General features: G+C 44.6%; 94 protein-coding genes (1 of these 94 only partly in view). 38 read left to right on the top strand and 56 right to left on the bottom strand.

The features are described from left to right. The first annotated feature begins 259 nt into the window (after positions 1-259). Positions 260-808 carry an MSHA operon transcriptional regulator gene (locus tag OH463_RS03050; RefSeq protein ID WP_005442115.1) on the top strand — a complete coding sequence of 183 codons (549 nt, stop codon included), beginning with the start codon at positions 260-262 and terminating at the stop codon, positions 806-808. A gap of 44 nt (positions 809-852) precedes the next feature. On the opposite strand, the gene OH463_RS03045 is transcribed toward OH463_RS03050, so the two are convergent. The 9 genes from OH463_RS03045 to OH463_RS03005 all read right to left on the bottom strand — a co-directional run bounded on the left by OH463_RS03045 (position 853) and on the right by OH463_RS03005 (position 12,388). After that, positions 853-3,075 (bottom strand): TonB-dependent siderophore receptor, encoded by a 2,223-nt coding sequence (locus OH463_RS03045; RefSeq protein ID WP_009698085.1) that lies wholly within the window; start codon positions 3,073-3,075, stop codon positions 853-855. A 216-nt stretch (positions 3,076-3,291) separates the two neighbouring features. After that, positions 3,292-5,268 carry a Fe(3+)-hydroxamate ABC transporter permease FhuB gene (fhuB, locus tag OH463_RS03040; RefSeq protein ID WP_269990475.1) on the bottom strand — a complete coding sequence of 659 codons (1,977 nt, stop codon included), beginning with the start codon at positions 5,266-5,268 and terminating at the stop codon, positions 3,292-3,294. Further along, positions 5,268-6,152 carry an ABC transporter substrate-binding protein gene (locus tag OH463_RS03035; RefSeq protein ID WP_269990473.1) on the bottom strand — a complete coding sequence of 295 codons (885 nt, stop codon included), beginning with the start codon at positions 6,150-6,152 and terminating at the stop codon, positions 5,268-5,270. The genes fhuB and OH463_RS03035 overlap by 1 nt, the downstream gene beginning before the upstream one ends. A gap of 12 nt (positions 6,153-6,164) precedes the next feature. Then, positions 6,165-6,929 (bottom strand): ABC transporter ATP-binding protein, encoded by a 765-nt coding sequence (locus OH463_RS03030; RefSeq protein WP_005444434.1) that lies wholly within the window; start codon positions 6,927-6,929, stop codon positions 6,165-6,167. Positions 6,930-7,303: 374 nt separating this feature from the next. Next, complete coding sequence (locus tag OH463_RS03025; RefSeq protein ID WP_005433984.1) at positions 7,304-7,519, bottom strand: hypothetical protein; 216 nt, start codon at positions 7,517-7,519, stop codon at positions 7,304-7,306. A 99-nt stretch (positions 7,520-7,618) separates the two neighbouring features. Continuing rightward, complete coding sequence (locus tag OH463_RS03020) at positions 7,619-8,743, bottom strand: HD-GYP domain-containing protein (protein ID WP_049536164.1); 1,125 nt, start codon at positions 8,741-8,743, stop codon at positions 7,619-7,621. A gap of 259 nt (positions 8,744-9,002) precedes the next feature. Continuing rightward, positions 9,003-10,208, bottom strand: a complete 1,206-nt coding sequence (locus OH463_RS03015) for an aromatic amino acid transport family protein (RefSeq protein ID WP_009698092.1) — start codon at positions 10,206-10,208, stop codon at positions 9,003-9,005. 174 nt (positions 10,209-10,382) lie between these two features. Then, entirely contained in the window at positions 10,383-11,576 is a 1,194-nt protein-coding gene (locus OH463_RS03010; protein ID WP_269990470.1) for an iron-containing alcohol dehydrogenase, read from the bottom strand. 179 nt (positions 11,577-11,755) lie between these two features. Further along, positions 11,756-12,388 carry an SDR family NAD(P)-dependent oxidoreductase gene (locus tag OH463_RS03005; RefSeq protein WP_038898684.1) on the bottom strand — a complete coding sequence of 211 codons (633 nt, stop codon included), beginning with the start codon at positions 12,386-12,388 and terminating at the stop codon, positions 11,756-11,758. Positions 12,389-12,680: 292 nt separating this feature from the next. Between OH463_RS03005 and OH463_RS03000 the strand changes: the two genes are divergently transcribed. Beyond that, entirely contained in the window at positions 12,681-13,940 is a 1,260-nt protein-coding gene (locus tag OH463_RS03000; RefSeq protein ID WP_269990468.1) for an HD-GYP domain-containing protein, read from the top strand. A 93-nt stretch (positions 13,941-14,033) separates the two neighbouring features. Here OH463_RS03000 and OH463_RS02995 read toward each other — a convergent pair whose 3' ends face one another. Further along, positions 14,034-14,636, bottom strand: a complete 603-nt coding sequence (locus tag OH463_RS02995) for a 2OG-Fe(II) oxygenase (protein WP_009698095.1) — start codon at positions 14,634-14,636, stop codon at positions 14,034-14,036. A gap of 168 nt (positions 14,637-14,804) precedes the next feature. Next, positions 14,805-15,572 (bottom strand): TerC family protein, encoded by a 768-nt coding sequence (locus OH463_RS02990; protein ID WP_009702297.1) that lies wholly within the window; start codon positions 15,570-15,572, stop codon positions 14,805-14,807. Between the two features lie 339 nt (positions 15,573-15,911). Here OH463_RS02990 and OH463_RS02985 point away from each other — a divergent pair, with 339 nt between their 5' ends. Beyond that, positions 15,912-16,868, top strand: a complete 957-nt coding sequence (locus OH463_RS02985) for a LysR family transcriptional regulator (RefSeq protein WP_049536168.1) — start codon at positions 15,912-15,914, stop codon at positions 16,866-16,868. Positions 16,869-16,884: 16 nt separating this feature from the next. On the opposite strand, the gene OH463_RS02980 is transcribed toward OH463_RS02985, so the two are convergent. The 4 genes from OH463_RS02980 to OH463_RS02965 form a co-directional block, all read right to left on the bottom strand. After that, the gene (locus OH463_RS02980) at positions 16,885-17,766 is read right to left on the bottom strand and encodes a YjjW family glycine radical enzyme activase (protein WP_269990464.1); all 882 of its coding nucleotides are present in this window, start codon (positions 17,764-17,766) and stop codon (positions 16,885-16,887) included. Positions 17,767-17,787: 21 nt separating this feature from the next. After that, complete coding sequence (locus OH463_RS02975; protein WP_269990461.1) at positions 17,788-19,332, bottom strand: YjjI family glycine radical enzyme; 1,545 nt, start codon at positions 19,330-19,332, stop codon at positions 17,788-17,790. 207 nt (positions 19,333-19,539) lie between these two features. Further along, positions 19,540-20,166 carry a LysE family translocator gene (locus tag OH463_RS02970; RefSeq protein ID WP_005444463.1) on the bottom strand — a complete coding sequence of 209 codons (627 nt, stop codon included), beginning with the start codon at positions 20,164-20,166 and terminating at the stop codon, positions 19,540-19,542. A 323-nt stretch (positions 20,167-20,489) separates the two neighbouring features. Beyond that, positions 20,490-21,701 (bottom strand): HD-GYP domain-containing protein, encoded by a 1,212-nt coding sequence (locus OH463_RS02965; RefSeq protein WP_005444470.1) that lies wholly within the window; start codon positions 21,699-21,701, stop codon positions 20,490-20,492. 460 nt (positions 21,702-22,161) lie between these two features. On the opposite strand from OH463_RS02965, the gene OH463_RS02960 reads away from it, so the two are divergent. After that, positions 22,162-23,868, top strand: a complete 1,707-nt coding sequence (locus tag OH463_RS02960) for a putative bifunctional diguanylate cyclase/phosphodiesterase (RefSeq protein WP_005444471.1) — start codon at positions 22,162-22,164, stop codon at positions 23,866-23,868. Positions 23,869-23,953: 85 nt separating this feature from the next. Here the strand turns inward: OH463_RS02960 and OH463_RS02955 are convergent, their stop codons facing one another. The 5 genes from OH463_RS02955 to OH463_RS02935 form a co-directional block, all read right to left on the bottom strand. Next, positions 23,954-24,427 (bottom strand): response regulator, encoded by a 474-nt coding sequence (locus OH463_RS02955; protein ID WP_053052743.1) that lies wholly within the window; start codon positions 24,425-24,427, stop codon positions 23,954-23,956. Beyond that, on the bottom strand, positions 24,414-25,751 hold the full coding sequence (locus OH463_RS02950) for an ATP-binding protein (protein WP_009698101.1): 1,338 nt from the start codon (positions 25,749-25,751) through the stop codon (positions 24,414-24,416). The genes OH463_RS02955 and OH463_RS02950 overlap by 14 nt, the downstream gene beginning before the upstream one ends. Before the next feature lie 3 nt (positions 25,752-25,754). Next, the gene (locus OH463_RS02945; protein ID WP_269990460.1) at positions 25,755-27,173 is read right to left on the bottom strand and encodes an SLC13 family permease; all 1,419 of its coding nucleotides are present in this window, start codon (positions 27,171-27,173) and stop codon (positions 25,755-25,757) included. Between the two features lie 209 nt (positions 27,174-27,382). Further along, positions 27,383-27,862, bottom strand: coding sequence for a GNAT family N-acetyltransferase (locus OH463_RS02940; RefSeq protein WP_005444481.1), 480 nt, complete (start codon positions 27,860-27,862; stop codon positions 27,383-27,385). Then, on the bottom strand, positions 27,859-28,335 hold the full coding sequence (locus OH463_RS02935; RefSeq protein ID WP_009698103.1) for a GNAT family N-acetyltransferase: 477 nt from the start codon (positions 28,333-28,335) through the stop codon (positions 27,859-27,861). Before OH463_RS02935 ends, OH463_RS02940 begins: the two co-directional genes overlap by 4 nt. Positions 28,336-28,463: 128 nt before the next feature. Between OH463_RS02935 and OH463_RS02930 the strand changes: the two genes are divergently transcribed. Beyond that, the gene (locus OH463_RS02930; RefSeq protein ID WP_005444484.1) at positions 28,464-28,928 is read left to right on the top strand and encodes a DUF417 family protein; all 465 of its coding nucleotides are present in this window, start codon (positions 28,464-28,466) and stop codon (positions 28,926-28,928) included. A 376-nt stretch (positions 28,929-29,304) separates the two neighbouring features. Beyond that, the gene (locus OH463_RS02925) at positions 29,305-29,535 is read left to right on the top strand and encodes a PAS factor family protein (protein ID WP_009698104.1); all 231 of its coding nucleotides are present in this window, start codon (positions 29,305-29,307) and stop codon (positions 29,533-29,535) included. 58 nt (positions 29,536-29,593) lie between these two features. Here OH463_RS02925 and OH463_RS02920 read toward each other — a convergent pair whose 3' ends face one another. The 4 genes from OH463_RS02920 to OH463_RS02905 all read right to left on the bottom strand — a co-directional run bounded on the left by OH463_RS02920 (position 29,594) and on the right by OH463_RS02905 (position 35,270). Further along, positions 29,594-29,953, bottom strand: coding sequence for a T6SS amidase immunity protein Tai4 family protein (locus tag OH463_RS02920; protein WP_009701546.1), 360 nt, complete (start codon positions 29,951-29,953; stop codon positions 29,594-29,596). Positions 29,954-30,168: 215 nt separating this feature from the next. After that, positions 30,169-31,845, bottom strand: a complete 1,677-nt coding sequence (locus OH463_RS02915) for an alkaline phosphatase D family protein (protein WP_269990459.1) — start codon at positions 31,843-31,845, stop codon at positions 30,169-30,171. A gap of 290 nt (positions 31,846-32,135) precedes the next feature. After that, the gene (locus tag OH463_RS02910) at positions 32,136-32,513 is read right to left on the bottom strand and encodes a hypothetical protein (RefSeq protein ID WP_005444488.1); all 378 of its coding nucleotides are present in this window, start codon (positions 32,511-32,513) and stop codon (positions 32,136-32,138) included. Between the two features lie 402 nt (positions 32,514-32,915). Then, on the bottom strand, positions 32,916-35,270 hold the full coding sequence (locus OH463_RS02905; RefSeq protein ID WP_269990458.1) for a helicase-related protein: 2,355 nt from the start codon (positions 35,268-35,270) through the stop codon (positions 32,916-32,918). 228 nt (positions 35,271-35,498) lie between these two features. On the opposite strand from OH463_RS02905, the gene OH463_RS02900 reads away from it, so the two are divergent. From OH463_RS02900 to OH463_RS02890, 3 genes are all read left to right on the top strand, one after another. Beyond that, positions 35,499-37,187: an NAD-dependent malic enzyme gene (locus OH463_RS02900; protein ID WP_005444490.1), complete on the top strand. Its 1,689-nt coding sequence runs from the start codon at positions 35,499-35,501 to the stop codon at positions 37,185-37,187. A gap of 166 nt (positions 37,188-37,353) precedes the next feature. Then, the gene (locus OH463_RS02895) at positions 37,354-38,088 is read left to right on the top strand and encodes a SanA/YdcF family protein (protein ID WP_269990457.1); all 735 of its coding nucleotides are present in this window, start codon (positions 37,354-37,356) and stop codon (positions 38,086-38,088) included. 245 nt (positions 38,089-38,333) lie between these two features. Then, entirely contained in the window at positions 38,334-39,704 is a 1,371-nt protein-coding gene (locus OH463_RS02890; RefSeq protein ID WP_009698107.1) for an SLC13 family permease, read from the top strand. A gap of 196 nt (positions 39,705-39,900) precedes the next feature. Here the strand turns inward: OH463_RS02890 and OH463_RS02885 are convergent, their stop codons facing one another. Further along, positions 39,901-41,238 (bottom strand): GGDEF domain-containing protein, encoded by a 1,338-nt coding sequence (locus tag OH463_RS02885; RefSeq protein WP_017188153.1) that lies wholly within the window; start codon positions 41,236-41,238, stop codon positions 39,901-39,903. A 340-nt stretch (positions 41,239-41,578) separates the two neighbouring features. On the opposite strand from OH463_RS02885, the gene OH463_RS02880 reads away from it, so the two are divergent. Then, the gene (locus OH463_RS02880) at positions 41,579-42,403 is read left to right on the top strand and encodes a DUF2797 domain-containing protein (RefSeq protein WP_269990454.1); all 825 of its coding nucleotides are present in this window, start codon (positions 41,579-41,581) and stop codon (positions 42,401-42,403) included. 79 nt (positions 42,404-42,482) lie between these two features. On the opposite strand, the gene OH463_RS02875 is transcribed toward OH463_RS02880, so the two are convergent. Next, on the bottom strand, positions 42,483-43,718 hold the full coding sequence (locus OH463_RS02875) for a cysteine desulfurase-like protein (protein ID WP_269990453.1): 1,236 nt from the start codon (positions 43,716-43,718) through the stop codon (positions 42,483-42,485). Then, positions 43,702-44,361: a 2OG-Fe dioxygenase family protein gene (locus OH463_RS02870; RefSeq protein WP_005444497.1), complete on the bottom strand. Its 660-nt coding sequence runs from the start codon at positions 44,359-44,361 to the stop codon at positions 43,702-43,704. Before OH463_RS02870 ends, OH463_RS02875 begins: the two co-directional genes overlap by 17 nt. 368 nt (positions 44,362-44,729) lie before the next feature. Here OH463_RS02870 and trxB point away from each other — a divergent pair, with 368 nt between their 5' ends. The 3 genes from trxB (at position 44,730) to cydC (ending at position 49,294) form a co-directional block, all read left to right on the top strand. Beyond that, the gene (gene trxB / locus OH463_RS02865; protein ID WP_005444498.1) at positions 44,730-45,689 is read left to right on the top strand and encodes a thioredoxin-disulfide reductase; all 960 of its coding nucleotides are present in this window, start codon (positions 44,730-44,732) and stop codon (positions 45,687-45,689) included. Between the two features lie 103 nt (positions 45,690-45,792). Further along, positions 45,793-47,580, top strand: coding sequence for a heme ABC transporter permease/ATP-binding protein CydD (gene cydD / locus OH463_RS02860; protein ID WP_252044996.1), 1,788 nt, complete (start codon positions 45,793-45,795; stop codon positions 47,578-47,580). Beyond that, positions 47,573-49,294 (top strand): heme ABC transporter ATP-binding protein/permease CydC, encoded by a 1,722-nt coding sequence (gene cydC, locus OH463_RS02855; protein WP_269990452.1) that lies wholly within the window; start codon positions 47,573-47,575, stop codon positions 49,292-49,294. Before cydD ends, cydC begins: the two co-directional genes overlap by 8 nt. 260 nt (positions 49,295-49,554) lie before the next feature. On the opposite strand, the gene OH463_RS02850 is transcribed toward cydC, so the two are convergent. Continuing rightward, positions 49,555-50,886, bottom strand: coding sequence for a D-serine ammonia-lyase (locus OH463_RS02850; RefSeq protein WP_269990451.1), 1,332 nt, complete (start codon positions 50,884-50,886; stop codon positions 49,555-49,557). A gap of 15 nt (positions 50,887-50,901) precedes the next feature. After that, a complete protein-coding gene (gene dsdX, locus OH463_RS02845; RefSeq protein WP_269990450.1) occupies positions 50,902-52,239 on the bottom strand; it encodes a D-serine transporter DsdX in 1,338 nt (445 codons plus the stop codon). 208 nt (positions 52,240-52,447) lie between these two features. On the opposite strand from dsdX, the gene dsdC reads away from it, so the two are divergent. From dsdC to OH463_RS02825, 4 genes are all read left to right on the top strand, one after another. Beyond that, positions 52,448-53,395 carry a DNA-binding transcriptional regulator DsdC gene (gene dsdC / locus OH463_RS02840; RefSeq protein WP_038898864.1) on the top strand — a complete coding sequence of 316 codons (948 nt, stop codon included), beginning with the start codon at positions 52,448-52,450 and terminating at the stop codon, positions 53,393-53,395. A 182-nt stretch (positions 53,396-53,577) separates the two neighbouring features. Next, entirely contained in the window at positions 53,578-54,528 is a 951-nt protein-coding gene (locus OH463_RS02835; RefSeq protein WP_269990448.1) for a helix-turn-helix domain-containing protein, read from the top strand. Positions 54,529-55,077: 549 nt separating this feature from the next. Next, positions 55,078-56,091, top strand: a complete 1,014-nt coding sequence (locus tag OH463_RS02830; RefSeq protein WP_017188162.1) for a helix-turn-helix domain-containing protein — start codon at positions 55,078-55,080, stop codon at positions 56,089-56,091. A gap of 234 nt (positions 56,092-56,325) precedes the next feature. Continuing rightward, complete coding sequence (locus OH463_RS02825; protein ID WP_005444511.1) at positions 56,326-56,712, top strand: hypothetical protein; 387 nt, start codon at positions 56,326-56,328, stop codon at positions 56,710-56,712. A 78-nt stretch (positions 56,713-56,790) separates the two neighbouring features. Here the strand turns inward: OH463_RS02825 and OH463_RS02820 are convergent, their stop codons facing one another. The 4 genes from OH463_RS02820 to OH463_RS02805 form a co-directional block, all read right to left on the bottom strand. Continuing rightward, positions 56,791-58,725, bottom strand: a complete 1,935-nt coding sequence (locus OH463_RS02820) for a diguanylate cyclase domain-containing protein (RefSeq protein ID WP_005444512.1) — start codon at positions 58,723-58,725, stop codon at positions 56,791-56,793. Continuing rightward, entirely contained in the window at positions 58,722-59,891 is a 1,170-nt protein-coding gene (locus OH463_RS02815) for a sugar ABC transporter substrate-binding protein (protein ID WP_005444513.1), read from the bottom strand. The genes OH463_RS02820 and OH463_RS02815 overlap by 4 nt, the downstream gene beginning before the upstream one ends. Before the next feature lie 167 nt (positions 59,892-60,058). Next, entirely contained in the window at positions 60,059-61,153 is a 1,095-nt protein-coding gene (serC, locus tag OH463_RS02810) for a 3-phosphoserine/phosphohydroxythreonine transaminase (protein WP_009698119.1), read from the bottom strand. Positions 61,154-61,284: 131 nt separating this feature from the next. Continuing rightward, positions 61,285-62,547, bottom strand: coding sequence for a DUF945 family protein (locus OH463_RS02805; protein WP_017188166.1), 1,263 nt, complete (start codon positions 62,545-62,547; stop codon positions 61,285-61,287). A gap of 185 nt (positions 62,548-62,732) precedes the next feature. Here OH463_RS02805 and OH463_RS02800 point away from each other — a divergent pair, with 185 nt between their 5' ends. The 3 genes from OH463_RS02800 (at position 62,733) to OH463_RS02790 (ending at position 65,923) form a co-directional block, all read left to right on the top strand. Continuing rightward, a complete protein-coding gene (locus tag OH463_RS02800) occupies positions 62,733-64,673 on the top strand; it encodes an ATP-binding protein (RefSeq protein WP_269990446.1) in 1,941 nt (646 codons plus the stop codon). Next, on the top strand, positions 64,670-65,167 hold the full coding sequence (locus tag OH463_RS02795) for a response regulator (RefSeq protein WP_009698122.1): 498 nt from the start codon (positions 64,670-64,672) through the stop codon (positions 65,165-65,167). Before OH463_RS02800 ends, OH463_RS02795 begins: the two co-directional genes overlap by 4 nt. A 207-nt stretch (positions 65,168-65,374) precedes the next feature. Beyond that, positions 65,375-65,923: a hypothetical protein gene (locus OH463_RS02790; protein ID WP_005442235.1), complete on the top strand. Its 549-nt coding sequence runs from the start codon at positions 65,375-65,377 to the stop codon at positions 65,921-65,923. A gap of 210 nt (positions 65,924-66,133) precedes the next feature. On the opposite strand, the gene OH463_RS02785 is transcribed toward OH463_RS02790, so the two are convergent. Then, positions 66,134-66,721, bottom strand: a complete 588-nt coding sequence (locus OH463_RS02785) for a TfoX/Sxy family DNA transformation protein (protein WP_005444533.1) — start codon at positions 66,719-66,721, stop codon at positions 66,134-66,136. A gap of 370 nt (positions 66,722-67,091) precedes the next feature. Here OH463_RS02785 and OH463_RS02780 point away from each other — a divergent pair, with 370 nt between their 5' ends. The 5 genes from OH463_RS02780 (at position 67,092) to OH463_RS02760 (ending at position 72,682) form a co-directional block, all read left to right on the top strand. Further along, on the top strand, positions 67,092-68,012 hold the full coding sequence (locus OH463_RS02780) for an HDOD domain-containing protein (RefSeq protein ID WP_005444535.1): 921 nt from the start codon (positions 67,092-67,094) through the stop codon (positions 68,010-68,012). Between the two features lie 106 nt (positions 68,013-68,118). Beyond that, on the top strand, positions 68,119-69,024 hold the full coding sequence (locus tag OH463_RS02775) for a lysine exporter LysO family protein (RefSeq protein WP_017819491.1): 906 nt from the start codon (positions 68,119-68,121) through the stop codon (positions 69,022-69,024). A gap of 211 nt (positions 69,025-69,235) precedes the next feature. After that, positions 69,236-69,748 carry a hypothetical protein gene (locus OH463_RS02770; RefSeq protein WP_005444538.1) on the top strand — a complete coding sequence of 171 codons (513 nt, stop codon included), beginning with the start codon at positions 69,236-69,238 and terminating at the stop codon, positions 69,746-69,748. 121 nt (positions 69,749-69,869) lie between these two features. Further along, a complete protein-coding gene (panP, locus tag OH463_RS02765; RefSeq protein ID WP_009698124.1) occupies positions 69,870-71,516 on the top strand; it encodes a pyridoxal-dependent aspartate 1-decarboxylase PanP in 1,647 nt (548 codons plus the stop codon). Between the two features lie 311 nt (positions 71,517-71,827). Further along, positions 71,828-72,682: a MurR/RpiR family transcriptional regulator gene (locus OH463_RS02760; protein WP_005444542.1), complete on the top strand. Its 855-nt coding sequence runs from the start codon at positions 71,828-71,830 to the stop codon at positions 72,680-72,682. A gap of 58 nt (positions 72,683-72,740) precedes the next feature. Here the strand turns inward: OH463_RS02760 and OH463_RS02755 are convergent, their stop codons facing one another. After that, positions 72,741-73,979: an iron-containing alcohol dehydrogenase gene (locus OH463_RS02755; protein ID WP_009702965.1), complete on the bottom strand. Its 1,239-nt coding sequence runs from the start codon at positions 73,977-73,979 to the stop codon at positions 72,741-72,743. A gap of 360 nt (positions 73,980-74,339) precedes the next feature. On the opposite strand from OH463_RS02755, the gene OH463_RS02750 reads away from it, so the two are divergent. Both OH463_RS02750 and OH463_RS02745 read left to right on the top strand, forming a co-directional pair. Next, entirely contained in the window at positions 74,340-74,606 is a 267-nt protein-coding gene (locus OH463_RS02750; protein WP_005428550.1) for a GrxA family glutaredoxin, read from the top strand. Positions 74,607-74,787: 181 nt separating this feature from the next. Beyond that, a complete protein-coding gene (locus OH463_RS02745) occupies positions 74,788-76,470 on the top strand; it encodes an aspartate:alanine antiporter (protein ID WP_005444545.1) in 1,683 nt (560 codons plus the stop codon). Positions 76,471-76,583: 113 nt separating this feature from the next. Here OH463_RS02745 and fabV read toward each other — a convergent pair whose 3' ends face one another. From fabV to OH463_RS02705, 8 genes are all read right to left on the bottom strand, one after another. After that, a complete protein-coding gene (gene fabV / locus OH463_RS02740; RefSeq protein WP_005444550.1) occupies positions 76,584-77,786 on the bottom strand; it encodes an enoyl-ACP reductase FabV in 1,203 nt (400 codons plus the stop codon). Between the two features lie 178 nt (positions 77,787-77,964). After that, positions 77,965-80,250 (bottom strand): acyl-CoA dehydrogenase, encoded by a 2,286-nt coding sequence (locus OH463_RS02735; RefSeq protein ID WP_269990445.1) that lies wholly within the window; start codon positions 80,248-80,250, stop codon positions 77,965-77,967. A 68-nt stretch (positions 80,251-80,318) separates the two neighbouring features. Next, on the bottom strand, positions 80,319-80,945 hold the full coding sequence (locus OH463_RS02730; RefSeq protein WP_005444555.1) for a TetR/AcrR family transcriptional regulator: 627 nt from the start codon (positions 80,943-80,945) through the stop codon (positions 80,319-80,321). 458 nt (positions 80,946-81,403) lie between these two features. Then, positions 81,404-82,579, bottom strand: coding sequence for a Na+/H+ antiporter NhaA (nhaA, locus tag OH463_RS02725; RefSeq protein ID WP_005444559.1), 1,176 nt, complete (start codon positions 82,577-82,579; stop codon positions 81,404-81,406). Positions 82,580-82,910: 331 nt separating this feature from the next. Next, positions 82,911-84,035 carry a lipocalin-like domain-containing protein gene (locus OH463_RS02720; RefSeq protein WP_182878416.1) on the bottom strand — a complete coding sequence of 375 codons (1,125 nt, stop codon included), beginning with the start codon at positions 84,033-84,035 and terminating at the stop codon, positions 82,911-82,913. Then, on the bottom strand, positions 84,035-86,488 hold the full coding sequence (locus OH463_RS02715) for an ABC transporter permease (protein WP_009698130.1): 2,454 nt from the start codon (positions 86,486-86,488) through the stop codon (positions 84,035-84,037). Before OH463_RS02715 ends, OH463_RS02720 begins: the two co-directional genes overlap by 1 nt. Further along, positions 86,469-87,140 (bottom strand): ABC transporter ATP-binding protein, encoded by a 672-nt coding sequence (locus OH463_RS02710; protein ID WP_005428554.1) that lies wholly within the window; start codon positions 87,138-87,140, stop codon positions 86,469-86,471. Before OH463_RS02710 ends, OH463_RS02715 begins: the two co-directional genes overlap by 20 nt. A 129-nt stretch (positions 87,141-87,269) precedes the next feature. After that, positions 87,270-88,646 (bottom strand): MATE family efflux transporter, encoded by a 1,377-nt coding sequence (locus OH463_RS02705; RefSeq protein WP_069687022.1) that lies wholly within the window; start codon positions 88,644-88,646, stop codon positions 87,270-87,272. Positions 88,647-88,740: 94 nt separating this feature from the next. Here OH463_RS02705 and OH463_RS02700 point away from each other — a divergent pair, with 94 nt between their 5' ends. After that, on the top strand, positions 88,741-90,189 hold the full coding sequence (locus OH463_RS02700; protein ID WP_269990442.1) for a DUF2867 domain-containing protein: 1,449 nt from the start codon (positions 88,741-88,743) through the stop codon (positions 90,187-90,189). A gap of 8 nt (positions 90,190-90,197) precedes the next feature. On the opposite strand, the gene OH463_RS02695 is transcribed toward OH463_RS02700, so the two are convergent. After that, positions 90,198-91,259: a LacI family DNA-binding transcriptional regulator gene (locus OH463_RS02695; RefSeq protein WP_269990440.1), complete on the bottom strand. Its 1,062-nt coding sequence runs from the start codon at positions 91,257-91,259 to the stop codon at positions 90,198-90,200. 232 nt (positions 91,260-91,491) lie between these two features. On the opposite strand from OH463_RS02695, the gene OH463_RS02690 reads away from it, so the two are divergent. Both OH463_RS02690 and OH463_RS02685 read left to right on the top strand, forming a co-directional pair. Continuing rightward, the gene (locus OH463_RS02690; RefSeq protein WP_269990438.1) at positions 91,492-93,594 is read left to right on the top strand and encodes an alpha-galactosidase; all 2,103 of its coding nucleotides are present in this window, start codon (positions 91,492-91,494) and stop codon (positions 93,592-93,594) included. A 133-nt stretch (positions 93,595-93,727) separates the two neighbouring features. After that, the gene (locus OH463_RS02685) at positions 93,728-95,449 is read left to right on the top strand and encodes a solute:sodium symporter family transporter (protein ID WP_050933888.1); all 1,722 of its coding nucleotides are present in this window, start codon (positions 93,728-93,730) and stop codon (positions 95,447-95,449) included. Positions 95,450-95,520: 71 nt separating this feature from the next. Here the strand turns inward: OH463_RS02685 and OH463_RS02680 are convergent, their stop codons facing one another. From OH463_RS02680 to rsuA, 3 genes are all read right to left on the bottom strand, one after another. Next, positions 95,521-96,183, bottom strand: a complete 663-nt coding sequence (locus OH463_RS02680; RefSeq protein WP_009702485.1) for a DUF2913 family protein — start codon at positions 96,181-96,183, stop codon at positions 95,521-95,523. Beyond that, on the bottom strand, positions 96,183-97,385 hold the full coding sequence (locus OH463_RS02675) for a Bcr/CflA family multidrug efflux MFS transporter (RefSeq protein ID WP_005450614.1): 1,203 nt from the start codon (positions 97,383-97,385) through the stop codon (positions 96,183-96,185). Before OH463_RS02675 ends, OH463_RS02680 begins: the two co-directional genes overlap by 1 nt. A 467-nt stretch (positions 97,386-97,852) precedes the next feature. Continuing rightward, on the bottom strand, positions 97,853-98,554 hold the full coding sequence (rsuA, locus tag OH463_RS02670; protein WP_005450615.1) for a 16S rRNA pseudouridine(516) synthase RsuA: 702 nt from the start codon (positions 98,552-98,554) through the stop codon (positions 97,853-97,855). Between the two features lie 74 nt (positions 98,555-98,628). On the opposite strand from rsuA, the gene OH463_RS02665 reads away from it, so the two are divergent. From OH463_RS02665 to OH463_RS02650, 4 genes are all read left to right on the top strand, one after another. Next, positions 98,629-100,380, top strand: coding sequence for a DEAD/DEAH box helicase (locus tag OH463_RS02665; RefSeq protein ID WP_009698138.1), 1,752 nt, complete (start codon positions 98,629-98,631; stop codon positions 100,378-100,380). Between the two features lie 77 nt (positions 100,381-100,457). Further along, positions 100,458-100,877 (top strand): PepSY domain-containing protein, encoded by a 420-nt coding sequence (locus tag OH463_RS02660; RefSeq protein ID WP_005450617.1) that lies wholly within the window; start codon positions 100,458-100,460, stop codon positions 100,875-100,877. A 31-nt stretch (positions 100,878-100,908) separates the two neighbouring features. After that, the gene (locus OH463_RS02655) at positions 100,909-101,568 is read left to right on the top strand and encodes a response regulator transcription factor (RefSeq protein WP_005442273.1); all 660 of its coding nucleotides are present in this window, start codon (positions 100,909-100,911) and stop codon (positions 101,566-101,568) included. Next, positions 101,558-102,907, top strand: a complete 1,350-nt coding sequence (locus OH463_RS02650; RefSeq protein WP_045488294.1) for an ATP-binding protein — start codon at positions 101,558-101,560, stop codon at positions 102,905-102,907. Before OH463_RS02655 ends, OH463_RS02650 begins: the two co-directional genes overlap by 11 nt. A 109-nt stretch (positions 102,908-103,016) precedes the next feature. On the opposite strand, the gene OH463_RS02645 is transcribed toward OH463_RS02650, so the two are convergent. Next, positions 103,017-104,312: an LssY C-terminal domain-containing protein gene (locus tag OH463_RS02645; RefSeq protein WP_009698140.1), complete on the bottom strand. Its 1,296-nt coding sequence runs from the start codon at positions 104,310-104,312 to the stop codon at positions 103,017-103,019. A gap of 14 nt (positions 104,313-104,326) precedes the next feature. Then, positions 104,327-105,061: a glycosyltransferase family 2 protein gene (locus tag OH463_RS02640; protein ID WP_005450620.1), complete on the bottom strand. Its 735-nt coding sequence runs from the start codon at positions 105,059-105,061 to the stop codon at positions 104,327-104,329. A 422-nt stretch (positions 105,062-105,483) separates the two neighbouring features. Here OH463_RS02640 and rplY point away from each other — a divergent pair, with 422 nt between their 5' ends. Beyond that, entirely contained in the window at positions 105,484-105,762 is a 279-nt protein-coding gene (rplY, locus tag OH463_RS02635; RefSeq protein WP_005450622.1) for a 50S ribosomal protein L25, read from the top strand. A 224-nt stretch (positions 105,763-105,986) separates the two neighbouring features. Here the strand turns inward: rplY and OH463_RS02630 are convergent, their stop codons facing one another. Beyond that, entirely contained in the window at positions 105,987-106,502 is a 516-nt protein-coding gene (locus OH463_RS02630; protein ID WP_005450623.1) for a GNAT family N-acetyltransferase, read from the bottom strand. A gap of 15 nt (positions 106,503-106,517) precedes the next feature. After that, a complete protein-coding gene (locus OH463_RS02625; protein WP_269990433.1) occupies positions 106,518-107,222 on the bottom strand; it encodes a GNAT family N-acetyltransferase in 705 nt (234 codons plus the stop codon). Between the two features lie 349 nt (positions 107,223-107,571). Between OH463_RS02625 and ushA the strand changes: the two genes are divergently transcribed. Further along, positions 107,572-109,287 (top strand): bifunctional UDP-sugar hydrolase/5'-nucleotidase UshA, encoded by a 1,716-nt coding sequence (gene ushA, locus OH463_RS02620; RefSeq protein ID WP_222325598.1) that lies wholly within the window; start codon positions 107,572-107,574, stop codon positions 109,285-109,287. A gap of 445 nt (positions 109,288-109,732) precedes the next feature. Further along, a complete protein-coding gene (locus tag OH463_RS02615; protein WP_047513633.1) occupies positions 109,733-109,954 on the top strand; it encodes a hypothetical protein in 222 nt (73 codons plus the stop codon). Between the two features lie 117 nt (positions 109,955-110,071). Here OH463_RS02615 and OH463_RS02610 read toward each other — a convergent pair whose 3' ends face one another. Continuing rightward, positions 110,072-110,320: a DUF1289 domain-containing protein gene (locus tag OH463_RS02610; protein ID WP_269990430.1), complete on the bottom strand. Its 249-nt coding sequence runs from the start codon at positions 110,318-110,320 to the stop codon at positions 110,072-110,074. A 220-nt stretch (positions 110,321-110,540) separates the two neighbouring features. Here OH463_RS02610 and OH463_RS02605 point away from each other — a divergent pair, with 220 nt between their 5' ends. Then, complete coding sequence (locus tag OH463_RS02605; RefSeq protein WP_005450631.1) at positions 110,541-110,984, top strand: META domain-containing protein; 444 nt, start codon at positions 110,541-110,543, stop codon at positions 110,982-110,984. A 76-nt stretch (positions 110,985-111,060) separates the two neighbouring features. On the opposite strand, the gene OH463_RS02600 is transcribed toward OH463_RS02605, so the two are convergent. From OH463_RS02600 to OH463_RS02585, 4 genes are all read right to left on the bottom strand, one after another. Then, complete coding sequence (locus OH463_RS02600; RefSeq protein ID WP_269990429.1) at positions 111,061-112,551, bottom strand: SulP family inorganic anion transporter; 1,491 nt, start codon at positions 112,549-112,551, stop codon at positions 111,061-111,063. 322 nt (positions 112,552-112,873) lie between these two features. Next, entirely contained in the window at positions 112,874-113,542 is a 669-nt protein-coding gene (locus OH463_RS02595; RefSeq protein WP_005450635.1) for a hypothetical protein, read from the bottom strand. Between the two features lie 156 nt (positions 113,543-113,698). Then, complete coding sequence (locus OH463_RS02590) at positions 113,699-114,295, bottom strand: response regulator transcription factor (RefSeq protein ID WP_050902894.1); 597 nt, start codon at positions 114,293-114,295, stop codon at positions 113,699-113,701. Continuing rightward, positions 114,285-115,343, bottom strand: the 3' portion of a protein-coding gene (locus tag OH463_RS02585; protein ID WP_269990428.1) for a sensor histidine kinase. The gene runs 747 nt beyond the window's last position; the window shows 1,059 of its 1,806 coding nt (coding positions 748-1,806); its start codon lies beyond the right edge, outside the window — the gene reads right to left on this strand; it ends in the stop codon at positions 114,285-114,287. Before OH463_RS02585 ends, OH463_RS02590 begins: the two co-directional genes overlap by 11 nt.

Below are 115,343 nucleotides of genomic sequence, written 5' to 3'. Positions count from 1 at the left end.
AAGTCGGAAGTACACTAAGGTTACTTTGGAGGTGTTCAAGTTAAAATCACCATAAAACCACCTGATTCTATTCATAATCTAAACAATTTTTTTATTTCTTACCTATTATTGACATAACCCCTCGCTATTTTGAGCGATGTCGTTGTAAAATCGCGCTAATTACCGACACGTTTTCCCTCAGCAAAGTGGATTCATTCTGCTTGCCGGGACTCGCGTCTATCAATTTTCCTATTGCATGTTAATTTCATGACTGAAGTCCATGGACCAAGATAAGTTTACTAACATCTATCGCTTGCCAGGTTCGCTACAAATTCGAATCGCTAAGTGGCAAAAGACCTTCCGCGGCACATCTGATTTGGTTCTTCATCAGGTGCTAATGGAACGTAATAAGCAATTTAAGAAACCAAGCTTTTTACCAAAGAGTTGGTGCATCACGCCTATCGATGAGAATGACATCACCATTACTCATCACGGTAAATACATTCAAACCGTCATGCGTACCATGCTGGACAGAAAGGTTTCTTACAAACGCCTATTCTTATCTCGAATGGATGCGGACAAAGGTGAGAAGGTATTACGCGAGTACAAGCTTGAGTGGGTAAGAAAGCACAATCAGATTGCTAAAAAGTACAACCAAATCAAGAAAAAACAGTACATGAACTTTGCAAGAGAAGAGGAAGAAACGCTCTACCCTTCAATCCCAAAAGGCGAGTTCGATAAAGCGTTATGGAATAAATTGGTGGTTTCTACCTTTGGTCCCGAGAAAAAGTACAAAAACCCTCATTACGTGCGCAAAGCTGATTTCTAAAAAATCCCCCGATAATTCGGGGGATTTTTGTTTCACACTAATATTTACCAATCGTAGGTTAAGCTCGCGATGACATTACGACGGTCGCCGTACCAACAAAAGCCATCACATGTCGCGACATACTCTTTATCTGCTAGGTTCTTAGCTGCAACTTGCAACTTGTAATCACCAATACGGTAGCTCACCGTCGCATCCATCAAGAAGTAGCCCGGCACTTTAATTGTTTCAGTGTTATCGCCGTATGATTCACCGGTGTAACGCGCCCCAAGCCCAACAGCTAAGCCATCAAGTGTCCCTTCTAGGAAACGGTAATGCGCCCAAGCGGATGATACCGTGTTCGCCACTTGAGATGGAGAATTGCCCACCCATGCTGCGTTCACATCTTCTTTGATTTCAGAATCCACATAAGCAATGTTACCAAGTAATGTCAGTGACGGGGTCACATTTGCTACTGCTTCAAATTCAATACCCTTATTTTCTACTTTACCAATTTGAGTTAACTGATTGAGGTGGATTCGAGCAAGGTTCTCTTTCGTTGCTTGGTAAGCTGCAATATTAAAGTAGCCATCGAACGTACGAGGTTGGTATTTCACACCGATTTCAAACTGGTCTCCACTTTCAGGCTTCGCAGGCTTGCCTGCACTGTCTTGCTGAATAATAGGATCAAAATACTGCGAATAACTAAAGTATGGCGTAAAACCAGCCTCTGAAATGTATGCAGTACCTACGCTAAACGTCCACTCTTCATTATCAACTTTAGTTCGAGAGCCTGTCGTTACATTGTGAACCTCATTGCTCGTATCATCATAACGTGCGCCAAGAAGAACCGCCCACTTGTCATTGACCAGAATGTGGTCTTGTAGATAGATACCAAGCTGCTCGTTATCAACCTTTGTTCGCTGCTTGTCGGCGTCAGTCAAAGGCTGAAGCGTTATTGGGTCTAGCAACCAAACATTGTTCGAATAACTTGGGTTGAAAACATCAAAACGCGGATCTGGCAAGATTCCAATAGGCGTGGTTAAGAGTGAATTTCCATCAGCCACCAATGGGTCGCTTGCAAAGTCTTTACCATCAATACTGACCATCTGATAGTCAATACCAACCATGAGGTTATGTTCAACACTTCCCCATTGCATGTTGTGCATCAAGCGGTTATCAATATTGAAAGCATCAGAAGAGCCCTCTTCTGTACTGGCCGCACGCAGGATGCTTTTGCGCTCATTCAAAGGATCAAGCAGCGGACCTAATCCTGGGACGTCAGCAGCATAGACGTACGAATACATTTGTCGAAGGTTGACGTCCATTTGGCTATAACGAGTCGACTGAACAAAAGAAGTCGTGTCATTGAACATATGTGCAAACTCATAACCAACAGAAAGCTGTTCGCGTTCAAACGTTTCCCAATCCGTGTTCCCGACCGCAAGACTATCGCTTATCTTACCGTTTTTGTTTGGCTTCAATGTTCCCTCTACAGGTAAGAACTGCAGGTATGGGTCAGAATCATCTTTTTGGTAACTGGTCAGCAAAGTAATTTCTGACGTATCAGTGAACTTGTAAGTCAGTGAGGGAGCAATAAGGAAACGCTCGGCCTCGACGCCATCAACACGTGTGCCGTTCTTTCGCGCCAAACCTTGCACACGAACAGCAAGCTTCTCATTCACTTCTGAGTTCACATCCAGAGAAATCTGTTTGCGATCTTCAGAACCATACTCCACCGACACCTGACCAGAGCCACCATCAAACTGAGGGCGTTTGCTCACCAAATTGATAACACCACCTGGAGGGTTTTGACCATAAAGCACAGAGGCCGCGCCACGAAGCACTTCCACTCGCTCTAATGCAAACGGGTCAATCTGCCAACTGTAAAATCCAGATGAATACAGACGAGTTCCATCTTGATATAAGCCACTATTCGCCTGCTTAAAACCACGGATAATAAACCAATCTTGCTTGTTATCTTCACCAAAGTAATTGGTTTGAATGCTTGGCGTATATTGCAGTGCATCTGAGACACTGATTGATGCGCGGTCATCCATTTGCTCACGAGTCACAACGGAAACAGCGCGTGGCGTTTCGTTGATCGCTAAATCCATCTTCGTTGCAGTACGACTCTTCGCACCAAGGTAGCTAAAGTCAGGACCAACGGCACTGTCTTCTTGTAGACCAATTACAACAATGTTTTCATCTTCTTGAGCAAGCACTTGAGGGGTTACTAGCACCATCGCAATAGCCACTGCTGCGGGTGTTAGCATAAACTGCCGATTCATCATTTTTCTCCTTTTTTGTCGGCAACCTTTCCAACCTTTTATGCATTGAGCGAATAGACAAGCCCACACGGGTTGGTTCCGGCATAACCACTGATTTTCCTTAAATGCAAAAACACAGGACGTGCTTTGCTAGCATCACAAACTGGGTGATGAGAGCGATCACCCAGTTCTAGATTTTTATTGTTTTGATATGTGAGGAATGAAGCCAAATCGTCGTTACAGTCGACGTAGTCCCCACATCAGATACAAACCACCAATAAGAGATGCCACCAATCCTGCAGGGATCTCTTGCGGATAAAGCACCTGTCTGCCCATCCAGTCAGCCAATAGCATCACACCTGCACCAAGCAAGGCGGCACATAGCATGTGTTGCGATGCTTTATTAAAGCCAAACAAACGTGCCAAATGTGGCGCAAGCAAACCGACGAAACTAATAGGACCAACAACCAAAGTCGCGCTGACAGTAAGACAAGCCACAAGCAATAGTAAAATGGCACGAGAACGGTCAACTTTGAGACCGAGAGCTTTAGAAGAAGAAGCCCCGATCGGCAAAATATCTAACCAGCGAACACAAACAAAACTCAAACCAATAAACACAATGGCAGAAAGAGCGAGCGGGAGCAGCGTGTCCATTGACACGTAATACGTCGAGCCTGAAAGCCAAGCCAATGCTTGATAACTGCGTGGGTCACCCGTTGCCAAAATAAAACTCTGGATGGCATTCATGAGTGCAGTAATGGCAATACCTGTCAGCAAGATTCGTTCTGGTTGGAAGCCAGATTTTCTATTCAACAAGACAATGATTAGTACCGTCAACAAGGCACCAATCAAGCCACCAATAGACAAAGTCACAACCGATGCACCAACGCCAGTAAACATAGCAATGATCAAGCCCATTGCAGTTCCTGAGCTGATACCAATCACTTCCGGGCTAGCCATCGGGTTGCCACTCAATCGCTGAATCATGGTTCCTGCAATCGCCAACATAGCCCCGGCCATCGCCGCGGCTAAAAGCCTAGGTGTGCGCCATTCCAAAAATAGCCATTCATGGGTAGAGAAAAGCGATGTCCAGCCGTCGTTCTGAACTGAAACGGTGCTGAAGAGCACGATGCCCGCCAAGATGATCAACAAAGTAAATGCGATAGCGTGTTTGTTAAGTTTGTTGACACGCTCCGAGTGACGAGTGAGCACGGTTTGCGTATGCCCTTGCGTCTTTTGTGATAATCGAGGTAGTAACCAAAGTAACAGTGGTGCGCCTAACGCGGCAGTGGCAGCTCCTGTTGGAATAAAGCTCGCCATCAAACCCGGTAATTGTTGAATGACTAAATCGGTGAGGGTCAAAAGCATTGCACCAATCAACATTGAGATCCAAAGTTTGTGCTGAATCTTATGCACGCCAATCAAGCGTGTAATAGCTGGCGCAGCAAGACCGATAAAACCGATGATACCCACCGTCGCCACAACCCAAGAAGTAATAAGCACCGCTAAGCCAAGGCAAACAAAGCGCAGCTTCGCTAGCGACACACCTAAGCTCTTTGCTCCTTGCTCTGATAGCTCCAAAAGGCTCAAAGGTTTAGCAAACAAAAATGCCACTAGTGCAGCAATGGCGACTCTTGGTGCAAGATAGCTGAAATCATCCCAACCACTTTGAACTAAGGAGCCTGCTCCCCAGATCATGAGTCCATTGAGCTTCTCCGTATTCATCATCAAAATGACCGTACTCAGAGAAGCAAAATACAAGTTGATCACCAAGCCAGAAACAACAACAACGGTCGGAGAAAGAGCCCGTCGCCAAGACAACAACATCACTAGCCCCATTGAAGTGACACCACCAACCAAAGCAACTAAATTGGCAGAAAAGTCCAGCATCCAAGGTGTGAATAACGTGGCAAGCATGAGCGTAAAGTTCGCCCCACTCGCAACGCCTAAAGTCGTAGGAGATGCCAACGGATTACGTAGAACCTGTTGCATCAACACACCAGCAACTGCCAAGCCCGCTCCGGAGATCACCGTCGTAAATACGCGTGGCCACCAGCTAAAATGAAGAAGAACGGAATTTATCGACTGGAAATCAGGCTGCCAAAGGCTTGCTAAACCATTGGAAAAGGCGGTGGTTTGACTCAGATGTAACGCTCCAACCGACACCGTAAACATAGAAAGTAAGATCACTAAGGATAAAGGAAAAGCTCTCATTAGAAGTGCTCCTTCTCTTTTGCCGCAGCGACTAAATGAGCAAAGCGAACCGCAGAGGGCATGGCACCAAAGCTCCAAACAGGATCAACGCGCATAACAGGGTGACCTGATTGTTCTACGATATATTGCCAAAATTGGTCTTGTGCCAACTGTTGCTCTCCACCATGAGGAAGCGGATCCACAATAACGATCTGCGCTTTTATTCCCGCGAGTTTGTCGATACCGACCATACTAAAACCCCAGCTATTGGTTTTTTCCGTCCACGCATTAGAGAGACCAAGCTGGTTTATTGCTTGTGAATACAAACTGTTCTCGCCAAAGACACGCACGTGTTTAGTGTCCATAAACTGGACCATTAATAATGGCGCTGAATCTTGGTCGACTTTTTCTTTGAGTGAGGCAAGCTGTGCCTCTGACTGTTCAATAAACGTTTCTGCTTCTACCTCTCGTCCCAATTCTTTGCCGAAAGTACGAGTGAATTGAGTCAATACCGACCAATCCGAGATTCCCTGCCCGTAAAGATCTATCGTTGTAACAGGCGCAATTTCCGCTAATCGGCTTTCCATCGCAGAAAAATAAGGGGCAATAAAAATACGGTCGGGTTTGAGTTCGTAGATACGCTCAATGTTGGGTTGCGTTCTTAAACCCACATCTTTTGTTTGTTTTGGTAATATTGGGGCTTTCACCCATGCGTCATAATCTTGCCCTTGTGCGACGCCAACCGGAACAACACCGAGTGCAAGCATGGTTTCGGTCTGTGTCCAATCCACCGACATCACTCGTGGTGGTGGCGTCTTATCAACTGCATGAGCAAACAGAGGAAAAGCAAGACTTGTCGCCCAAACAAGTCGCTTCAGCAATGAAATAAGCGGCTTACAATCCATTGTTGACACCACTTAGCTTGGCATCGCTACTGGATACCCAGCAGGATGGTCAGAAATACGCATTTCAATGCCATAGATTTGCTGCAACTTAGGCTCGGTAAATACTTGTTGAACGTCACCTTGCGCTATCAAGTCACCTTGGTGCAATGCGACAATCTCATCACAAAAGCGTGCAGCTAAGTTAATGTCATGCAGTACGATGATGACCCCTAAACCTAGGTCTTTACTAAGTTTAGAGATCAAAGAAAGCATATCGACCTGATGACTAATATCGAGCGCAGACAAGGGCTCATCAAGCAACAGGTATTCGGTTTTCTGTGCGAGTAACATCGCAAGCCACACTCGTTGGCGCTCACCACCAGAAAGCGTGTCGACAAGGCGATCGGCATATTTGGATGTTCCTGTCATTTCCATCGCCTCTTCCACGATGGTTTTATCTTTTGTACTCAACCGTCCTAATAAACCATGCCAAGGGTAACGACCGAAGCTCACTAAATCTCGACCGAGAATGCTGTCGGTCATGGGTAAGTGCTGAGGAAGGTAAGCGATGTGCTGGGCAAATTTCTTTGCCGATAAACGGTTGATGTTGTCACCATGCAGCAAAATATCGCCATCACTGTATGGTTGTTGCTGAGCGAGCAGCTTGAGAAGTGTGGATTTGCCAGAACCATTGTGTCCGACAAGCGCGTACGTTTTTCCAGTTTCAAACGTCAAATCAAATGCTTTCAACAAAGACTTACCGTCAATATCGAATTGGAGTGCTTTGGCTTCTAACATCCCTACTTCACCTAATCCTATTTACGTCTCGGGGCTGGTGAAACTTCGCTTTGCCGTCTACCTTCCCGTTACGTTTTATAATTTTATTCAACAAAACGATTAATAAGCTTGGCTTTATATAACAGCAAAGATACAAATGCAAACCATTGTCATTATCATTAATAAATAATTTTATAAATCTTATTGGGAGCACATTCTCGCTACAAAAAGCACGTCAGAAGCAAGGGGAAAAGCCATTTAAAACGAAATGAAATAGGGATTGGAAATGAGGACTATCGGCGGCGAGCATCGCCATTCGCAATGCTCGCTCAAGGAATAAGTTAAGCTGCGACGATAAGAAAAGTTGGATGAGAGCCGCAGCATTGTTGAACCAGTTAATGACGAGCGTCAGCGCCAAACTCTACTTCTTTATAGATATCGGCCAGCGACTTCTTACCTTGTTTGTCTTTGGCTGAACGCTTTCTTGGTTGGTAGTGATACTCTTGGTCATGCAAAGCTTCTTCATGTTCCTTTGCCGACTCTACGAATTCAGCATTCGCAAGTGCTTGTTGGCGTAAGCGGTTTACTCTTTCTAGGGTTTCCCACAACATACTTCACCTCCAAACGAGTTACTGTATACATATACAGTATTATTTATTCCGACCTCCTAGTCAATATTTTGATTCCCTTCATGGTTTGCTCCTCTACTTTCACATTAACCCCATACCAGCATAATGCTCTGGGTACTTATGAATAATTTGTTTTAAGTAGCCTTGATGTTCGCGCAAAGCATTCACGCATTCTCGGGATAACAAGCCTTGGTAAACGCGTTTTTCAAGCTCTAACAAGGCATACGGGATTGACCACGCTTGACGATATGGATGATGGGTGGTCATGACATCAAACACATTAGCAACTGCCGCGATTTGAGCGGCGATAGGAATCCCTGGACGATCTAACCCATGCGGATAGCCAGACCCATCGAGGTTTTCATATTGGTAAGACGTAATTTGCTGAAATAAAGTGACACTCGGATGAACTGGATTACCAATTCTCGCCACAATGTTATCTGCTGATTCAACACATTGTTCAATATGCTCAGATAGCAGCGCTTCTTGCTCTGCATTCACACATCGTCGATTACATACCACATCAGCAGGGAGTTTTATTTCACTCAAAGCATGATAACGAGTGAACATTCCAATTTGCTCGACAACTTCATCACTAAATTGATAAGCATCGGCAAGCTCTGTCGCAATTAATTGGGCGTACATACCAATACGCTTAGTGTGCGAGTAAACTTCCGGCGAATACCCTGGCATCAAGCACTGCATTCTTTCTGCCAAGATTTCAATCGCATTGACGACGTGGTCTTCAGATTCAACGGCAAATTGCACCATCTCAAAATAGGGTCTTAGCCCATTTAAAGCCTCGACGCTAAACGCATTGGGTTGAATCGAATTGAGAAACACAAACCCAGTAAAGGTTTGACGGTCATAACAAGGAATAGCGACAGACGAGTGGTAGCCTTGTTTCAACAAGGTTTGAATACGTGGACAGTGGTTGATGTCGTAAAGATCGTTAACAAGACGAGGGATGGCATTGTCTGCAGCAATGCTCAGATTGTGCAGTTTTCGAAGTGGCGCTTCGTGATGAGCCAAACACCAAGTGTCGAACTCACTTTCGGCAAAAGATTTAAGCATGCCTTGTTTAGGGTGATACTTAGCAAAAGACACCCTATCGACACACGGTAAATGTGCCTGCATCCTATTCTTCAAAGTTTGCATTTGCTCATTGAGCGGTTTTGCAAACGGGTAAAAACTCCGGTGCGCCATACTTCACCTCCACACCAAGTAGAGAAACCAGAAGAAAAGGCTCATGAAAGTCAGCGTATTTGATGTGATTAGAGCGGCTTTTCTCCACCTAAATTATCGACATACCACAACTTAAGTGTACGAAATAAAAACAGTTTTTCGCCAACCTTTTCACCGAATATTCTACGGTAATTTAATCCAGATCAAAAAAAGCCAGTGCTATTTTGAGCACTGGCTGTTTTATGCAAATTGAGTTTTCCGATATCAATCCGTTTGGTGATTAACCCAACGCAGGAAGAACACCCAAAGTAATGAGTAGCTGCGCCATCACAATACCAGTACCAGCGATACCTGTTACTAATAGTGCTCCTTGTCCACCTGCCACACGGTATTCACCCGTAAACTCATCAGAACGACGCACCTTTACCACCATAACTAGCGGTAGGAAGATAGCAAGAATAGCTAAAGCGATTGCAGCATAACCTAGCGCCATGATGAAACCTTGCGGGTAAAACAATGCAAAGCCTAGTGGTGGTGTAAATGTGATCACTGCTGCAACCAAACGGTTTGGCTTTTCACTGTCGCCTTTGATCGTGTCACCCAAGAATTCAAACAGACCCAAACTCACTCCTAGGAAAGACGTCAGAAGTGCAAGGTCAGCAAATACGCCTACCACACTACCAAGATTTGACTGGTGAACAGTTTGAGACAGTTGACCAATCAATGCGCTCAAACCACCGTTTTCAATCAAGGTATCTTGGCTTACTACACCAAGCGTTACAATTTGCCAGAAAATGTAGATCACGAGCGGAATTGTAGAGCCAACGATGATCGCTTTACGCAGAGACGACGTGTCACCGTCGAGGTAGTTAACAATAGCCGGGATACTGCCGTGGAAACCAAAAGAGGTAAAGATTACTGGAATAGCGGCAACGACAAGACCTTGCTCTATTGGCATGCTTAGCAAGTAAGATTCGGTCACGTTTGGCGCAAGAAATGACAAGACTGCAATCATGGTCACCATTTTAAGACCAAACAGCACGCGGTTTACTTTGTCTACAGTGCCAGTGCCCACTGTCACAACCATGGTCACGATAAGGGTAAAGATGATGGTTGAAGTCGAGCCAGAAATATCCAGACCAAACCACTCTGTCAAACGGTCACCAAACTGAGCACCACCACCCGCAATGTAAGCAGCACACAACGAGTAGAACAAGAAGAGCATGGCAAAGCTTGCAACCCATTTGCCCTTCTGGCCAAGAATTTGTTTCGCTAGAGTATGAAGAGTTGCACTGCTGTCCGCATATTGGTGAAGCTCCAGCATCAACAACGCAGTAAACGCCATTAACGCCCATAACCCCAGCATAATAATTAAAGAGGTAGAAAAACCAATGCCAGCAGAGGCAAGAGGAAGCGCCAGCATGCCAGCACCAATCGTAGTCCCAGCAATAATCAGGGTGCTACCAAACACTTTAGATCGACTCATTGTATATTTATCTTTACAGCTTTATAAGATTTATCAGCATCAGATCGGGCAACGGCATACCAAACCTAACACCATATTTGGAATGATGACGATTCTGTAGGATCTTTCTAATAAGATCAAGCAAAGTGTAAGGATAAAAATCCACACGCGTAAACTTAAGTGTACATAACTTTTTTAAACTCTAATTTCTGCAAGCAATTGGGCGCACTCCTCTTCATTCATAAATTTAGGAACAGGATAATTCCAGTGCGCTTCTTTAAGGATCAAACTCACTAACTCTCCAGTATCAGAGGATTGCAACAGTGGCGATGTTTGTTCGATGCCAATTGCGTTATACAAATCTTCTAGCCTATGAATGAAATCTTGTGCACTCGCTCTATCCTCACCTTGCGTTCCGATCAAGGCTTCACTTAGGGCTGTCAGTTGTGGCTCAATCTCAGAGAAAGAAAATCGAAGGACAGGGAGCAAAGCAAGACCATTCGCCATTCCGTGAGGTATGCCATACTTGGCACCCAAGTTATGCGCGAATGCGTGAACGTAACCAAGACTCGCTTTGGTGAAGGCTAACCCAGCATAGTAAGACGCCATTGCCATTTTGTTTCGAGCCTCAATATTACTTCCGTCTTCTACGGCTTGAGGTAAGTACTTGAAGATAAGCTTAATAGCCGCAATCGAATAGGCTTTGGTATCAACAGTCGCATTACGGGAAATGAAAGCTTCTACCGCGTGTGTCAACGCATCAATACCCGTATCAGCCGTTATCTTTGCTGGTAAACCAACCAGTAAATTCGCATCCAATGCGGCCATTAAAGGCACCAATTTCGGATCCATTAATGGGGTTTTGTGGTGGGTGTCTGGTTCAGAAACAACAGCGGCAATCGTCACCTCAGATCCAGTACCAGACGTTGTCGGAATCACAAATAAAGGCGCAGGAGTTCTCCACACGCGAAACAAACCAGCAAGCTTCTTAATGGATTTCCTGTTTGTCACACGGGCTGCGATAACTTTGGCACAATCCATGGCAGAACCACCGCCAAGCGCTAAAATCGCATCACATCCTGAGTCGAAATACATCGTTAATCCAGTCTCTACTTGATCGTATGTGGGATCTGGTTTTACTTCAGAAAACAGCACAACGTCTAAACCTCTGGCTTTCGCGCTTTCTGTTACCTGCTCCGCCATACCAATTTTTACTAAGCCGCCATCAGTCACAAGAAGCAACTTTTTAAAACCAAGATCAGCAATCGCCTCCGTCAATTCATGGAGGCTGCCAGCACCAGAGAATAATGTCGGTTTAGGGAGTGGGAGTACATAGGCGGCGGCTTTCAAACCATTGGTATAACCGCGATAAAGCAGATGTTTTAACATAACAAGTCCTTTTGTTTTGAGCTTTTATTCTAGTTGCTTTTTTAATCCGCTCGAACTGGTAAGGTCACAGATTCATCTTTCCGTTAGCATTATTGATAATACAAATATCGAGACTCTAAGCGCAAACAGGGACAGCGCCTAAACACTCTCCCTGTTTTTGATTCATTCGATTAGCACATTTAGTACGTTAATTCTGGATCGACACAATGGAAGATCTCTCCGCTTCCTCTGCCGTCTTCAAGCATGTCAAAAATCAAACGAGCAACTTCTTGACGATATACCAATCCGTGCACTTCTTTCGGCTCGACCAAAACACCGTTGCCTGTCACATCACCATCTTTAAGACCACCTGGGCGAATAATGGTGTAATCCAAATCACTAGTCTGTAACCATGCTTCTGCTAATGACTTCTCCCGGACGACACCGCCGAAGCCCGCTTTAGAGCGTTCAGAGAGATACTGCCAGCTGTCACCACAACCGAGAGACGTCACCAATACAAAACGTTTCAGTGAAGCGTGGCAAGCAGCGTCGATAAGATGGCGATGGCCAAGATAATCCACCGGAATATCCGCACGAAAGCTGCCCATAGTACTGATGATGATGTCATCTTGATTAAGCTGCTCGACAACCGCATTCACCTCAGTCGCTACCGTTGCATCACACGTAAAGGTCGAGTGGCATATCGCCTTCAATTCCGGATTCTTATCTGGATTTCTTGCTACGCCAATCACTTGAGTACCCTTATCAGCAAAATACTGCGCAATTGCCAAACCAAGACCACTGCTCGCGCCCCATATAACGACTCTTTTCATAACTTACCTTTCACAATACACATGATAATGAGAATACTTTACATCACTATTTGTGTGGTTTTCAAAGGAAGTCAATCGAACAAGGAGAAATCTTTCGAAATCAATACGTAGTTCAAAGAAATGACCAAGAGTTCTAGGCTTCGGATGAATTTTACGTGCGACAAGCAGTATTATTCTCGGCATAACTATAACTAAGCCATGTGCACCCTTTTTAGGTATCAGTTCGCTGTCGCATTCCCCTAAAAAATCAAAATAAAATAAGCACAGGCGAGTAAAAACGTCGGTAATTACAATGAAGCAATCTTCCCACTCCATCTCGGGGTTTGAAGTCGATCTAAAACAAGCCCTGATCTGGGTAGCGCGTGCGTTAGATTACGTAGGCGTAGACGATACACACCATAGCCATCGAGTCGCCTATATTGCCTATCAATGTGCGATCACCTTAGGTTGGGACATCAAAAAAGCAGAGTTCTGTTACTTTGCTGGCATGATCCACGACTGCGGAGTTTCTGAGACCCGCGAGCACATGATGCTGCTTGAACAGCTTGTTCCTCAAGACGCCAAAGCGCACTGCATCCGTGGCTACCACACGCTTAAGCAATGTCGGTTGCTCACTCAATTCGCAACGCCAATTCTTTATCATCATACGCACTGGAAAGAACTCGAACAGATCGATCTTCCGACATTTGAAAAAGACGTCGCTGCACTGCTTTACCTTTCTGATCGTCTCGATTTTATGCGTGCGTATTACGTATCTAACTGCCATAGCGACCTTGTCACCTTGCATGAGGAACTGATTGCCGAGTGTGTAATGGCAAATGCGGGCACGCTGTTTAACCCAGACATGTGCGACGCGATGGTTCAATTGATCATGACAGATGCGTTTTGGTTTGCGATGGAGTCAGAGCATATCGAAACGATTGGACTTCAATTTGAGAATATAGACTGGCTGCAAAAACAACTAACCATAGAAGACATGAACAGCTTAGGTTTGTTCTTAGCTCGTATTGTTGATGCCAAGAGCCCTTTTACTTATCAACATTCACAAAAGGTCGCTGAACTGTCTCGTTACTTGGCGAAGAAAATGGGGTTGGATGAGCACGAACAAGAGATGATTTTTATTGCTGGACTCGTTCACGATATTGGTAAACTCAAAACTCCGGATGAGATCCTTCATAAGGAAGGACCGCTGGACAAACACGAATACACTCGAATTAAACGTCACACCGTGGACACAGAGTTAGCACTGCATAAAGTATTTCCTAACGCCAAAATTGCTGAATGGGCTTCCAATCATCACGAGCGCTTAGACGGCTCAGGTTATCCCTACCATAAAACAGGTAAAGCCTTGGACGTACCATCGCGCATTATTGCGGTCGCAGATGTCTTTCAAGCACTTTCTCAAGATCGTCCCTACCGTGGACGCATGACGCAACAAGAAATCGCCATCATCATGGATGAGCAGATCAAATCAGGTAAGCTCTGTTCTGATGTATATCGAGTTTTGTCATCACACATGCAAACGTGTTATGAGCTCTCCACTCAAGCTTAACGCCGAGCCGTAAACAGAATAAAACAAAGGGACACCAGATTGGCGTCCCTTTGTTATTTCAAACGTATTTCAACGCGACCACAATAATAAGGTCTAGTGAGCGATGTCGAGCTGGTTATCTTTGACACCGTTGATACGGAACCAACCTGCAATACTGAATCGCTCAGCGTTTGTCGGCAACACTTCGTGTGGGAATTGCTCAGATAGGAACACGAACAGACGACCAGAACGCGGTGGAATAGTCGCAATTTTGTTGTCATTCAAATCGTACACCACCAACTCACCTGCATCTTCTTCGCTCCACGACTCATTCATGTAGAACACCGTGGTTAGGCGGCGGTTTTCATTGCCCTTAAAGCAGTCGAGGTGTTTTTGGTAGAAGTCACCTTTCTCGTATTTCGCGAAGTGCGCTTCGTACTCAAACAAGCCTAGAAAGAAATGACGGTTTGCTTCCAAACGGATCTCTTCCATCTTGTCTAAGAAAGACGCCACTGGTGCACCCATGTCGCGTTTCAACCATTGGATCTTGTCACTGCGAATGGTTTCAATACGAGTCACGTCGTCGTTACGACCAATACGTGCTTTCTTCCAATCATCAGGAATACAGTCACGCAGCTCAGCCACTTCCTCTTGAGAAATAAAATCATCCCAGATGTAGTATCCGTGCGTCGATAACGCGTCGATCAGTTTGTTCATTCTATTTTGTTCACTCGTATAGGTTTGGGCGGTCTATATAAGAAATCCGTGCTACAACAACAAATTCCATTTTCTATCGACACGACAAATCCACACCGTTCGCAGAATACAGACGTAAAAAAGCCGCTCTCAAGAGCGGCTCAATTTGGTTTAGTTGCTACGTTTCAATTATCGAGTTTGAAGCGCAACAGAACGAGGTCGGATTGGACGAATTCGCTGAATCACTGGGCGTTGTTTTTTCTTTAGCTGGATATGACACATTTCCAACACTAGACCAAACGCCATCGCGAAATACACGTAACCTTTGTTGATGTGAATAGCAAAACCTTCTGCCATCAACAGACCACCTAGCAATACTAGAAACAGTAGAGCAAGTGTCTTAAAGCCCGGGTAACGCGTCACTAGATTGTTGATTTTCTCCGCCGTTAATACCATTACAATTGCTGACGAGATGATTGCCGCCACCATAATAGGTACCTCGCTCGTTAAACCAACTGCGGTGATCACCGAGTCCATTGAGAACACAGCGTCAACTGCAACGATCTGCAGTAAAACCACGGCAAGACCAGTACGAACATGAGTCGAGTGACCGTGTTCTGTATGCGTTAACCAACTCCACAACTCTTTCAAGCTTTTCGCCAACAGGAACGCACCACCTGCAATCATAATCAAATCACGACCAGTAAATGCGTAGTCGCTAAAGCTGATTAACGGCTGAGTAAGCTGCATGATCCAAGAGATCGAGAACACCAAAACAATGCGAGCCATAACGGCAAGACCGATACCTAGGTTTCGGGCAAGTTTACGCTGGTGTTGTGGTAATCGTTCACACAGAACGGAGATGAATACGACGTTATCAACGCCTAAGACAACTTCAAGAGCAAACAAGGTAGCGAAGATAGCCCACGCTTCTGGTTGCATAAAAAGTTCTAACATGAGTACGCCTCCGATGATTGGAAGCCATACAGTGAATTGTTCAGTCGACTAAAGGGGTCGTCCATTAAGTTTATTTAAACCTCTGTTACTTAGGAAAGTTGAGTAAATCACCTCTCCTATTTGTTCGCAATCCCCAATTTTGTCAGGCTTATGTCAACCATCTTTCGTCCTCTAAGGGTTATTGCCACTACTCACCCCCATAAAGTGCCCAGTTGAGCCAAATCTTTATATAGAACACGAAAAGAAACACCTCTTTTTGCGTGCTTCAACAATCGTAAAAAAATGTTTCACAATAATATTTTGATATACTGAGAAAAATCACACTAGTTAGTCTTACGAATGGATTACATAACACTCTCACGCATTAGCCTTAAACACCTCACCATATTGCACATGTTGCTCACAACACACAGTGTGACTCAAGCAGCAGAACAGCTTTGCGTGACCCCTTCTAGCGTGAGTAAAACGCTAAGCCAATTGCGCGACATTCTTAAAGATGACCTTTTTTACCGCGATGGTACTCGCTTAGTTCCAACGCCGTTTGCTTTAAACATCGGTCCTTCGGTACACGGCATTCTTTCCAGTATGAACGGTTTGCTTTATCAAGGCTCATTCAATCCTGCGTATTACGAAGGTCGCTTCTCTTTGGCGATGCGTGAAAGTACCTTTGAAATTTTCGCACCAATGCTACAAAACCTATCTCAACAAATGGGCAGTCGAGCACAATTGAACGTCTACGCGAAAGAGCAGATGAGTTTTGATTCTTTAATCCGTGGACAAGTGGACTTTATGATTCTGCCGCACGATATCAGCCAACCACCTACGCATAATAAAGACTTGGTTTGGCAGACGATTTTGGAAGATGAGATGATCTGTTTGATGGGCAGTAACAACCCATTGTCAAAAGAAGATCTCTCGGTAGAAAACTACTTGTGTGCTAGGCACATTGGCATTCACGATAAAGACTTATCTCAACCTTACTTTGAGCAGAACTTAACTCAGCGCTACGCCAAACGCAGTATCGCGATGCACGTGGCGGACTTTGGGTCCGCAGCTGTGATGTGTCACCACTCAGATTATCTGTTCACTTGTTCAAAGCTTTGGGCACAAATGGCACTACAAGCGAAAGGATTAGTAGAAAGACCATTGCCGTTCGAATATGGACAAGTGGCGTATAGCTTGGTGTGGAACAAAGCGAGCCTCAACGATCCCGCTTTAAGATGGCTACAACAACAAGTGCTTAAGGCTTGTGAAACCTTAGGAGGATGCAGCAAACCAAGAGTGAATAAACTCTAAAGTTATCCCCGCTACGTTACACATAGACCGATGGCATGGTCATTGGTCTGCTAACGAATTGGCTCAATTGAGCGTGGAAGCGCTCCATTTCATCCTGAGAGCATTTCTCCCAGCCAAGGGCTTCGCCGGTTACACCATGATGCTGAAACGCGTTCAAACGAATGTTGACTGATTCAGGTAACGCTTGCAGATAGTGCCCAACTGTTGCGACTTCCGTATCGAGATCGCTCTTACCTGGAATATGCAGTAAACGCACTTCATACAACTTGCTTGCTTCGGCTAAATACTGAATTGCTTGAAATACACGGTGATTATCCCGCCCTACTAACCAGTGATGCGTTTCACTTTGCCACGATTTTAGGTCGATCATCGCCCCATCCATATACGGTAGGACTTTTTCCCAACCTGCGGTAGATAAAGAGCCATTGCTATCAATGAAGCAAGTAAGATGTTGCAATTCAGGGTCCTGTTTAATCCTTCTAAACAGCGCAATAATGAAAGGAAGCTGTAAGGTAGATTCCCCACCGGATACCGTCACACCGCTAATAAAAAAGCGCTGTTTTCGTATCAAATCGAGCATTGCTTCCACAGAGTAGTCAGTAATTTTTGGATTAGATTGGTGCTGACATATCTCTATACAACGATCGCAGTGGGTGCACTCCTCTTTAAGCCAAACAACGTTGTTGCTTTTGTCGAACTTCAGTGCGCCAACAGGACACTCGCTCACACAATCCCCACAATGGTTGCAGTGATTGATTGTGTGCGGATTGTGGCAGTTGATGCACTGATAGTTGCAACCCTGTAGAAAGATGACTAGACGGTTTCCAGGTCCATCAACACAAGAGAACGGAAGGATACGAGTTACCTTAGCCAAGAGGTGTTCCGATCGTCTAGCCATCTTATTCTTATCCGTCACCGATTACTTAGCGTAAGTCGGTGACATTTCATGACTCTCCACACGTGGTGAACGCTCCAAAATACCGGTGTTCTTCGCCGCTTCTGCGCCTAGGAATGTAGTATTAGTACGTGAACCTTCTGCATCGTATTTCGCGATATCAGACAGCTTCACCATGTAACCCGTCACGCGAACCAAGTCGTTCGATGCTACGTTTGCCGTAAACTCACGGTAACCAGCATTCAATGCGCCTTTACATAGGTTGAACATCGCTTCTGGGTTCGATTTCACGGTTTCGTCGATAGTCAGAATGTCACTGATGCCAGAACGGTAGTATTGGTGATGACCTGCCGTCGCTTGCACGTAAGACACTGGATCTGGTTCGTTGCCGTAAGGAATGCGTACGCCCGGCGTCACATCCAAATCTAAGCTGATGCCACCTTGCGCGTGTAGTAGCGCTTTGCCTTCCAAACCAAATTTCACTGATGTGTTTTCTACCAATTCAGCCAACTTCGCAGAGATCTTATGACCTAGCTCATTTGCCGCTGTGTCTTGACCATAACGACTCGCATTGCCCTCTTTCTCTAGCAATACGTTTACCGCTTCTGCCATGCCATAAATGCCATACATTGGCGCAAAACGAGACTCTTCGATCAGACCTTCTTGCGTTAGAAAGCCTTTAAAGAATTCAGATTTCTCATGCAAATGTGAAGCTCGAGCATCCATCAACTCAACCATCAAACCGTGGTATTCTGGCAGAACGTTGTTGAAGAAATCTTCACGGTTATCTGCACGATTCGCCGCTTCTTTTAGATTCATACGCACTAACGTGTTTGAACCACCAGCCAATGGCAGAGAGTTGTAGCAACTCACGATACCAAAGCGACCACCTTCGTACGCGCTCACATGCATTGGGTAGTTTGCGATGTGCGGCTTGCTGCACTCACAAATGTTTTGTGTTGCTTGTTTTAACAGGTCGTCTGGTGTAACTGCTTTGTCGTACATGAACGTTAAGTTTGGCGCGATCTGTTTTAGCTCTGCGTCAACTTTCAAAATCGTACGACAAATGATGTTGTCCGTAGGACCAATATTCACGTGCATGAACGCGTCTGGCAATGTGCGATCAAGCATGACCCAGAAGTGTTTCAGTTTTTTGTATATTTGCTCGTCAGTTAGGTCACCCACGTAAGGCATTAGCACGTCATCAAGTTGACCAAGGTAAACGGGAATGTTGGTTACCGAAGGCACGTGATGATAAATGATGGTCAACATGTTGATCGCATCATCAAAATCTTCTGCTGGAGCTAACTCCAAGTATTCAGAACCTTGAGAAAGAAATTTTGCGTAATCTGGCAAAACATAGCGCGGCTTAAATGGCGCGTGACCTTCAAACATGTCACATATGACGCCTTGCTGCATCGCTTGGCTTACCTCGTCAGAGACGGTCATATATGGAATTGTGGCTTCGGCTTCCAAAGCAAGAAAGTTTGATTTCTGTTTTGGAGATAAGTTGCTATCGGTCGCGATAGCAAGGAAACGCTGCTGAAGATCAGAAAGGCTTTGAGTCATCTAAGATGTTCCTGGAGAAAATACAACGAATACGTCCTTTCAAATCGTTTGCTCACTTTTGAGCATTGGTTGAAAGGACGCGTTGAATTCTACGCCTTGAGAGTCTTTGCCACTAATGAAAAAAACCAAAAAGTTGATTTCCATTTTGGAAATAAGACTTTGCTAATTTAGCCTAAGTTTTAATAACTTAGCGAAATAATTATCAATTCAGCTACGATGCGCAGTCGACAACATAACGCCCGCGCTAATGAATACACCGCCCGTTAAACGATTGAATAACTTCGCTCGTCCTTTCGCAAATAACCAATCCGATGTTTTCACTCCCAGCAAACCATAGAAGGTCAGCCAGCTCAGTTCAAACACCACAAAGGTACTAGCAAAGACAATATATTGAGTGAATAACGATGCAGATGGGTCAATAAATTGAGGAAACAGCGCGGTAAAGAACACAATGGCTTTCGGGTTACTCGAGCCCACAATAAAACCACTGGTAAATGCGCTTAAATAATTCGAAGAAGATTGCTCCGGTTGCGCTTGTGAGAAATCCGTTTGTTTAGAGCGTAATGCTTGAATACCAAGCCAAATAAGATACGCAGCACCACACCATTTAATGATGTTAAACACCAGTTCTGAAGAGGCGATAACGACGCCAAGCCCAGTAAAAGATAAGGTAAGAATTATGGTAATTGCCGTCAGACTGCCAAGGGCGGTCGCAAAGGCATGGCGAAATCCATTACTGACGCCTTTACTCAAACAAAGCAGCGAGCTAGGACCAGGAGAGGCAGTCAGAACAAGTATCGCAAGGGTGTAGTAGATCCAAGTATCGAGTTGCATTGGCGCTCCTTTCCAATGTGTTGATGGGGGTACAGATCGTGTAGCCTACTTGCCTTTCTCGACGTTTCTATCCATGAAACGTAACGCGGAAAGACACCACATAGCTTTTATGAAAGCTGAACGACGATAACTGAACAGGCTCAAAACCAACCTAGCTTTTAGTAAAGCCTATGAGTAAGCAAGCTAAGTAGAAAAACTCAGTTTGCCTCGCTTCTAGTCCACTTTGAGCTGTTTAGTTATGCAATCAACATACTGGTAATATGCAACCGTGTAAAGCGATTCGTTGCTCGACAGATATTGTGAATAACCCACCTTAATTGCGCTTAATCGTAGAAAGGTTTTGGATCCACTTCTAACGATGATGGCGCTACTGCTTTCTCAACCGAATGTGAGCTGTTTTTTAAATCTACCATAGCAACATCGATGTAACGCTTATACTTACGTGAGTAGAAACACTTCACTATGGGTTTAAGTGGCTGAGAATCGTTGGATGTCCACACAATGCCAACTCGACCATCACTCAATTGTACTATCGAGCCCACAGGGTACACACCTATGCAGTTGATGAACTTGTACACCAAGTCGGGATCAAGGTGGAATGGCGTCAAACTCAATAAGATTTTAAACGCTTCTGCCGAGCTCATGCCCTTTTTGTAGACGCGATCCGCCGTCAATGCATCATAGATATCAACGATACAGCTCATGCGCCCATGCATCGGGATTTGCTCACCTGATAAGCCCAGTGGGTAACCAGTACCATCAAGTTTCTCGTGGTGCATCAAGCACACATCACGACTCACGCTACTCAATCCTTTAACGCCAACAATGATCTCACCTGCGAACACTTGGTGGAGTTTCATGTGTTCAAATTCTTCCGGTGTTAAGCGAGCAGGTTTATGCAAGATCTCATCATCAACTTTGATTTTACCAACATCATGAATGATGCCGCCGATCGCAAGTTGTTTCAGCGTCTCTTTGTCTAGCCCTAAATGCTTACCGAAAGAAACCAACAAACAAGCGACATTCACTGAGTGCTCCAAAAGGTAACTGTCTTTTTGGCGCAGCGCTGATACACATTGGAGTGCATCAGAATCGATGAATACGCTGTCAATCATGTCATCGGCCCACGATTCAATCTCGTTGACCTCAATGATTTTTCCTTCAAAGGTTTGGTTCAGCAGCTTTTGCGCTAAACACTTCGCTTCCGCAATCAGTTTTTTGGCACGCTTGTGCTGCGCCTCGCGGGAACGGAACGCTCGCTGGATTTGAGGAGTGGTCGTGATTTCAGAAGCTGACAACGTAATGTCATGCTCTTCCTCAACAGGCTTAAAGACGCACTGCTGCGCTGAGAGTTTCTGATCGACCCAAACGTACTTTACGCCGCTCGCATGCAGTTTTTTGATGCCCTGCTCCGTAGAGACACGACCAGCATTCGCGAGGTTGACACGTTTGTTCTGTTCAATCGCAGTAACGAACATACCGATACTGACGTCTGCGATCGCTATTTTTATTGAGTCTTCTGGTTTGTACTGCATACGCGCAACTTGTTAACACTTATTATTTAGCAAACGCATTATAAGAGATCTGACCATTCACTGTTATAAGAATTCACTATCATTTAGAATTAATGAGCTTTTGGTCAATATATGAGACAACATCGCCACAATAAACCACTTTTATTTTATGGACTTAGGTCAAGATTTCATCACAGATGCTGACAATTTCGATAATTTGGGTGCTGAATCAATAACTTCTCAATACAAATGGTATTTACTGTTGACTAAGTTTTATAAATACCGATTATTAGTCGCATTACTCTAATAATTATTCTACTTACACATAAACACCGTAAGCTCATTAACATAACAGACTGTCAATCTGGACCGACTTCTTTCGTTTGCAGTGTAAAAGGACAAACTTCAAAAATATGTCATTTGCGTGTAGCTCGACTTATATACTTATCTCCAAGACGGCTTGGGTTATGGGGGAAGTATCTTGACCAACAAGGTTGATCAAACTATTTCAGAACACGATCGTGATTTTTTACAGATCGTTGAACAACGCTTCATTCATATCTTCGATGTGTTTAATGAAGGACTCTTCTACATGGATGAGTTCGGCAGCATGGTTTTTTACAACCAGCGTTTTTATGAGCAGTTCGGCATCAACGCTGGGCGTATCAACCTCGATAGATGGTTAGAGTTGGTGCACCCGTTAGATCGAGAACGCTTATCTAAACGTGTCGATGAACACATCACGACCGACAACACTCGCGTCACGACCACCTACCGCCTTCGTAAACCCAACGGACAATATGTTTGGATCGAAGGCGTTGCAATGACCAAAGAAACCGAACTGGGTCATTATATGGTTGGCAGCCATCGCGATATTTCTGAACGTAAGTTGATGGAGAGTTACATTCATCAAGTCGCTTTCCATGACAACGCATCCGGTATGGCCAACCGCGCTCACTTACTGCTTAACATCAGTGAATGCGTAAAATCCAACGGTGCTCATGCGTCGATTTTTTACATCCAGATCGAAGAGATCAAGTCGTACCTAAACCAATACGGTAGCGAACTTGTTGATGGTTTAGTAGAAAAGCTATTGCAAACGCTTAGTCACTTACCTTCACCAAACTGCACGGTTTATCGTGTTCACGATGACGACTTCGCGATTTTGGTACTTGACGACGTGCCGCTCGAACAGTTGCAAGAATACGCACAGACCATCAAGCAAAATTATCACGATGCCGTTGTCGAACAAGGGCAATATCTTGGCAGTAACATCAGTATCGGTTTATACCCTTCCATCGATCCGGAACACTCTGCTGAAGAAATTTTGCGTAAAGCCGCACGCACTTGCCAATACGCCAATGAGAAGAACAAAGATCGTATTGCCGTATACAGCCAGAAAACGCAGTATGCGGTTGATCGCTATTTCTTTATTGAGCAAGGCTTAAAAAACGCACTTGAAGAGCGAACACTGAGTGTAAAATTCCAACCAATCGTCAGTGCATCCGATCTGCAAGTCGTGAGTTTCGAGTCTTTGGTACGTTGGCGCAGTAAAGAGTTCGGTGAGATCTATCCAGACGAGTTCATTCCCGTCGCAGAAAACAAAGGCTTGATCGTTGAGCTTGGCTATCAAGTATTCGAGAAAGCGTGTCAGTTCATAAAGAGCTATCGTGAGCGCTATCAAAACCAAGTAAGGGTGAACGTAAACGTATCAGTATTACAGCTTCTCAATAGCGAATTTCCAAACAAAATTAAAGCAATGGCTGACGAAGTAGGAGTCGAGCCACAAGCAATTGTTTTGGAGCTTACTGAAACCTTTATATTGGACAATAACCAGGCAGCTATTGCTCCTTTGAACACCTTGAGTGAGTTGGGCTTCGCTCTCTCTTTGGATGACTTCGGTGCTGGTTACAGCTCATTAAACTGCTTCTTCGATCTGCCAATGACACAGATTAAGATTGATAAGTCGATGGCTTGGAAGACATTAACCAACCGCTCCTCTCATGAGTACCTGAAGTTCTTGATCACTATGTGTCGCGAACAAAATATAGAAGTGGTTATCGAAGGGATTGAAGACGCAAAAATGCGCGACTTCTTTACCAGTATGGGCGTGGACTACCTACAAGGCTATTGGTTCTCGAAACCGCTTTCAGTGGCGAGCGCAAGCCGATATACCTTAAGTCAATAAAGGCGCTCACTAAGAATCGGTCCTCATCATTGAACTTCCCTGAGCTGGAGACACTCCAGCTCAGGCTTTTCATTTTGTTTGCGATTTATCTCAAGCGATCAAACACAACATTTTGATCTAAGTGCTCATGATATTCGGTGTAGTCTAATCCCATATCAAAGATATATTTAGTCACCAAATTTCTGACACATTCGACCAATTGTTCCGCTTGCCATGGCTTTTCAAAGTAACGGTCAATACCTGCCGAGTTAATCGCATTAATCGTATCCGTATGGGTTGCTTGTCCTGTCAGCAGTACTTTTCGCGTATGGAGAAAACGACTGTCTTTGGAAATTTCCGTTAACAGCTCTACACCTGTTTTCCCTGGCATGACGTGATCTGAAATAATGAGAGCAATCATCTCACCTTCCGCATCCAATTCGTCCATCAGCTCAAGAACTTCATCGGCAGACTCGCAATCTTCAATGTTGAGCCATTGGCTTAACGACTGTAAGTCTTGCAGAACCGCGCTTAACACCTCTCGCTGGTCATCAACGCAAATTAAATTAAGCTTGTCCATGTTCATCCTCTACCGGTAATTTAATTCTAAATATGGTTTTCTCACTGTCGCTTTTCACCGCAATTGAGCCGTTGTAACCAGCCACAATACGTTTCACTATCGACAGCCCCAACCCTAAGCCAAACGACAACCCACCTTTTTTCGTGGTGAAGTTTGGTCGAAAAATCTTTCTGCGTGTCGCTTCATCAATCTCTGGACCATTATTCGCGATGGTCACAAGTATCTTGCTTTTACTCACACGAGTTTGGATCTCAATCGCGGGTGATTCTGTCTCTCTCATCGCATCACATGCGTTCTTTAGGATGTTGACCCAGATCTGCACCAATTCCGTTTGTGAACCAACAAACAAAGGCAAGTCAGCAGGACTAAAGCGCACGCTTACGCGTCGTAAATCGCTTTGTAACAAAGCAAGCGCTTGGTTTATCGAGTCATTGACTCTAAGCCCTTCTTCTTTATCGATGTCAGTGCGACCAAGCTGTTTCACCGATTTCACGATGCCAACAGTGTGCTTGGAGGCAATGCGTAAGTCGTGTAAATCACGCCCCATTTGCCAGTAACGAATGGCTTCTTCTGGTCGCTTTAACCAATGTTCATTTAGGTAATCGGTCGGCACTGCACGGGCGAGTTCACGAGCCAATTCTTTGGGTAAACCGTAATATTTTTCGAAATGGCGTCCCCGCTTTCTTGCCTCACTGGAAGAAACTTTTTGCCCTTGCATCAAACCAAAATCAAAGAACTGACTTGCTTCCGGATGAACTTCTTCAAGTAATTCCATGATCACGGATTCCAAACGCTCCGACTTACTACTCACCACCCCAATGGCATTATTAAGCTCATGCGCAATGCCTGCAGCAAGTTGACCTAACGTCGTCATTTGCTCTGCGGTGTGCAGCTTTTGCAGTGCTTTCTCTTTGGCTAAGGCTTCTTGCATCGCTCGACGTTGACGGCGCGACAGCTCATTGACCATGACAGGCATAAACTGCGCCGTTAATGGTCCGTATTTGCCCGCTTCCACAGCCGGAGTATTGCGCTCTATCCACGCTAGCTCAACATCCGTTTGCGCTATCACCGTTGACGACGCGGTCCACGTTCCTGAAAAGAAACTGTGCACACCGATAAATGCCCCTTTCGATGCAGAAAACACTTCGGTTTGCTTTTTACCGTCTTCGGAAAAGTAGCCAGCAAGCTCGCCTGATAACACGTAATAGAGTCGCTCGTTGTAACCGTCTTGTTCAATCAAAACCGAACCTGCCGCTACGGTAATGCGACGCTCGATATGATTGAAGTAACGCTCGACCAGCGTATCTAATTTACTTTCGTACATGGCTTAACCAATGTGTCCAACCGTGTGAAGAATCCACACCATCAAGAAGCTCAACAACACACCAACCACACCGAGCACAACGCCGACACGAGCCATTTGATTGCTTTGTACATGCCCAGTTGCATGAGCCAATGCGTTTGGTGGTGTACTGATTGGGAGAGACATTCCTAATGACGCTGCGAAAGTCACTACTAGAATCAATGTCACTTCACCGCCCAACGGAGTCAAGGACGCCATAGATGTACCAAGCGCAGCCATAATAGGCATCAGCAAGTTAGCCGTCGCCGTGTGGGACATAAAGTTAGCCATCACCAAACATAAGAACGCCGCACCAAACAACACAACATAAGGTGAGAGTTCATCAAACGGAATGCTATGCACCACCAGCTTAGCTAGACCCGTTTTATCCAGAGCAAGCCCAAGCGCAATACCACCAGACACGAGCCAAAGCACATCCCAAGAGATTTTTTTCAAGTCTTCTTTGTTGATGATGCCAGTTAGCGAGAATACCGCGACAGGAATTAAAGCGACGGTGTACGAGTTCATGCCATGAGCAGAACCCATCAACCAAAGTAAGATGGTGCCTGCAAAGGTGATATAAACGATCATCGCTTTCGGTGTTTTTAGGAATTTGCTCTTAATATTGAGGTCAATCGTGGTTTGTTCTGCTTTATACATAAAGCCGATTAAGAACCAAGCAAGAGCCATCATCACAACCACAAAAGGAACACCGAAGACCATCCACTCACCGAAGGTAATTAAGTTATCACCAACGAGATACTTCAAGGCAATCGCATTTGGAGGCGTACCAATTGGCGTGCCGATGCCACCAATGTTTGCAGCAACAGGAATACACAAAGCAAACGCGATACGCCCAGGGTCTTTGGGACCAAACACCGCAATCACTGGCGTTAGAATCGACAACATCATTGCGGTTGTCGCGGTGTTCGACATAAACATCGAAAAAATCGCCGTGATCAGCATTAAACCTAACATCACGTATTTAGGGTTTTGCCCAAAAGGCTTGAGTAGCACACGCGCCAAGTTCACATCCAAGCGATATTTAGTTGCGGCCATCGCAAGAAAGAAACCGCCCAAAAACAGCATAATGATTGGGCTAGCAAAGGTCGCCATGATGTCGTTGTATTGCAATAGCTCGCCAAAATGAGGCTGCCCTTCATCAAACCTAAAGAAAATGATGCTCTTGTTGGATACGAGCAACAGCTCAAGCACGATGATCACCACCGACGTGGCATAAATTGGAATCGGTTCAAATACCCAGCAAAGCGCTGCGAGCAAGAAGATTGCAATCACTCGTTGCTGAATAATCGTGATTCCTTCGAATGGAAAGGCTGACAATGGCATCAGCAAAACGAGCAAAGGGATCACCGTTGGGATGATGTATTTGAGATAAGGGCGCATAGTACTACTTCTCTTCCTGAGATGGTTTACCGTGAGATAACAAGCGTAAGAAGCTGTTTTTATTGGCTTCCTTTCGCCACTCCGAGAAGAAATTATGCGCGCCCTTTAGAGGAGGGTTTCTGGTGTTAGATCAATGAACTCTTATTCACGACGGAAAACATGCGGTATCTGTGTTCAAGCTCACTAATTGAGCGAAATATATTTATCGATCACACAGCGCTTCCATCATACGCTCGCTCCATAACATAGTTCGTCAGTATCGCTCCACGCACCTCAACTTGTTGTTCCTTAAGCACAGAGAATCCCATGTGTTCAAAGAAAGGACGAGCGGTAATACTCACCTCCGAATAGAGCCGTGTCAGCCCTTTTTCTTTAGCTTGCTTGAATACATGCGCCATTAGTGCGCGTCCAACGCCCTGCCCTTGATATGCGTGATGACAGAAAAAGTGGTCGACAAGCCCGCTTGATTGAACATCACTATAGCCCACAATGACCCCATCTAACTCTGCGACAAAGGGTTGAATGTCCATCATTTTCTGCAGCCAGATTTCTGAATCAAACTCGTCTGGCGCCCACGCTTTCAGTTGCTGTTCGTTGTAGTCTCGACGGTTAACATTACGTACCGTGTTATAGAAAAGTGCCCAGAGTATTGGTGCATCTTGCTCACGAAAATCACGAATAACAATCATAGTTTTTCTATTAAATCGAACTGCATTAATTGGCCTCGCACACCTGGCTCACCTACTGGGTACCAACCATGCTTGAGGTAGAAACGTTCTCCCGCATCATTACCCGGAATATAACGCAATCTTGCATATACGCAGCCCTCTTCAACAAAGCGTTTGAATAGGAAATCTTGCAATTGCTTACCCAGCCCTTGATGACGAAACTCCGGCAGCAAATAAAACAGGTTGATGTATCCGAATCTATGACCCTCTTCATCGGCTACCGGATACCGACACTCTAATTGCCCGATAATTTGGTCATCTTTGATCACATGAAAAAAACCCGCTTCGGGATCTTCCACTATCGACTTGAACCACAAGGTGATTTCTTGAGTATCGAACCCATTTTGATGACCAAAACTCACCTCATACGCGTCTTGTCGAAATGCAATGCACAAATCCAAATGACGAGATAAATCGACGGGAACAAATTCCATTTAAGCCTTTCCTTTTCTTGCTTAGCTTGCCTATATAGACATTAGTTATTTTATATAACCATAAATTCAAGAATTTTATAATTCAACCGTCGGTCATTTGAAATCATGCTTTTATAGGAGAAGTTATTATGCATGCATCATCTGTTACCCAAAAACCGACTCAATTTGGCTACTACCTAGGCGTATTTGGCGTTGCCTTGGTTCTTATCTGGCTAGGTATTTATAAGTTCACCCCTACAGAAGCCAAGCTAATTGAACCTTTGGTGCTTAATCACCCAGCAATGTCTTGGCTGTACAGCATCATCTCAGTTCAAGCAGTTTCTAATATCATTGGTCTGACAGAAATCATTGTCGCACTTGGATTGATCATCGGTTTGAAAAAACCAACCGTTGCCTACTGGTCTGGTATTGCGGCTAGCGTCATCTTTCTTGCTACACTGAGCTTCTTAGTTACGACACCAAACACATGGAAAGTTTCCGACGGTGTTCTAATCGCGAACTTTTTCCTAGTGAAAGATATTTTGTTCCTAGCAATTTCAATCAGTGTGATTGAGAAGAATAAACCGAGCTCGTTTACAAAGGCAGCCGCTTAAGTAACAGGCACTTTTAAAGTGAATGAAGAGGAGCGCCATTTGATAGTGGCGCTTTTAATCAGGCGTAATACAACGCAGTGTTTTCCATGTCAGCTCCCTTTTTAATCCTTTAAAATCGAACTTGTTAAAGTGCAAATAAAAGTACGCTTTGAAGTCCTTGAAGTTCCCAACTTAAATATCATCTATAAGAATCATACCTCCCCTATCACGCTGATTTAAATAAACATTTAATCTCGGCTCATACATAACTACTGATAAATAGTTACTTCGCTTCGAAAATTTTCATTGGGCAGCTTTTCTGTGATTGGTGCGTCTGAAATTTAGCTTGTAATCGAATACACTCCATATGCACCCCGTGCAATAAAAAAGGAATTATATGAAAACGCTTATTTATGACACGCTTGTCAACCTTGCTAACCAAGAACCTGAACACCACGCAAAGATCCGCCAAAACTTGTATGAGCAACTCGATCTGCCATTTGATAAGCAACTTGCATTGTATGCATGCGCTCTTGGCCCAGCGAGTTCAGGGAAACTGGAAAGCCGTGAAGGAATAGACAATGCAGTAGACAGCGCGATTAGACTGTTAACGACTCCTGAGCGTTAATTTGCTTTTTGTTCTGTGACGGCCCTACTCCCCTAAGGGCCGTTTTTCTTTCCGAGATTTAATCAGAAGTCGTGAGTCGCTGGACTTGTTCTGAGTGTGAGAAGTCGATGCAATAAGCGAGCTCTACCGTCCCTCCTCTTTTCGCTTGATACTGTTCTACCGCTTTACGGTCAATGAGTTCATGAATACCTGCAAACACTTCTATCGATAGATCTGAAAACTCTACGTACCCCTGCATTGCCACTTTCGCGTCTTTTGCCACTTCTGTTTTTGGATAAAACGTGGCGATGCACGAAGCAAGAGCAAAGTTCGTCAACAACTGCTCGTTACTGTGATTTTCAAGCGGACTTGCTCCTACCAATAAACTGTAAAACCAACCGACACATCCTAACCAGACGCTATTTTTCAATGTCTTCATCCTTGAGTCTCATCCAAAAAGTTTAAACTTTAAGCTAGATGCAACCTAACGCACCTTTACGTCTCATTGCACCCAGCATTTGGAATTTGCGACACATTCGAGGAAAGTGATTGTTCATTGGGAGTGAGGGCGTCATATGTAATCAAGCCAGCAACGACCTTGCTGGCTTAAGGTTAACGTTTAAGGAGTTCGTTCAAGGAGAGTGAGTTGAAACCCTATTCAAGAGCGAGCGTGACACCATCTGTTGTTGATGCCATCTTTTTGGTCACTTGGTAGTTTTTATCTTTAACACTAGAGAGCATGTACCAAGTAGATTGCGCTTTTTCTGGTGTAAAGGTTACACGCATAAAGCCACGCTGTTTAATGTCTGTCCATTGCAACTCAGAAACCAAATGCGGCAATGTGTACTCCATTTGTGCGATGGCAACGGGCTCTAACGCTAAATATTCTTCTAAACCCGGAGAGCTAACCGAACTTGTCGCAAACTCGACACCAACAGGGTTATTAGATACATCCTTTAACTCACTGGTCCATGCATTGTGCGTATCACCAGCTAAGCAAACAAAATGACCTTCACTCGCTCGTGCAATCTCATACACTCGCTCTCGCTCAACATAGTACCCATCCCAAGCATCGAGGTTATATGGCAGCTTAGTCGTATCTGAGCTTGGATCAGCGAGGTAATTTGAAATCGCACTGTTCACCGCGAGAAGAGCATCCATTTTCTGCTCGTCTGTGGCATTGAATAACTGAAACATTGCTAACATAACCGAGCTCGGAAGCTCCATACGCGACATAAGAACTTGCTGCCCAAGAACATTCCATTTGGCGTCTTGGCTGTTAAACGCATTCATTAACCAAGCCAGTTGTTCAGTACCAAGTAGCTCCCTATCAGCACTGCGTGATTGCGCTACGAGTCCACCAATCGCATCCATTGTCGGTGCATTAAGCGAAAAGTAGTCCAACGGCTGATCTCGCCCAACTAAGCGAGTATCGAGCATCATTAGGTTGATCAAATCACCAAACGAGAACTGACGATAAATCAACATATTCGAAAAGGTATTCTCGCGAACAGGCAACCACTCAGTCCATGCTGCGGCAGCGGCGGCGCGTCTGTCGACAAAACTGCCTTCATTATCTTGATGGTTTTCTGCACCATTTTTCCATGCGTCATTCGCGAGCTCATGGTCATCCCAAACCGCAATCATTGGCAATGCAGCATGCAAAGCTTGGAGATCTTGATCTTGACGGTATTGAGCATAGCGCTTTCGATAGTCATCTAAAGTAATGCATTCGGTACCTTTACTTGGCTCACGCCCCAACCTAGCTGCATCTTCACTGGCATAACCACCAGCGCCATATTCGTAGATGTAATCACCGAGGTGCAAAACTACATCGAACGACTCTGTTTGATGCTGTTTGAGAATCTCTTTATAAACGTTGAAATAACCCGCGGGATAATTTGCGCAAGACACGACAGCCATGGATGCTTTATCTACGCTGCCTTCAGGTAGAGTTTGTGTCATCCCAACGATGCTAGTGGTCTCGCCTACCATGAAGCGGTAGTAATACTGAGTACTCGGGTTGAGGTTTTGCACATCCACCTTAACCGTAAAGTCTCGACTGGTGTCCGTGGTGAAAGTACCGCTTTGCTCAACGGTTGAAAAATCTTCTGATCTTGAGACCTGCCATGTTACATCCACGTAACTGGCGGCGGTGGTCACTCGAGTCCAGATAATCACTTGAGTTTGGGTCGGGTCGCCGCTGGCCACACCGTATTCGAATGATCCCGTGGGAGTCGCATCGCTATCATCGCTACCACACGCGGTAAGTGTTGTTGCAACGGCTCCTGAAGAGACGGCTTTTATGAAATCTCGACGAGACAATGACATAGTAACTTCCTTTGTTATTGTGTTTTATTAACGCGCTCGTTCCTGCACGATTTAACCAGCCAATAGACGCATTATGCTTCTTTGGCTAATTACTCTAAAAAACATTAAGTTAGAAGGTAGTTATGACAATTGCATTTCTTGATGTTACATTTTTGTTAATTTAAGTGTAAATACTCTATATTCATCACACTTCCAACAAATCATTAAGGTATTTATAAATCTGATAGGTAAAACAAAAAAAGCGACCTTTTGACAGGTCGCTTTTGTGTTTGGGGATCGTTCCTTGGGTGTTAGAGCCTCAAATTCAGCACATCTTGCTCGGCAGTTTCTACTTTTAGTTTGCTTCGAGATTCAATGTACTCAATCTGCTTTGAGTCTAACGAATAAGGCATAACTACACGTAATTCATGGATCCCTTCATGTTTTGCTAGCTTCACCAACATCACTAGATTGGATTCATCACTCTGACGTGAAGACATCGATTTTAAGGCAGCATCCCAAAGGCGATCCTCTGGTAAGCTCAACTCCGCGATGTTCTGTTTCCACATCAAGCCAAAAATGGGAGCGATGGTGGCGAATGCCTCCAAGAAGGTCCACTTCTTACTTCCCGTTGCCCCTAGGAAGCTTGTGTAGTCGAATTCAATGCATGTCTTTCCTTGTTGCTCCATCCTATGCCTCGACACTCTGAAATGAGATATACAAAATATCGTTCAATTACTTTGATATAGCAATAGGATATAAAACAATGGTCTTTTATGCCCTAATTTAACCTCAAAAGGAAATATTAAAACCAGCTTTGTAACAAATGGAGTACAGCTTCGCCATATATAAGCATTCAATTGATTAATATTTTAAACGACGAACTAAAACTACGGTGTGCCAAGGCATACCAGTGGATGACGACTATTACGTTCAAAAGACGAATATCGAGTCCTACTCGCGTTTGTGATTAGTCATAATCTATCGAGGTTTCTCCGTAGTCGTGATACCCCTGCACATACAGACCTAAGATGTCATTAAAGTACGAGGTGTCGCTTAGTTCGATTCCGCCTTTACTGTTCCGGTTTAGGTTATTTTACATCGAGCACTCGGCTGGCTTTCTTATATTGCACTTTCCAGCCTGACCATCGTGGTAGCTCCCAGCGTTTTGGGTCACCTTTCCGGTTACCTTCTGTGTAGATGACATGAACCAATTTACGTGACACAAAGTACTCTACGTCGAGTTTTAGTTCAGCTAAAACCAGCTTAAGTGGAAACTGTTCTGCAAAATCTTGATATTCCCAATCTGGAATACCTTCGAAAGGGATATCATCCGCGTCAAACAGTTCGATGTCTTCTACACTTTCGACACCAAGCGTTTCCAGCTGTTCGACCAGCCAAGTAGAAAAAGACAAATCATCAAGCATGCTTTTATCAACAGGAGCTTGGTTTAACCCGAGAGCGTTATAGATCTTCCAATGCTGAATTTGTTGCTTTCTTAGTGGCGCAAATCCCGGCAATAGCGCTTGTTCATCAATCATCTCAACAATAGACTGAACCGCCACTTCTCCTTGAAGTGCTTGGTATTCAGTACAAATGGTTCGCCCTGCATAGATCAAATGCATGGTCGCGCGCGGGACTTCTTCTTCATAATTGGTTTCGCCTTGCTGCCATTCGCCAAGTTCTAATTCACGTAGCAGCGCCAAGGAAACAGGTAACATCACAGATGCAAGGTTAAGCGTCTGCTTTACGCCTCTTCCGGGGACACTATGGCTATCGAGCACCAATGCTGCCTCACTTTTATCAGAGAAGCGGCTATTGCGACCGACCACCATTTCCATCAAGCCATTGCCCAAAGCGTCACGGCGTCGTTCTCGACGAACAAAGACCAGCTCAGGATGCAACTTGGCGATTGCTTTAGTCAGTTCATCACGTTTGTATCGCGATGCTACGTCAAGTTCTGGCAATTCAAACACTTCTCGCATCTGTTTCGCCAAGCCTTGTGCTTCTTCAAGTACGCTCACATCAACATTAACGCCGGGAAGTTGCTCTCCTCTCACCAAGCGAATCATCAGCGATGCATCACAACCAAATGGTTCTGCTTGCGCTAGGGCTTCGGCAGACTCACCGCCTTGCAATTGATACAACTGAGCTGGAACAGAGAGTGCGGCAGCTAAGTCGATCATCGCTTCTTTTTCTGATTTGGTTTGCATACGAGTGACTAAATCAGCAAACAATGCGTCAATAGGTAAGGGGTAAACTTTTTTACCATGCTCGGTGACATCACCTTGTTGGTCTATCGCTTCCATACCTCGCAAGGTTTGGCTCGCGGAGAGCAGCGATTTTTCAGGTAACGCATCAAGAAATTGAAGTTCGGAAAGTCTATAGCCGCAACAAGCAGCCGCAAGCATAGGCTCCACAAGTTCTTCACGATGTAATTCGGGTGGGGTAACCAATTCTAATGGCGCATGTTCACCAAACAGACAAATACACGCCCCTTCTGCAACACGACCAGCACGCCCCATTCGCTGAGCGGCACTGGCTTTGGAGATATGAGTTAATGTCAGAGCTGTGCGTCCGTTTCGTTGCACCGTTCTGCGTTCCAAACCACTGTCGATCACCACGCGGATATTGGGAATGGTCAGCGAGGTTTCCGCCACGTTGGTCGCTAAAACCACTTTGCGTTGATTTTGTACCGTTAACGCATGGTGTCGCTCTTCATCACTCACCGAAGCATGCAGCTTCACAATCATTACGTCATTGATGTTTTGCAGCATTTGTGCGCATTGAGTAATTTCTTTGCGACCCGGTAAGAAAACGAGAATATCGCCCTCTTCGTCTTCCAGCGCCTCCTTCACTGTTCGAACGACATCATTCTCGCAACCTTTTTTGTTCGGCAAGTAACGGCTATCCAGTGAACGATGGGTAACGGTAACAGGAAAACAACGACCTTCCGATCGCAGCCGTTTGGCATCCAAATAGTTCGCCAGTTTTTCACCTTCTAAGGTTGCTGACGTCACGATCAAGCGGTGTTGCTTTTCTTGCTTTAAAATCGCCGTAAGGAGATCAATGTCCCAGCGACGCTCATGAAATTCGTCCACCATCACGATATCGAAGCTAGCAAGCTTGTCTTCTGCGAACCAACGTAGTGCAACACCAGGCGTCACAAACACGACTTTGGTGTTTTCATCATAGTGAGCGTGAAGCTTAATCGCGTAACCAATCTGCTTCCCTAACGGTTGACCAGATTGATCAGCAAGAAACTCTGCCAATGACGTACATGCGATTCGACGCGGCTCAATGACCAATACTCGACCATGATTAGCAGACCAAAGCGGTAAACGCGTAGATTTACCAGAGCCCGTTTCGGCTTCTACCACCAAATGGTGGTGATTCACGAGTTGGTCAAATTCAGCTTGTAAGCTATCGATAGGCAATTGAGACATAACAAATAAGAACGTGATAATGGATTACGGGGCATTATACCTGAGTGAGAAATTCCTGCTTTAGGAATCGATTTCATGGTTATGTTTTCTTTCCAGTGACGATATTTTCGTCGGGAACTGAATTTTTTTGCGACATTACGTTGATGTACATCAACGAATGTTTACAACTAAATAGTGAACCCGTTAGAATTTTGCACGCATCCTTCAACCCTACATTTAAGGCACCCAATGAACAACGACAAGCGCCCACTCTATATCCCATATGCGGGTCCGGCTCTTTTAGCGACTCCTCTATTGAACAAGGGCAGTGCGTTCTCTGCAGAAGAACGTAGTTCATTTAACTTGGAAGGTCTTCTACCAGAGACAACTGAAACGATCCAAGAACAGGTAGAGCGTGCGTACCAACAGTACAAAAGCTTTGAAAGCGACATGGATAAGCACATTTACCTGCGCAACATCCAAGATACAAACGAAACGCTATACTACCGACTAGTTCAAAACCACATTTCAGAGATGATGCCTATCATCTACACACCAACTGTTGGTGCAGCGTGTGAGAACTTCTCAAATATCTACCGTCGTGGTCGTGGTCTATTTATCTCATACCCGAACCGCGATCGTATCGATGATCTGCTAAACAACGCAGCCAACCACAACGTTAAAGTTATCGTAGTGACTGATGGCGAACGAATCTTGGGCTTGGGTGACCAAGGTATCGGCGGCATGGGCATTCCAATCGGTAAACTTTCTTTATACACGGCGTGTGGTGGTATCAGCCCTGCGTACACGCTACCAATCGTACTGGATGTAGGTACTAACAACCCGCAACGTCTAGCAGACCCAATGTACATGGGCTGGCGTCATCCTCGTATCACGGGTCCAGATTACGATGCGTTTGTTGAAGAGTTTATCCAAGCAGTACAACGTCGTTGGCCTGATGCGCTAATCCAGTTCGAAGACTTTGCACAGAAAAACGCAATGCCGCTTCTAGAGCGCTACAAAGATCGCATCTGTTGTTTCAACGATGACATTCAAGGTACAGCTGCGGTAACGGTAGGCTCTCTACTAGCAGCATGTAAAGCGGCAGGCACTAAGCTTTCAGATCAACGTATTACTTTCTTGGGTGCAGGTTCAGCAGGTTGTGGTATCGCCGAAGCGATAATCGCACAAATGGTGTCGGAAGGGATTTCTGATAAGAAAGCGCGTTCGCAAGTTTACATGGTTGACCGTTGGGGTCTATTGCAAGAGGGTATGCCTAATCTTCTTGATTTCCAGCAACGCTTGGTTCAGAAGTTCGACAACACAAAAGAGTGGGAAAATGAAGGAAATGGCTTCTCACTTCTTGATGTGATGCACAACGCGAAACCAACAGTGCTGATCGGTGTATCGGGTGCTCCGGGTCTGTTCAGTGAAGAAGTAATCAAAGAGATGCACAAACACTGTAAGCGTCCGATCGTGTTCCCATTGTCGAACCCAACTAGCCGTGTAGAAGCAACGCCAAACGACATCATTCGTTGGACAAACGGCGAAGCATTGGTTGCAACAGGTAGCCCATTCGAGCCAGTGGTTCATGAAGGTCGTTCTTACCCTATCGCACAATGTAACAACAGCTACATTTTCCCAGGTATTGGCCTTGGTGTTCTGGCGGTGAATGCGAAACGTGTAACCGATGAAATGCTGATGGAATCAAGCCGAGCGTTGGCAACATGTTCGCCATTAGCTATCAACGGCAACGGTGCCCTACTTCCACCACTAGAAGAAATTCACTTGGTATCGAAGAAGATTGCATTCGCTGTTGCGAAGAAAGCAATTGAGCAAGGCGTTGCGCTAGAAATCACCGATGAAGCGTTAAACGATGCCATTGACCAAGCGTTCTGGCAGCCTGTTTATCGCCGTTACAAACGCACAGCATTCTAAATTTTGCTACGCTTTGTATAATAATTAGCCCTCGCATTGCGGGGGCTTTTGTTTTTTATGCTTTTTTTTCTCATCCTAACCGTATTTTGGCATAAATGGGCTTCTCTCTTTTCATTTCTATCAGATATGATGAGGGATACACATTGAAATAAGGACATCGAACGTTTTGCTGTTTTCCCGCATAAAGTCAAAGTGGAAGCTTAAATTCTCATGGAAGCGTCTGGCTTTGGTTTTGTCGATCTCTTTAATCGGTCTCCTCGTCACCGTTATCGCCATAGACCGTTGGGTTGTGCTACAAGCACAAGAACAAATTTTTACCGACTACGAGCAAGTACCTCAGCATGAAGTCGCCGTTGTTCTTGGTACCAGTAAATACATTGGTAAGGTGCTCAACACCTATTACACACACCGAATCAATGCGGCTATTGAGTTGTACAAACAAGGCAAAGTGAAGCAATTTTTGTTGAGTGGGGATAACGCTCACCGCTCTTACAATGAACCTTGGACAATGAAACGAGACTTACTGAAAGCTGGTGTGCCGGAGGAGGTCATCCATCTCGATTACGCAGGATTTCGTACTTTGGATTCGATTGTTCGAGCAAAGAAGATTTTTGCCTCTGAGCGCTTCCTAATTGTCACACAGCGATTCCACTGTGAGCGTGCTCTTTTCATTGCCGATGCATACAATATCGACGCGCAATGTTTGGCAGTAGCAGGTCCAACGGCAAGCAAGCAAAAACTCAACATGCGCACTCGTGAACTTATGGCTCGTGTAAAAGCATTCTTAGATCTGTACGTAATGCATACTCAACCGCGCTTTCTTGGTCCTCAAGAGCCAATCGTTGCCGTAGAAGAGGTACCAGAAACCATCGATAACGAACGTAATATCCCTATGCAGTAAACTCTATGAGATGTCGTTTATTTCAACCACTCAGCCATGCATTACACACCGATAACAATTCATTAAAAGTAAATGGGTAGCTTTCTACCCATTTCTAATTCCCAACCTCACACTTTCTTGCTCGACCGTCGATTCAGACAAAATTACCTTTCGCATTCGCAGTAACATTTAATCAATAAATAACTACAAGTCAGTTACTTTGCCATAAAAAACCAACACTAAGGCAATGCAAAAGGAGCACAACCATGACCGCACTCGCTGTGACATTGAAGAACTGGTTCTTCACTCGCAACAGCATGATATTAACGTCTAATGTCCTGCTGTTCGCTATATTGTTCAACACCCTACCCTTTGATCCTCAAGTCGTAACTGGCTTGTGTATTTTGATTTTCGTAGCTGTACTTTGGTTAACGGAAGCAATCCATGTGAGCATCACGGCCCTTTTGATCCCGCTACTCGCGGTATTTTTAGGGGTCTTTAATACGCAAGCCGCACTGAACAACTTCTCTAACTCGATCATCTTCTTGTTCTTGGGTGGATTTGCTCTTGCCGCTGCCCTTCATAAACAAAAGCTCGATCAAGCCATCGCCGATAAAGTGTTGCTCATCGCACGCGGTAAGATGTCAGTTGCTGTGTTTATGTTGTTTGGTGTTAGTGCCGGTCTTTCAATGTGGATTTCAAACACCGCAACCACAGCCATGATGTTGCCATTGGTTCTAGGTGTAATGAGCAAACTGGATGCGAAGAAAAGTCACAGTACCTACTTGTTCGTTCTACTGGGCATTGCTTACAGCGCCTCTATTGGTGGCATTGCAACGCTAGTTGGTAGCCCACCGAACGCTATCGCAGCGGCAGAAGTCGGTTTGAGTTTTACAGAGTGGATGGAACTAGGTTTACCAATTTCATTGATTCTCATGCCTATCGCTATCTTGGTCCTTTACACCATGACTAAGCCTGATTTGAGCCACAAGTTCGAACTTGACCACCAGCCTGTTGAGTGGACAAACGGCAAAATGATCACGCTAGCCATCTTCCTATTGACGGTTACTTTGTGGATTTTCAGCAAACCAATCAACGCGATGCTAGGTGGCTTTGCTAAATTCGATACCTTAGTGGCAATCGGTGCAATTCTTTTGCTTGGTGCGTCACGAGCAGTGGAATGGAAAGATATTGAGAAAACCACCGATTGGGGCGTACTGATCTTGTTCGGCGGTGGTATCTGTCTGAGCAATGTGCTTAAAGCGACAGGAACAAGCGTATTCCTAGCAAATGGTCTAGCTGGATTCCTAGAGCAAGCAGGCGTGCTACTGACTATCTTAGCCGTTGTCGCATTCGTCGTTTTCTTAACTGAGTTTGCAAGTAACACGGCGAGTGCTGCACTGTTGGTGCCTGTATTTGCAACCATTGCTGAGGCTCTTGGTCTATCGCCAGTGATTCTATCTGCGCTAATCGCTGTTGCTGCGTCTTGTGCCTTCATGCTTCCAGTAGCAACACCACCAAATGCTATTGTTTTTGCGACGGGTCATATTAAACAGAAAGAAATGATGCGAATTGGTATGGTTCTGAACATCGCATGTATTGGTGCACTAACGCTGTTCGCTTGGTTGTTCTGGTAACAACGAGGTTCTGGAAAAACGCAGAGAGCTACATCATGCGCAGCTCTCTGTCGTCAAAGTCTAGCACTACAGCTGCTGTTCTCGGTAATCATATGAATACCTAGCTACTACCCCATAGTCATGTTCAGCAGTTTCCCTTTTGGTGGTCGGTCGGCCACCTTTTTTCTTCTCTGTATTTCTCTGTCTAAGGCTGGATTTAAGACGCCACATCTGACTTCATTTGCATGCCGTAATTCACTTCGATTCGGTTGCGACCATTGCGCTTAGCTAAGTAGAGCACTTCGTCTGCACGAGCCATCGTCTCAGAGACTCGTTCATTTTGCATCTGAGCGACACCGATACTGCACGTCAAAGGTTCACCATGAACCCACAAGTGACTTTCAACATTCTGTCTTATGACTTCTGCTTTTTTCACCGCTTGTTCCACATTGGTGTCTGGGCAAAAAACCACAAACTCTTCCCCACCCCATCGAACCAGGCGATCTTCGGGTTGAATCGAACTTGAGATTACCATGACGAACTCACGCAGAATATCATCACCCATCTGGTGACCGTACTTGTCGTTCACACGTTTGAATTTATCTAAGTCCATATACAAAATGGAAAATGAGTCGTGCCCCCATCGAACCTGTCGAGCTTGCTGTTCTAGCCAACTTTGTACCGCATGACGGTTCATCGCTCCAGTCAATGCATCACGGTGCGCCAGTTCAGCGAATTCATAATTTTGCGCACGTAACGTGTTGTTAACTTTCTCTAGATGACGATGACGTTTTTTCGCTTTGTTGTAAGCCATTTTGTTCTTTCGCATCTCGTGCAGTGAAAATGCCAAACCTAATGCCATCCAGGAGAACAATAAAACAAACAACAGCGTTGATTGCTGGACGTACGCACCTTCAAACTCAATTTTGTCGATCACGATCTTATGTTTACCAAGCGCCGCACCTGCACCTGTCGCTAAATCAATGCGTGTAATGTTAGAAAACTCCGGAGCAGAGTGCTCAATAGCAACATCATTGTCATTCAACCACCATGTCATAACTTGAAGGTTCTTAATTGGGATCTCAATAATCTCACTGAAATCGGAAGGAGAAAACTGCATACCATTGTATTTAATGGTGTATTCATCCGTTGGTATTGAGTAGGCAGAGTTAAAGTTTCTTAAATACAAACGTAGATTTTTGCTTGGGCTTTGCCCATCACCTGCAGCCTCGTAACGGATCTTCAAACGGACCGTGTGGTAACTAGAAAGATCCAACCCCTTGGTTGCTTCTTTTACATCGGTGTACACGGAAATTCCACAGTATGGCCATGCGTACTTACTCTCTTTGAGATCACAATTTAAAGTCAAACTGTGGTTTTGATAGGTAATATCTGACTCACTCAGACCGCCCGCAATAGCGTCATTGGTTACATGGATATTGAACTTATCTGGTGTAACTTCAAGTTTGCGGGTGTCACCAAGCAAGCTATATAACGCCACCAAACTGATGGTGCATATCGATAATGCAAAAATTAATCTATGTATCCATTTCATCACGACCAACCTAGTTACTGAGTATCATTCTGTTTATATCGACCAATGTACTGAATGTTATTTCACTTTTCAAATAAAGTTATTTATCAAGCCAAAAAGTGATTTTTAACTCAAATTCTCACTATTGATACATTACATATGGTTATACAACATGATCTTGCTCCAAAGTAGCCTGTGTATTTTCATTTAAGTGCTTGTGCGAAGCACTTCAAACCCTAATAGAGCACATCGATTAAAAAACCAACAAAGAACACTCAAATCCCGCAACTTCGCTCCCTCTTCCTGCCTATCGAGCCCGGTTCGGTATATACTGTGCAAAAACACAATAATGAGTAATGTCATGTCAATAATTGCTACTGGTACGCTAAGTAAGATGCGTGCTTCTCTAGACGGTGCCGTAAGTTACCGTTTACCTGTCGGTGAGGAAGAAGTGGATCTAAGTCCGTTTCTTGGTCAAACACTTACCTTGACTCACACTGGCAACATTTACTGCTGCTCTTGCGGTAAGAAAACTAAAAAAAGCTATTCTCAAGGCCACTGTTTTGTTTGTATGAAAAAGTTAGCGAGTTGCGACATGTGCATCATGAAGCCAGAAACTTGTCACTACGAGCAAGGCACCTGCCGTGAACCTCAATGGGGTGAAGATAATTGCATGGTAGACCACTTCGTTTACCTGTCGAATACGTCAAGCTTGAAAGTTGGTATCACACGTCATACTCAAATCCCAACCCGCTGGATCGATCAGGGTGCGACGCAAGGCCTACCGATCTTCAAGGTGAAAACCCGTCATATCTCTGGTCTGATTGAAGTAGAGTTAGCGAAACACATTGCCGATAAGACGAATTGGCGTACTCTATTAAAAGGTGATGGAGAACCAATTGAGCTACAAGAGCGTTTCGCTGAGCTGCTGCCATTGGTGGAAGATAAAATTGCTGAGATTAAGCAACAATACGGTGATGATGCTATTGAAGTATTAAGTGAGAACATCACTTCCCTGAGCTACCCAGTTCAGCAACATCCAACAAAAATCACCTCACACAACTTTGATAAGAACCCTGTCGTCACTGGCACGCTACAAGGCATTAAAGGTCAATACCTAATCTTTGATACTGGGGTGATTAACGTACGTAAATTTACTTCGTATGAGATTGAAGTGAGCGAATAAGCCTCGATTAATTGAATTTAGAGAAACGAAAAAGCTCGAGCCAAGTGCCCGAGCTTTTTGTTCTTTGAGTTTTCGATTCTTACGCGTCGAGTATGCTCTCTAACACATCAAATAACATATCGATCTCAGCTGTGGTGTTGTAGTGCATACAACCAATTCGCACCACGCCACCAGATTCTTCGAGCCCCAATTGGCGAACCAACCCGAGTGCATAGAAGTGCCCGTTCCAAACGCAGATATTGTGCTCACCCAACGTTTTAGCAATGAACTCTGGAGCGTATTTATCAAACGTAAGAGCAAACGTGGGTGTCCTCAGTTGGCTACTTTCATCGTTAATACCAAACAGATTCACCCCATCAAGCGCACTCAGACGCTGTAAGAAATGCGCACTTAATTGCTGTTCATGCTGATTATATAACGCGTAGCTTTGCTCTAAACGCTGACGAAGTGATGCACCTTCATCACCAAATTGCGCTAAGTATTCGATAGCAGCAGTCACGCCTGCTAAACCTTCAAAACTCTGCGTTCCTGTTTCGAAGCGTCCTGGTCCAATATTCGTTGCAGGTTCCACTTTATACGGTTTGATACTGTGCAACCATTGGTCAGCAATGTAAGCGATACCGACATGTGGTCCAAAAAACTTATATGCGGAACACGCCAAGAAATCACACCCTATAGCTTGCACATCGACTAAGTGGTGCGGCGCATAATGAACAGCATCCACATAAACCTGAGCACCAATGCGATGCGCCAGTTCTACCACTTGATGAATATCGACAATTGAGCCGGTGGTATTCGATGCGTAAGTCACAGCGACTAAGCGAGTTTTTTCGCTCAGCAGACTTTGCAGATGTTCTAGATCTAACGTACAGTCATGTTCGTTGATTCTCACTTGGTGAACAATGACGCCTTTGTCTTCTGCGGCTTGCTGCCAGCTCGATACATTGGAGTAGTGATCTAATGCCGAGACAATGATTTCATCTCCCTCTTTCCAATCGCGACTGATCGCACGGCTTAACTGGAAAGTCAGTGACGTCATATTGGCACCAAAAACGATATTACCGGATGAAGGTGCATTGAACAGTGCTTGCGCAGACTCACGAGCGGATTGCATAACGTCAACCGTCGCTTGACTCGAGAAATAGTGCCCACCTAGATTGGAGTTAAAATGCCCAAGGTAACTCATCATACTGTCTAACACCGACTGCGGTACCTGTGAACCGCCAGGACCATCAAAAAACGTTACTGGACGGTCGTTATGGTATTGCGCCAATGCCGGAAACTGCTCTCGAATTTGATTAAGATTGAAGTTCATTTCGTTTGTCCGTCGCTGTCAGTACAAATACATCCATGTGACCTTCTTGATCATTAATCACTGAGCGAATTGGAACGGCGTTGTGCCACAGTTTGCTGTCTGCCAGCATTGCTACTTCCCCATTCTCCAGCACTTTACGGAAGAAAGGCGCTTGATTGTGGCTGCTGTAAAGCATGATGTCCCCGCCCATGATGTTGTGACGTCCCACGCCGACAAGCGCGATATGGTCAAAGCCATCTTGGTGCACGCCTTCGGGAGCAACTTGAGTTTCATCATAAATCGCTGTGATTCGAATCTGGTGAATTTCGATTTCCTGACCTTCTGGTAGGTGATTAGCATTAACAAATAACGCGCACATTTCACGGAAGCCGTCACTTGAAAGAATACCTTTCTCAATCGGCTCAAATTGACGAACGACATCACCTTGAAAGCGGTTGATATCCGATGACTGAACAAAGCTGTTCTTGTTTAAATCAATCACTTGACCATTTTCAAACCCCACGACGGAGTAGCGGCGTAAACGATACTGACCATCGGCATGTTCTGTCCGAGGTAGTCCTTCAAAGGAAGGAGAAAGTTGCTCAATCGCGGCCATGCTGAGCTGAGTTAAATGTAGGGTGTTCTCACGTGAATGTAACATCATTGGCTCCTTTAATGAGGCACATCTAGTTTGTTTTAGTTAACATTTAATTTACATTCTAGGATACGCAAATATTCTGCAATTACCAGAATTTGACGTTGATAGCTTCAACAAAAACGAAAAAACAACAGACATATCTAATATTTTGTTAAATATCAGTCAAAACATTCATGACGGAGCATTCACAACATTTGAAACTAGAACTCTCCACTATGAATAGAATTTTATTCTGGAATGGCACACTCGATGATAAACATCAGCAAGTTCTAACCTATAACCAATAATTCGGTTGGCTCCTTTCGTTTATGCTTTTAAAGCACTAAGAATTTCCATACAATCGGAGAAAATGTTCAGCCCTCTATGGAGCCATAATGAGCGACGTAAAACACTGTAAACTATTAATTCTTGGTTCTGGTCCAGCAGGTTACACCGCAGCAGTCTACGCAGCGCGTGCCAATCTAAACCCTGTGCTTGTGACGGGAATGCAGCAAGGTGGTCAGCTAACGACCACAACAGAAGTAGAAAACTGGCCTGGTGATGCAGAAGGTCTTACTGGTCCTGGTTTGATGGAACGCATGAAAGAGCACGCAGAACGATTCGAAACAGAAATCGTGTTCGATCACATTAACGAAGTGGAATTGTCTCAACGTCCATTCCGTCTAAAAGGTGACTCTGGTGAGTACACTTGTGATGCGTTAATTATCTCTACCGGCGCATCAGCAAAATACCTAGGTCTTGAATCTGAAGAAGCGTTCAAAGGTCGTGGTGTATCGGCATGTGCAACCTGTGATGGTTTCTTCTACCGTAATCAAAAAGTAGCGGTAGTGGGTGGTGGTAACACAGCGGTAGAAGAAGCGCTTTACCTATCAAACATTGCCTCTGAAGTTCACCTGATCCACCGTCGCGACTCATTCCGCGCAGAAAAGATCCTCGTGAAGCGTCTGATGGATAAAGTAGAAAGCGGTAACATCATTCTTCATACTGATCGCACTCTAGATGAAGTGCTAGGTGACGACATGGGCGTTACTGGCGTTCGTATCAAAGATGTGAACAGCGGTGCGACCGAAGATCTCGAAGTAATGGGCGCATTCATCGCAATCGGTCACCAACCAAATACACAGATCTTTGAAGGTCAGGTAGACATGAAAGATGGTTACATCATCGTTCAATCTGGTCTTGAAGGAAACGCAACACAAACCAGCATTAAAGGTGTGTTCGCAGCGGGTGATGTGATGGATCATAACTACCGTCAAGCTATTACCTCTGCAGGTACTGGTTGTATGGCTGCACTGGATGCAGAACGTTTCCTAGACGCACTTACTGACAAATAACTTTTCACATTTGTGTCATATCCTTAAAGCCCAGCGGTATTCCCGCTGGGTTTTCTTTTGTATACTACCGCCTCATTAAAACAATTATCATTAAGCCTTCACGATGGATAAGAAAAAGCAAAGCAGCTTGAATAAGTGGCTTAAGCAACAAAGTAAGTTAGCCAAGCGCTGGCTGATGGTTGCGATAGGCCTAGGCGTACTATCAAGCGTGTTTTTATTGGCTCAAGCAGCCCTGCTCGCCTCCATTCTCCACCAGTTAATCATTGAGCATGTCGACAAAAGTGAACTTGTTTGGCACTTCGTCGGATTAGGTGTCACCGTTGTTGGTCGCGCGGCCTGTACTTGGGGACGCGAAATTGCGGGATACCGTTGTGGTGAACAAATCCGCGTTTATATTCGTCAACTGATTCTCGATAAAGTCCACCAACTTGGTCCTGCTTACATCAAAGGCAAGCCAGCGGGCAGTTGGGCAACTCTGATTTTAGAGCAAGTAGAAGATATGCAAGATTTCTTCTCTCGCTACCTTCCACAAATGTCGTTGTCTGTATTGGTGCCTTTCATCATTCTGGTGGTGGTCTTCCCTATTAACTGGGCAGCGGGTTTAATTTTCCTAGTAACTGCGCCATTGGTCCCAATGTTCATGGCCTTGGTTGGTATGAAAGCCGCTGACGCAAACCGCAAGAACTTCAAAGCGCTACAACGTCTTTCTGGGCATTTCTACGACCGCTTACAAGCGATGACAACGATTCGTTTGTTCGATCGCACTAAGTCAGAAACCGAGACATTAAAAGGGGCATCAGAAGTCTTCCGTACACGTACGATGGATGTCTTGAAGATTGCCTTTCTATCTTCTGCCGTGCTTGAGTTCTTCACTTCGATTTCAATTGCGATTACTGCGGTATACTTCGGTTTCAGCTACATCGGTGAACTGAACTTCGGCTATTACGGCGCTGGCGTAACCCTCTTCGCCGGTTTGTTTATTCTGATCCTTGCGCCTGAATTCTATCAACCACTGCGCGATCTAGGCACTTTCTATCATGCGAAGCAGCAAGCAGTCGGTGCAGCAGAAAGCATCGTTGAGTTCTTAGAGCTAGACGTTGACCAAGTGAAAGACGGCAATAAAGTCGTTGAGCAAAACGCAGCGATTCACATCGAAGCCAGTGACCTTGTTATCTTCAGTCCAGAAGGCAAACAACTCGTCGGTCCCCTAACCTTCTCTTTAGACGCCAACCAAAGCACGGCATTAGTTGGTCCTAGTGGTGCAGGTAAAACCAGCTTGGTGAACACCATCCTTGGTTTTATGCCATACAAGGGCAGTCTGAAAGTTAACGGTTGTGAATTATCTGAGCTGGACTTGTCTACATGGCGAAAAGCCATCAGTTGGATTGGGCAAAACCCGATGCTTTTACACGGCAGCATTCGTGACAACGTCACCTTGGGCAAGCAAGATATTCGAGACCAACAAGTCCATTCAGTACTCAACGACTCTCACGCCGCAGAGTTTGTTGAAATGCATGGCTTGGATTACCAAATTTCTGACCGCTCCGGTGGTCTATCTGTTGGTCAGGCACAGCGTCTTGCACTTGCGCGTGCGATGCTACAAAACGGGCGTTTTTGGTTACTCGATGAGCCAACCGCCAGCTTGGATGCTCGGAGCGAGAAACTTGTGATGGAAGGCATCGGTAAATACACCGAATCCACCACTAACTTGATGATCACTCACCAATTGGCACCACTGCAAAATGTGTCTCAGATTTTGGTGATGCAAGAAGGTCAAATTGTCCAACGTGGTGATTACGAAACTCTGGCATCTCAAGATGGTTTATTTAAAGAAATGTTGGCTGCCAACCTAGCTCAACGTGAATCAGACAAGGGGAACTTAGATGCGTGATTTACTCCCTTATCTAAAACTGTATAAAAAGCACTGGTTTGGTTTGTCGCTGGGTATGCTACTGGCTTTCCTAACACTGGCCGCTTCCATTGGTCTGCTAACCTTATCAGGCTGGTTTATTTCGGCTGCTGCTGTGGCAGGATTGACCATAGCTCGCGAGACCTTTAACTACATGTTGCCTGGCGCAGGTGTTCGTGGTGCGGCAATGGCACGTACGGCAGGTCGTTGGGGTGAACGAGTGGTTAGCCACAATGCAACCTTCAAGCTACTAACGGATCTACGTATCTTCTTCTTCAAGAAGCTTGCGCCGTTGATCCCCGGTCGTGTTTCGACTATGCGTGATGCAGACTTACTAAACCGTCTAGTGGCGGATGTAGATGCAATGGATCATGTTTATTTGCGTCTTATCAGCCCTGTGATTGTTGGCGTATTCGGCATCTTGTCGCTAACCGCAGTGCTTGCTTTCTTTGACTGGCGTCTTGCCCTATTGCTTGGCGGTATTCTAACGGTAATGCTGTTAGTGTGGCCGGTACTGTTCTACAAACTGGGTAAGCATAACGGCGAACATCTGACACAAAATAAAGCACAGCTACGCGTGGCAACATTAGACTGGTTGCAAGGTTACAGCGAACTAAGCTTATTCGGCGCAGAAGAGCGCTACCGCAATGTGATTCTTGAGAAGCAAAAACAACTGCTATCCAACCAGTTTGTCAACGCGAACCTAACGGGCATGGCGTCTGGCCTGCTGATGCTAGCAAATGGTTTAACGCTCGTTGCGATGCTGTGGTTTGCTGCGGATGGCGTTGGTGGTCGTGCGCCAGATCCTTGGATTGCGCTGTTCGCATTTGCCACCATGGCGAGCTTTGAAATTCTGATGCCAATCGCCGGTGCTTTCCAATACCTAGGTCAAACACTGACTTCAGCACGTCGATTAAACGAAATCACGCTAGCTGAACCAGACGTTATCTTCCCTGAACGTTCTAAACGCGAAGATAAGCCGTTAGATATTGAGTTCAGTAAGGTAGATTTCACCTACCCTGATGGTCAGCAAAAAGTACTGAAAGATCTAACGCTATCACTGCCACTGGGCTCGAAAACGGCGATTGTTGGTCAAACTGGTTCAGGTAAATCAACACTTATTCAATTGCTTTGTCGCTACTGGGATGTAAACCAAGGTCAAGTGAGCATCGGTGGCGCACCTCTGCAAGATTGGAGTGAATCTGATCTGCGCGCGGCAATCACAGTAGTAAGCCAACGTGTTGATGTTCTTAATGGCACATTGCGTGACAACCTGCTGCTTGCAGCCCCTGAAGCCACGGACGAGCAGCTAGCTGATATTCTGACCAAAGTGGACTTGGCGAATCTCTTAGAAGAGCCAGGCTTGAACGCTTGGTTAGGTGATGGCGGTCGTCAACTGTCTGGTGGTGAGAAGCGTCGTATCGGTATTGCTCGCGCGCTATTGCGTGACGCTCCTATCCTACTGCTTGATGAACCAACTGAAGGTCTAGACAAGCGTACTGAACAAACAGTGATGGAACTGTTCAAGCAACACTTCACCAATAAAACGGTCGTATTCATTACTCACCGTTTGATTGAGTTGGAAAGCATGGACAACATCTGTTTGATGGAACAAGGCGAGATAATCGAACAAGGTAATCACCAAGCACTGCTTGCAGAAAAAGGTCGTTACCACCAACTATTACAATCTCTGTAGTCTGGAATTAACATAAGCAAAGGGCTCATCCATTGATGAGCCCTTTTTTATACCAATCACAGTAAGCAAGTGTTCAGAGTTAGCGCAGAAAAAACGCTTGAGAACAAGGCTAAAATTTTCGATAAGTAGTTACTCTACAATTAACTTACTTTGAAACGAAAAGTAAACAAAGTTATCAAGCGTTATAACCAGCTAGAATGAACAGTTATTTGCTACGATTGGTATTACTCTCGCAGTTCCCAAAGCGAGAGCAAACTCGATTATCGACCAGATTTCGCAAGGTACGCCGACATTTCAGCCTCTGGCACCATACCGCCACCCGTCGCCCAAACTAGGTGAATGGCGTTCTTCATCTTATCTTCACTAAATTGCATTCGAGCTTGGTAAGCTTGGTCTTGTGAAACGTGAACTGCCCCCATCATGCCCGCCAACGCAGAAGGCTCTAAACGAATGTCTTCTTGTTCACTTAGCTCACCCAGATGATGGTACATGCGCTCATCCGTCATGGTGTAGTAACCATCAAGCAGTCTTTCCATTGCTCGTCCCACAAAACCAGACGCACGCCCTACCGCTAGACCATCAGCGGCAGTAATGTTGTCGATACCAAGATCTTGCACCGCGATGTCATCATGTAAGCCAGTGTGCACCCCAAGCAGCATACACGGAGAGTGTGTCGGCTCCGCGAAGATACAATGAACGTGGTCACCAAATGCCATCTTCAAGCCAAACGCCACACCACCAGGACCACCGCCCACCCCACAAGGTAGGTAAACGAACAGAGGGTGCTCCGCGTCAACGATGATACCCATATCATCAAACTGTTGCTTCAAGCGTTCGCCTGCAACGGAATAACCTAAGAACAAGGTCTGAGAGTTCTCATCATCAATAAAGAAGCAAGTTGGATCTTTCTCCGCTTCTTTGCGTCCCTGCTCTACAGCAACACCGTAATCTTGCTCGTACTCCACCACGTTTACGCCATGAGAACGCAGCTTGTTTTTCTTCCACTCTCGTGCATCCGCTGACATATGAACCGATACCGAGAAGCCAAGTTTTGCACTCATGATGCCGATAGACATACCTAGATTCCCTGTCGAACCTACGGCAATGCTGTACTGCTGAAAGAACTGACGAAACTCTTCACTGAACAATTTGCTGTAATCATCACTTTCACTTAGAAGCCCAGCTTCAATCGCCAACTTCTCTGCATGTGTTAGCACTTCATAGATGCCACCACGCGCCTTTATTGATCCTGAAATAGGCAAATGACTGTCTTTTTTCAGCATCAAACGTCCAAGAATTTGAGTGCCATATTGCGCTTCCAAGCAGGACTTCATCTTGTCGATGTCAACAACGTTCGATTCAATAATTCCGTTAGAAGCCGCCGTTTCTGGGAAGGCTTTCATTAAGTATGGAGCAAAGCGTTTTAGTCGTTCACTCGCGTCTTTGATGTTGGCTGCACCTAAACCAACGTACGGCAGACCTTCTTCAAGTGTGGTGATATTTGGGTTGAACCAAACCACCTCTTCTAACCCAATGAGTCGCTCAACCAAAGGGAATTCTGCTACTAGTGCGTTTACGTTATGCGTAGTCATTATTGTTTACCTTTATTAGATCATGTACGACAGAAGGAATGTGCCTGCTAATGCTACAAAAGAGGCAATGAATGTCGCTGTCGTGTAGTACTTGAAGATTTCTGTCATCGTGGCTCCGCAATATTGCTTCACCAACCAAAAGAGCGAATCGGTCACTATCGTACAACCAATTGCGCCAGAGCCTATAGCCAGAGTAATGATTTCTGGACTTACGTTCGGATAAAGTGGGAGTAATGGAGCCACAATTGCCGTCGCGCCCATCATGGCAACGGTGGCAGAGCCCACTGCCGCATGCAGAATAATCGCGACAAGCCATGCAAGAAGGATCGGATGCATATCGAGATTAGAAAGTAACTGTGTCAATACATCCGCCAAACCACTGCCCTTTAATACGCCGTTGAATGCACCACCAGCGCCAATAATCAGCAAGATGTTAGCAATCGAAGAAAATGCACCTTCCGTTTTCTCAAGCAGTACACTCATGCCCATGTTCTGCTTAATACCTAACATGTAATAAGCAACAAAAGCGGCGATAAACATTGCTGTAATTGGGTTACCGATAAACTCCAAAGTGGTGTACAGCGCACTGCCATGTTCCATATTGAGTTCTGCCGCCGTTTTTAACAGCATCAGCGCAATAGGTAACATCACGGTGAATAGCGTCGCCCCCAAAGATGGTAATTGTGCTTCATCTTTCACTTCTAGTGAGGTGAACTCTTCAGGTACGGTTTTGAAAGGTAGACGAGCACCCATCATCTTCAAGAACAGCGGACCGCCAACTAAAGACGCAACCAAACCTATGAGTAAGCCATAGAAAATCACAGAACCGATATCAGCACCAAGCTCATTGGTCACAAACAATGCGGCGGGGTGTGGAGGAACAATACAGTGCACTGCCATCAAGGCGGTACAAAGCGGAATGGCGAGATTTAAAAGTGAGGTATTGGTTTTTTTCGCAATCGAAAAAGCCAGTGGAATTAACAGCACCACGCCAACTTCTACGAATAGGGTAATTCCGCAAACAAGGCCGATTAACACCATAATGACTTCAGGTGATAGCCAGCGAATCTTTTGTAGGGTAAGCCCAATTCGCTCAGCCGCCCCAGACACTTCCATCATCTTGCCAAGTATGGTGCCTAAACCAATCACGACAGCAAGAAAACCAAGAGTGCCGCCAATGCCACTTTCGATAGCACTGACCATCTCTAAAGGTTGCATGCCCATCATCCCACCAACGTAAAAACTGGCGAGTAACAGCGCTAAAAAAGGATGGAGTTTAAACTTAACGATCGCAAAAACGATCATTAAGATACTCGTTATGAGGGTAGTAATGACCCAAAGGTTGGATTCCATGTTCAGACCTATGTTGTTGTTTTAATTGACTGCAATTAAACGAGGAATCCATAGCCCTGACAAACGATCAAAACTCACCTTTAGATGAAGTAAACTTAAACAAAAGCGTGATTTATACGACGTTTAGTGAATTTTTCGACCAATAGGTGAATCCAACTATAACAACGTCGTTATTATGTGTTCTATCAAGTTCGACTCAATAACGCACATGTACACCAGAGATAATATTTTCGCCAAGAACCAACGCATCAATAGTTTTCAACTTTCCAAGCTTCATACTTTTGAAGTGGCAGCACGACACTGTTCATTTTCTCTTGCAGCAGAAGAACTCTCCATGACGCCCAGCGCCATCTCTCACCGTATCAACAAGCTAGAAGAAGAACTTGGCATTGCCTTGTTTACCCGCTCTCACCGAAAAATCACACTCACTGAAGAAGGGGAGCGTATTTATCTCGCCTTGAACAGAACGCTCAACGAGTTAAACCAAGAGGTCATGGAAGTCAGAAATGGCGAAGTCTCCGGAGAGCTGACGATTTACTCCCGCCCTTCTTTTGCACAATGTTGGCTTGTGCCTAGGTTGTACCTATTTAAGCAAAAGCACCCTTCCATCGAGCTGAATATTCTTACTGGCAATGAGAACGTCAATTTCCAAGGTTATGGCATCGATGCCGCGATCTATTTCGATGAGCAAATGCCAGAAAAGTTGTGGTCGAAAGAATTGATGAGCGAAGAGATAATCCCGGTCTGCACTCAAACATATGCAGAACAATTTAACCTATTTGAAAAGCCAGCGAATTTGGTAAACGCCACCCTACTTCACGACAACCAAGCATGGGATTACAACTCCCATCACGATGAATGGACACTGTGGGCAAAGCAAAATGGCATAACAGACATTGATGCTATTCCAAGCATTTCATTCGACCGATCCGATTTAGCCGTCAGTGCTGCTATGCACAATGCGGGGGTTGCTATCGGTCGATTATCGCTGGTGGAAAAACGACTTAAATCCGGCGAACTGATCACCCCTTTTAGAAACCAAACTCTGCAATGCAAACAGAAATATTATGTCGTTACGGCTAACGAAAAACATTCTCGAAAGCTTGAGCTTTTTATTAACTGGCTAATTGAGCAAATCAGTATAACGAGAATATAAGAGAAAACGATTCAGAAGATCTATTACTTCACGCGCCGATTTCGCGTCACAAATAAATGTTAAGGCTGACTGAAAAACCAGCGCCTTCATTAGAAAGCGCTGATGCTTGAGCTTTGTCTGTCTCTCCCTATAATGACCCAACAATCAATACCCCAAACAGAACAAACTTGGTGAGGTAGTTAATGTTCGGTGATTATCTAAAGCAATTGAGATATCAACTTGGATTAACGCAAAGGGAGCTTGCGACAAAATTAAACTTGGCAAATCCAGAGTTTTCATCTGTGGATTCAGTCACTATTAGTCGCTGGGAAAGGAATGCAACGGCTCCTAAGACCGTCAAAGCAATTAAAGTGCTACGTGAGCTTACCTTAGATCTCAGACCTTTTTTGCTCTCTTTGCCTTCGCCGGAGAACGAAACGTTTTTGGACGATATCATTTATGAACGTTACTACTCACAAAAAGCACTATTACTTTCTTCTGGATATGAAGAATTAAGACCCCAAGAAGAAGCGCCTATTATCGAAGAGGCACTCTTTGCTCATGACATCGACACTCACCTCCCACGGTTGCATAACTTCTTCCTAAATGCCGATGCTCACTACCCAGGAATGCTGGACCTTGATTTCTTAGCATTAGATGAAGAAAACAAATTGATAGCCAAGGTGTATAGAGATAGTGAGTCCAACAAGGTAAAAGGACATTCAATTTCCTTCTTATTTAAAACAAAGGACCTCGACGAACACTTTACCAATCCTAACCAAACACTGCCATTTGAGCTCGTGCGGTCTTATTCGGAGCAGTATCAATTCGCCATGTGTTGTTTGAGTCGTTATGCCATGAGTGAACAAGTCTTCATGACACTGCACCCAACGTTTGTGGATTACATCGCGAGCAAATCCAATATTACTGAGATTTACTACTATGCCTTCGATAACAAATTCAGTGATTATCTAGTGGACCTTGGTGCAAAAAAAGTCGCGTATGACAGCCCAGCTCGGACCGGCTCTGTCAAAATCGGTCGAAAAGCATATCGAAAGTGTTTATTGAAATTGGATACTGCCGTGCTGTTAGCTCAGCCAGCGATGATCTACCTGCTCCACCAACATCAAACCAACATGGCTGCTCAAAGATAAATATAAAATGACTATGCGACGTTATTAATGGCTTTAGTTCGTATATTCCTACGTATAAGAGGTTGAAATTCACCTAAAGAACACCATTCCATTAATACCTATTATTTTCTTATGAAATATATTCTCTTTGATGAACATTTCTCATTTTTAAGATAATGGCAAAAAATATTAGCTCGAATTAAAATTCAATTATTTTTGTTTGGACATTGATAAATAAAACAATAAAATCATTATTATTCATATGGTTATATGAATGCAAAATAATATCCTTCATTTTCAACTAGGCATCTCATGCCTATAGAATACGCACAATGCCTTCTCAATTAAACGACAAACATAATACGATTTGCATGATATTTATGAGCAGCACGACATAAATATTAATGCATTTCCAACTTCCTATATGTCTCATCAATTTTAAATGATTGTACCGTACCGGAATACCATTTCTCAAAATTGACACATTTGGCAGAGAAATGTCATGCACATAACTTAAACGAAAAATAACAATTAGCTATGGACATGTTTTAAACCTATGGGGGAAGTAAAGTGTTCGGGAGTTATCTAAAATCAATAAGAACCACATTAGGGTTAACTCAGGAGCAAGCATCAATAAGACTAAATCTATTAGGTGGTGATTTAGCAAATATAGACTGTGTTACTTTTAGCCGATGGGAAAGAGGAATCACTCAACCGAGTCTAAGCCGACGAGTCAGAGTGCTTCGTGCATTTGAAAACAACCTGCTGCCATACCTTTGTAATTTAGGGTTAGATACGCCTTTAAAAGACGAGGTTGAACAGTTTGAATTGTCTTTGAAACAAAGATACCAAGACGCAATGTCTATCATCTCAGGGATTGACTACAAAAATGCTTACCCTGTTGTGTATGATCATATTGAAGAGGAAGAACTGAGCCAAAATAATGAGCAAGAATTCATTAATAGTCTGAACAACTTTCATAATCAGCTTAAGTCTTTAAATATTAAACATAGTCTTGCGACTATTGATTTGGTTGAATATCAGAAAGACAATCGAGCAATTGCTTATAAATACCTTTCCAAAGGTGAGCTAGTCGGTCATAACATTGGTATGTTTTTTACTGTGCCCACATTGGAAAATGAGCTAGATAGAACTAAAAAGCAACGCTTACCTATCGACACGATTGACCTTAGATTAACCAAGCCATTGAGAGAGAAAGGAGTATATTCTTACTACGCCATCAGTCAGCACTCCAAAAATGAACGCGTATTTCGTAAACAGCTGCATACAGAGTTCACTTTCTTGGCTCAAAACGCGCATATCCATCATTATTACGCAAGTGTCACTTTAAAGAGCTCGGTCGATGTGATGTTTAAAATGGGCTTTAGTGTTGCGGCTTACGAAGGAGAAAGCCCGGTAGGTGCAATCAAAGTTGGCGCTAAACGCTATACTCGCGCAATCATGTATATTGAAACCAGTGAGCTGTTTATTCAGCCAGAATTTCTCTATTTATTGACGTGTTGTGGTGTTTGTACTCATCGCCAATGTGACAGTTGTACAGAACACCCTAATTGCATTTGTTAAACAAATACCGGCTTTTACGCTTTGCTGTCGATTGTTAGTTTAGATTCACTGTGCCTTCATATCGCTATCTTTGACTTCTGATAACGGTTCACAGCTCTATAGCGGCATTCAAATGATTGCCGCTATATCACTTAGCAATCAAGATGCTCATCAATTCTCAAATGCTATCCTGCTCAACATCTAAGTCGTTAAGATCTATACCCAAGCGCTTTAATTTATTAGCAGGTGAAACGCATGAAAAAGATTCGCTATCCATTTGATTTGCACGGGACACTCTCAATTCAATATCGGGATAAAGTTAATCCAATATTTCTAGACACTAATGAAGAAAACCAATCCATCATTGATATTGATGACTTTGCAGTAAGAGCATTCAGCTATGAAGCGGAAGATCGTCTATTAAAAATCTCACTACAAAAAGCGGTAAATTTATCTGAAATAGCTGACTGTGATTCAGTATTGACGGGCATCGAACTTAAACAAAATAATATCAAACTTGATATCGTCTATTGCCTATATAACGCAGGCATTGTCAGCTCTAGTATCTCCTATCCTCTCGATGATGATTCGCCGATTGAATCCATTGCTATCGCGAAACCCCTGACTCTACACCTTAACTAACCTAACGTTTAAAACCGGATACGAAAAAGCCCTTAATTCGGCAAGAACAAGGGCTTTTCTGTCTGCGATTACTCATTATTACTTCTGATAGAAGGCGCGTTTTTTCTCATACATAGCTTCATCCGCGATCGAAAACAGATTTTCAATCGACACAGATTCACTTGAAGCCCCTCCAACAGAAAACTGAACTGGGTAGCGGTTATGCTCAGATAGCTCAACCCACTTATTCTGTTGAGATACCTCAAGACGTGTAATCAACGCGTTTAGAGCGTCAATGCTCAAGTCTTTTGCAATGACGGCAAATTCATCACCACCAATTCTGTACAACAAGGATTTTCCATTGAGAACCGACTTGATGAGTTGCGTTGACTTAGCAATCAAAACATCACCACGGTCGTGCCCATAATTGTCATTGAGGTTTTTTAAGCCGTTTATATCAATCACAATAATAGCCATAGATTGCCAATGTCCTTGAATGACGGATTGGCAAGCAAACTCATAGTCTTCGTCAAACGCCTTACGATTAAAGCACTTTGAGAGTTTGTCTCGACGTGCGAAATCTTCTAACTCCAGCCACGAGTATAACTGCTTCTTAAATAGCTCCAATAAAATGCGATCTTCTCCTGTCATGACATAATTGCCATAACAGAAGTAACCAATTTCAGCTCCCGTAGAAGATCGCATGGTTTTCGCATTTTCGCTGCGCGGTTTTTCAAAACTAAAGCGCATGTCTGAGTCAGGAAACAAGCGGGAGAGCCCCGAATTAATCACTTCCGGAATCGCATGGAACCCTACCCCTGCATGGCTAGTGGTAAAGTTAATCAGCGTCATGAGTTTTGCTTGGTGCGCTTCTTCGCGTGTTAAGTTTGCCCGCAACTCCGCCGTTTGCTCTTCAACTCGATGCTCTAGCTTTTGGTTGAAGTTCGCAAGTTGCGCGTTAGTATCTTGAACTTGTTGGTTGGCGTTGCGCAGCGCTTTGTTTCGTACTTCCAACTCATCCATCTGACTGGTCAATTGCGCCCAAAGCGAATCCAATAGGCTCATCAACTGTCTAAACTCTTTAAATTGAAAACGCTTAGGCGATAAATCTGGTCGTTTATTCGTTTTAAATCGACGCACGACCACTTCCATCTGACGAATAGGTTCTGTAAGCCATCGGCTTGCCACAATCGCAATGCATAGCGTCACAACCAAGGTCGCAATGATGATATTTAATAGCTGTTGCTTCGATTGTGTCAGTTCTTGGTTTCGTGCTGCGTCTGACACAGTGTGAATCATAGTCACTTCTAATGGCTTCACAAAACTGTTGTTCTGGACGGTAATTTTACTCAAATGATGCGTGGTATCCCCCTTGGTATTACTCACCGCACCATAGTGGAAGTTAACGCTTTCTTGAGCATATAAGAATGGTTGCGAAATTCGGATTAAATCCTGATATGACACTAAAACAACCAAATAACCTTGCGGCTCATACTCTGAACCTGGCAGCAGCGTGTACGGCAGTAACGGGCTGACAAAGGCGATACCACTTTGCCCCCCATTTAATACCAGCCCCTCATCAAAGTAAGTACTGTGATACATCTTACCTTGCTTATAAATGTCTTCAGCGGCTCGAATTTTGGTCAGCAGCTTACTGTTTTCTAGGTGATATACTGAGCCATTGCTTTCGTACATTGGTTGCCAGTTTTTATCGATAATGTAAGTCGTACTGACATTGACCGCCAACTCTTCAAATGTCTCTATCATTTGCCAGATAATGGATGAATACAGGACGTTATCCATGCCTTGAACGAGTAAGCGATCCTTGGAATACCAGCGAGTTAAGTTCGCCACAAAGGTCAGGTCTTCACCTATCGTTTCTTGGATACCTTGATTGGTATTTTCCAGTTTAAGTTCTTTTTGCACCAACAAATCGGTTTGGTGCTTATCGATCATACTGGTGCCCACCCAATAAGCAGGCAGTAACGACCCTACCACCACAATCAAAGTTAAGATGCTACGCAAACTTATCATAAGGATGCTTTCCTACTCTTGTGAATGTGATTTGAATGTTTATTGATGAAGTCCACCACAAATTGAGCGGCGCCGTGTGCAGGCATGCCTGCTTTATAGCGCTTATATCCGCGAATCAACGCTTCCCAAGTAACCGCCATTTCTACGGTACTTGGCATGGCATAAGCGGGGGTCAGCTCTTTGTACAAATCGCTATAGTAGGTGTTCTCTTCGTCATACCATTTGCGGTTGATTGAGCGATTGGTAGAGATCAAGTTCTGGTTGATGATGACGTCTTCAATAAACTCCGGCTTTTGTACGATCATCGCCAGAGTACGCATTGCTTTTTTCTTCGCCGGATTGCGCATTGCTTCAGCATTAAATGCCAACACCTTTCCGCCACTCAGTGAGTGCATGTGGTGATTATTGTACGTCGGTAAACTGCTGATTCTGAGTTCTGTTGAGAAGTGTTGCTTCAGCTCACCTAGCGCCCAATCACCATCAATGAGATATGGCGCCTTCCCTTCAATGAACAACGCTCGCGCTTGATCTTGGTTGTAATCATCAATCACCACACCTTCTTTAGGTAAACGACCATAAAACTTAAGAGCCGCCGCCAGTGCACCAACATCAATATCGGTGATAGGTTGCGTTCTATGATCGGAAAACATAGGCACAAACGACATCAAGAAGTACATGTTCGGATACTGCATTGCGAGCGTGCTGCCCTGTTTGGCATCTTCAATAAGCTTTTCCCAAGTTGGCTGTACTTCGTTGGTCAGCTTCGTATTCACATACAAAACCAAGTGATTACCTAAACCAAGCGGTACCCCATAAATGGCGTCGTCCACGGTGACGAGTTCCAGAGCTTTTGGCTCTATGCTTTTCTCTTCTAACCAGCTTGGCGGAATTTGGGCGAGATCAAAGTAGTCATGTAGTCCCAAGAAATCAGAAGGAACCCAAATAACATCAGGCACGGTAATACCAGTTTGCTTGGCGAGTAGTAGTTCTGAACGGATATTGTTTACATCGAACTCTCTGATCGCGAGTGTGTTGCCTGTTTCGGCTTCGAAGCGCTCGTTAATTTCTGCGACGGTAGAATATTCAATGCCACTCCAAACTTGGATCTCTTGAGCGGAGACCAAGGAGGAAAACAGAAATAACAACAACAGGCTCAGGTTTCTCACTAGAATTCTCGAAAATTGATGGTATTACAAAAGTAGCGAACGACTGGTGCTTATTCAAAAGCGCCGACAGGAAATGTGCGGGTGCTTCCATTGGTGCTTCACCCTACCATAGAAAGCAAAAAGCGCCGCAATTGCGACGCTTTCAAAGATTATATCACAGTTAGTGATTAAGCGTACTCTTGCTCGAACTCACGCATAAAGTCCACGAGAGCTTGCACTCCTTCAAGCGGCATCGCGTTGTAAATTGATGCACGCATACCACCAACGGCACGGTGACCTTTTAGTGCCTTCAGTCCTTTTGCATCTGCCAACTCTAGGAATGTGCCATCAAGTTCTGGTTTTGCTAGTTGGAACGGTACGTTCATCAGAGAACGGTTCGCAGAGTGCACTCCGTTACGGTAGAAATCAGACTGATCGATGTAATCGTATAGCAGTGCTGCTTTTTCACGGTTTACTTGCTCGATCGCTTTTACGCCACCCTGCTCTTTTAACCACTTAAACACTAGACCTGATAAGTACCAAGCGAATGTAGGAGGCGTGTTGAACATCGACTCTTTTTCTGCCAACACTTTGTAGTCAAGAATACTCGGTAGCACTTCTTTCGCCAAACCAAGAAGATCGTCACGAACAATCGCAATTGCAATGCCTGATGGACCAATGTTCTTTTGTGCACCAGCGTAAATGACACCGTATTGAGAAACATCAATTTCACGAGAAAGAATGGTCGAAGACATATCTGCAACAATTGGTTTATCCGTTACTGGCAGATCGTTGATTTCAATACCATCAATGGTTTCGTTCGGGCAAAAATGGACGTAAGCCGCATCTGGCGAAATTTTCCATTCTGTTGCAGGTAGAACTGCCGCTTTACCGTCAATCACCGTTTTTGCGTTGAACACGTCAGGTTCACAGTACTTTTTCGCTTCTGCTACTGCGCTTTCTGCCCAGTAACCACCATCAATGTAAGTCGCAGTTTCCGCGCTACCTAATAGGTTTAGTGGAACAGCGGCAAATTGAGCACGAGCACCACCTTGGCAAAACAATACTTTGTAGTTGTCTGGGATATTTAAAAGATCACGAAGGTCTTGCTCTGCTTCTTCTGCAACCTTAATGAACTCTTTGCTTCGGTGACTGATTTCCATCACTGAAGTCCCAAGACCTTGCCAGTTGATTAGCTCCTTTTGTGCTTGCTGCATGACTGCTTTTGGCAGACCTGCAGGTCCTGCACTGAAGTTAAATACGTTGTCCGTATTTTGTTCCATGATGCTCATTGCTCCTGCTAAGTAAAGATTACGAAATTAATATCACGTTTTTGCAGGGATAAAAACAAGAAAAGAGGTCTTACGACCTCTTTTTAAACTGGAAAAGCTAAAAACTTACTTTGTAAACTTCTCTATTGCATCAATGCAGGCATAAGCAGTGCGATTAAAGGAAATTCTTGTCCATTTTCGAACTTCAATTTCCCATCAGAAATTTGTGCTTTTAGTTCATAGCCCTTGTCTTTTTTCTCAATAAGTTCCATCACCATCAACTCGTCAACGCCTTCTTGAATGAATGGGTACAGATCCACCAACTCATCAGAGAAGTAAGTATTCAGCGAGCCTTTTGTCGCTGTCATTAGCTTCATCGGGTCTTGCGTGATGTGGTCGGTACCTTCCGGCACGGATAATTGCCATTCATTACGGAATTTGCCGTCTCCAAATGCGAGAGATAGTTCGTTGACTGATAGGTTAAAGCCTTTGCTAAACAAAGTATCAATATGCGGCAACAGCTTTTGAATCTCTTGCTCATCTAGCATTGGTGAATTTTGGTAAATCGACATAATTTGATCGAACGACTGGCTGTCAATATCACCGATAGCGAAATCAAGCTTGAAGTTATCAACGTCTGTACCATCCGTTAAACGCATTTGCTTGGCGTCTAATACCAACTGGGTGTTCAGTTTGTCGCCAGATTCATTCAGGGATGTATTGCCACTGTAGCTTGCGTTCTCGATTAGGAACATCGGGGCAAGTTGCGCATCAACAATATCCAGTTTTTGTAGAGAGAAAGATTGCTCCCCTAGCCAGTATCCTTTTGCTTGCTTACCTTTGCCTTCACCTTTCAGCTCTGTTAGATGAATCTCTTCACCATTTTCAAAGTCGATTTGTACCGAAGGAATCGACACTTGGTAGTTTAAATCACCCAGCACAGTCACATTACCTTTAACTTGCGCAGGACTAGATGAAAGGTGCATACCTTGAGCGTCGTTTTGGTAATTCCAACTTGCTAGGTTAAGCGTGAAATCCGTGTTTCCGTTGAGCTGTGTTTTACTGTGCATCGTCAGCGGCAAAAAGTCAGCATCCACCAATTTAGAGTCAGCACTTAGGCTTGTTAAACCATGTGTTACGTCGCTGGTCACATCAAAAGCTGTCGGAAGACCATCACGCTCAAGCTGCGCTTTGATTTCTGGGTCGACAACGGTGTAACGCGTCAGAACGACCGAAGACAGGTAACCGCGGTCATATTCCACAATTTCACCTTTGACCATTTCATCGTTCATATTGGCGATGCCATCTTCAATGATAGTTTGACCAATTTGACCAACTGCTAACGGCCAACACAGCGCAAGAGAAATAGCGCCACCAATGGCACCGATTTTTTTAAGATTTTCCATAACGTCACTTATTGAGTATTTGTGCTCAGTCTAACCCAAACCCAAAGCGGATAAAACATTGAGATATATCAGACTATTGATGGTTATTTTAGTTCATTAATCGAGAACAATACTCAGCTCTCAACCATTTCTATATTTAATTGATATGTTGTTGGTGCCAAGTTTTAACCGGAGCTCAAACCACTGTGAACCGTTACGCCGTATTGTGCCTCGACAACAATCCAATCAGTGCCGAACAGTTTCGATTGGAGTTGTCTGCCTTTTCGAGCAAGTTTGATATTCTCTCTGTGGAATCGATAGAAGAAGCACAGAGCGCTCTCGAATATCTCGAAGAAAGAGAACAAAAGGTTGCGCTGGTTATTGCGAGCCATCATGCACATTTTAATGGCGTTGACTTCCTCATCGGTCTAGACCGCAAGCCACACACTGAGCAAGCTCGCAAAATCCTCATTAGCTGCTCGTCCGATATTGAGGCCATTTTAACCGCCGTCAATGAAGGACGCCTCGATCACTGCTTAACCAAGCCTCTTCCGGATAAGGTCCTGTTCAATACGGCGCAAAAAGAGCTGACCCAGTTCATTCTCCGTCATGATAGAGAAGACTTGCTCAACTACAGCCAAATCCTCGACCAGCATAAATTGCTGCGCGCTCACATCGAAAATCAGATGAGCAACTATCAAGCAGGGTTCTTGAACGACTACCACGCCCTCTCTGATGGGGAACTTGCAGAACAAGTCATCACGGCGTTGCAACACTTCTTTGAACAAAATGACGATACCAAGGCTTGCCGTACCTACTCTCCTGAACACCTACTTACGATTGAAGGCGAGCCAAACAGTTTCTTGTGGTTTATTACCAGTGGTGAGGTAGCGCTCTACAAACGTGATGAACTTGGCATGCAACGTGAAGTGGTACGCCATTCAAAAGGAAACATTGTCGGCGGCATGTCATTTGTCACTGGAGAGAGTTCGTTTTCAACTGCACTCACCCTAACAAAAACGGAAGTCATCAAGCTTGACAGAAATGTCTTCCGTAAGGTGATGCAAGGTGATTCTAACTTACTACCTCTGTTTACCAACTTGTTGCTACGTCACTTCAACCGACGATTGCAACGCAGTATCAACACTAAGTTGCAACTGCAAAAAACATTGGAATCATTGGAGTCCGCCCACCAGCAACTCATCGAACGCGAAAAAATGGCGATGCTGGGTCAACTTGTTGCGGGTGTCGCACACGAATTAAACAACCCCATTGCAGCTATCTTGCGAGGGGTAGAAAACCTAACTCTGACACTTGAAAACCTACTCACTCAGCTACCTAGTTACGAGGTTCAAGAAAAAGGCATTGGTTTACTGACAAGAGCTCAAAACGCCAAACCGGCTTCGACCGCAGAACTCAGAGAGCGAGTAAAACAATTGAGCTCCAGCCTTCCCGACAGAACATTAGCAAAGAAAGTCGTTAATCTAGGACTTGAGGGCGACCAAACTTTGGTTGCACAACTTAACCGTCAAAACGCCGACTCATTGGATTCACTTGGCACGTTAGAACAATATCATCAAGTCGGCGCATCACTTCGCTCAATCAATGTTTGCGCAGCTCGCATTGCTGATATGGTGAAAAGCTTAAAAGGCTACGCGCGCTCAGACGACGAAGGTTTACACTTTGCCAACTTACATGAAGGCATAGAAGATACATTGGTGATCTTTGAGAACAAACTCAAGATGCATAAGGTCACAACAAACTACGCAGAACTTCCTAATACACTCTGCCAACCCATTGCTTTACAGCAAGTTTGGACGAATCTGATTTCCAACGCCATTGATGCCTTTCCTGATAAAGGCGAACTCACTATTCAATCTCGCTTGGTAGAAAAAAACCAACAAAAGTATGCCGTAATTTCATTTACAGACAACGGATGTGGCATCCCCGAATCGCAACAAAAAGCCATTTTTGAACTCAACTTTACAACCAAGAAAGAAGGTAATTTCGGTTTAGGTATCGGACTGTCTATCTGCCAACAGATTATGGCAAGCCATAAAGGCTGGATAGAGGTGGAATCTGAGCTCAACCATTTCACTTGCATGACCGTCTGGTTACCTATCACTCAAGAAGGAGATGAAGTATGACTAAATATCTGATTTTATGTGTGGATGATGAAAGAGAAGTCTTAGATAGTGTCCTTCAGGATTTGATGCCATTCGAAGAAAATTTCGTTGTTGAGGGTGCGGAATCTGTCACGGAAGCAAAACAGGTGATTGAAGAAATGGCGGAAGACGGTATTCAGCTTGCCTTGATTCTGTGTGACCACATCATGCCGGAGCAAACTGGCATCAGCTTTTTAATCGAACTCAGTCAAAATGGTGACACTAAATCATCTCGCAAGCTGCTCTTAACGGGTCAAGCTGGCTTAGAAGACACCGTTGAAGCAATCAATCATGCGAGCCTCGATTACTACATCGCCAAGCCTTGGAAAGGTGAAGAGCTCAGAGACGCTATTGTTTCGCAACTGACTGCTTTTATGATAGAAAATGATGACAACTTATTATCGTGGACATCCATCCTAGACGCAGAGGCAATCCTCAACGCGATGGCACAACGACGTGCAAGCTTTGGTGAATGAGAGCTGGGATAGAAAAACAAGTCATATTCGTCATCAACATGGCGCGTTTTTTGCTGATAAAACGGCACAATGAGTCATTTGACAAAACATCGACACATTTTTGTTGGTCGTAGACCTTCGTTTTTATTATGATGTCGAACAAATCAGATTACGGTTCAAGTGGTTACTTGGATCCATGGAACTATAAGACAAGGTTTATCGTTAGTTATGCGTAAAACACTATTAGCCGCTGCCCTTTTGTTGGCATCAAGCCAAGCTCTAGCTGCGAACGACTACAACGCTCCAGCAACAATGAGCAACTTTAGCTACGACTACATGGAAGCTCGCATTGGTGCTAGCCCAGTAACGTTCGGTGCTGGTTTCAGCAAATCAATCCACCCAAATGCACACGTAATCGCGCGCATCGACTCTGAGTTTGATGGTGATTTCGATTCAGCAGCAGGTTTTGGTTTCCACTCACCACTAAACAACTGGGCTGACCTAACGGGTGCAATGCTAATGCGCGTTGTACAACCGTCAAACTCAAGCAGCACTGACGTTGGTATGGAACTTAACTTAGGCGTGCGCCAATGGCTTGGTCCTCAACTAGAAGTTGGTGGTAAAGCGGGTTACGTTTCTATCGACAACGATGACGATTGGATCGGTTCTGTTTACGCTCGTTTCCACTCTACAGAGCTATTCTCTCTGGGTGCTGAAGCGCGTATCAACGACTTCTACGGTGATCAAGTAATGTTCACTACTCGCTTTAAGTTCTAAACGTCTACTGAGCGTACTTTCTTAAAGTATGAACTAAAAAACCGAGGCATTTACCTCGGTTTTTTTGTATCTACAAACTGTCTTGTTGCAATGACTAACTCAAATGAAGTGGCCAAAAGCATCAACTTCCTTTTGTCGCTTTCAACACTCACCTTTTATGACTCGCTAACTTCATCCTAAACGAGTCAATCATCGTGAAACTAAAGCGATTTATTCACACATTGCCAGCAGTTGTTTCTTGCGTGGTTCTTGGAGCAGCTTCCAGTGAATACCATCAGTGGCGCCAGCAAACTTCCATAGAAGCTTCACATCAACATCACTACCGTATGTCACTCTTACTTTATTAAATACTTCTACTGGTCCTAGTTCCAAAAACGTTTCTACGTCATCAATACCTGCTTTTTTGACCATACGCTCTAGCGTCAACTGCATATTGGGTAGGTCACGCAAACGTCTACTGGCTGAAGACTTTTGGTATTTACGTTCCTTAATAGAACATTCAATCGATTTTTGTAACAACGCGTCTAGACCCGCAAAACCTGAGTCAAATAGATCGGTTACATCATAGTAGTTAACGGTTGCCGTCGTTTGTTTTTTGACGTGCTTATATTTTTCACAGTTTAGTTGAGTAAATTCTTCATCTAACCCGTTACCACCACGTAAATAACAACAGTCGTTACTTACTAGTGCGAACATTGCGTCGTTGCTGAATAAACCAATCCCGCCAAACATTGAACGTTTTTGGTACTCACTAAAATTGCTTACATAGTTAAAAAAAGCTTGGTCTGTCATGTCCATTGACCTCTGTAATTGGAATAAATTACCCCGATTAGCGATGTCACCAGATGAACAGCAGCTTATAGCGAATTATAAATTGTCGATATGTTGGCGATATTTTTGTGAATTGCGCTCACCAACTGTCTTAATCATACTTAACGTTGAAAAATAAGTTAGGATCTATGTCACAGTTGCCGAACTACAAATTCCACATACGTGATTAGTTTCACATTTACTCATCCTTAAGCGATGTTTTTTTGACACAGCAACTGCCAAAAATCAAACATCATGGTGATAAATGCGGCAATTGCGAACGTGAAATAGGTATTTAATTGATAAGCAACATAGTGTGGAGGTACACTGTACGAAAGCTCTCTAGCACAACGTCATAATGGAACATCTATCATTTTTTTGGCTACCAAATAATAAAGATAAGCTTATAAAAGCACTCGAATCTGAGTTCGCTCACCTAGTAGAACAATCAATTTCTACCGGGAAAATCTCCCTTCCTCCTATCCCTGATGTCGTACTTAAAATCCAGCAACTCTGCACAGAAGAAAACACCACGATTTCCGACGTCGCAAATGCGTTACTAGAAGATCCTAGTCTTGCTGCGGTTGTGGTTCGCGTCGCGAATTCCGTGATTTTTAATCGCCGTAATATTACCTGTAATGACCTGACAACAGCGGTATCTCGCTTAGGCATTTTACGAGTGAGGGATATCGTCACAGCTCAAGCAATTGAACAGTTAAAGCATTCGGTCAACCTTTCTAAAGACTGCAATAGTATATTGGTGAAAAGTGCCGCGGTTTCTCGTGAGCTAGGCGCAACCATGGTATTGGTTGTCCAAGAGTTCCGTAAGCATGAACCAGCGACATACGGTCACCTAGAGCAAGAAAAAGCGCTATTAGTAGGTTTGTTGGCGGATATTGGTCTGTTCTGTCTCATCAACGAATACCACTTATATCTTGATCGTGGTAATTACTTAGATGCAGATATTGCACTACAAATATTCCAAACGCGCTGTTCTGCGACAAGCAAATTAGTATTGGAGAAGTGGGGTTTTGACAATGATTTCCGTGAGGTTTCATCGAATGAAAAATATGAAGCATCGCGCCCAGAAGTCAGCTACCTAGATATTGCTCGTATCGCAAACCACTTATTAATGTTCCGTAACCAAGATGAACGCATTGAAGATCATGAAGTGGAATTCAATTTAACGGGTGCAGAAATCTTGTACGAGTTGAGCAATATGAGTGATACTGACTTCCATTGTGAAATTAAAGAAGTTCTAAGCGCAAGCGGTCTTTAATCTCTCAATACTTCATTTTAAGCCACGCTAAGCATCAGATAGTATTCTGAGCTGTTTATGCGTGGCTACGTATTTTGCTTACCTCATAAAGGAATCATTGAGTTTTATGTTCTCAGGGATGCTATTTATCTTTGCCCCATTGGTGGTGGGCTACTTAATTCCAATTTCTCAGGCGTCGGTACTTGATAAAATCAACAAGTCGACCTCATACCTGATTTACGTCATTCTCTCCTTGATGGGTTTAAGCCTTGCTGCGCTCGACAACCTCGGCAGCAACTTGCAAACCATCTTGCTTTACGCTGGTACTTTCTTCGTCTGTTTGGGCGCTTGTAACCTACTTGCCTTGCCGCTAGTCGATAAACTGCTTCCTTTGCAAACCGACCAAAACCAGAAAAAACTCCCACTGTCTTCTATGGCATTAGAATCAATCAAGCTTGTTGTCGTCGTTGGTGGTGGTTTGATTGCCGGTTTGATCTTGCCAATTGGTCTTTCTTGGGTGGATACAGCGAGCGAATGGATTTTATTTCTTCTACTGTTCTTTATTGGCATTCAATTGCGTAATAGCGGCTTAACCCTTAAGCAGATTCTGTTGAACAAACAAGGCATGGCGATTGCGACAGTCATTATTGCAACTTGTATGCTCGGTGGTGCAATTGCCTCAGTGATCTTGGATTTACCACTCTACCAAGCGCTGGCAATGTCTTCTGGCTTTGGTTGGTATTCGTTAGCTGGCATCTTGATGGGTGATGCATTTGGTCCCATTTTTGGCGGCGCTTCCTTCTTGATTGAATTGATGCGTGAGTTGGTCGCATTAGTTGCTATTCCATTGTTTATTCGCACCTACCCTTCAACAGCCATTGGTTACGCAGGAGCAACAGCAATGGACTTTACCCTGCCAGTCATCCAGACAACTGGAGGTGTTCGATGTGTGCCTGTCGCGATCGTAAGTGGTTTTATTTTGAGCTTATTGGTGCCTGTCATGATGCTTTTCTTTGTGTCTCTTGCTAGCTAGATCTCAGGAATATTCATTAACATCCATTACAATACGGCAAAAATTCAAATACCCACGTAACCTCAAAATGCTCAATTCAAAGAGAATTTTCTGGATTACCGCTTAGTTATCGAGCCCTTTGATTTTTAAACTCTTGGATCGGTAATCAGTGACAGGCAAGGCATAGTGCCTATTGGGGTTACAAAGGGAATTCAACCAAAAAGGAATAACAATGAAACGCTTTGTCGTTGCAGCGCTCCTCGCTACAAGCTCAACTTTTACCTTTGCTGCTGACCAGCAATGTCTTGCAAACAAATACGACGGTTATATAGACGCCTCTTTACAGTGGTATCAAGACCTTGTAGACCTAACCGTTACTCAATACCCAGATTTAAAAGAAGTAAGTCAATGGTTCTTAGAAGGTCGCCAACACCACTTTGAATTAAACCGTGAAGCGGTACATTACTTCCTGAAAAATGATCCTAGCCGTGTTGCTACAGAGCAACCTGTTGAAGCGTGGCTCAAGCTAGAACAACACGATGTGAAGCAGCTTGCAACACGCAGTGATGAGCTCGGTCAAGCTGCACAAAAAACGTTTAGTGATCGTCAATCGGCGAACCATCCAAAGAACTATGACCTACGTTCTGCATTTGCTGACTTATTGAGCCACCCAAAACAGATCGATTCTGCGCTTAATAAGTACAATCAATCAATTGCTAAGATTGAAAAGCAGAAGTGTGAATAAACCTCGCCCTAGAATTTCATTTCAGCAACATGGGTTTCAATAATTAAAACGGGACTTTGCGCCCGTTTTGGTTTAGATTGTGCCGCTCGCATTACCAAAATAACTACAAAGATTCTTTGCTATGGTTAAGGAACAAAAAACCGCTGACGTTAGCTTCGAGAGCTTGTTAAAGATCTTCACAATTCCTGAAGGTCCAGATTCTACGTTGACCAAAATCGACGAGAGTCTCTCCCAGAACTTGAACAAATTTCTTCGTGAACACATCGTGGCAGAAGAAAAGCCTTTACGTGAAATTGAGAAAGACTTTTCTTCTGCTCAGATTCCTGAGCAACCAGAGTTCGTGTCAGACCATACCGAGCACCTACTAGATACCTTGGTATCTCACTCGGTTCATACCTCTGCGCCAAGCTTTATTGGTCACATGACTTCTGCACTGCCGTATTTCTTAATGCCGCTGTCGAAGATCATGATCGCCTTGAACCAAAACTTGGTAAAGATTGAAACTTCGAAAGCATTCACACCACTTGAACGCCAAGTACTTGGTATGCTGCATCGCCTTATTTATGGTCAGGACGACAAGTTCTACCGTAAGTGGATGCACAGCGCGAAGCACTCTCTCGGTGCATTTTGTTCTGGCGGTACCATTGCGAACATTACTGCGCTTTGGGTTGCTCGCAATAAAGCACTAAGAGCAGATGGCGCATTCAAAGGGGTAGAAAAAGAAGGTCTGTTCAAAGCCATGAAACATTATGGCTATGAAGGGCTGGCAATTCTGGTTTCTGAGCGTGGGCATTACTCACTGAAGAAAGCTGCCGACGTACTTGGGCTTGGTCAAGAAGGATTAGTTGCCGTCAAAACAGACGCAAACAACCGCATTATCGTTGATGACTTGAAAGCAAAAATTGCGGAACTTGAGTCGCAAAATATCAAGCCTATTGCGGTGGTTGGTGTTGCTGGTACGACAGAAACCGGTAGCGTTGACCCGCTTCCTCAAATCGCTGAAGTGTGTGCTGAACACGATTGTCACTTCCATGTGGATGCAGCATGGGGTGGTGCGACACTGATGTCGAACAATCATCGTCACCTACTTGGTGGGGTCGAACTTGCAGATTCTGTGACGATTGACGCGCATAAACAACTCTACATCCCTATGGGTGCAGGTATGGTTCTGTTTAAAGACCCAGATGCGATGAAGTCAATCGAGCACCACGCACAATACATTTTGCGTAAGGGCTCAAAAGACCTAGGTAGCCACACCCTTGAAGGCTCTCGCTCCGGTATGGCGATGTTGGTTTACGCGGCAATGCATATCATTAGCCGACCTGGTTATGAACTGCTGATTGACCAGAGTATCGCCAAAGCGCGCTACTTCGCTGATCTTATTAACGAGCAAGAGGACTTTGAGTTAGTGTCTGAGCCTGAGCTTTGTCTGCTGACTTACCGTTATTTGCCAACCAATATGCGCGCAGCATTAGAGAAAGCACAAGGTACGCAGAAAGAGAAACTGAATGAGTTACTCAACCAACTGACTCAGTTTATCCAAAAGCGCCAGCGTGAAACAGGTAAGTCCTTTGTGTCACGCACTCGACTGAACCCAGACCAATGGCAACGCATGAACACCATTGTATTCCGTGTTGTGTTAGCGAACCCATTGACGACCAATGACATTCTAAGTGCGGTATTGGACGAGCAGCGCGAAATTGCTCAACAAGCCCCAAGCTTAATGGCAAAAATTAAAGAAACTGTCGACGACATTCTCAATTCTTAAGCGCCAATGTGAGTTACATCAAATTGAAAATTTCTTTCTTTTTGATGTAACTCAATCATCATTATTGTGCCACTAGAGCAACAAACCATCGATCCCACATCCAATTCTGTAGTTTTTACAACATTTTGTTTGAGGCTTGTCAAATTCTCACGAAATAGTAACCGTATTTGGTTTAGCCAGATTGAGGATCGGGTTTATACTGAATTTATGGCGCTGGTAGTTTTCGTTAACGCCCCTCTAGACCGAGAAGCCTTTGGGTTTCCATTCGTTAGCAGAGCCAGCGAGTTGTTCTCTATACCCTCGTGAACACTATGAATACATTAGAAAAAATTCAAAAAAATCTGGAGAATTTCAGTAAGTCAGAGCGCAAAGTTGCGGAAGTGATTATGGCGTCTCCACAAACTGCAATTCATTCAAGCATTGCAACGTTAGCTAAAATGGCTGACGTGAGTGAACCTACTGTTAACCGTTTCTGTCGTCGTCTGGATACCAAAGGTTTCCCAGATTTTAAACTTCACCTTGCGCAAAGCCTTGCCAATGGTACGCCTTACGTTAACCGTAATGTGGAAGAAGACGATGGTCCTGATGCCTACACGCACAAGATTTTCGAATCTACAATGGCGTGTTTAGATGTCGCAAAAAACAGCCTTGATGCGATGCAAGTTAATCGTGCAGTTGATCTCCTGACTCAAGCGAAGCGCATCTCATTCTTCGGTCTAGGTGCTTCTTCTTCTGTCGCACGCGACGCTCAAAACAAGTTTATCCGCTTCAACATTCCTATTACTTGTTTTGAAGATATCGTAATGCAACGCATGAGCTGCATTAACTGTAGCGACAATGACGTTATCGTTCTGATTTCTCACACAGGTCGTACTAAGAGCCAAGTTGAGATTGCGAACCTTGCACGTGAAAACGGTGCAACCGTTATTGCAATCACAGCAAAAGACTCACCACTAGAGAAAGCGAGTTCACTGGCTATTACACTAGACGTGCCAGAAGATACCGATGTGTATATGCCAATGGCAAGTCGCGTAGTACAAATGACGGTTATCGATGTCCTAGCAACAGGCTTCACGCTGCGCCGTGGTACTGGCTTCCGTGAAAACCTAAAGCGAGTAAAAGACGCATTGAAAGACAGCCGCTACGATAAGCTAAGTCAATACTAACGAATCTACAAAGGGGAGCTAAGTAGCTCCCCTTTTCGTATCTGTTCAGGTCGTATTTCTATTGATTCACATCCGATAGATCAGAGCGAGACTCCAGCACTTCTACTGAACTTACGTGATGCGAACTCTCTCCTACACACGCATCGCTACAATCACAAACTTGACGAAGAATGTACACCAACCGATCCTGCGTAAGGGGTAAGGGGTTGCCTTTGATTGCTACTGACTTCAAAGCATCATCCGCAACTTGCTCAAAAGAAGTTTGGCATACTCCAAACTTACCTAACTGAGGTAGCGCTAGCTTATCTAACACCATTTTCACCCAAAGCACGCCATCGTGCTCATTGGCATTAGTTCGGTCCGTCACTAATTGCGCTAAACGCTTATAACGACTGATCACATCACTTCGTCCTGCTTGCTTTGCCGCATTGATATTCTCTTGCATCACATGCGGAGCCAGACGTGCAGTAATCACACTATGCGGCGCATCAAGCTTGCCTCCCAATGCGGAAGCTAAACCATGCGCAGCGCCGAGCTTGGCATTTGTGATTGCCATTCCGCCTAAAAGTGCCGCAAAAGAAAGGTCTGATCTGGCTTTGTGACTGTCTTGTTTACACCCTGCAATTACTGAGCGGCTTAAGCGACGTAAACCTTCTTCACACACCATATCGGTAAGAGGATTTGGATCACCACAAACGTAGGCTTCCATAAGGTGAGTAAACGCATCCATCGCGCCACGACCAGAGGTATACTGGTCAGTACCATAGGTTAAGGTTGGATCAACAATCGCAACGTCTGCGAGCATTTCCGGGCTTCTTAAGCTTACTTTCACTTGGTCTTGCCCCGATTTAAGCACAGCATTTCTGGTTACCTCTGACCCTGTGCTTGCTGTCGTAGGAATAGCAATAAAATGAATCGGCTTGGTTTTCAAAGGAACGTTTCTTCCAACGACTTCGACGTAGTCATAGACGTCACCTTGGTTAGGTATGATCGCCGCGAGCGCTTTGCCCATATCAATGACACTACCCCCTCCAATCGCGATAACCATATCAGGTTGGAACTTGCGTCCAAGCACTGCGGTTTCTTCTACCATTGTGATATTAGGTTCACCATTGATGGCAACGTGTTGATAACGCATGTTCTGCGCTTTTAGATAATTAATGATAGGTGTGGCACGTTGCGTATCTTTACCAGTCACCAGTAAAACGCTGTAGCCAAATTGATTGATTACAGACAGCGAAGATTGGAGTGCTCCCTCGCCGAAGATAATCCGTGTCGCAGTCATAAACTGAAACATACACTTCCTCCCCAAAACAACAACTCACACTAGAGTGCTATGCTTTCCACCAAAAAAAGTTGACCAAGTGCACCTTGCCGCCATTAACCCTTCAAAAAGTGTGTTTTTATGCGTCACTTCACATACTTACGTCATGTGCTTTTGCGGTTAAGAATCATTCTAAAAAGTGACTTTTCATGGCTTTAAGCTTAGTGCGTGTTTAGTTTTTATACGATAGATTTCGCCTATCGAGACAAGAGGTAAATGCTGCTTTATTTCCGTATCTGGATCGGGCATAGTTGTCCCAAGAAACGAAAGCATGTACCGACATGAAGTCTAGTTGTGCTTTCAAAAAGAATAGATTTTAGGAGAAATAAGATTATGTTCGTAGTTATCTTTGGTCGCCCAGCTTGCCCATTCTGTGTTCGCGCGAAAGAGCACGCAGAAACACTTAAAGCAAAACGTGATGACTTCAACTACCGTTACGTAGACATCCACGCTGAAGGTATTTCTAAAGCTGACCTAGAGAAAACAGTTGGTAAGCCAGTAGAAACTGTTCCTCAAATCTTCATCGACCAAACACACATTGGTGGTTGTGATGATTTTGAAGCTTACGCAAAAGAGCACCTAGGTCTATTCGACGAGTAATTCAAATTACTGAATTTTTAAAAGCCGCTATTAGCGGCTTTTTTATTGTTTATTCAATTTGTTATTCCCTTACGTCAGGTAATAGTAAAACCTAAAAAAATTCACTTATCTTTTTGCTATATTTAGTTACAATTCGCAATTCTTAATCTTTTATTTGGCACACACTTTACCGAGCCACACAGTGAACATAGACGTCGTACACCTTCTTGAACAAAACCCTATTCTTCTAATCTTCGTCGTATTAGCAATTGGTCTTGCCATTGGTAAAATTCGCTTTGGGAACCTACAGTTAGGTAACTCCATAGGCGTCCTCATTACTTCTCTTGTTATGGGTCATCTTGGTTTCTCCTTTAACGCGGAAGCCCTAACCATCGGCTTTATGCTATTTATCTACTGTGTAGGTATTGAAGCTGGTCCAAACTTTTTCGGCATATTTTTCCGCGACGGTAAACATTATTTTATTTTGAGCATGACCGTATTAGTCTCAGCGGTAGGGTTAACCTATTTCTGTAGCCATTACATGGGACTCGATTTTGGTCTATCTGCGGGTATGATGGCCGGCGCTCTTACCGCTACGCCTGTATTGGTGGGCGCACAAGATGCGTTGAATTCTGGTCTTGCAACCATCCCACGAAACATGGATTTTTCTTTGGTATTAGAAAATCTATCGGTTGGTTATGCGATGGCTTATTTGGTGGGTTTGATCAGTATGATCATGTTCGCCAAACTGTTGCCAAAACTGCAAAAGCAGAATCTATCCGATTCAGCTCAGCAAATTGCGCAAGAACGTGGATTGGGTAACTCTAGCCAACGTAAGGTCTACTTGCCAATCATCCGCGCGTACCGCGTTGGTCCTGAGCTAATTGACTGGACAGATGGTAAGAACCTTCGCGAATTGGGCATTTACCGCCAAACAGGCTGCTACATAGAGCGTATTCGCCGTAATGGTATCCTTGCTCATCCAGACGGTGATGCAATCCTACAAGAAGGTGACGAAATCGCATTGGTAGGCTTCCCAGATAGCCATGCACGTCTTGATCCAAGCTTTCGCAACGGTAAAGAAGTATTCGACCGTAACTTGCTGGACCTTCGAATCGTCGAAGAAGAGATCGTGGTTAAAAGTGATGCAATTGCTGGTAAGCGCCTATCTGATTTGAATCTATCGGAATTCGGCTGTTTCTTGAACCGCGTAGTGCGTGCTCAAATTGAAATGCCAATGGACTTGGACATTGTTCTAGCCAAAGGTGATGTGCTCCAAGTAAGTGGAGAGAAGAGTCGTGTTCATGGTCTCGCTGAGAAAATCGGTTTCATCTCGATCCACAGCCAGATGGCAGACTTGCTCGCATTCTGTAGCTTCTTCATTCTAGGTATTATGTTTGGTTTGGTGACCATGACGTTTGGTCAAGTGTCATTCAGCCTAGGTAACGCAGTTGGCCTGTTGCTTTCAGGCATCACGCTGGGCTTCCTACGAGCGAACCACCCTACTTTCGGTTATGTACCGCAAGGGGCATTGAATATGGTCAAAGACTTAGGTTTAATGTTCTTTATGGTTGGCATCGGCTTAAGCGCCGGTGGCAAGATGTTTGAACACTTAACTCAAGTGGGTCCACAAATCATCGGTTTGGCATTTATCGTTAGTGTTGTGCCTGTCGTGCTCGCGTACCTAGTTGGCGCTTACGTACTTAAGATGAACCGTGCTCTACTCTTTGGTGCCATCATCGGTGCTCGTACGTGTGCACCAGCAATGGACGTAGTGAACGAATACGCGAAGTCGACTATTCCTGCCCTTGGCTACGCAGGTACCTACGCGATTGCCAATATCTTAATGACTTTAGCCGGTACGATTCTGATTATTTTGAGTTAATCTCTTTGAGCGCGCTTTTCAGGTGTGTTCAAGCAGCGCTCATTATTCAGCACAGAGATTCAAGACACAAAAAAGGCGCTCAATGAGCGCCTTTTTAATACCGTTAGAAACGATTAGATTTGAGTGAAATCTGTTTCTACTGCTGGGTTAACGTCTGCTTCGTAATCCACACCGTCAACACCAAAGCCGAATAGCTTCAAGAACTCTTCTTTGTACTCAACGTAATCAGTCAGCTCTTTTAGGTTTTCAGAGGTAATTTGTGGCCATAGATCTCGGCAGTGTTGCTGGATATCTTCACGTAGTTCCCAGTCATCCAGACGCAGACGGTTTACTTCATCTACTTCTGCTGCGCTGCCGTCTTCTTTGTAAAGACGTTGGCTGAACATACGGAAGATTTGCTCCATACAACCTTCGTGTACGCCTTCTTCACGCATTTTCTTGAACACCATCGCGATGTAAAGAGGCATGACAGGAATTGCAGAACTTGCTTGAGTCACAACAGACTTAAGTACCGCTACGTTTGCGCTACCGCCAGTTGTTGATAGTTTCTCGTTAAGTGCTGCTGCTGCGCGGTCTAGGTCCATTTTCGCTTTACCTAGAGCACCATCCCAGTAGATCGGCCAAGTAAGCTCTGTACCGATGTAGCTGTACGCCACAGTTTTGCAGCCATCTGCTAGAACGCCAGCTTCTGATAGTGCATTAATCCATAGTTCCCAGTCTTCACCGCCCATTACGGTTACTGTGTCTTGGATTTCTTGCTCAGTAGCAGGCTCTACGCTTGCTTCGATGATTACGTCTTTGTTGGTATCAACAGCAGTCGACGTGTAAGTTTCACCAATAGGCTTAAGTGCTGAACGGATCAGTTCACCCGTTTCTGGCATTTTACGTACTGGAGAAGCCAGTGAGTAAACCACCATATCCACCTGACCAAGGTCTTCTTTGATCAGATCGATTGTTTTCTGTTTTGCTTCATTTGAGAAAGCGTCGCCGTTTAGGCTTTTCGCGTACAGACCTTCTTCACGAGCTAGCTTCTCGAAAGCAGCCGCGTTGTAAAAACCTGCTGTACCTGGCTTCTTCTCTGTGCCTTCTTTTTCGAAGAAAACACCAATAGTTGAAGCGCCGCCACCAAATGCCGCAGCGATACGAGAAGATAGACCGTAGCCACTTGATGCACCCACAACAAGAACGCGTTTTGGCGCGTTTTTAATTGGACCTTGCGCTTTAGTGTAAGCAATTTGTTCTTTTACGTTAGCTTCACAACCCACTGGGTGCGTAGTAGTACAGATAAATCCACGAATTCTAGGTTTGATGATCATATTCAACTTCCTTTAAAAAACGTTGCTAGGATAAAAGGTTCAGCCCTACTTCGCACCTAATTTCTGTAAAAATGCTGCGAAAATGCAAGTGGTTGGAGCACTCAACAAAAAAGCTATAGGCTCAAACACGAAAAAGCACCTCAATTGAGGTGCTTTTCTTATTTTATGCGCGGTCGTATTACGCTGCCGAGTTCAAATGCGATTTTTTGCTTGGTGCATTAGTACGAACTTCTGAAAAGTCGTGGCTAAAATGGTCGACTTGAATCGCTTTATAGCGCAGTTTGTCTGCTGCCATAATTTGATCAATTTCTTGCTCAGTAAGTACGTCCGCTTCGAATGCTTGTTGTAGACGGTCATGCAATAAACCTTTACGCGCTACCTTGCCATCTTTCGCTGCTTTCATCAGTTTGCGTTCAAGAGGCTTCACGTCGTACATCGCAAGGAACGCTCGTTCCATGAGCCCTACGCTATCATCCTCTGATTGACCGATATAGCATAAGCTCGTCATTCGGTCACGTTGAGCTCCAGGCGTCATCATTGCCTCTGCAAGGCTCACACAGAGCTCATCGCTTGGAGCTTTGAAGTGATTACCCAATGGGAACAACAGACCTTTCAGAACGCCACCGACGTATTTCACTGGGAAGTTTGAATACGCTTCATTAAGCGACTTCGATGCGTTGTACAAACAGTGCTGAACGGCATAGTGCACAAAGTTCAAATCACCTTGTTGACGACCTTCATCTTCGTACTTCTTAAGTGCAGCAGACGCCATGTACAAGTAACTCAAACTATCACCGAGGCGTGCAGAGATCATTTCTTTACGCTTCAGATCGCCACCTAGAGTTAACATTGCAAAGTCTGCGCTCACTGCAAGTGCGCGGCTTAAGCGCGTGATGTCTTTATAGTATTGCTGCGTAGGACCGCTCATGTGCGCTTTAACAAAGTGAGAACCTGTCAATGCCGCGCCAAGAGCACCAAAAGTATTACCCATCGCATGTTTAATATGTTTGAACAACAATTCGTCAAACTCTTTTGCGCCTTCTTTTACATCTGGGTTTGCTGCTGCTTCCATTTCTTTCAAAACATATGGATGGCAACGTGTCGCACCTTGACCGAAGATCATCAAGTTGCGAGTCAGGATGTTTGCACCTTCAACGGTAATCGCAACGGGAATACCCAGATAGTGCTTAGCTAGGTAATTCATTGGGCCATCTTGAATCGCACGTCCTGCATGAATATCGAAAGAATCGTTCAGGATAGTACGAGCCATTTCGGTCATGTGGTATTTGGCAATTGCGGTCACGATGCCCGGCTTCTCCTTCATATCCAGAGAAGTGGTTGTCAGCGTTCGTGTCGCTTCCAACAGGTAAGTTAAACCACCAATGCGACCCATCGCTTCTGCCACACCTTCAAACTTACCAATCGACATACCAAACTGCTTACGAACATATGCATAAGCACCGGTTGTACGCGTTGTAAGGTGACCAATCGCGGTACCAAGTGCAGGAAGAGAGATACCACGACCAGCCGATAGACATTCCACCAACATACGCCAGCCTTTACCTGCGTATTCGGAACCACCAATCAACCATTCCATTGGAATGAATACATCATTACCGCGTGTTGGACCGTTCATGAATGCAGAGCCTAGTGGGTCGTGACGCTCACCGATCTCCACACCTTCATGATCTGCTGGTATAAGTGCACAAGTAATGCCCACGTCTTTTTTGTCGCCAAGTAGACCATCAGGATCTTGAAGCTTAAATGCCAACCCAAGGACTGTTGCTACTGGCGCTAGAGTGATATAACGCTTATTCCAGCTAACACGGATACCAAGAACTTCTTCTCCTTCGTGAGTTCCGTAACACACTACGCCTTGATCTGGAATGCCACCGGCATCAGAGCCCGCTTCTGGACCTGTAAGGGCGAAACACGGAATGTCCGTACCATCTGCTAAACGCGGCAACCAATAATCTTTCTGTTCTTGAGTACCATAGTGAGACAGTAACTCACCAGGTCCCAGAGAGTTTGGAACCATCACTGATACCGCAGCACTGATACTACGTGTTGCGATGCGAGAAACGATGGTCGAGTTAGCCAGTGCTGAGAACTCACGACCGCCATACTCTTTTGAAATGATTAACGAGAAGAAACGCTCTTTGCGCAAGTATTCCCATACTTCAGGCGAAAGATCTCTGTCTTCCTTAACGATCTTTTGATCATCAAGCATTTCAAGCAATGTTTCGAGTTCATTGTCCATGAAAGCTTGTTCTTCAGAAGAAAGCGCAGGTTTTGGATAGTGATGTAACGTCGTAAAGTTAGGTTTGCCTGAGAACAGCTCAGCATCCCACCATACGCTACCCGCTTCCATCGCTTCTTTTTCCGTGCTCGACAATGGAGGGAGTACTTTCTTAAACATTTTGAATGCTGGGTCACTAATCCATTTTCTTCGTAGAGAGCTCATAGTTCAGATCCTTTTGTTCACGTCACCGCTCGCGGCTTTAACTTATTTTATTATTGATTTAATTTTGTTTACTTGGCTGACATACCTGCCGACAAGTATGGAATCAGAAGATCAACGACAGACTTTGCATCGACCTCTTTTTCAAACTTACTTTCTGCAATCTCGGTTAACGCTTGGCTTGATGCCATAGTGAAAACACAAGTGCCTAGTGTGAAGTGCAATCTCCAGAACAACTGTTCTTCCGTCAATTCCGAATTTGCTTTCATGATGGAAAACATAAACAGCTTTAGCACTTCCTCATATCTTGTACTAATAAACCAACGTAAATGACCTTGGACATCGGTATATCCACGACCAATTAGCAACATAAATAACGCAGTACCATTCGGACGCACATCATTCAGTGCTCTTAGAGGCAAACGTAGCGATTCAAACACTTCATCCATGTTGTAATCATCGCGCGTGTTTAACTCGATCAAAGACGTCTTAATATTTGGCATTAGCGCTTCTAGGTATCGGTCTAATACTGCCCTCACCAGCGTTTTCTTATCGCCAAAGTGGTAGTTAACCGAAGCTAGGTTGACATTCGCCTTACCAGTAATGGTTCGTAGTGATGTGTCATTGAAGCCGTATTCTGCAAATAGTCCTTCTGCTACATCGAGTATTTTTTCTTTAGTTGTACTTCTCGGGGCCATTTCAATCACTCGTATTAAACAACTGTTTGAAATATACTCCCGAAACCTGAGATTAACAAATGATTAACATCACATTTTCAAGCATTGGTCTGACCAGACAAAAGAAGTGCGAACTTAACGGAATGAATTTAAAGCGAATATTGTTTTGTGAAAAAAAATTCTAAAAAAAATGGAACTGTTTGGAATTGTCTCGGTCTGAATTACTGTAACAACTAGGGCATTTAAAGTTTCACAGGCCGTCAAACTTGTTTCTATCTAGTTGCTACATTGCTGCTTTTTCTTATTAACTCCTATGTTTGTATCCGCCCAGACAATTTTTCGTCTGGGCTTTTTTTCGTCTGTCATTTGAGTTTGCCGCCTTCACTTAACCTTGTATTACGTTGAACAAACTTCACCGATCCTCGGATACAAAAAAGCCCCCCTGTCGGGAGGCTTTCGTTAAATTATTCTATCTTAGCTTACGCTTTTTTCTCGCTTGCGACTTCTTCAGCCGCTTTCTTTGGCAAGGAGAAGTGCAGTAGTGCGTAACCAATTACAGCAGCTGTCGTTGAGCCCATCAGGATACCTAGTCGAGCGTAAGTATCAAATTCTGGACTTACATTGCCAAACGCAAGTGACGAGATGAAGATCGACATGGTGAAGCCGATACCACACAACACGGACACAGCGAAAATATGTACAAAGTTCACACCTTCTGGCAGCTTAGCCACGCCCATTTTCACTGCAGCCCAGCTAAATGTGAAGATACCAAGTGGTTTACCAACCAACAGACCCAGCGCAATACCCAGAGGCAACATTGAAGTCAGACCTGACATCGATACGCCTTCTAGTGAGATACCTGCATTTGCAAAAGCAAACAGAGGAAGAATACCGAATGCTACGTATGGGTGAAGTGCGTGCTCCATGTGTTTCAGTGGAGAGTGCTCGCCCTTCTTGCCTTTAAGTGGGATAGCGAAGCCGATAACCACACCTGCAAGTGTTGCGTGAACACCAGATTTAAGTACGGCAAACCATAGTATCGCACCGACAATCATATAAGGTGTTAGCTTGGTGACCTCTTTTGCGTTCAGCATGAACAAGACACCCGTCATGATGAAGCCGACAATCAATGCCATCGTTGATAGGTCGCCAGTGTAGAACAGCGCAATAATCACAACCACACCAAGGTCATCAATGATCGCCAACGCAAGTAGGAAAACCTTCAAGCTGATTGGAACACGCTTACCAAGAAGCGCCATGATACCTAGAGCGAACGCAATGTCTGTTGCCGCAGGAATTGCCCAGCCAGAAATCGCTTCTGCATCACCTGCGTTGAAAGCAACGTAGATAAGTGCCGGAGCTAACATACCACCTACCGCTGCAATTGCAGGGAAGATTGCGGTTTCTTTTGATTTAAGTGCGCCTTCAAGCAGCTCACGCTTTACTTCAAGACCGATTAATAGGAAGAACACAGCCATCAGGCCATCGTTGATCCAGTGAGACACTGACATACCAAATACATAAGTATGCAGCATTGCTTGATAACTTTCGCCAAGCGGTGAGTTTGCAATGGTCATAGCGATTGCTGCTGCAATCACAAGAAGGATACCGCCTGCGGATTCCATTTTGAAAAAGTCACGAATGACATCGTTCATGGTTTCGCCCTTATATTTATTATCTTAATAAACGATTAACAAAGAATGATGAGAGTGTATAGCTGCTGAAAATTTTAGAATAATCGCTTGTTTAGAGTTTAAACTTCGATTTTTCCGAGGTTTCATTTACGAAACATCGTATTTTTCAACAAGAACATAATTATTTACAAGACCTGCCTATCTCCTTATAAGCTCAATCTATTCACATAGACTACTATTAAGTTAGTATAATATCTGACTAATTTTCGTGATTAACGTGCGGTTTTACACCGAAAACTGCGTGTTTCAGTAACAAAAAAGCCACCCTTGTTGGGTGGCTTTTTCGTTGTTTCTAGTAACCGGTGAGTTGCATAAAACCCCAGGCTTCATTGGAACCCGATGCGAGTATCGGTCCTTCCCAATATGGAATCACAAAAGGAAGCCACATGTCCGATTTTATGATCCGTGTCGTTAAATTGATGTTTTGCCCGGGGACATTGATGATCCACTGAAGCGGTAGCCTTGTTCCATTAGACAAGTTAGTGACGTGCAGTGGCGTCATCGTCAGCTCTTTTTCTGTTAGGTTTATCACCTTGCCAGAACGCGTTGATAGTGTGCCGAATAAATGAGGAACCTGACCATTATGACGATAACGACTCACTGTAAGCGCTCGTCCATCATCAAGGTTAAACACAAACCAATCCCAACCTTGCTGCCCTTCGCCAATCAGACCACTTCCCCACTCCTTCTGTGTCCATCCAGAGCCTGATACCGGAATTTCACGTCCATTAAGGGTAAGGGTACCTTTGACATTGAGAAACGGCGCACTGAAGCTAAAAGACGCGATAGATTGTAGCGCATGTTTAACTTGGAACCCTTTGTCACCATTAACAACAAAAGGACCGCTCGTTGTAGTATTTAAGTCAATTGCAAACGTATCAGTCGAGACATCAAGATTTCCTGGGAATGGTGTGGAGCCAAGCGCACGCCAAGTCCAGTTGTCAATCCATAAACGGAAAGGACGATTCGTCATGCCCGCCTGCCCAATCCCTCCACGAGCGACACGCTGCTCTTTCCAAACATGCGAGCCAGAACTGACGACAATATGAGAGATAAACAATTGTGGGTTTTGCCAACCTCGAGTATCACGCTCGTCGGTAGCAACGCGGAAATAACTCCATTGAATGTTGTAAACCTTGCCGTGCTTGTCTTGCACCTTCGCAAAGTAGTTCCACCATTCATGTTGGTAGTCTGGATGAAAACGGAAATCATGCGGCAGCGAAACGTGCTCATTTGGTAGAACTGGCTCGAAGATAGTCTTACTTTCGCGCTTTAATACATCGCTGATTTCACTTTGTTCAGTTGCTGTCGCTTCCGCCCAATACGTAAAATAAAGAGTCATGCCCGCGAGGGTGACAAATACGACAAACACTAATGCAGAAAGAGATAGCAGCTTTTTGAGTTTCATGTTTTTCACTACAGCGCATCCCTCAATGACTTCATTGGCGTGCTCTTAATCATCCTGATAACAGGTAAAGCTCCTGCTATCATGATCGCCAACATTGCCCAAGCGATCGTTTGAGCGTATTCCCAAGGAATCGTCTGTAACTCTAGCGACCAACCAAATGATTGTTTAATGATGATATCAACGATCAAGTGTGCCAATGCTAAACCAAGTGGGACTGCAATGATGGCTGAGATGGTACCGAAGACAAATAACTGTAAACCACCCAACATGACTAGTTCTTTGCCTGATACACCCATACACCGCAGTAGTGAGAAGTGTCTTTGCCGAGAAAGTTCTCCCGCAAGTGTTGCAAAGAACAAACCAAATACCGCAATGATCAGAGTGATGTTGCCCAAGGTGCCTGCAATAGCAAAGGTATGGTCAAACACACGCATAGCTTGGTTGTAGATATTGTTGTTATCAAAGACTCGGTCTTGGGACAAACGGAATACGTTCTCTAATCTACGCTTCAAGCCTTCGCCATTGACATTATCTTCCAGCAAAACACCAAGTCCAACATTACCAGAGCCCGCAAACGCATACAGCCAATTTCGATGAGACATCATGATTTGGTTATATGGGTTGCCATAGTCGTAGTACACGCCAACCACTTGCCAACCTCCCCCTAAGGGAGGTTGAAGGTCGATATAGTCGCCAGGGCGAATGTCGAGCTTCAAAGCCATGGATTCACTTACCATCAAACTCTTAGAATGGTGCAAGTGATACCAGTAATTTGGAACACCTAGTTTCACCGTAAGAGAGTCCAACTCTCCTTCTGAAGAACCCGTGCTCACCACTTGTAATGCACCGCGCTCAGTAGGGACATCTTTTTCCCAACGCCACCAAACAGCATCCACTTCGGGTTGCTCTTTTAACCAAGCACTCATGCGTGCTGCTGAGTTATTAGTTGGGTAAATATAGATATCAGCCGCAAGGCGTTGGCTCAGCCACTTATCCGTTGTATCACGGAAGCTGCCCACCATGGTCTCCACGCCAATGTTCGCTGCCAATGCGAGCATAAATGCCATGGTTGCTACACCACGATAACTCATACTTGCTGCAGCATCGGCAAAGAACCAACGTACACGAACCCAACGAAGTGAATAAGAGAAGCTTTGGAACATATGCCACATCAAAAACGGCATAAACAACGCCACACTGATCAGCATGAGTGCGATAATCGCAAATCCCGACTCTTGAGTTTTTGGCGCTTGATAGACGGCAACTGCAGCTACACAGAACGCACACGCCGCGAAAGCCTGCCAAGAGAACTCTCGCCCAGCAAAACGCATCAGAGACAACCGAGAAGAAAGTCGAATCGGTTGTGACTTTAACAAGCGAATCAGCGGCCACAGACACGAAATCAAAGCGCCCATCGCTGACATTGCCAAACTGTACAGGCTCGACTCCCATGACCAGCCAATCGTCAAACCGACGTTTGCGTCATAAAGATCGCTCAAGCTTGAAGAGACAGCAGGGATAAGCTCATTTGCCAAAATAAGACCAAAGAAGTTACCACACGCCCAAGCAACAAGAACAAGGATGGTCAGTTCAAGCATAAGCGCTTGCGCCAATTGCATGCCATTCACCCCCGTTTGACGGAGGATACCAACCAAGCGCTGACGTTGAATAAAAGACAACGACATTGCTTGATAGAAGATGAATAAGCCAACTAAGAACGACAACATACCCATCGCCGTTAAGTTCATGTGGAATGCTTTTGTCAGTGACTCTAATTCGGAGCGGCTGTTACGCACCAGTGTCATACCGTTTGGCAGCATATTTTTTAGTGCCAACATTTTCTCTTCGGACATTTCACCACAAGCAATAGCGGACAAACCGGAGCTGCGCTTAAGCATACGAAGAAGAGAAATATCGGTAACGAGGCGAGTGCCAGAGAGTAAGTTGTCCGTATCGACTTTTAGCGGTCCAAGTCGACTGCCATCATTGAGCTCAATAAAGTCGCCATCATTCCATTGCATGTGTGCAGCCAGATCTTGGCTAGCAAGGATAGGATACGGAGGCTTCATTAAAGACAACATAGGAAGGTCTTTAAGTGATTTACCTTGGTGAAGCGGCAACAGCGCTACAGGATCAACGCCTACTAGCATCAGGCTTAAGTCGGCTTTCGTATCGAGATGAAGAATATCAAAAGGCGCACATTGGTTGAAACCAGCGCGACGTAATTGAATATAAAAGCCCTGAGGAATTTTGTTAGCAGAATGCTTAGTACGAATACGGTAAGGCAAAGGGTTTGAAAAAAGTTTCTCACCGGTTTCGTAGCTCTGTTTAGCGTGTTGGTTAATAGAAGTCACACCGACAAGGAGGGACACCCCGAGGGTTAAACCAAGCCAAACAAGAATGATTTGAAGTGGATAGCGACGGTAATGACCGAGTAGTGCCTTAACTACGGGCCATAACATGTAGCTGTCCTCCTTGAAGACGGATTCGACCTTCCATGTGTTCTGCCACTTTTTCACTGTGTGTCACCAGCAGCAAAGTACACTCTAACTGGCGAGCAAGACTCGTTAGCAAACGCATTACCGCTTCAGCATTACGCTCATCCAAGCTACCAGTCGGCTCATCGGCAAGCAGGATTTTCGGTTCCATGTACAAGGCACGAGCAATCGCAGCACGTTGTTGCTGACCACCAGAGACTTCCTCAGGGTAACGACCTAAAAGCGGCATAAGGTCTAGAGCTGAAAGAATTTGACGCCACAAGCCTTTATCTTCTGGTAAGCCTTTTAATTGGCGACAAAAACGGATGTTGTCAGCGATGTTCAAAGTAGGAAGTAGGTTAAACTGCTGGAAGATATTACCAATATTGTTGCGGCGGTATAGAGTTCTTAAGTGCTCTGGAGCGCTGTGCATGGCGAAACTTGGGTACTGGATCTCACCAGAATCAGCGGTATCAAGACCAGCTATCAAGTTAAGTAAGGTACTTTTACCTGAGCCACTTTCCCCCATTAATGCAACTTGTTCACCTTGTTGTAATGTTAATTCTGCCCCTTGTAGTACAGGATGAAATTCTCCCCCGTCTACATAGCCTTTACATAGGTCTGACAGTTTTAACATTGATTTTGCCGCTCAAATGGTGTTTAAAAATTGGAATCAGAATCTACACTAAAATCCTGTTGGTAGGAAGTATTTTGAATAGTTGATCACACTATCAGAGTACAAATGCAACTTGTCTCGCGACACCATTCAAGCTTCGATCAAATTTTTCATCCATTTCTTGCTCGCCATGCGGTGTAGACATGTTCCCCACTTCACCACTTCTTCGGTCAAAAACAGCAAATAAACCCACTGAGGCTCAAAACCAAGATAAATTGCACCAAAAGCAGCAAGAGGGATACTGATCACCCATTGCGCGATTAGATCTTGGTATAAACAGAACTTCACATCCCCACCCGCACGAAGTACACCAACAATAGCCATCATAGGTACAGAGCGAAGAACCACACCGATCGCAAGAATCACCATAAACTGTTCAGCTAGGTGGCGCGTTTCTGGCGTTAGAGCACTAAAGGCATCGAGAATAAGTTGGTTTGAGAGCAGAAGTAAAATCGCGACAACAACAGCTATCAACACATTGAGAATCACGGTTGCCCACGCTTGGTAGTAAACCGGACCAAAGTTCTTTGCGCCTAATTGATTACCCACCAATACCGCAGCAGCGTTAGACGAGCCAATCATCATAGCAAGAGCAATCGACTCTACGGGCGTCATTACTGACAATGCCGCTAAGCCTTGCACGCCTGCTTGTCCCATAATCGCGTGATAAGCAAACAAGCCGCCCGCCCATGCTAGGAAGTTAAATGTTGTCGGAAGGGAAAGTTTTAAGAAACGGGTGATTTTATCCAAAACTAAGCTGGCACGAATGTCATCCAAGCCAAAAGCAATGATGTGCTTTTTAAACCACAGATAACTGAATAAACAGGTTACTTCAATTGCGCCACTGATGACCGTCGCAATGGCAGCCCCTTTAATCCCCATCGCAGGAAAGCCAAATTGCCCAAAAATAAGCACCCAGTTAAGAAAGATATTAGACAGAATGCCGATGCCGCTAAAAAACGTACTTAACCCCGGTTGATGCATGGCGCGTAGACCCACCGCCATACTGGCAACACAAGCCACGGCAAACATGCTGACCGATGAGATCACCAGATAGTCGGCACCAAGACGAATCACTTCTTCTGAATCTGTTGTCAGACGCATAATGGGCTCGGGGAACAACACAAATAACACGACAGTGAAAGCCGCGAATACCATGGAGATCATCCAAGTGAGTGAAGTACTCTGGCGCACCCCCACTTTATCGCCCGCCCCCCAATATTGCGCCGTTAACAAGGCACCACCAGTTGTTACGCCAAGCAACATAATTGTAGTAACAAAGGTCGCTCTAGCTGCAACACCCACAGCCGCAATTTCTGCCTCACCCAACTGACCAAGCATCAACACGTCTACTAAGCCACGGCTGGAGAACATCATACTCTGTAAAGTAATGGGTAATGCGATAGCAAATAGTCGACGTAAAAACGACTTATCAGCATGAATAACCAATTGTGAGAAAAAAGTCATGCTCGCTCCGACGACAACTTATTGATAGAACGGGAAAAGTGTCTCATGATTATACCCAGTGGTGACTAATCCACCAGCAATAAAAGGACTCAGAATGAAAAAGGTGTTGGTACTTGGTGCTTCAGGATACATTGGTTCACAGCTTCTTCCACAACTGCTTGATAAAGGTTACATTGTCACAGCAGCAGCCCGTCATATTGACTATTTAGAATCCCGAACTCAGCCACACCCTAATCTCACACTCACTTATTTAGACCTCGCCGATGCAGAAGCGACGCTCGAAATCGTGAATGATTTTGATTTGGTTTTCTTCCTTGTGCACGGTATGGCGCAAGGTCACGACTTTGTTGAATACGAATTAAACCTCGCAGAGAACTTCAAAAATGCCCTTGAGAAAAGTCGTGTAGAACACGTTATTTACTTAAGTGCAATTCAGCCTCAAACTGGCAACTCTCAACATTTGGCAGCACGCAAAGCGACGGGAAAGATCATTCGCCAAGCCGGTGTGCCTGTTACTGAACTTAGAGCTGGCGTCATTATCGGTCCCGGTTCTGCGGCATTCGAGATCATGCGCGACTTTGTCTATAACCTGCCGATTCTAATTGCACCTAAATGGGTAGACTCCAAAGCCAACCCAATCGCCCTACCCAACCTCAATCACTATTTGCTTGAATTGGCAGAAACCAAACCAACAGAAAGTGAAATTTATGAAGTTGGTGGTCCAGATACACTAAGTTATCGCGATCAATTTGAAGTAATCTGTAAGGTCACTAAGAAACCTTACCGACTTTGGTCAACACCCCTGCTGACACCTAAAATGGCATCGTATTGGTTAGCTATTGTGACATCTGTCCCCGCAAGTATTGGTAAAGCGCTACTTGCAGGTTTGGAACACGATTACATTGCTGATACCAAAGCCATTCATGAGCGATTCCCTCAAGAGCTGATCAGCTATGAGCAGTCCGTTACAAACACCATAGCAACTGAAGGGACTTTTGTACGCAGTAATGTTTGGGGATTTGAGCCTGCAGCACTCAAACGTTGGCAACCAGGCTACGGGTACTATCCAAAACAAGCGGGAGCTAACATCAAGACCAAAGCCTCTGCGGAATCACTTTGGAAAGTCGCGCAAAAGATCGGAAGCCCGGAAAAAGGCTATTACTTTGCCAATCTCCTTTGGCGAACCCGCGAGTGGCTTGATATCTTCTTTGGTGGTGGGAAACCTATTCGAGTTTCACCACCAGGACCAGAGCTTAAGGTGGGTGACTTCATTGATTCATGGAAAGTCATTCGCTGTGAAGAGAACCTGTTCCTCTCACTGTTCTTTGGAATGAAAGGACCGGGACTTGGTCGTTTGGAAATCACGATTAAAGACGATGGCGAAGAGCGTGAGTTCGACATTACCGCATGGTGGCACCCACAAGGCTTTCCGGGCTTACTTTACTGGTTTGCGATGATGCCCGCGCACCTATTTATCTTTAAAGGAATGGTGAAAGCCATCGCCAAAGAAGCAGAAGTGCTGGAAAGCCAAAGCAAAGTCTAACCTGACGGTTAAGGCAATAATCGGCGGATATTTTCTAGATGAGCAAGTATTTCTTGCTTGTCATAAAGTGTATCCGCCTTTGCTGATGTGCTTTGTCGTTCAACCAAGCTGACAGGCAATACTTCTGACACAACGCCTTGTCCTTTTTCCATCTGGCTCAGCACTAACTTGACCGCCCTTCGTCCAAGTTCGTTGAAATCTTGCTTAATCGTTGTCAGAGGGGGTGAGAAAAATTGGCTATCTTGAATGCCATCAAACCCAACCACAGACACGGTTTTAGGGACATTAATACCCGCCTCCGAAAGCGCACATAACACGCCAAGCGCCATCTGATCATTCGCCACCAATACAGCATCAAAAGGTACACCTTTTAACACGGCGTCTTTAACTGCGTTGTAGCCACTGGCAGCTTGCCAGTCCCCCTCATAGAATGCCGTTTGCATCAGTCCACGCTGCTGAATCTGTGACTGCCACTCTTGGTAACGAATCTGAGAAGCCGTGGATGCCTTGGGTCCAGAAATGCACACAAAAGATTCGCGTTTGTGCTCAATCAAATGGGAGATCGCCAAATTTGCCCCAGATTTATGATCACAACTGAGAGAATTAACGGGCGTCCCCTCGGGTACATCGATAAAAACCAGCGTGAGCTGACTGAACTGCTCCACTAGGGTCTCTGCCATCTCTCTGGTTACTGGGGCGTTGATGATAATGGCATCAACTTGTTGGGCAATAAGCTCTCGGATTGCACTACGGAATTCCTCAATGGAGTTGTCACCTAACACTGCCAGCGCCGTCGCGTAATCCATCTCATGTGCTTGGTTGCGAACGCCATTAGCAATAAGAGCCACACCGTGCAGTGAGATATCCAAAGAGACAATACCGATGATCCGCGACTTCGCTCGGCTCAACATTTGTGCCCCTTTGTTCGGCACGTATCCAAGCTTTTTGATTGCGTCGTTAACTCGCTTTCGTGTTTCTTCTGCGACGTTATCCGCGCCGTTGGTTACGCGCGATACGGTTTGCGTCGAGACACCTGCTAACCGTGCAACATCTTTAAACGTAACTGCCACTGCGTTCTCCTATTCTGATTTGCTGTTCACTCTACCAAATTTATTCGAATGTTCTCGTGAACAATGTCGTAAAAAACATGAAAAAATGTTCCCGAAAACAGCAGATCTAGCACACAAAACTGCGTTCTAAAACCTGTTCAAAGTCACATTTAAACGGCTATTTAATCGAAATAAAACCAAACAAGCGCATGATTATTTGCAGACTAAATGTTTGCGAAAACAGAGAAACAACATGCAAAAAATTGTTCACTTAAAATCCAAGAATCACAGCATGATCATTAAAGTGGATCGTGTTCCTGAAATCCTTCATTGGGGCGCAAAAATCGCTCAGATCGATCCCGATTTAATGCTCTCAACCGAACGTCCTATCTCGCAAGCTCGTCTTGATGTCGACGTACCTTTATCACTCTGCCCTGAGCTGGGTAGTGGTCACTTTAATGCGCCTGGGATTGAGGGACATCGCAATGGCGAAGACTGGGCTCCCGTGTTCACAACCACATCCATAGAGCACGATGACAACAGCGCGACATTTACCCTGCAAGATGACATTGCCGGTCTTGAATTATTGATTGAGCTACAACTGGACTTTAACAGTGATGTGGTACAAAAACGCATCACCGTAAAAAACACAACTGCCGGTGAGTATTGCTTGGGTAAGCTCTCCTCTACCCTGCCACTTCCTAACCATGCAAACGAGCTGATGACGTTTCACGGACGCTGGTGCCATGAGTTTCAAACTCAGCGTTTGAGCTTTGAGCATGGTGGCTTTATGCAAGAAAACCGTCGCGGTCGCACCTCTCACGAAAACTTCCCAGGTTTGTTCGCAGGCACTAATGGCTTTAGTGAACAATTGGGACAAGTTTGGGGCTTCCACCTTGGTTGGAGTGGTAACCATCAACTGCGTGCCGATGTTCGTAGTGACGGTCGCCGTTTTGTTCAAGCAGGTGAACTGCTGTTGTCTGGTGAAAAGCGCCTACAAAGCGGTGAAACCTACCAATCACCATGGCTTTACGCGACATACAGTAACTCGGGTTTGAATGGAATATCAGAGCGATTCCACCAGTTTGTTCGTGCCAATATTATTCAATTTCCAAACAACAAGCCTCGTCCTGTTCACTTAAACACCTGGGAGGGCATCTACTTCGATCATAAACCCGAATACATCATGCAGATGGCAACCGAAGCTGCCGAGATGGGTGTCGAGCGCTTCATCATTGATGATGGTTGGTTCATAGGTCGTGATGGCGAACGCGCTGCACTCGGTGACTGGTACTTGGATGAAACAAAGTACCCAAATGGTCTTGAGCCTGTCATCGAGCACGTAAACAACAAAGGCATGGGGTTTGGTCTTTGGGTTGAGCCAGAGATGGTCAGCCAAGATTCAAATCTATATCGCCAACACCCAGATTGGGTATTGGGTCTGCAAGGCTACCACCAGCCCTCCGGTCGCTGGCAATACGTCTTGGATTTGCAAAACCAAGATTGCTTCAACTACCTGTTTGAACGTTTGAATGACTTACTGACTCGTTACAACATCGGCTACCTGAAATGGGACATGAACCGTGAATTGGTTCAACCGGGGCATCAAGGTAAACCAGCTGTACATGGTCAAACGAAAGCGCTTTACCGCTTGCTGGACGAGCTTCAAGCAGCGCACCCTGCGGTTGAAATTGAGTCTTGCTCTTCGGGTGGTGGTCGTATTGATTTTGAAATCCTTAAACGCACTCACCGTTTCTGGGCTTCTGATTGTAACGATGCGCTGGAACGTCAAGCGATTCAGCGTGGTATGAGCTACTTCTTCCCACCTGAAGTCATGGGCGCTCACATTGGTCCTGCAGAGTGTCACTCAACCAATCGTCGTCATGCGATCAACATGCGTGGTGTGACAGCGTTAAGCGGCCACATGGGTGTGGAGCTCGATCCAGTAAAAGAAAGCGCGGAAGAAAAACAAGCGTTTGCTCATTACATTCAACTGCACAAACAGTATCGCGATTTGCTTCATTCTGGACGTACTTTCCGCATCGATCCTGCCGATCAAAACCAGAACATCTATGGCGTTGAGAACGGGCAAGAAATGCTGATTACGGTGTGTCAGTTGGCAATGCCAAATCATGCGCTGCCATCTCCACTTCGCGTTAGCTGTGCGGATGAAAACGCCCGTTACGAAGTCAAGATTGTTGAAATGCCAAAAACCAGCTTCCAGTTGATGAAGCAACGTCCGCAATGGCTAGACAAAACCCTGACACTAAGTGGCGATAACTTAAAGGAAATTGGGGTGACGCTTCCGATTCTCGACCCTGAATCGGCACTGATTGTACACCTTAAGAAAATTTAAACCTCTATCTGTGCCCTCTAACGACCGGGTTTCAACTTCGCGTTGTTCCTGATAAAACACTCCTATACGCGCTAGAGGGACACCCTACAACTAACAAGCAAAACTTAATTGCTTAACTTGTTAAGGAAACAAAATGTCTATTACAGTATTACTTTCGTTCTTGCTGTTTACAGGCTTTGTTGTGGTGTTCACTTACAGCAAAGTTAAAAACGATAAACACACCTCTCAAGATGGCTTCTTCCTTGGTGGACGAAGCTTAACAGGTGGGCTGATTGCCAGCTCCTTGATTCTTACCAACCTGAGTGCTACTAGCTTTGTTGGCATGAGTGCACAATCATACACCCACAACATGAGTGTGATGGGCTGGGAAGTGGCATCTGGCGTTACACTGGTTATCATTGCGCTGCTGCTTGTTCCTCGCTACCTTAAGCAAGGCATCACCACCATTCCTGACTTCTTAGAAAGTCGTTACGACATGTCGGTGAAGAAGTTCGTTACCCTGTTGTTCTTGTGCCAATACGTCATCAACATTCTACCTACCACTCTTTACGCTGGCGCTGTGGTACTGGGCGAAATCTTTGATGTGCAAGGTTTATTGGGTATTTCTGAGTTCAGCTCTATCGCCCTTATTTCTGCCACTATCGGTTTGCTGGGTTTCTTCTACGCGATTTACGGCGGTCTAAAAGCCGTGGTAATTGCAGACACGATCAATGGCGTAGGCTTGATCACCGGCGGTTTGATGATCCCTGTATTTGGTCTGATGGCATTAGGCGGCGGTAACTTTATGGAAGGTTTAGACGTATTGCTGACTGCCGCCCCAGAAAAGCTGCAATCCGTAGGTAAAGAAACCGATCCACTGCCGTTCTCTACCCTGTTCACAGGTCTATTGTTGGTGAACTTGTACTACTGGGGTACTGACCAATCTATTATCCAACGTGCACTTGGCGCGAAGAACCTGAAAGAAGGTCAGAAAGGTGTGATTCTCGCGGGTGCGATTAAAGTTATCTCTCCACTTTTCCTAATCATTCCCGGAATCATTGCGTTCCATATGTTTGGCGCAGATGCAGGCAACCCAGACACGATGTACACACGCTTGGTGAACGAGGTATTGCCTAAGCCGCTTGTTGGTTTCTTTGTTGCGGTCATGTTCGGCGCAATCCTAAGTACCTTTAACGGTGTATTGAACAGCTCAACAACCTTGTTTGCTTTGAACGTTTACAAGCCACTATTTGGCAAAGGCAAATCGGATGAAGAGTTAGTCGGGAAAGGTCGTATCTTCGGCGTTATCATTGCGATCATTTCGGTCTGTATTGCCCCTTTCATCATGTACGCACCAGAAGGCTTGTTCCAATACCTACAAATGGTTGCGGGCTTCTTTAGTGTGCCTATCTTCACCATCGTATTTGTAGGCTACATTTCCAAACGTGTACCGGCTATTGCCGCTAAAGTTGCTTTGGTCGTATTTGTTAGCTCTTACGCTGCGATGCAATTGGTCTTTGGTACACCAATCCACTTCCTACACCAATTGGCGATTCTATTCGTCGTGTGTACTGCTCTGATGTTTGCGATTGGTCACTTCATGCCACGTGAAACAGACTACGTAATGCCTGTAAATGAGAATATCGATGTGACGCCGTGGTCATTCCGCTTTGAAGCATCAGCGGTCATCATCTACATGGTATTGGGCGCTTACGTAATGTTCTCAGACTTCGGTTTTGTCTCAAGCGATCCGACTATCATGCAAGTGTACGGGTTCTGTGGTCTGGTCTTGATGTTCGGTGTGGTTTCTAACTACTTCATCAAGCGTAGAAAGCATAAGCAAGTGACTAAACTGAATGACATGTACATGCCATAAATAAGATCGATAAGTCACGGATATAAAAAATCGGAGCACAGGCTCCGATTTTTTATGATGCGATAGATAAATTAGTCTGCTTTAAATGACAGTGGAATCTCTGCCAATTGATTGCCTTCGTTCGCAGGGAAGATAAGGTACTCACCGTGGTATTTCACCATCGATTTGTAGTCAGTGACCTTGTGCACCATGTAACCTGCTTGCGATGCTTTCTCAACGAACTCTGCGTGGTTACCGCGAACAAACCAACTCATCGGTTTTACCAACAGCTCACCATCAAAACAGCTTTCACACTGGTCAGCACATAAGGCTAGTGAGTTTTGACCTTCAGTGTAGATTTGTACTTTACCGCAGCCAACTAACTGCTCAGAAGTTGACACTTCCCAGCCCGCTTGCTCCATCGCATCAAGAAACGCTTCAATGTCAGAATCTTTGATCACTTTAGACTCTTCACCTTCAGGGAAAAACTGCGCGTAAAAGCCTGAGATGCGTTTAAAGATAAATAGCAAACCAGCATCGTTGCCTTTTGAGCGACCTGCTTTTTGCCAACGCGTTAGATCATCACCCACAGTGCGACCAAAACGCTGTGATTTCAGCGCCTTGGTTACCCAACGAACCAAGTAATGATTGTTCGCTACTGGTGCATTTGCCAATTTACCAGAGCGATGCTCTTGGTCTAAATCTGCCAAAGCAGCGTTAACTAAGTTTTGAATTTCTTTGGTGTAATTAGACATTACGCCTTTCTTCCTAAAGTCCAATAAAACAGTGCAGACAGCACTGAACAAGCAAACATAACAACGATCATCGGCCACGCAACGCCACCGGGCATTGCTGCAACAAGCGCACCAATCAATGAACCTGTGCCAAAGCGCAGAGTACCAGCAAGTGAAGATGCAGTGCCTGCCATCGTTGGGTAGCCACTTAACAGCAGCGCCATCGAGTTACTACCAATCGTAGACAAGGTTCCAATAAACAGCACTACAAATGGCACGATGCCCCACAAACCAAGATCAAGCATCCAACCAGCAAACAGTCCAATACCAGCAATCAACTGGATGGTTAGACCGAAGCGCAGCATAAAATGGGAACCGACCTTTTTCACCATGCGACCATTGAGACTGGTCATGATGATCATTGCCACAATGTTCAAGCCAAATAGGTAACCAAATTGGTCTGGCCGAACACCGTATAAATCGATATATATAAATGAACCCGCAGTCAGGAATGCAAACATGCCTGAGAACGAGAACGCACCTGAGAGCATTAACCCTAACGCTTCAGGGTTAGAACACAGACGTGCATAGTTACGAATCGTGGTTCTGAATCTTAATGGCTGACGGTTTTCTGGTTTCAATGTCTCTGGAATCATCCATAGAACAAGCAAGATCACCACAACCGCGAAGATAGCGAGCACCCAAAAGATTGAACGCCAACCGAACCAGATCGCGAGGTGACCACCAATCATCGGTGCAACCAAAGGTGCAATCGTGATCACCAACGTCACGAATGACATTGCACGCGCAAAATCTTCACGGTCAAACATGTCTCGTACAACCGCTTGGATAATCACAGCCGCTGCCGCACCCGCAAAACCTTGTGCCGTACGCACATAAGTAAGCGCATCAATACCGTTAGTCGTTGCACTGACTACCGCTGCCAAACCAAAAAAGAGCACACCTAAAATGAGTACAGGTCGGCGACCATAGCTGTCGGCTAACGGACCATGAATCAGCTGACCTATTGCGAAGCCTGCTGTATAAGCCGTTAACGTAATCTGTACAGCACCTGCGGTTACACCAAGATCTTTAGCGATGGTTGGCATAGCCGGCAAATACATATCGATAGCAAGTGGCGTCAACGCACCAATTGCACCGAGTACAAGGAACAATAAAAAACTGATTTGTGACTGGGGAGCACTTTGGGCTTTTTCTGTCATTGCCTTACCTCTTGTTGTGTCCTCCCATCAACATTCCACATTGATTGAGATAGATGATTGACGCTTCCCTTACCCCGAATCCGTAACAATCACGGAGACAGTGCATAGTATCCTTACTATTGAGAAGATCATAAAAGACGAAAGTATACCAAGGCGGTCTTGCCTAACTCGACGCTAAAACCTGCATGATGAGTATGCAGAACGAAAAAGTAACCGAGCTAAAACGAAGAGGCGATGACGTTAACACCGTCTGTACTTATCGTCAGTAAGGACCAACAAGAGAAAAGACTTTTCTCAGATTAAATACAGTTCTGCCTGCGTTTATGAGCGGCGAATGCGCGTCTTGTTCAGACACTAAGACTTATTTGGTAGGAATCCCCATTCTGAGCGATTTCCTACCAAAACACTAGTTCCTATCAGGAATTAAACAATTTCCCAGAACAGCAATTACTTCCAACCAGAGTGAATCATTTCACTACTGATTCGACTTCTTCTTCTGTTAAGAATCGGTAATCACCCGGCTCAAGCGCTTCATCAAGCACAATTGAACCAATACGCTCACGGTGAAGGTGTTCAACCTTGTTGCCGAGCGCAGCAAACATACGCTTCACTTGGTGGTATTTACCTTCCACAATCGTTAACAGCACTTCGTTTTCAGCTTCGTTTACAATTTCAAGGTGGGCAGGCAATGTTGGTTCGCGTTCATTACGTAACTCAATACCTTCGGCAAACTTTTCAACGTAATCAGGTTGAATCGCATCCACAAGCCATACGCGGTACGTCTTTTCACATTTGTGTTTTGGCGACGTAATACGGTGGGACCATTGACCATCGTCAGTGATCAACACAAGACCAGTAGTGTCCACATCCAAGCGACCAGCAAAGTGTAGGTTTTCTACCTTTGGCTCATCAAGCAACACGAATGCGGTTGGGTTATGCCCATCTTCATGTGAACACACAAAGTCCGCAGGCTTGTACAACATAATGTAACGAGGACCAGGAGCACCAACTTCGCGCCCTTCCCACTCAACCACACCACCTTCTGGCACTTTGAAAGCACCACTCTTTTGTACTTCGCCATCAACGGTCACTTCGCCACTTTTGATGATCTTCGTTGCCTGCTTGCGAGTCGCACCCAGCCCATCACACAAATATTTATCTAAACGCATGAATACCTCTAATGTTTAAGGTCGGGTATTATAGCGATCCTAATTCGAATAGTTGAGCAATTTCACAGATTTTCATGTACACCCTTCGACCATACCAAGCCGACTCTGTTAAAGCGGTGATTCACTATTTTCGTAAACACACCACACCAGCAGTCATTGTGCTGCCTACAGGTGCAGGTAAAAGCTTGGTCATTGCAGAGCTAGCAAGACTTGCCAAAGGGCGCGTCCTAGTACTTGCTCATGTAAAAGAGCTGGTGGAACAGAACCACGCTAAGTACGAAGGCTATGGACTGAAAGGCTCAATATTCTCAGCGGGTCTTGGACGTAAAGAAACCGATCAGCAAGTGGTGTTTGCTTCTGTACAATCAGTAGTGCGCAATCTGGACTCTTTCAAGAATCAATTTTCCTTGTTAGTGATTGATGAATGCCATCGCGTGCCAGACGAAAAAACCAGTAGCTACCAAAAAGTAATCACGCACCTAAGAGAACTCAACCCAGGCATTAAAGTTTTGGGTTTAACCGCAACCCCATACCGCTTAGGCATGGGCTGGATCTATCAGTATCACACCCGTGGACAAGTTCGCACGGAAGAGTCACGCTTTTTCCGTGACTGTATCTTCGAACTCCCTATCCGTTACTTACTGGATGAAAACTTCTTAACACCAGCTCGCATGATGGACGCGCCAGTCCTATCTTATGACTTCTCACAACTCAAACCAGCAAACACAGGTCGATACAAAGAAGCTGAGATGGACATGGTGATCGACAAAGCTAAGCGAGCGACACCACAGATCGTTGAACAAATCATTCAATACGCCAAAGAACGCAAAGGCGTAATGGTATTTGCAGCTACAGTTCGCCATGCACAAGAAATCCATGGTTTATTGCCTGAAGGCGAAACCGCGATTGTGATTGGTGACACGCCAACACCAGAGCGCGATGCCATTATTCAGTCGTTCAAGAATCGTGAGATAAAGTACTTGGTTAACGTGTCCGTTTTAACCACGGGCTTCGATGCACCACATGTGGATTTAATCGCGATTCTGCGCCCAACCGAGTCGGTCAGCTTGTATCAGCAAATTGTTGGTCGTGGTTTGCGTCTGTCGGAAGGCAAATCAGAATGTCTCGTACTGGATTACGCTGGCAACAGCTATGATTTATATCAGCCTGAAGTGGGCGATCCGAAGCCAGATTCCACTAGCGAAATCATCACCATCCCTTGCCCCGCTTGCGGCTTTAATAACAACTTCTGGGGAAAACTGGATAGCAATGGTTTTTTGCTGGAGCACTTTGGTCGTCGTTGCCAAGGATATTTTGAGGACGATGAGACCGGAGAACGTGAGCATTGCGGTTATCGATTTAGAGCTAAATATTGCGGCGAATGTGGCGCTGATAACGACATTGCAGCGCGTATTTGTCATGAGTGTGATGCCACGCTGGTTGATCCAGACAAAAAGCTCAAGGAAGCATTGAACCTAAAAGATGCGCTGATCTTTGAATGTACCGAGATGGACTTGTCAGTATTTAAGTCCAGTGATGGCAAATCACAGTTGAAAGTGACGTATTCCGGTGAAACCTATCAAGGAGAAGGAAATGCATTGGTTCACGAATTCTGGTCACTGAATACCAAAAAACAGAAGCAAATCTTCAAAGACCAGTTTGTACGCCCTCACCTTGCTGATAAACATCGTCCATTTGAAGAGGCGTCGCCAACCAGAGTCGTGGCAAACCAGCATCGTTTCCGTCTGCCACAATTCGTGATTGCTAGAAAGTCAGGGCGTTTTTGGAAACTGCGCGATAAGATCTTTGACGACGAACTAAGATAAGCGAATGCTCACGAATTCACTTTCTGTTCATGTACAGCACGATATAATCGTCGTAACTCATTGAAAAAGGCTTTGCTATGTCTACCTCCTTCACTCCGCGCAAACTTCCCGTGCTGCTAGGCTTAGTGCCACTTTTATTGTCAGCACCAAGTTTTGCATCTCACCATGATCATCATGATGAAAAAGATGGTCATGCCATCGTTCGTGACGTTGAGAAACCGGGAACTCGAATTGAATTCGATGAAGATCAAGATGAAGTCTATCGTGCCGTTCAAAAAGGTTACATTCGCCCATTCTCCGATATGTACGCAGCAGTGGAGAATGATTTGTATGGGCGTATTATTAAAGTTGAACTTGAAGAAGACGATGACGAATGGGTTTACGAGCTGAAAATCTTGTTCAATGACAGTGTGATAAAAGTGGAATACGACGCTGCCACACTAGAGATGCTCGAGATCAAAGGGCGTAACTTCAATAAAGCTCTTAAGCCGCAGTAATCGATATCCAAACATAATTAGAAGAAAGAATATGAAAATACTTGTTGTCGAAGATGAACCTCGCCTAGGCGAACAGATTTTAGAAACGTTGGAAAACAATGGCTGGGTACCAGAACTTTCCCAAGATGGTATCGACGCGCTTTACCGTGCGACCTCTGAAGAATGGGATGCAATTGTGCTCGATCTAGGTTTACCAAAACTAGATGGGCTAACGGTCCTTAAAGGTATTCGAGACGAAAACATTAATACGCCAGTTGTTATTTTGAGTGCCCGTGACACATTATCTCAACGTGTTGAGGGTTTGAATGCCGGAGCCGACGATTATCTAACCAAACCATTTGAAATGGTCGAGCTAACGGCTCGCCTTCGCGCTCAATTACGCCGTGCTTCAGGTAACGCCTCACCTGTCATGCAGATTGGTGATTTAAGTTTAGATACGCGCTCATCAAAAGTGCTGTGGCAAGGGCAAGCAGTAAGCTTAACCGCGTTAGAATATAAAGTGGTCGCGTACTTCATGCACAACCCAGAAAAAGTCATTTCTCGTACCGAGTTGGTAGAACACATCTACAAGCAAGACTTCGACCGTGATTCAAACACCATCGAAGTGTTTATCGGTCGTATTCGCAAGAAGATCGCCCCAAAAATCATCAAAACCGTCCGCGGTTTAGGGTATCAATTGAATGCGGAATAGAAGCAAACTTCCCATGCACATTCTTAAGCGGCTGAGCATCAAAAGCCGCTTAGTGCTAGCGGCGGTCGTTTGGCTCACAGCGATGATCCTCGCGGCGGGCGTCACGATCCCAACCCAAGTTTACAGCTATATGGTGGACGACACTCGCTCCCAATTGAATGTTTACATGGACGAGATTGCCGCCCAGCTCGAAGTCGACAGTAAAGGTCAACTCACCCTTCCTACTCAACTTTCCGACCCAAGATTTAATCGTCCATACAGTGGTCTTTACTGGAGCGCATCAACGGACACAAGCCTAGAACGTTCGCGTTCACTATGGGATAAGAAAATTGAGTACAAAGGATTGGATAAAGACGCCTTTGGCGCACGTGATGAAAAACTTATCACGTTGAAAAAGACCCTTTATCTACCGGATTACGATGGTCCCATTGATGTCATCATTGGCATTGACGAAGATCCAATTGAAGGCACGATTCAGTCTTTAACTGGGCAGCTTTGGATCATTTTAGGATTGCTCTTTGCTGGTGTTCTTGCGGTTATCTTGCTGCAAATCGCCTGGTCATTGAGTCCGCTAACCAAGCTGCAAAGAGAGTTAGCCGAACTGAAATCAGGCAACAAGAAAGGCTTGGAAGAAGAGTACCCAAAAGAAATCTCACCTTTGATTTCTGACCTTAATGCCCTGCTCTTTCACTATCAAGAGCTACTTGAACGTGCACGCAATCATGCAGGAAACTTATCTCACGCGCTGAAAACACCACTTTCGGTTTTAAAAAACGAAGTGCAAAACTTCACGCCTGAAGAACAAGAACGCTTGAACGCGCCAATCACACAGATCCAACAACACATCGATTACCACTTAGGTCGCGCTCGTATGGCTGGCTCAATGAACATTCTTTCGGTGAAATCGAACCCTTCAGAGCGCGTTGATGCCATATCCATGGCGTTTGACAAGGTCTACGCACATCGTGACGTCACGCTGATTAACGAGCTTGATTCTGAATTGAACGTCGCCGTAGAAAAAACCGATCTGGATGAAATGGTGGGAAACTTACTGGAAAATGGCTACAAATGGGCGAACAGCATCATTCGTGTTCATTCAACGTTAGATAAAGACAACATTCATATCATTGTTGAAGACGACGGTCCGGGTATTCCTCCTGAGCAATTATGCCAAGTAATAAAGCGTGGCTACCGTCTGGATGAAACAACGCCAGGATCCGGTTTAGGTTTAAACATTGTCAGTGAAATGGCGCACAGTTACCGCGGTCAACTTGAATTATCAGAGAGTAAAATGGGAGGGTTAAAAGCCACCTTGATTCTGCAAAAGAGCCGCGCTTAAGTCAGCTTACATCAGTCACTCACAGTATTACTTTAAAATGGCACTTATCGATTTATTCGCTAGGTGCCATTTTTATATACCCAAGTAACCTCAAGATGCTTGGGTATATCTAAATAGCGCTTTGATTGGGTAAGTTTAATGCTAGCGATGGTTCACTAATCAACAGTACATTCCCATCCGAATAATAGTCGTGCTTACTATCCATTGCGACAGGTTGCGCTAACGAATGTAACTCTCCGACTAGCGCTAAATGACTGACTTCAATTTGATTCGCTAGACGGTCTCTTTCGCTGTCCACATTAGGATCTATTCGATGCAACACCGTCACAATACCCGAGTAATGCGCCAACTTGAGACCGTCATCGTAACTAATCGCTCCGACCCAAATCGGTTGACCAGACTTTGATTCTAACCCTGCTTGCCACCAGCGAACATGAGAGCGTTTTAACAAACTTCCGGGCTCTTGGAATGCCATCGACTGTGGCTTGCCATTCCAAAACAAATCAGAAACGGGCGGCAGCTTCTGCTTCAATAAGCTCACATAGTCTGCCAATTCAATGTCGTTTCTTGAAAAGGTTTGATTCTCTAGCCAGCCGAGCTCTTGCATTAGGCTTCGCGGGGATTCTCCGACGTACACCAAGTTGACTGCCTGAGCGTCAAACACATTCGAGCGCCCCGGATAAACCTTAAAGCCGATATCATTAAGGACTATCGATTGATTTTCAGTAACGCCGGGTTGTTCAATATTGTCATCTGCTAGATAGAAAAAGTGTCCATAATTCGCAGCAACTAAACATAACACTAAAGCCGTTAGGGATTTTGTCCATTTACGTGACCAGTTTTTCTTCCAAGCCACAAGAGCGAATACAGAAGCGATGAGTACTGAGGCAATAAGAAGCTTATGCTCAACAAGGATGAACTTTATGGAATCAAGTGGAATCCATGTGTTAAGACCCGCAGCAAGCAAATACCCAGCAACGACAAATTGCCCAACACCAAGTATCAATCCAATTGATGAACAGACAGTAAAACGCTTCCAACTAACATTCGCAGTACCCGCCATAAATGGCACGACCCAAGCAACAGGTCCGAGTAAGCGTGCAAAGATCAAAATGGCATTGCCGCGTTTTTTCATCAACAAACGACAACGAGCGATTGGACGCCTTGTCTTGGCTTGCCAACGAATCAGCTTCTTCTGTGCTTTAGAGCCAGAACGCTTACCAATAAAGTAACTGAGTTGATCGCCAACCCAACCGCCCAACAAAACGGCGACAACGCCCCAAATCACACCTTGGTGCAATTGATAGCCCGCAGCGAGCAAAAACGGCTCGCCCGGGACAAAGAGATTAGGTCCAATCGTCGCATCCAGAAATGCTCCGAAAAACAGACTGATTGCTTCCAGCATGCAGCCTCCGACGATTACGAATGTTGATCTTTGTAGTGACCGAATTTGTATTCCATTTCGTTGTTACGCATCTCGCCAAAGAAGAATCGACGTACATTGGCTTTGAAATAGGTCATGCCCATCTTAAAGAAGCCGTCTTGCTCAAGGCGGCGCGGATCGAATTCAAACGTCATCGGTAAGAAGCGGAAACGCCATGTTTTAGAAGCGCGTTTTACGTAATCACAATCTTCGCAAAGTGTAATAGACTCATCAAAGCCGTTGATCTCTTTGTGTGCGCGTTTGGTAGAGAAAATACAAGCACCTACCGCCGTTGGGAATGTGTACTGAGTAATAAACAATCCCGCGTTAAACATGCCATAACCCAACTTATGTGCCATTGGCAGATTTTTTGAGCCCATGTAAACACCAGCAACTTCCAACTTCGCATCCTCAAGCTTACTCATTGCACGGCTCAGAAAATCACTTGGTAAGCGCACGTCCGCATCTAAGAAAAGAATACGTTCATACTTCGCCAGTTCTGCACCTGTATTACGACCTAAGCTGACACCACGCGTATCCATGCGGTGCACTGTCAGTTCTGGCAATGAGCTTTCGTAAGCTTGTGCAACTTCACGTGTCGAATCTTCGCTGTTCGAATCCACCACGATCACTTCAAAGTTCTGGTGAGTTTGTTTGGTTAAGTCTTCAAGTAGTCGACCAATACGTTTTTCTTCATTGAGGGTAATAATCACGATACTGATAGGATTCATAATGTGCTCCATTGAGGTTGTCCGTTTATGTACGATGGAGAATAGAACCGACTGACTTAACGGTTACTGAGGTCAACATTCATTTTGCGTTCATTTTGTGAATAACAGATGTCGTTAATGAATGAATTAACTTGGAAAGAGGATTGAGTCCTAGGCAAATAAAAACGTACTGACAAAAAGCCAAATAGGTTAAAATCAGCGCAATGCGGACAAAGTTTTGCCGACACCACAAAACAGACACTCTTCTTGACGAAGAATTACTGGCTTTTTGGTGATTTAGGTACAATTTTGGTTGCTGAATGTAGAGCAGGATGATAGTATCCGCGCTCGCTTGAACAGTTCCTGTTTCAAGCTTTACTACGAACACAAGGTCGCATTGTGTTTGTAAAGTTTTATTTTTTACTAATTTGAGAGTAAATACTATGAAATTCGAAGCAGTAGTACGTACTGAACTAGGTAAAGGTGCGAGCCGCCGCCTACGTCACGCTGGCAAATTCCCTGCAGTTGTATACGGCGGTGAAGAAGCAGCAGTTGCTATCGTTCTTAACCACGACGACATCGTTAACCAAATGGACAAGCCTGAGTTCTACGAAGGTATCGTTCTAGTGATCGACGGCGCTGAAGTTAAAGTTAAGCCACAAGACGTTCAACGTCACGCTTACAAGCCAAAAGTTGAGCACATGGACTTCATCCGTATCTAATTCCCTACCAAGGAATTAACGGATAAAATCCAAACCTTTTGCATAAAGATTATCGGACTTACCAACCGAGACATCTAAAAAATTTCAAAACCCCGGAGACTTACCACCTCCGGGGTTTTACTATTTAGAACAGAAGTAAATCTCCCCTACTCTTTTCTCAATTCTCTTTTCATTACCGATAGTGCTTTTCTGCAAACACCGCATTAAACACTCTCACCAGTAAGTTATGTTCGTGCTATGTACTTCACCAGCGTCACGTCGTTGAGCGTCATATCATCGATAACCTCCGACTCTTCCTCTCCAGATCGCACAAAGCCACACTTCTTATAGAAATTAAGCCCTTGTTTATTGGTGTCTAACGCCTTAAGGCTAATTTGCATCACTGGTGTCGAGAGTAAACGAGTTTCTAATTCATCAATCAGAGCACTGCCAGCGCCCTGCCCGAAGTATAAAGGCGAAACATAGCAACAAGTAACCGTTGCCGTCTTGTCTTCGCTGGTGTGATCAGGCAGTTCATAACTTAGAAAGCCCACGATCTCTTTCTGTTTCTCAACAACAATGAGATTGGCCAGTTGCTCCGTCATTACTCGCGTCCACATACGCTCTCGACGTTCTCGAGTAAATTGGTCAATGTAACTCTGCGGCATTAATCCTCGGTAAGCGACTTGCCATGAATCAACGTGTATTTTGGCGATCTGATCCGCTTCATCTCTCACTGCATTTCTAACTGTATATCCCATTGCTTGCCTTTCTCATTACTCCGGAGTAAACACTCTTTGACGACTGTACGCTTCAAACCCCAAAGACTGGCTGAGCCTTATTGAAGGCGTATTTTCACTATTTACTCGATACCTAATTTTGCGCTGCCTCGACTTCACTTCATTGATTAAATGACTGAGCAGGCGTTTTCCATACCCTTTTCCTCTTGCTTCAGGAGAAACCAATATGGATAAAGACTCAAACGGCTCTTTCCCTTTATAACAATAAGAAGCAAGCACAGCGACCAGCTCATTTTTGTCAAATATGCCGTAAAAAAAATGGCTATCGAGGTCAAAGTCCGCTTTAAGGATATCTTCTTCGCTCATTCGGCTGACAAAAGATTCAAGTAATTCGAGATCAGATTCGATCGAGAGAGGAATTATCCCATCGTCTTTGTTGACGTTGTCGTCATTAAATAAATAGTAGTCGACATCATCATATTCACAGAACATTTGTTTATTATTGAGTTTTCTCTCCAGCTCACTTGGCTGAAAATGTTTAATTCGTTCCCATAATTTAGGGGGACAAGATATAAACGTAACGGCGTCTGATTGATATAAAAATACAGCGCAAAGATCGGAGAACTTTTGCCAATAGTGAGGGTCATAAGAATAGCCATTGTACAAATTACAGCTCACACTGAACTGCTTTTGCCATGAGCAATCGATTTCCGCGGCAAGTGCGGTTGTTTTTTTGAGCATCCTTACTCCTCAACACAGCGTACAGAAAAATCTTAACTATTTGTTTCGTAGAGAGTAAGAAGACATTAATCTGGCAAAATAATCACCAAAGTTTGCTCCATATCTCACCAAAATGCGTATTGATTCACATTAGTAAATTGAAATCAATTAAGCGACTCACAAATTTAATTAGTAAAAACATTAAATCCTTTCTAAATACGGTTTCTGTTTATTTGTCGACGCGGTTTGCAGCCCTGTTATTTCCTGTATTCAACAAAACTGTAAATAAGATATAGATCACTAAAGTTTCACATTATTTCCGTATATTTCACGCCGTAATAAAATCAAAATCACAAAGAAAGGATCCCTTATGAAGTTTTACAAATCCCTTTTGGTACTTTCAGTCGGCGCTGCGCTAGCAGGATGTGGCTCAGACAGCGACAACTCTCCAGTCACTTGTGACACTGCAGATTCATGTACTAAGTTCACTGTTCTTCACACAAACGATAACCACGGTCGTTTCTGGGAAAACAGCAAAGGTGAGTACGGCATGGCTGCACGTAAAACACTGATTGAGTCTATTCGTGCTGAAGTAGCAGCAAATGGTGGCGAGTCTATCCTACTGTCTGGTGGCGACATCAACACAGGTGTACCAGAGTCAGACATGCAGAACGCTGTGCCAGACTTCGTAGGTATGAACCTTCTGGGTTACGACGCAATGGCTGTGGGTAACCACGAATTTGATAACGCTCTAGATGTTCTAGATATGCAAGCTGAGCTAGCTGATTTCCCAATGCTAGCAGCAAACATCTACAAAAAAGATGCGGACGGAAAAGTAACTGATGAACGTTACTTCGCTCCTTATAAAGTCTTCACGATTAACGGTCTGAAAATTGCGGTTATCGGTCTTACTACTGAAGATACAGCAAAACTTGTAAACCCAGACAACGTAAAAGACATCTACTTCCAGGATCCTCAAGTTGAAATCCAAAAAGTGCTGGGCGAGATCGAAGCTAACGAGAAAGTCGACCTAGTATTCGCAACAACACATATGGGTCACTACCAAAATGGTCAAAGTGGTAGCGAAGCGCCTGGTGATGTTCAACTAGCACGTTCTCTAAAAGAAGGTGAACTAGACGCTATCATCGGCGGCCACTCGCAAAACCCAGTATGTATGGAGCCAGGTACGAACAACTACGCGGACTTCAAACCAGGTGATGAGTGTACACCAGATCAGCAAAATGGCACTTACATCATGCAAGCGCATGAGTGGGGTAAATACGTAGGTCGTGCAGATTTCGAATACTACGATGGCAAGCTTCACCTAGCGAACTACGCACTGATTCCAGTAAACCTAAAAGCGAAAGATGAAAATGGTGATTACCAATTCATTCAAAACCAAATTAAACCTGATGCAACAGTAAAAGCGCTGCTTCTACCATACCAACAACAAGGTCAAGATTTGCTGGACGAAGTAATCTCAAACACAGACGGCAAGCTTGAAGGCGACCGTAATGTTGTCCGTTCACAACAAACTAACCTTGGTCACCTACTGGGTAAAGCATACCGCACGAACAAGCTAGTGAATGCTGACTTTGGCGTAATGAACTCAGGCGGTGTACGTGATTCTATCCAGAAAGGTGATGTCACTTACCGCGATGTTCTAACAGTTCAACCTTTTGGTAACTTTGTAACAAAAGCAACCATGACTGGTGAAGAGGTTAAAGCTTACCTAGACGTTGTAGCAACAAAATCTGCTGGCTCTGGTGCATACGCTCAACTAGACAACATCACGCTATCAGTTAACTGTGATGCGAAAGACGTAACGATTACAGACATCAACGGTAAAGGCTTTGATCCAAAAGCTGAGTACACTTTCTCTGTAATTAGCTTTAGTGCAGCGGGTGGCGATAATTACCCAATCATCGATGTTAAATCAACCCAGCAAACAGATGCAGCTATACTGCGTGAGTTCTTCGTTAATAACCCTCAGATTTCTGCGGCAGATTTCGATAAGAACTTGGGTAACATTGAGTACTTGAGCAACGGCCAATCAGTGAAAGGCTGTCCTGCTTCAGGTAGCTAATTTACTTCATTCTTGTCTACACTTAGACATTGACAGCCATTCGGTTGCATAACAACTGAGATAAGGCGTGTCAGACTGACTCTAAGACCAACCGGAGCCCAAGTGGCTCCGGTTTTTTTATTTGCGCTAAATCTCTGATAAAACGCCACCTTCACAAATCGTTCAAAAAATGTTCATTTACGTTGTTGACGACCATGTGTAGGGCTTCTATGTTTGATAAGGTCTTTCGAATATGAAGATTCATCAACTGTGTTTGAACAATTAACTTTTATTCACACAGTCAATGATTCTGAGAAAGATGCGAATGGCGTTACAAACACTGCTCTCAAACAATTTGTCTCTCAGACTTCAAACGAAGGCGATGGGCTTCTACGCTCCCGCCAATGAGCAGCGATCTGAACGCCAATGTGTTCAAACTGCTGCCATCGAGTTCTGGAGGTCAAAAATGAAACGAGCCAGCAACAGCTATAGACTGCAGATAATTAAAGAAGTGGTCACTCGCAGAGAGCGTGAAGCATGTACTGATCCAATGGCAAGATACATTCATCAAATGATGGATGAATTACCCACCAGTAAATTAGACGTGGAACAAAATCACCGCTTTTCCGGTAGTCACTTCGACGAACAAGCAGGAGGCTGGGTAAGCGACCAATGGTCTTTAAAGTAACGCCAAGTGCTCATCACTTTGAGCACGAAAATGGATAGGAGCTTCCCGGCTCTTATGGATAAGTAGTTCAGACTGGGCCGGGAATAGTTAGTCATAAGTAATAAAGCGTAAACAACACTAAAACAAATCCTGTTGCGGGGATGAGTCATCTTGAGGCAGTTCTGCTTTCCCCTTCCTTGCTAGCACCTTTCTTCTGTACCTCTGACGACACAGCTTAATCACGTGCAACTGTTGTGCAGGAGTAAAACTCAGCCAATTAAACCGCTCTTCTCGTTTACGCATGCATCCCTTGCAATAGCCCTTTTCGTCAGAAGTGCACACTCCGACACAAGGACTTGGGACGGTAAAAAACTCCAGTTGCTCCATGCTCAACCCGTTCTTTGGTTATCTCATCAAGACCCGATTCACTTATAGTCGAATAACTGTAAGAAATTTCGAAGTTTTCGCTGAATTTTAGTACCTGGAATGGGATCTCTGTTATAAAATACGCCGTGTTTAAAAACATACGAAACCATAACCGTATGCTGACAAAAACACTGTTTTATTACCTATACTTACCACGTTTTCTAAAAACGGAGTCAATGAAATGAAGCTTAGCCTAAAAACGTTAGTAGCAGCAATCTCACTTCCAGTTCTAATGACTGCATGCGCTAGCAACGGTGACAATGTGAAAGAAATTACGGCTCAAGATCTACAGCACCACAACTGGCAGCTGGTTCAAATCGATGGCAAAAACATCGCAGCAGAAGAACGCCAAGCACCTCGCTTAGAAATTGGTGAAAACCTAACAGCGAACGGTAATGCAGGTTGTAACAACTTCTTCGGTCAAGCTGAACTAAAAGATAACCAACTACGCATCGAGAAAATGGGCATGACCATGAAGATGTGTATGGAAGACCAAATGAAGATTGAAAAAGTAATGTCTGAAACGCTTTCTGATTGGAGCGACATTACTCTGACTAACGATGGCCTAGTGCTGAAAAACGCAGATCACGAACTAACGTTCACACTGCGTGACTGGGTAAACTAATCCCACATTTGTTTCTGAGACAATAAGTCTCTGAAAGAATCTCTAAAAAAGCAGCCCTTTGGCTGCTTTTTTGTTTCTAATGCCCCATACCTTGCTTAGCCAGCTTTTCAGGATCATCATAAACCGCGTGGCGATCTATCATATCCAAGGTTGCTTCATTCATTCCGGTTACAGCAACAATAGAGCCGCCTTTACGAAACTTAATGATGGCTTTATCCAAAGCTGATATTGCTGTGATATCCCAAAAATGCGCATCGGATAAATCAATTGTGATGTATCGCGTCGCATTATCGAAATCAAACATATCAGTGAAACTATAGGCGGAAGCGAAAAAGATTTGCCCATGAACTTTGTGAATCGTATGGTCGTTATCAACAATGACTTCATCCGAAACCTTCATTAAAGTCCGGCTCTGATTCACATAAAAGACACACGCTAATAAAACGCCCACCAGCACACCAATAGCAAGATTGTGGGTGGCAACAACCGAAATCACCGTCGATAGCATGATAAGGTTTGTCGATAAACTGTGTTTACGCATTTCTGCAATGGAGTGCCACGAGAAAGTACTTATCGCAACCATGATCATCACAGCAACGAGCGCCGCCATTGGGATTTGCTTGAGGTAATCCCCCAAGAACACCACCATGATCAGCAAAAACACACCGGAGCAAAGCGTCGATAAACGTGTTCGACCGCCAGACTGGATATTGATCATCGACTGACCAATCATTGCGCATCCTGCCATACCGCCAAACAGCGATGCGACCATATTCGCAATCCCCTGTCCTTTGCACTCGTCGTTTTTCTCACTCTCTGTATCCGTCAACTCATCGACGATAGATGCGGTCATCAGTGATTCAAGGACACCGACAATGGCGAGAGCTAATGAATAAGGGAAAATGATTTGGAGTGTTTCAATGTTGAAGGGAATATCGGGAATCATGAATACGGGAAGCGAATCGGGTAACTGCCCCATATCGCCAACAGTACGAATATCGATATCAAACATCAACGCAATCACTGTCACCGTGATAATGCATACCAAAGGGGACGGTAGCATTTTTCCGATTTTCGGCACATATGGAAACAAATAGATGATGGCTAGTCCTAAAACGGTCAATGCATAAACGGACCAAGAAACGTTCGTCAGTTCAGGCAGTTGCGCCAAAAAGATTAAAATTGCCAACGCATTTACAAATCCAGTCATAATGGACTTAGACACAAAACGCATTAAATCCCCTAGCCTTAAGTAGCCAATCAATAACTGCAGTACACCAGCGAAAAACGACGCAGCGAGCAAATATTGCAGACCATAATCTTTAACTAAGGTGGTCATCAATAGCGCCATCGCTCCGGTTGCCGCGGAAATCATTCCGGACCTTGAGCCAGTAAACGCAATCACGACACAGATGGAAAACGAGGCATACAAACCCACTTTGGGGTCGAGTCCTGCGATGATAGAGAATGCAATAGCTTCTGGAATAAGTGCCAGTGCTACAACAACTCCTGATAAACAATCTCCTTTAACGTTGTTAAACCAAGTATCTTTTGTAAATTTAAACATAAATCTCTCATAAACGTATTGCCTTAGTTGGTGCATTGCGCACGGTGAAGGGAGTGATGCAAACGCATCTGAGAGATCGTTCTAGGGCGGACTAATGAGCAAAAAGCACCTTCCTTATTCGTCAATTGAAACGTCACGGTTTTTCTCGATAAGAGCCAGTCAAAAACAAAACCAGCCTCATCGAAGGTGTGCTTTATATCACTTTAAAAATGTAATTTGTAATAAATTCTTACAAAACCAAGTAAATTTGCCTACAAGTAACCATAAAAAAGCGCCTCTAAAAGGAGGCGCTTCTTCATTCATAACATCTACTTAAGTGACTTCAAAATGACTGCTGAGAATAAGATTGTCCATCAAAACCACTTAATTGCTCGTACGCTTTAGACAAAATAGCAATACCGATGATGGTCACTAGGAAGCTTAATAAACTCATTAGGATTGGCAGTTGTAAATACGCCAGAGGTGATATTGCGATACCACACAGAAGCGGTACCAAGATCACCACCCCCATCATGTACCATGTGTACCCTTTGGTTAAGTTCCATGCATAAGGGAATGACACACCTTTACCAATAGCAATGGCGGGAAACACCAACACCAATCGGCAACAGATCACACCAAGTGCGAACAGTACAATTGCGGCAAGCGCAACGTTAATCATCGCAAAGATGGCGGCAACGGCGACTACTGCAACTGTCATCACCAAGTAATGACCGATGAACCACATTTCGATCTTACCAAGGGTGAAACGCCCCCACTGAGGGACAGATTGAGGACCTTTAAGGATAATACTGTGCACATTAATCGCGACGATCGCAGACAATAGCGCCATCAAGATTTGTACGAAGATAGCAGCACCATCGCCTTCACTTGCACCTAAAAGGAGATCAAGAATAACAGAAAAGAGAATCGGTAAAGCGGTCGCTTTCGCAATCGCTTGTTTATGCGTGTTTAGTGAAGCAAAGGCACTTTTAACGGTATCGACAAACATAGTTAGGTTCTAGCCAAGATTAAGATTCATTTCATTTTGGGTACTGATGTTATCTTCCTGATACCGGTTGAGCAAACCTTTCCCAAAATATCATTAGGTTACAGTGATTAATTCGACCTAAATAGCTCAGTTCGTTGCCCCAAGAACATAAATCAATTAGATCAAATGCCCGACTTTGCGAATCAATACTGCAAGGCTTTCTGCTTCAAGTTTTTTCATCACATTAGAGCGATGTACCTCAATTGTTCTTAGAGAAACACACAACAAATCGGCCATCTCTTGGTTTTTCATCCCCTTGACTACCAATCCAAGTACTTCTTTCTCGCGCTTGGTGAGATTCTGTAATACCTGTTTCGCACTCAACTTTTCACCGTTTTTTAATGACTGCGCCATAGCATTATCCACTGCAACCACAAGCGCGTTTCCATCAACAGGCTTTTGAAAGAAATCTAATGCGCCATCTTTTAGTGCATCGACAGCCATAGGTATGTCGCCATGACCAGTTAGGTAAATCACGCTGATCGGGCTGAATTTCTCATTCATTACATGATGGACATCTTGTCCCCGCATCTCGGGCATACGGCTATCAAGCAAAACACAACCCGGAGCCGACAATTCAGCGTTGTTGAGAAAATCTATCCCACTAGAAAAAGCTTCAACCTCGTAACCATAACTTTCCAACATAAACGCCATGGATTCTAATACTGGCTCTTCATCATCAACGATGTAGAGTGGACAAAGGTTACGACTCATAACAAGCCTCCTGATACGGTAAAACAATGGTCACCTGACACCCAGTGGGCTCTATGGACCTAAATTGCATGCTGCCTTGGTGCGCATCGAGTACATCACGACATATTGCCAGACCTAGCCCTAATCCATTTTCCTTCGTGGTGTAGAAAGCTTGGTCCAATGGCGTACTTTCTTCTTCAATTCCAATGCCGTTGTCCGTCACGTCAATGATGACCATCTCATCACAGAAGCTCACGTGCAGATCCACGTACAAATATCTACGTTTCGGCGAATGGCTCAAACACGCATCTTTGGCGTTATTTAAAACATTGAGAATGACCTGCTGCAAACCTGTCACATCTGCAAAGACTTTTTGCGGCTCACCAGAGTAAAGCACGCCAAGTTGGATTCGATGACGTTGGAATTCGTAATCCACCAGCTTCATCGCTTCTTCAATCAAACAAGGTAGATCCACCCAGTTTTTTTCAATCGGTGTTTTGTTTATCAAGCTACGAAGGCGCTGAATGATGTCGCTTGCAGAAGTCACCTGTTGCTGGATTTTATCGAGGATTGGCGCCATTTCTTCGGCAGTCGCGCCATGTTCCATGCGCATTTTCGCCCCTTGACTGTAGTTTTTGATTGCTGCCAATGGTTGATTAATTTCATGCGCAATACTGCTACCAAGTTCACCGACAATGGTGATACGTTGGGCATGCTCCAACATTGAGCTCTTACGGCGTAAGTCGTTCATGGTGGTTTTTAACGTTTCACGACTACGTTGAAACTTCCATTCCAACCAGAAGTGATATCCCGTCAATAGCAGCAAAGTCAGTAACGACGCCATTGCGATCGCTTGGTTCTTATGCAGCCATTCTTGTGCTTTTTGTCCCCAAGATTTTTGCAACGGATGCATGTCTAAGTGCTTGTAGACTTTATCAACGTTGATGCTCGGCGCAGGCAACATCCAGCCAACGTTGTTCGCCGCAACGGCTGCTGGATGATCTTCTGGCATTGCGAAAAGGGTTTGCGCCACCATTTGCCCCACATCCGTCGGCGCTCGCTCTGTCAT

Source organism: Vibrio sp. NFR (genome assembly GCF_027587095.1).
Taxonomy (GTDB): domain Bacteria; phylum Pseudomonadota; class Gammaproteobacteria; order Enterobacterales; family Vibrionaceae; genus Vibrio; species Vibrio harveyi.
This window is presented reverse-complemented; position numbering and strand designations above follow the sequence as displayed.

What these genes read in the sequence shown, in the direction of transcription:
- OH463_RS02875 (WP_269990453.1), bottom strand. Translation starts at nt 43,718, where the DNA reads ATGAACTTCAATCTTAATCAAATTCGAGAGCAGTTTCCGGCATTGGCG.
- OH463_RS02820 (WP_005444512.1), bottom strand. Translation starts at nt 58,725, where the DNA reads ATGATAAGTTTGCGTAGCATCTTAACTTTGATTGTGGTGGTAGGGTCG.
- OH463_RS02905 (WP_269990458.1), bottom strand. Translation starts at nt 35,270, where the DNA reads ATGTCTCAATTGCCTATCGATAGCTTACAAGCTGAATTTGACCAACTC.
- OH463_RS03015 (WP_009698092.1), bottom strand. Translation starts at nt 10,208, where the DNA reads ATGAGTCGATCTAAAGTGTTTGGTAGCACCCTGATTATTGCTGGGACT.
- fhuB (WP_269990475.1), bottom strand. Translation starts at nt 5,268, where the DNA reads ATGAGAGCTTTTCCTTTATCCTTAGTGATCTTACTTTCTATGTTTACG.
- OH463_RS02775 (WP_017819491.1), top strand. Translation starts at nt 68,119, where the DNA reads ATGTTCTCAGGGATGCTATTTATCTTTGCCCCATTGGTGGTGGGCTAC.
- OH463_RS02650 (WP_045488294.1), top strand. Translation starts at nt 101,558, where the DNA reads ATGCGGAATAGAAGCAAACTTCCCATGCACATTCTTAAGCGGCTGAGC.
- OH463_RS02610 (WP_269990430.1), bottom strand. Translation starts at nt 110,320, where the DNA reads ATGGAGCAACTGGAGTTTTTTACCGTCCCAAGTCCTTGTGTCGGAGTG.
- OH463_RS02985 (WP_049536168.1), top strand. Translation starts at nt 15,912, where the DNA reads ATGGATTACATAACACTCTCACGCATTAGCCTTAAACACCTCACCATA.
- OH463_RS02710 (WP_005428554.1), bottom strand. Translation starts at nt 87,140, where the DNA reads ATGTTAAAACTGTCAGACCTATGTAAAGGCTATGTAGACGGGGGAGAA.
- rplY (WP_005450622.1), top strand. Translation starts at nt 105,484, where the DNA reads ATGAAATTCGAAGCAGTAGTACGTACTGAACTAGGTAAAGGTGCGAGC.
- OH463_RS02715 (WP_009698130.1), bottom strand. Translation starts at nt 86,488, where the DNA reads ATGTTATGGCCCGTAGTTAAGGCACTACTCGGTCATTACCGTCGCTAT.
- OH463_RS02655 (WP_005442273.1), top strand. Translation starts at nt 100,909, where the DNA reads ATGAAAATACTTGTTGTCGAAGATGAACCTCGCCTAGGCGAACAGATT.
- OH463_RS02885 (WP_017188153.1), bottom strand. Translation starts at nt 41,238, where the DNA reads ATGAAATGGATACATAGATTAATTTTTGCATTATCGATATGCACCATC.
- OH463_RS02990 (WP_009702297.1), bottom strand. Translation starts at nt 15,572, where the DNA reads ATGTTAGAACTTTTTATGCAACCAGAAGCGTGGGCTATCTTCGCTACC.
- OH463_RS02700 (WP_269990442.1), top strand. Translation starts at nt 88,741, where the DNA reads ATGAAAAAGGTGTTGGTACTTGGTGCTTCAGGATACATTGGTTCACAG.
- serC (WP_009698119.1), bottom strand. Translation starts at nt 61,153, where the DNA reads ATGGAACAAAATACGGACAACGTATTTAACTTCAGTGCAGGACCTGCA.
- OH463_RS02675 (WP_005450614.1), bottom strand. Translation starts at nt 97,385, where the DNA reads ATGACAGAAAAAGCCCAAAGTGCTCCCCAGTCACAAATCAGTTTTTTA.
- dsdC (WP_038898864.1), top strand. Translation starts at nt 52,448, where the DNA reads ATGTACACCAGAGATAATATTTTCGCCAAGAACCAACGCATCAATAGT.
- trxB (WP_005444498.1), top strand. Translation starts at nt 44,730, where the DNA reads ATGAGCGACGTAAAACACTGTAAACTATTAATTCTTGGTTCTGGTCCA.
- OH463_RS02630 (WP_005450623.1), bottom strand. Translation starts at nt 106,502, where the DNA reads ATGGGATATACAGTTAGAAATGCAGTGAGAGATGAAGCGGATCAGATC.
- OH463_RS02805 (WP_017188166.1), bottom strand. Translation starts at nt 62,547, where the DNA reads ATGGAAAATCTTAAAAAAATCGGTGCCATTGGTGGCGCTATTTCTCTT.
- OH463_RS02595 (WP_005450635.1), bottom strand. Translation starts at nt 113,542, where the DNA reads ATGTTTGTCGATACCGTTAAAAGTGCCTTTGCTTCACTAAACACGCAT.
- panP (WP_009698124.1), top strand. Translation starts at nt 69,870, where the DNA reads ATGGTTAAGGAACAAAAAACCGCTGACGTTAGCTTCGAGAGCTTGTTA.
- OH463_RS03030 (WP_005444434.1), bottom strand. Translation starts at nt 6,929, where the DNA reads ATGTTAGAAGCCAAAGCACTCCAATTCGATATTGACGGTAAGTCTTTG.
- dsdX (WP_269990450.1), bottom strand. Translation starts at nt 52,239, where the DNA reads ATGGAATCCAACCTTTGGGTCATTACTACCCTCATAACGAGTATCTTA.
- OH463_RS02910 (WP_005444488.1), bottom strand. Translation starts at nt 32,513, where the DNA reads ATGGAGCAACAAGGAAAGACATGCATTGAATTCGACTACACAAGCTTC.
- OH463_RS02735 (WP_269990445.1), bottom strand. Translation starts at nt 80,250, where the DNA reads ATGAGCTCTCTACGAAGAAAATGGATTAGTGACCCAGCATTCAAAATG.
- OH463_RS02750 (WP_005428550.1), top strand. Translation starts at nt 74,340, where the DNA reads ATGTTCGTAGTTATCTTTGGTCGCCCAGCTTGCCCATTCTGTGTTCGC.
- OH463_RS02760 (WP_005444542.1), top strand. Translation starts at nt 71,828, where the DNA reads ATGAATACATTAGAAAAAATTCAAAAAAATCTGGAGAATTTCAGTAAG.
- OH463_RS02880 (WP_269990454.1), top strand. Translation starts at nt 41,579, where the DNA reads ATGTCAATAATTGCTACTGGTACGCTAAGTAAGATGCGTGCTTCTCTA.
- OH463_RS02930 (WP_005444484.1), top strand. Translation starts at nt 28,464, where the DNA reads ATGCATGCATCATCTGTTACCCAAAAACCGACTCAATTTGGCTACTAC.
- OH463_RS02790 (WP_005442235.1), top strand. Translation starts at nt 65,375, where the DNA reads ATGCGTAAAACACTATTAGCCGCTGCCCTTTTGTTGGCATCAAGCCAA.
- OH463_RS02755 (WP_009702965.1), bottom strand. Translation starts at nt 73,979, where the DNA reads ATGTTTCAGTTTATGACTGCGACACGGATTATCTTCGGCGAGGGAGCA.
- OH463_RS02605 (WP_005450631.1), top strand. Translation starts at nt 110,541, where the DNA reads ATGAAGCTTAGCCTAAAAACGTTAGTAGCAGCAATCTCACTTCCAGTT.
- OH463_RS03045 (WP_009698085.1), bottom strand. Translation starts at nt 3,075, where the DNA reads ATGAATCGGCAGTTTATGCTAACACCCGCAGCAGTGGCTATTGCGATG.
- cydD (WP_252044996.1), top strand. Translation starts at nt 45,793, where the DNA reads ATGGATAAGAAAAAGCAAAGCAGCTTGAATAAGTGGCTTAAGCAACAA.
- OH463_RS03025 (WP_005433984.1), bottom strand. Translation starts at nt 7,519, where the DNA reads ATGTTGTGGGAAACCCTAGAAAGAGTAAACCGCTTACGCCAACAAGCA.
- OH463_RS02625 (WP_269990433.1), bottom strand. Translation starts at nt 107,222, where the DNA reads ATGCTCAAAAAAACAACCGCACTTGCCGCGGAAATCGATTGCTCATGG.
- OH463_RS02870 (WP_005444497.1), bottom strand. Translation starts at nt 44,361, where the DNA reads ATGATGTTACATTCACGTGAGAACACCCTACATTTAACTCAGCTCAGC.
- OH463_RS02995 (WP_009698095.1), bottom strand. Translation starts at nt 14,636, where the DNA reads ATGAACAAACTGATCGACGCGTTATCGACGCACGGATACTACATCTGG.
- OH463_RS03050 (WP_005442115.1), top strand. Translation starts at nt 260, where the DNA reads ATGGACCAAGATAAGTTTACTAACATCTATCGCTTGCCAGGTTCGCTA.
- OH463_RS02970 (WP_005444463.1), bottom strand. Translation starts at nt 20,166, where the DNA reads ATGCAACTCGATACTTGGATCTACTACACCCTTGCGATACTTGTTCTG.
- OH463_RS02945 (WP_269990460.1), bottom strand. Translation starts at nt 27,173, where the DNA reads ATGCGCCCTTATCTCAAATACATCATCCCAACGGTGATCCCTTTGCTC.
- OH463_RS02795 (WP_009698122.1), top strand. Translation starts at nt 64,670, where the DNA reads ATGACTAAATATCTGATTTTATGTGTGGATGATGAAAGAGAAGTCTTA.
- OH463_RS02925 (WP_009698104.1), top strand. Translation starts at nt 29,305, where the DNA reads ATGAAAACGCTTATTTATGACACGCTTGTCAACCTTGCTAACCAAGAA.
- OH463_RS03035 (WP_269990473.1), bottom strand. Translation starts at nt 6,152, where the DNA reads ATGGATTGTAAGCCGCTTATTTCATTGCTGAAGCGACTTGTTTGGGCG.
- OH463_RS02600 (WP_269990429.1), bottom strand. Translation starts at nt 112,551, where the DNA reads ATGTTTAAATTTACAAAAGATACTTGGTTTAACAACGTTAAAGGAGAT.
- OH463_RS02770 (WP_005444538.1), top strand. Translation starts at nt 69,236, where the DNA reads ATGAAACGCTTTGTCGTTGCAGCGCTCCTCGCTACAAGCTCAACTTTT.
- OH463_RS02915 (WP_269990459.1), bottom strand. Translation starts at nt 31,845, where the DNA reads ATGTCATTGTCTCGTCGAGATTTCATAAAAGCCGTCTCTTCAGGAGCC.
- fabV (WP_005444550.1), bottom strand. Translation starts at nt 77,786, where the DNA reads ATGATCATCAAACCTAGAATTCGTGGATTTATCTGTACTACTACGCAC.
- OH463_RS02645 (WP_009698140.1), bottom strand. Translation starts at nt 104,312, where the DNA reads ATGCTGGAAGCAATCAGTCTGTTTTTCGGAGCATTTCTGGATGCGACG.
- OH463_RS02835 (WP_269990448.1), top strand. Translation starts at nt 53,578, where the DNA reads ATGTTCGGTGATTATCTAAAGCAATTGAGATATCAACTTGGATTAACG.
- OH463_RS03005 (WP_038898684.1), bottom strand. Translation starts at nt 12,388, where the DNA reads ATGAAAAGAGTCGTTATATGGGGCGCGAGCAGTGGTCTTGGTTTGGCA.
- OH463_RS02890 (WP_009698107.1), top strand. Translation starts at nt 38,334, where the DNA reads ATGACCGCACTCGCTGTGACATTGAAGAACTGGTTCTTCACTCGCAAC.
- OH463_RS02660 (WP_005450617.1), top strand. Translation starts at nt 100,458, where the DNA reads ATGTCTACCTCCTTCACTCCGCGCAAACTTCCCGTGCTGCTAGGCTTA.
- cydC (WP_269990452.1), top strand. Translation starts at nt 47,573, where the DNA reads ATGCGTGATTTACTCCCTTATCTAAAACTGTATAAAAAGCACTGGTTT.
- OH463_RS02950 (WP_009698101.1), bottom strand. Translation starts at nt 25,751, where the DNA reads ATGTACGAAAGTAAATTAGATACGCTGGTCGAGCGTTACTTCAATCAT.
- OH463_RS02965 (WP_005444470.1), bottom strand. Translation starts at nt 21,701, where the DNA reads ATGCAGTACAAACCAGAAGACTCAATAAAAATAGCGATCGCAGACGTC.
- OH463_RS02690 (WP_269990438.1), top strand. Translation starts at nt 91,492, where the DNA reads ATGCAAAAAATTGTTCACTTAAAATCCAAGAATCACAGCATGATCATT.
- OH463_RS02900 (WP_005444490.1), top strand. Translation starts at nt 35,499, where the DNA reads ATGAACAACGACAAGCGCCCACTCTATATCCCATATGCGGGTCCGGCT.
- OH463_RS02955 (WP_053052743.1), bottom strand. Translation starts at nt 24,427, where the DNA reads ATGGACAAGCTTAATTTAATTTGCGTTGATGACCAGCGAGAGGTGTTA.
- OH463_RS02590 (WP_050902894.1), bottom strand. Translation starts at nt 114,295, where the DNA reads ATGAGTCGTAACCTTTGTCCACTCTACATCGTTGATGATGAAGAGCCA.
- OH463_RS02780 (WP_005444535.1), top strand. Translation starts at nt 67,092, where the DNA reads ATGGAACATCTATCATTTTTTTGGCTACCAAATAATAAAGATAAGCTT.
- OH463_RS02640 (WP_005450620.1), bottom strand. Translation starts at nt 105,061, where the DNA reads ATGAATCCTATCAGTATCGTGATTATTACCCTCAATGAAGAAAAACGT.
- OH463_RS02685 (WP_050933888.1), top strand. Translation starts at nt 93,728, where the DNA reads ATGTCTATTACAGTATTACTTTCGTTCTTGCTGTTTACAGGCTTTGTT.
- OH463_RS02920 (WP_009701546.1), bottom strand. Translation starts at nt 29,953, where the DNA reads ATGAAGACATTGAAAAATAGCGTCTGGTTAGGATGTGTCGGTTGGTTT.
- OH463_RS03010 (WP_269990470.1), bottom strand. Translation starts at nt 11,576, where the DNA reads ATGTTAAAACATCTGCTTTATCGCGGTTATACCAATGGTTTGAAAGCC.
- OH463_RS02980 (WP_269990464.1), bottom strand. Translation starts at nt 17,766, where the DNA reads ATGGCTAGACGATCGGAACACCTCTTGGCTAAGGTAACTCGTATCCTT.
- OH463_RS03000 (WP_269990468.1), top strand. Translation starts at nt 12,681, where the DNA reads ATGAAGCAATCTTCCCACTCCATCTCGGGGTTTGAAGTCGATCTAAAA.
- OH463_RS02705 (WP_069687022.1), bottom strand. Translation starts at nt 88,646, where the DNA reads ATGACTTTTTTCTCACAATTGGTTATTCATGCTGATAAGTCGTTTTTA.
- OH463_RS02665 (WP_009698138.1), top strand. Translation starts at nt 98,629, where the DNA reads ATGTACACCCTTCGACCATACCAAGCCGACTCTGTTAAAGCGGTGATT.
- OH463_RS02940 (WP_005444481.1), bottom strand. Translation starts at nt 27,862, where the DNA reads ATGATTGTTATTCGTGATTTTCGTGAGCAAGATGCACCAATACTCTGG.
- OH463_RS02850 (WP_269990451.1), bottom strand. Translation starts at nt 50,886, where the DNA reads ATGACTACGCATAACGTAAACGCACTAGTAGCAGAATTCCCTTTGGTT.
- OH463_RS02935 (WP_009698103.1), bottom strand. Translation starts at nt 28,335, where the DNA reads ATGGAATTTGTTCCCGTCGATTTATCTCGTCATTTGGATTTGTGCATT.
- OH463_RS02615 (WP_047513633.1), top strand. Translation starts at nt 109,733, where the DNA reads ATGAAACGAGCCAGCAACAGCTATAGACTGCAGATAATTAAAGAAGTG.
- OH463_RS03020 (WP_049536164.1), bottom strand. Translation starts at nt 8,743, where the DNA reads ATGGCGCACCGGAGTTTTTACCCGTTTGCAAAACCGCTCAATGAGCAA.
- OH463_RS02680 (WP_009702485.1), bottom strand. Translation starts at nt 96,183, where the DNA reads ATGTCTAATTACACCAAAGAAATTCAAAACTTAGTTAACGCTGCTTTG.
- nhaA (WP_005444559.1), bottom strand. Translation starts at nt 82,579, where the DNA reads ATGAACGATGTCATTCGTGACTTTTTCAAAATGGAATCCGCAGGCGGT.
- OH463_RS02785 (WP_005444533.1), bottom strand. Translation starts at nt 66,721, where the DNA reads ATGGACATGACAGACCAAGCTTTTTTTAACTATGTAAGCAATTTTAGT.
- ushA (WP_222325598.1), top strand. Translation starts at nt 107,572, where the DNA reads ATGAAGTTTTACAAATCCCTTTTGGTACTTTCAGTCGGCGCTGCGCTA.
- OH463_RS02975 (WP_269990461.1), bottom strand. Translation starts at nt 19,332, where the DNA reads ATGACTCAAAGCCTTTCTGATCTTCAGCAGCGTTTCCTTGCTATCGCG.
- OH463_RS02730 (WP_005444555.1), bottom strand. Translation starts at nt 80,945, where the DNA reads ATGGCCCCGAGAAGTACAACTAAAGAAAAAATACTCGATGTAGCAGAA.
- rsuA (WP_005450615.1), bottom strand. Translation starts at nt 98,554, where the DNA reads ATGCGTTTAGATAAATATTTGTGTGATGGGCTGGGTGCGACTCGCAAG.
- OH463_RS02825 (WP_005444511.1), top strand. Translation starts at nt 56,326, where the DNA reads ATGAAAAAGATTCGCTATCCATTTGATTTGCACGGGACACTCTCAATT.